The following is an 87,714-nucleotide window of genomic DNA, read 5'->3' on the forward strand; positions in this document are numbered from 1 at the left end:
GCCCGAGCGAGCAGATCGTGATGCCGAGTTGCGCCCCGGCGATCATCAGCGGGATCTGGTTCATCGCCGACAGCGCCATCCGGGCCCGCCGCGAGGTGCTGGCCATCGGCTCGATGGCGGTGCGGCGCGAGGCGATGAGCGCGAACTCGCTGCCCACGAAGAAGGCGTTGCCGAGGATCAGCCCGACCGTGATCAGCAGGTTAAGCATGGTCGGTCTCCGGCCTGACCACCCGCACCTGCTCGACGCGGTGCCGCTCGACCTCGACGACCGTGAACTCCCAGCCGGCCTCGACGATCGTCTCGCCGGCGACCGGGATGTGCCCGAGCCGGGCCATCACGAAGCCGGCCAGCGTCTCGTAGGGCCCTTCGGGGAGCCGGAACCCGGTCAGCTCGGCCAGCTCGTCCTCGCGCAGCACCCCGTCGACCAGGAACGTGGGGTCGCCGCCTGGCACGGTCAGCTCGACGGCACCGATCTCCTCCATCGCCTCCGGGTCGAACTCGTCGGCGATCTCCCCGACCAGCTCCTCGACGAGGTCTTCGATCGTCACAACGCCGTCGGTGCCCCCGTACTCGTCGACCACGATCGCGAGGTCGGCGTTCGCCGCGCGCAACGCGGCCAGCACGCTGTCGAGGTCGAGGCTCTCCGGCACGAACACCGGCTCGCGGGCCACCGCCGACACGGGGGTGGTCGTCCGGCGCGCGGGGGGTACGCCGAGCGCGTCGGCCACCGCCGCGACGCCGGTGACGAGGTCGAGGGTGTCCTCGTACACCGGGAATCGGGTCCTGCCGCTCTCCTGAGCGGCCTCGAGCAGTTCGGCCGCGCTCGCGGTGCCGCGCAGGGCGATCACGTCGACCCGCGGCGTCATCGCCTCGGCGGCCCGCTTGTCGGCGAACCGGATCGTCCGCTGCAGCAGCATCGCGGTGTCGCTAGGCAGCGCGCCGGCGCGGGCCGAGATCGCCGCCAGCAGCCCCAGCTCCTCCGGCGAGCGGGCGCTGGCCAGCTCCTCCTGCGGCTCGACGCCGAGCCGCCGGACCACCCAGTTGGCCGAGGTGTTGAGGGCCGCGATCAGCCATTTGAACATCGCCGAGAACACCCGCAGCGGGGTGACGGTGGCCAGCACCGCCGACATCGGGCGGGCCAGCGCGCCGTTCTTCGGCACCAACTCGCCGAACAGCATCGACAGCAGGGTGGCCAGGGCGAGCGCGAGGATCGTGCTCACCGTGTGGGTCGAGTCGTGTGCCAGCGGCTCGATCACCGGCCGGAACAGCTTGGCCAGCGCCGGCTCGGCGATGTAGCCGGTGAGCAGGGCCGCGATGGTGATGCCCAGTTGCGCGCCGGAGAGCTGGAAGGACAGCTCGTGCAGGGCCTTCTGCACCGTGCCGGCCCGCTTGTCGCCGCCCGCCGCGCGCCGGTCGATCTCGGCACGGTCGACCGTCACCAGGCCGAACTCCGCTGCCACGAAGAAGGCGTTGGCAGCGGTCAGGAGCACGAACCCGGCCAGCGGAAGGACGGTGGAGAGTAGGACGTCGTCGATGATCGGTTCACCTCGGCGGGATTGTTTCACGGGCGCCGGACTGTGGCTTTCCGCAGGCCATCCGGCGGTCGGCCGCATGGTGGGCGCCCGCCGCCGTCCATAGCGTCGTCCTCATGATCCTTACCAGCGAACCGCAGACCGCGGGCGGCGTCGCCGCCTGGGCCGTCGACCTGATGGACCGCCTCGGCGCGCCCGGCGCGGGCCTGGCCATCGCCCTGGAGAACCTGTTCCCACCGCTGCCGAGCGAGGTCATCCTGCCCCTGGCCGGCTTCACCGCCAGCCGCGGCGACCTGAGCCTGGCTGGGGCGCTGTTCTGGACCACGGCCGGCTCGGTCGTCGGCGCACTCGCGCTCTACCTGGTCGGCGCCCTGGTCGGCCGGCACCGGATCCGCGCCCTGGTCGCCCGGCTGCCACTGATCCGGCTGCACGACGTCGACCGCACCGAGGCCTGGTTCGCCCGGCACGGCACGAAGGCCGTCTTCCTCGGCCGGATGATCCCGATCTTCCGCAGCCTCATCTCGCTGCCGGCCGGCGTGGAGCGGATGCCCATCCCGACATTCCTGGCCCTGACCACAGCCGGCAGCCTGATCTGGAACACCATCTTCGTGCTGGCCGGCTACCAACTGGGCGAGTCCTGGTGGCGCGTCGAGGCGTACGCCGGGTTGCTCCAGAAGGTCGTCATCGTGGCCGTCGCCCTGCTGGTCGCCTGGTTCGTCGTCATCCGCATCCGCGGCCGGCGGCGTGGCGAACATCGAATGTCTTAACGGATATTGCAGGTTGCCAATATCGCATCAAAAGCGTGAGGGTCCGCCTTGGACCACCCCCGGTTCCGGATCAGGATCGTCGCGGCGATGTCAGGCGGCGACCATGGACGAACCTACGTGCGCCGGGCCACCGCTTCGGGCCGCCCGCCAAACAGTCACCTGGGCGCTGCTGTGCCTATTGGCGACCCTGGCCGTCGTGCTTGCCGGCCTCGGATTGGCAAACATGCTGGCCAACGTAGCTAACGAAGCGCGCTGGGGCGTGCTGGCCCAGGCAGGCGAGTCCTTCGGCGCGCAGTAGTCGTCACCTTCTGGCTGCAGTTCACGGAACTGAGGTCGCAACGGGTGAACTGGCTCTACAACGGGAGTCATTGATCAGAACGCACAACGAGCTTTACCGGGCGGCGGAGGCCAACCTCCGCCGCCTGCACGTCGATCTGATCAAAATGGCGACAAAAGAACCCCCTCTGGCCGCCGTCTCGCCGACCGGTCAAGCGGGGCTTTCCGAAGAGCGCGCCAAGCAACCTCTACGTCAACCTGATCCTGCAGAACCTTCGGCTTGGTACCGACGCGGAGCTCAGAAGCCAGGTGACGAATTCCTCTTCACCGAGGCGCCAACCGCGGGTTTACCCGGTTCCACTCCTACGAGCCGAGGTAGTGGAGGACCGCGAGGATGCGGCGGCTGTAGCCGGTCGTGTGGGAGAGGTCGAGCTTGTCGAAGATGGCGTTGACGTGCTTCTCGACCGCGCTCTGGGAGACGTGCAACCGCGCCGCGATGGTGGCGTTGGTGTGGCCCTGGGCCATCCGGTCCAGGACCTCGGCCTCCCGCGGGGTCAGACGGCGCAACGGGTCGGTGTGCGACGTGCGGGCCAGCAACTGCCGGACCACCTCGGGGTCGAACGCGGCGCGGCCGGCCGCCACCCGGTCGAGCGCCTCCAGGAACTCGCCGACCTCGGCCACTCTGTCCTTGAGCAGATAGCCGACGCCGTCGCTGCGGGTGGTCAGCAACTCGACCGCGTAGCGGCGCTCGACGTACTGCGACAGCACCAGCACGCCCACGGCCGGCCAGCGGGTGCGGATCTCGACCGCCGCCCGCAGGCCCTCGTCGCGGTGCGTGGGCGGCATGCGGACGTCGACGACGACCACGTCCGGCTGGTCGGCGGCCACCGCCCTCAGCAGTGCCGTGGCGTCGCCGACGTCGGCCACCACCTCGTGACCCTCGTCGGTGAGCAGCCGGGCCAGGCCGGCCCGGAGCAGCACCGAGTCTTCGGCCAGGATCACCCGCACGGCAGCACCGCCAGGATCGTCGTCGGGCCGCCGGGCGGGCTGTCGACCGTGAGGCGCCCGTCGAGGGCCGCCGCGCGGCGGGACAGGCCGGACAGGCCACCGCCGGCCGGATCGGCGCCGCCGGGGCCGTCGTCGGTCACGGTCACCCGTACCTCCTCGTCGGTGGCGTCGATCGCGACCGTGACGCGGCTGCCGGGTGCGTGCTTGACGGCGTTCGTCACCGCCTCGGAGACCACGAAGTACGCCGCGGTTTCCACCCCGGGCGGCAGCCGGTCGACCGCACACTTGAGCGAGACGCCGCTGCGCTCGGCCACCCGGGACAACGCCTCGGCCAGGCCGAGGCTGTCGAGGTCGGCCGGGTAGGCGCGCCAGGCCACGTCGCGCAGCGCAGCGAGGATCTCCCGGGCCTCGCCGTGCGCCTGGCGCACCAGGTCGTCGGAGCGATCCCGGTCGGAGCTGCGCCGGGCCTGGCCGAGCAGCAGGCCGAGCGCGACCAGCCGCTGTTGGACGCCGTCGTGCAGGTCGCGTTCGATCCGGCGGCGTTCCGCGTCGACCGCCGCCACGACGCCGGCCCGGCTGGCCGCGAGTTCGCTGATCCGCTGCTCGTAGCGGGCCCGGTCGCTCGGCACCAGCATCCGTTGCGCCAGCCGTCGGTCGAGCGCGGCGACGCCGAGGAAGCCCTGCCCGGCCAGGAACAGCAGCACCAGGCCGCCGACGAGCTGCGCGGTGACCAGCAGCACCGAGCTGCGACCGGCGAACAGGTCACGGGCCCAGATCGCGCCGGTGACCACCCCGTAGAGGAACAGTGCGACGACGAAACCGCCGAGCAGACCGACGAGCCAACGGACACCGAGGTACGCGACGGCGCGGCGCCCGGTGAAGTCGTCCGAGACCACGCAAGCGCCGGGCAGGAACGTCGCGATCCGCCGGCGCTCGATCTCGACCAGCCGGCGCGCCGGCGGCTCGATGCCCACCGGCCGGCGCCGGCGGGCCAGCTCGACGAGCGTGACGAGCGCCGCCCAGCACAGGAAGGCAATCTCGGCCACCGCGGTCGCGGCGCCGACGAACACCCCGACGAAGAGCCGACCGGCCGTGGCCATCACGCGCTGCACGCTACCGCTGCGGTTTTCCACACCCCGCGAGCGGGGGAATCACCCAGCGGCGGCGGCCTCCGGCTCGGTCGACGACGCCGGGCTCTCCGGCTTGACCGAACGGAGCAGCACGGTGGCGACGTCGACGACCTCGACGCCGTCCGTGGCGCCGGTGGCCTGCTTGGCAGTGACCCCGTCGCTGATCATGGTGAAGCAGAACGGGCAGCCGACGGCGATGGTGTGCGCGCCGGTGGAGATGGCTTCCTCGACCCGCTCGATGTTGATCCGCTTGCCGATCCGCTCTTCCATCCACATCCGGGCGCCGCCGGCGCCGCAGCAGAACGAGCGCTCGCTGTTGCGCGGCATCTCGGTCAGGTCGGCACCGCCGGCGCTGGCTTCGAGGACCTCGCGGGGCGGGGTGAAGACCCGGTTGTGCCGGCCCAGGTAGCACGGGTCGTGGTAGGTGACTCCGCCGTCGACGGGCTGCACCGGGGTCAGCTTCCCGGAGGAGACGAGGTCGGCGAGCAGTTGGGTGTGGTGGACCACCTCGAACGAGCCGCCGAGCGCGCCGTACTCGTTGCGCAGGGTGTTGAAGCAGTGCGGGCAGGACGCGACGATCTTCTTCACGCCGGCGTCGTTGAGCGTCTCGACGTTCTGCTGCGCGAGCATCTGGAACACGAACTCGTTGCCGATCCGGCGGGCCGGGTCACCCGTACACGTCTCGCCCTCACCCAGGATCGCGAAGTCGACGCCGGCCTCGTGCAGCAGCGTCGCGACCGCGCGGGTGGTCTTCTTCGCCCGGTCTTCGAACGCGCCCGCGCAGCCGACCCAGAACAGGTATTCGAAGTCGTCGCCGGCGCCGGCCCGCTTGACCTCGAAGTCCAGGCCCTTGGTCCAGTCTTCGCGGGTGTTCGGCGGGGCACCCCACGGGTTGCCCTTGTTCTCGAGGTTGCGCAGCATGACGCCGGCCTCGGACGGGAACGACGACTCGATCAACACCTGGTAGCGCCGCATGTCGACGATGTGGTCGACGTGCTCGATGTCGACCGGGCACTGCTCGACACACGCGCCGCAGGTGGTGCACGACCACAGCACGTCCGGGTCGATCACGCCCCCGTCGGAGGCGCTCCCGATCAACGGCCGGTCGGCCTCGGCCATCGCCAGGACATCGACCCCGACGAGCTGCTCCGCGGCGGCCTTCTCCTCGCCCGTCAGGTCCTTGCCACCGCCGGCCAACAGATAGGGCGCCTTGGCGTACGCGTGGTCACGCAGCGACAGGATCAGCAGCTTCGGCGAGAGCGGCTTACCGGTGTTCCACGCCGGGCACTGCGACTGGCAACGACCGCACTCCGTACACGTGGAGAAGTCCAACAGACCCTTCCAGGTGAACTGCTCGACCTGGGCGACGCCGAACTGGTCCTTCTCCGGGTCGGCCTCCTCGAAGTCGAGCGGCTTGCCACCCGACATCATCGGCCGCAACCCGCCCAGGCCCGAACCGGCCGCCGCCGCGGGGTCGCGCTTGAAGAAGATGTTGGGGAACGCCAGGAACCGGTGCCAGGCCACGCCCATCGTCACGTTCAACGAGATCACGATCAGCCAGGTCATCGAGATGACGATCTTGATGACGGCGACGATCGGTGCGCCCGCCTCCCAGGCCGGCAGGATCGAGCCCAACCCGTGCGACAACGGGACGGCCCAGGTCGGGAAATCCAGATGGTCATTCGCGGCCTTGAAGCCGCGGATCAGGAACCCGCAGATCAGCACGCCGACGATGACCCACTCGACGAAATAGCCCTGCCACATCGTCGAACCGGTGAACCGCGACAGGCCACGGACCCGGCCCGGCCGGCTGCGCAACCGCACCGAGATCAGATAAGCGATGCCCAGGATGCCCAGGATCCCGATGATCTCCGTCGCGAACCCGAAGACCACCCAGCCCGACAACCACGGAATCCCGCCGGACGGCGAGACGACCTCGAAGTAGGCCTCGAGGACGAGCAGCGACAGCACGATGAACGCGACCATCACGAACCAGTGCGCGGCGCCGACGGTCGACCACTTCAACATCCGGGTGTGGCCCGCGGTCTCCTTGAGCATGACCTTGGTGCGGGCACCCCAGGAACCCAACCGGGCGGGGTCAGGTTGACCCTGACGCACGACGCCCAGCATCCGCGTGACAGCGCGGACCGCGAGCGCCACGGCGACGAGCGTGATGAGACCCGCGATGGTCGTGCAGATGATCTCGACGACGCCCATGCGCGCAGCCTCCGTTGGCCCTAGGTGTGGCTGAGGACCAGGTTACGACACCTGTTACTCATCAGTAACGTGAGGTGTGCCGCACCTGGTCATCAGATCACCCCTGGTCTCAGGAAATATTAGCCAACTGTCAACGCCAGCGGCTGAACACCGCGAGCGAGGCGACCATCGCACCAAAGCCGATCGCCAGGTTCCAGTAGGTCCAGGACGCGACCGGGTAGTTGGTGTCGGACAGGTAGTAGACCACCAGCCAGGCGATGCCGAAAATGATCAGCGCGACACCGGTGATCGGCAGCCAGCTCGGGCTGGGCTTGCGGCTCGCTGCCGCCGCCGACGGGCGCACGTCGGTCGGGGGGGTGTAGACCTTCTTCTTGCGAACCTGCGACTTGGGCACGACGCTCTCTCCTGGTTGTGGTCCTCGCTCGGGCCTGTCAACCGGCGACGGTCCATGGCCAATAATGCTCGCCAGCTAGCGTAGTCAACGCGGCGCGTCGCGGCCATGGACGGGCGGCAACCGGTTATGGGGATAATCCGCACTGGATGACCGGAAGGCGCCGCGATGCGGCAGCATCGCGGCGGATGAGGACGCCACATCCGCAGTCGATCTGCGTGCACGGAGGAGGAGCCCGGTGCAGAACCCGCCGTCCGATTTGACCGTGTGGCGAAGCGCACTCCGGCGGGTGGCGCGCATCCGCAAGCCGCGTAGCGCCTGGTCAGCCTTCGTGCCGTTGATCGCGCTGGCCGCCGGCCTGCTCTTCACCACCTCCGCCAAGACCGCCGACGGCACGGCGTTGCGCGAAGACCGCCGGCCGAAGCTGGCCCAGGTGGTCAACGAGGAGCGCGACCGGGTCACCGCCAGCCAGCAGAAGGCCCGGGAGTTGGCCGCCGCCGTCAAGAGCCAGACCGACGCGCTGGCCCGCACCGACGGCCCGATCCGGGCCGAGAGCGAGCGGGCCGAGCAGATGGAGCCGGCCGCCGGGTTCACCGCGCTGCACGGGCCGGGGCTCACCGTGCGCCTCGACGACGCGCCGCAACGCAGCGGCGACCGACCCGACGGAGTGAGGCCCGACGACCTTGTCGTGCACCAGGGCGACGTGCAGGCCGTGGTCAACGCACTCTGGACCGGCGGCGCCGAAGCCATGTCAATCATGGGTGTGCGGGTGTTGTCAACCAGCGCGGTAAGGTGTGTCGGCAACACTCTCCTCCTGCACGGACGTGTCTACTCTCCACCGTTCGTCATCACCGCGATCGGTGATCCCACCGCGATGCAGCAGGCATTGGGGGCATCTGACGGCGTACGTCTCTTCAAAGACGCTGTCGAACACTTCCAGCTCGGATATCAAGAGACGGTGGAGAAGGACGTGACGATCCCCGCGTTCGAGGGGTCAAGTGCCCTCCGATCAGCGAAGGTGACTTCATGAGGCTTTCGGGGTCATGACGGGCAATCAGAACGGACGTCATCGGGCGTCCGACGCCGACGCGACCGCGGTCATCCCGCGCGTCATCGAGCCGACGCTGCAGACCGCCCCGGCGGCCGAGCCGGCGCCGTCGACTGGTCCGCTGGCCCGCCCGACCGAGTCGATCCCGCTGCCGAAGCGGGTCGGTGAGCAGTCGACGCCGCCCGCGCGGCCGCACCCGCGCCCGCTCGAGCACGCGCTGCGGGCCCCCGCGCCCGAGGCCGCCTCGGACAGCACGGCGGTCATTCCCAAAGTCGTCGACGCCACCGCCGTGATCCCCAAGGTGGTCGACGCCACCGCGGTGATCCCCAAGGTGCCGGGTCGCGAGCACCTCGCCACCCAGTCGCCCGACATGACCACCGTCATGGGCGCGGTGCCGCCGGCCCCCGACCAGCCTGACCCGGCCGACCTCCCGGCGCCGGTGCCGCCCCGGCGCGGCGAGCGGGTCGTGCGGTTGCGCGCCCAGAACGCCGGCGACGGCTACCGCAGCGTCTACTCCGAGCTCACGCGGCCGACGGTATGGTCGCGGATCCGCACCGGCATCCGGGTCAGCGGCGAACTGATGATCACGTTCGGCCTGGTCGTGCTGCTGTTCGCGGCCTACGAGGTCTGGGGTGTCGGCGTCATCCAGGGCGGCAAGCAGGATGCCCTGGCCGGTGCGCTCGAGCAGCAGTGGGCCCAGCCGCCGGCCGACAACCCGACTGTCGGCCCGACACCGGCCGCAGGCACCGGCGGCCTCGGCTCGAAGATCCACGGCATCGCCAAGCTCTACGTTCCGGCCCTCGGCCAGCAGTGGGTGGTGGTCGAGGGGGTGACCCAGGCCGACATCCGCTACGCGCCCGGCCACTACCCGGGCACCGCGATGCCGGGCGAGATCGGCAACTTCGCCGTCGCCGGCCACCGCAACCGGGCCACCTTCTGGCGGCTCGACGAGTTGCACAACGGCGATGCGATCGTGGTCGAGTCCAAGGACACCTGGTACGTCTACCACGTCGTGAAGACCCGCATCGTCGTGCCGACGCAGGTGGAGGTCGTCGCGCCGGTGCCGATGCTGCCCGGCTCCAAGCCGACCAAGGCGATGGTCACCCTGACCACCTGCAACCCGAAGTTCGACAACTATCAGCGCCTCATCGTCCACGGTGAACTGGTCCGCACCCAGCCCAAGTCGCAGGGCGACCCGGTCGAGCTGAAGGGCTGACGAATGTACGCGTGGATCTGGCGCAAGCTGCCGTTCGACGGCCTCGCGGGCAAGCTGGTGACCTCGATCGTGCTGGTCACCGGGATACTCGCGCTGTTCTGGTTCGTGGTGTTCCCGTGGGCCGAGCCGCTGCTGCCCTTCGACGACGTGCAGGTGACGCAGGAGGGCGGCGTGCCGGGCGCACCGGTCGACGGCAACCCGGGGCTCGACGACCCGGGCCTGTCCGGCCAGACGCCCGACCCGCGGGAGTCGAACCTCGACGACCATGACATCCCGTATTCGACCGCGACCGACAATCCGCTTCCGAGGTAACGCCATGCGCGTACTGGTGATCGACAACTACGACTCGTTCGTCTTCAACCTGGTGCAATATCTGGGCCAGTTGGGCGTCGAGTGCGACGTGCGGCGCAACGACGAGATCGAGGTGGCCGCTGTCGGCCGCTCCGGCGCCGCCGGCGTGCTGCTCTCCCCCGGCCCGGGTACGCCCGAACGGGCCGGCATCTGCATCGACGTCATCGAGCGATACGCTGGCGAGCTGCCCATCTTCGGTGTCTGCCTGGGCCACCAGGCCATCGGCGCGGCCTTCGGCGCCACCGTGACCCGCGCGCCCGAGTTGCTGCACGGCAAGACCTCACTGGTCCACCACCGCGGCGAAGGCGTGCTCGACGGGTTGCCGGACCCGTTCACCGCGACCCGCTATCACTCGCTGGCCGTGTTGCCGGAGACATTGCCCGACGAGATCGAAGTGACCGGCGCCACCGAGTCCGGCGTCGTGATGGCGATGCGCCACCGCACGCTGCCGATCGAGGGCGTGCAGTTCCACCCGGAGTCGGTGCTCACCGAGGGCGGCCACCTGATGCTGGCCAACTGGCTCGCCGCGTGCGGCTACCCCGACGCCCTGGAGCGCGCGCCGGAGCTGTCGGCCGAGGTCGACGCGCGCCGCCGGGCGGCGTTCGCCGCCGCCTGACGGCGGGCCCGCCCCGCGCTCAGTTCGAGCGGTGCTGCTTGTCGGACTGGCCGATGACCGGGTTGCCGCCGCCGATGCCCGGCAGGATGTCGCCGATGCCGCCGTTGTTGCCGGGCGGCGAGGTCGGCGTGCCGGTCGTGTCGTCGTCGGGCTCCTGCAGCACCGCGACCTCGATGGTCACCGTGGAGTTCTTCTTGGCCTCGTCTTTGGCGTTCGGGTCCTGGTCGGTGACCTGGCCGACCTGGCTGGGGTCCTGGACGAACGGGCCGTCGATGACCTTCACCTTGAAGCCGGCGTTGCGCAGCACCGCCTCGGCGGCATTCTGCTGGAGGCCCACGACCTGCGGGACGGCGGTGAGCTGGCCGTTGGACACCTGCACCTTGATCTTGGTGCCGGGCTTCACCGAGGTGTTGGCCTTGTCAACACTGAGCACCTGGCCCTTGGTCACCGAACTGTCGACATCGTCGAAGACGGGGACGAGCCCGATCTTCTCGAGCTGCTGCTCGGCCGCGTCGCGGGTCTGGCCCTTCAGGTCGGGCACCACCACCGTGCCCGGGCCGGCGCAGACGGTCAGCCGCACCGTGCTGTTCTTCTCCACCCGGGTGCCGGCCTGCGGATCCTGATTGGTGACCGTGTCCTTGTCGCAGTTGTCGGCGGTCTGCGAGACCGGCTCGACGACCAGGCCCTGCGCGTTCAGCGTGGCCTGCGCACTGGTCAGCGGCTGGCCGATCACCGAGGTCAGGTCGACCTTCTCGCCCCGGGCGTTCTGCACCAGCAGGCCGGCGACCAGGGCGATCACGGCCAGCACGCCGAGCACGCTCAGCACGGCCAGCACCCAGTTGGAGCGCTTGCGCCGCTGCGCGTCACCGACCCGGGCGGCCGGGATCGTGCGGGTCGGCGCACCCTGCGGCCGGCGGACCGTAGCGGTCGCCGCGTTGGCCGCGCCCATCGGCATGGTCTCCTGGTCGCGCATCACCGGCGTGGCCATGACCGGCCGGCCGGCGGCCGCGCGCAGCAGGTCGGCGCGCATCTCGCCGGCGCTCTGATAGCGGTTGAGCGGGTTCTTGGAGAGCGCCTTGAGCACGATCGCGTCGATCGGCGGCGTCACGTCGTGGTTGATCTCGCTGGGCGCCCGCGGGTCTTCCCGCACGTGCTGGTAGGCGACGCTGACCGGGCTGTCGCCGACGAACGGCGGGTGGCCGCAGAGCAGTTCGAAGAGCACGCAGCCGGCGGCGTAGACGTCGGACCGGGCGTCGACCGCCTCGCCCCGGGCCTGCTCCGGCGACAGGTATTGCGCCGTGCCGATCACCGCGCTGGTCTGCGTCATCGTGGTCGCGCCGCTGGCCAGGGCCCGGGCGATGCCGAAGTCCATGACCTTGACCTGGCCGTTTTGCGTCAGCATCACGTTGCCAGGCTTGATGTCGCGGTGGATGATGCCGTGCCGGTGGCTGAACTCGAGCGCGGCGCAGATGTCGGCGGTGATCTCCAGGGCCCGGCGCGGCATCAGCCGGCCCTCGGCCGCCAGCACCTCTTTGAGGGTGCGGCCGTTGACGAACTCCATGACGATGAACGGGAGGGTCTCGCCGGTGGGCGCGATCTCCTCGCCGGTGTCGTAGACGGCGACGATCGCGGGGTGGTTGAGCGAGGCGGCGTTCTGAGCCTCGCGCCGGAACCGCATCTGGAACGTCGCGTCGCGGGCGAGGTCGGTGCGGAGCATCTTGATCGCGACGTCCCGGCCGAGCCGGAGGTCGCGGCCGCGGTGCACCTCGGCCATGCCGCCGTATCCGAGCAGCTCGCCGACCTGATACCTGCCACCAAGCAGGCGGGCCTGCGTCATCTCGTCAACATTCCTTCGCTCGTCATCCCGATGTGGAGGATTCGCTCTCCAAGACGGTACGGGGCATTTGCCGCGTCGGTTCCACCGTCGAGCAGATGAGGCGCGGTCGTTACCTTCCCCAGGGGAGCCATTCCGCCGTTTTCCCGGCTGCTGAGCTGGTAGGAGATGACACCGGCGCAGACCAGCACTAGCACGCCGAGTACCACTGCCAACACAACCAGTAACCGCCGCCCACCGCTGCTCGGTTCGGCGGCGGAGGGCACTGACGCGTAACCGTATCCTGCGGGCGCTTGGGCCCGATTTGTAGGCACACTCGGGTAGCCCGCCCGGGCCGGCGGACCGCTCACCGTGGGTGGCGGAACCCGGTGCGGCGCCTTCGGATGGGGCGCAGCGGGCGCGGTGCCGCGCGGCGCGGCCGGGCCGGGCACGGTGGCCCGCCCGCTCTGCGCCAGCACGGGCGACGCCGGCGCGCCGGAGACCGGCCCGGCCTTGGGCTGCCCGGTCGGCGGCGACATCGGCCGGTGCGGCTGCTGATGTGCCGGTGCGGCCAGGGTGGCCGCCGCCTGCCGCGCGACGGCTGAGAAGGCCGCGGCCGTGGGCCAGCGGGCGGCCGGGTCCTTGGCCATCGCCCGCTCGACGATCGAGCGGATGGCCGGCGGGATATCGCCGGGCAGCGGTCGGGGGGTGTCCCGAACGTGTTTCATGGCGATCTCGAGCGGGTTGTCGCCCTCGAACGGCCGCCGCCCGGAGAGGCACTGGTAGGCCACCACGCCGAGGGCGTAGACGTCGGAGGAGGGCGTGGCGATCGCGCCGGCCGCCTGCTCCGGTGAGATGTAGGAGGCGGTGCCCAGCACCGAACCGGCCGCGGTGAGCTGCCCGACGATCGCCGAGCGGGCGATGCCGAAGTCCGTCAGCACGAGCGTGCCGTTGGGGCGTACGAGCAGGTTGCCCGGCTTGACGTCGCGGTGGACGATGCCCTTCTCGTGTGCCGCCTGCAGCGCGTCGGCGGCCTGGGCGACCAGCGCCATGGTGCGGGCCGGGGTGAGCCGGCCGACCCGGCCGAGGGTGCGCGACAGGGCGTCGCCCTCGACGTATTCCATCACCAGGAACGCGATCTGCTGGTCGCTGCCGTAGTCGTAGACGTCGACCACGCCCGGGTGGTTGATCGTGGCCATGGTCCGCGCCTCGCCCCGGAACCGCGCGGCGAAGCCGGGCTCCTCGAGCAGCGCGGGCAGCAGGATCTTCACCGCGACCGTGCGGCCGAGCACCTCGTCGGTTGCCCGCCAGACGTCGCCCATACCGCCGCCGGCGATGCGCTCGTCGAGCCGGTAGCGGCCGCCGAGCATGACCCCGGGACTGATCACCTCAGCTGCCCTCCGCGTCGGTGACCACCGCGCGCATGATCTGGCCGCCGATGCGGGCCGCCTCGGCGCTGCCGCCGCTGCCGGCCTCCTGGAGGAACACGGCGACCGCGCTGATCGGGGTGCCCTGCTTGTTGAGGGCGAACCCGATGAACCAGCCGTGGTCCTTGCGGTCGGGCGCGGACTGGGCGGTGCCGGTCTTGCCGCCGACGGTGAAGCCGCTGATCTGGGCGTTGCGGCCGGTGCCGCTCTCGACCACGTGCTCCATCATGTCGCGCAGGTCGCCGGCCACCTGCGGTGTGACGACCGAACCGTTGAGCTCCTTCGGCGTGACCGTGTAGTGCGACGTGGTGCGGTCGGGGCCGAGCAGCTTCTGCACCAGGTAGGGGCGCATCTGCTTGCCGTTGTTGGCGACCGCCGCGGCGATCAGCGCACCCTGCATCGGCGTCATGCGCACGTTGTTCTGCCCGATGCCGGACTGGGCCAGCGCGGCCGGGTCGTCGCCGCCGTCCGGGTTCTTGATGTCGCCGGTCTCGCTCGCGGCGACCGGCAGGCCCTCGGCGTTGAGCCGGCCGCAGGTCAGGTCGGTCTGCCCGAAGCCGAACTTCTGCGCCTCTTCTTTGATCTTGTCGGCGCCCAGCTTCACCGCGAGTTGCGCGAAACCGGTGTTGCACGACTCGGTGAGCGCCTCGTCGAGGGTGACCTCGGCGCCCGGACAGATCGAGGCGGCCGCGTTGCGGATGTCGGTGCCGGAGGTCGGCGCCCGGTAGACCGGGCCGGCCGGGATCTTCGTCTCCTTGGTGTAGCCGCTCTCCAGCGCCGCCGCCGCGTCGATCACCTTGAACGTCGAGCCGGGCGGGTAGGTCTCGCTCAGCGCCCGGTTGACCAGCGGTTTGTCGGGGTCGTTGTCGAGCTTGTCGTAGGCCTTCGCGGCCGCGTCGGTGTCGTGGCTGACCAGCGGGTTGGGGTCGAAGCTGGGCATCGAGACCAGAGCCTGCACGGCACCGGTACGCGGGTCGAGCGCGATCGCCGCGCCCTTCTCGACGCCGACCCGGTTGTTGGTCAGCTCCTTGAACGCCGTCTCCTGGGCGCGCTTCGAGAGGCTGAGCAGCACGCTGCCGCCGGGCGTCTTCTCGCCGGTCCACAGGTCGGAGATCCGGTCGGCGACCAGCGCGTCGGAGGTGCCGGCGAGGAACTCGTCCTCGGTGCGCTCGATCCCGGTCGCGGCCAGGTTGACCGGGTTGTAGCCGACCACGTGGGCGTAGGTCTCGTCGGCGGGGTACTGGCGGATGTATTTGAGCTCGCCGTCGGTGGGCTTGCTGGTCGCGAGCGCGGTGCGGCCGGCCTCGATGACCCCCCGCTCGCGCTCGTACTCGGCGACCTGGACCCGGCCGTTGTAGTCGCTGTTGCGGTATTCGTCGGCCTTGTAGGCCTGCACCCAGTTGAGGTTGGCGAAGAGCAGGGCGAACAGGACCAGGACGACGACGCCGACCCGGCGCAGTGGTGCGTTCACGGCTTGATCACCTCCGTGGGCGCCCCGTGCAGTTGCGCGGGGGCGCTCGCTGTCGCGCCGCTCGGCCGGGCCGAGACCGACCCGTCGACCGGGCGGCGCGCGGCGTCGGAGACCCGCAACAACACCGCTATGAGCATCCAGTTGGCCATCAGCGACGAGCCACCGGCGGACAGGAACGGCGTGGTCTGGCCGGTCAGCGGGATGAGCCGGCTGATGCCGCCCACGATCACGAAGACCTGGAGGGCCAGCGTGAAGGCCAGGCCGCCGGCCAGCAGCTTGCCGAACGAGTCGCGCACGGCGAGCCCGGCCCGTAGGCCGCGCTGCACGATCAACAGGTAAATGATCAGCAGTGCGGAGAGCCCGAACAGGCCGATCTCCTCGCCGAGGCCGGCGAAGATGAAGTCGTTGTGCACCTCGGGGATCTTGGTCGGCTGCCCACCGCCCGGCCCCGTACCGAAGAGCCCGCCGCTGCCCAGCCCGAGCAGCGACTGCACGAGTTGGTAACCCCGCTCGTAGGGGTCGGAGAACGGGTCGAGCCAGATCTGCGCGCGGTCGTAGAAGTTGGCGAACGGGCCGCCGACCGAGGCGCCGAGCAGATAGGCGCTGTACGCGCCGCCGAAGAACAGCAGCAGACCGATGATCAGCCAGCTCACCCGCTCGGTGGCGATGTAGAGCGTGACCACGAACATGCCGAAGTACAGCAGCGAGGTGCCGAGGTCTTTTTCGAAGATCAGGACCAGGAGGCTGACCGCCCAGACCGCGATGACCGGGCCGAGGTCGCGGCCGCGCGGGAAGTCGACGCCGAGCACCCGCCGGCTGGCCAGCGAGAGCACTTCGCGCTTGCGGACCAGGTAGTAGGCGAAGAAGGCGAGCAGGGCCAGCTTGGCGAACTCACCCGGCTGGATCTGGAAGCCGCCGACCCGGATCCACAGCTTGGCGCCGTTGATCTCGGAGAACCGGTTGGGCAGCAGGGCCGGGATCAAAACCAGGACAATACCGGCAAGACCCAGGGTGTACGCGTACCGCGAGATCGCGCGGTGGTCGCGCACCACCAGGAGCACGATCGCGGCACAGACGACCGCGATCAGGGTCCAGGCGAGCTGGCGGCCGCCCGTACCCGCGAAGATCGGGTAGTTGAGCCGCTCGGCGGCCGGGGCGTCGGCCAGATCGAGCCGGCGCAGGAAGGCAACGCCGATGCCGTTGAGCAGGGCGACGGCCGGGATCAGCGCCGGGTCGGCGTAGGGCGCCGTGTAGCGGACGACCAGGTGCAGGCCGAGGAAGAGCGCGCTGAGCACGGCCGCCGGCACCCAGAAGTTGCCGGTGATCGTGTCGAACATGGTGATCTGGATGGTCGCGCTGTAGGCGGCCACCAGCAGCATCGCGAAGCCCAGCAGCGCCAACTCGGCGTTGCGGCGGGTCTGCACGTCACGGACACGCGGAAGCTCACCCGTCGCTGCGGGTGTGTTAACCGGACCGGCCTGCGAACTCACGATGTCAGTCGGACGGCCGGCAGTCGGCCGGATCGATGACCGGCGGCACGGTGTCGGTTGGCGGCACCTCGGTGGCCGAGGAGGTCGGCGCGCCGATGCCGGCCGTGGGTGCGAGGCCCGTCGGGGTCGGGGTGCCGGTCGGGTTGGCCGGCGGCTGGGTCGGCGCGCCGGTCGGATCGGCGACCGCCCCCGGGCTCACCGGGCAGGCCGGCTTGAGGTTGGGGTTGGTCGGGTCGTCGGTCGTCAACTCGGCCAGCCGGCGCTGCGCGTCGGCCTCGCTGTCGGCCTGGATGCCCTGCTTGACCCGCTCCTGCGCGACCGCGGTGAGGTCGTCGATCTTGGTCGCGCTGGTGGACTGGACGCTCGACAGGTCGACACCGGCGATCTGGCCGGGCACGCCTCGGAACACCGCGAGCTGGCCCTCTTCGGTGGCGCCCACGTAGAACTGGTGCTGGGTGACCCGCCAGCCGGCCCAGAGGCCGCCGCCCAGGATGATCAGCAGCACGCCGAGCATGACCGCCGTGCGCAGCGGCCGCCGGCGGCGCCGGTCACCGTCGTCTTCGTGTGCGCCGCCCCGGCCGTTGGCCTCGGCGGGCAGGTTCTGGTCGGGCACCGGCGCCCGCGGCGCGGCGAGCGCCGCCGACGCGCGCGCGGCCGGTGTGTCGGACGCCGCGGTCGCGTTGCCGCGGTCGCGGGCCGCCGCACCGCCGACGATCGGCGCCGCCTCGACGATGTCCTGGTCGGTCGCGTCGGCGACGACCACGGTGATGTTGTCGGGGCCACCGCCGCGCAGGGCGAGCGCGACCAGCCGCTCGACGCACTGCTGCAGGTCGGTGTAGTCGCGCATCGTCTCGGCGATGGTCTCGGCGCTGACCACGCCGGAGAGGCCGTCGCTGCAGATCAGATAGCGGTCACCGGTGAGCACCTGGCGCACGGAGTATTCGGGGTCGATGTCGCGGCCGTCGAGCGCGCGGGTGAGCAGCGACCGTTGCGGGTGGCTGCTCGCCTCCTCGGCGCTGATCCGGCCCTCGTCGACCAGCATCTGCACGTAGGTGTCGTCTTTGGTGATCTGCGCGAACTCGCCGTCGCGCAGCATGTAGGCCCGCGAGTCGCCGATGTGCACCATGCCGATCTTGCTGCCCGAGAACAGGATGGCGGTGAGCGTGGTGCCCATGCCCTCGAGTTGCGGGTTGGCATCGACGGTGTCGCGGAGCTGTTGGTTGGCGGTATCGACGGCAGTGCGCAGCGCGTCGACGAGGGCGTCACCAGGGACGTCTTCGTCGAGCGGGGCCATGGCGCCGATGACGATATTGCTCGCGACGTCACCGGCGGCCATGCCGCCCATTCCGTCGGCTACGGCGAGCAGCCGCGGTCCGGCGTAGACGGAGTCTTGATTTCCGTCCCGGATCAGACCGCGGTCACTGCGGGCCGCGTAACGCAGTGTCAGTGTCATGGCCGTAACTCGAGTGAAGTGCGGCCGATGCGGATCGGCACGCCGAGGGGGACGGGGGTCGGTCCGGTGACCTTAGCGCGATCGAGATACGTCCCGTTCGTCGAGCCCAGGTCTTCTACGAACCACTGCCCTGACCTGGGAACAAGCCGGGCGTGACGTGCCGACGCGTAATCGTCGGTAATCACCAGTGTCGAGTCTTCGGCACGGCCGATCGTGATTTGACCGTCACCGAGCGTGATTCGCGTGCCGGCGAGCTGACCCGCGGTCACCACGAGCTGGTGAGCCGCGCGACCCCGCTTCACCTTCGCCGGGCGCGTATGACCGGACGACGCACCAACCCCCCGTGGTGCGGCGACCAACCGACTTGATCGGGCCCCGGCGAAGAGGTCACGCCGGATCACTCCCACCACCGTGAACACGAAGATCCACAGCAGAATGAGGAATCCGATCCGGGCGACCTCGACGACGAAATCTCCGGCCAACGGGCTAACCGTCCACGCGGAACGTCAGCGTCGTCGTGCCGAGCTGGATCATGTCGCCGGGGTTGAGGGCCACGGCCGAGACGCGCTGGCCGTTGACCATCGTGCCGTTGGTCGAACCGAGGTCGGTGAGCACGACCTGCGCACCGTCGAAGTCGAGTCGGGCGTGTCGCCGCGAGATGCCGACGTCGGGCAGGCGCAGGTTGGCCTGGTCGCCCCGGCCGATCACCGTCGAGCCCATCTGCAACGGGTAGGTGCGGCCGTCGCCGGAGACCAGGCGGATGTTGCGCCCACCGGCACCGCCACCACCACCGTGCATCGGCGGCTGGCCGTAGCCCTGGTCGTAGGGCTGCTGATAGCCCCCACCACCGCCGGGCGCGTCGTAGCCCTGCTGCACCGGCGCGACATCGCCGCCGGTGTAGACCTCAGCGGTGACCCGGAACATCCCGGTGTCCAGGCCGTCGCCCCGCTCGATCTCGACGATCACGTCGCCGTAGACCGTCCACGCCTGCTCGCCGATGAACTCGGCTTGCGACTGCGCGAGCTCCTGGGCGAGCGCGGCCGCGTAGGGCGCGAGCCGGCTGTGGTCGTAGGGAGATAGATCAATCACGTAGCGGTTGGGCACCAGAGTCCGCCCGCCGGCCAGGATAGCCTTGTGCGCCTCCGCCTCCCGCTGCATGGCGTTGAGGATCTCCACAGGGTGGACGACCCCCTTGAACACCTTGGCGAAGGCCCCTTCGACCAGGCCTTCCAAACGCTTCTCGAAGCGTTGCAGCACGCTCACCGGCTCCTCCTCGGGTTCCGAGGCCATGATGGTATCCGGCCGGAGCACATGCAGTCCGCATCGCAACCGGCCACGGTCATTTGCCGGTCTCCGTGGAACGCCGTGGGAGCGCTGCCGCGCGTGACGCCTGGGGGACCGAGCCCGCCACCGGAGTGACGGGCAACGCCGTGCTAATCTTCCCACGCGCCGCGAGCGGTAACCGCCCACGGCCACCGGCAGGGATAGCGTAATATGTCCCGGCAGCCGTTCCCGGGGAAGTGGCGGAATGGCAGACGCGCACGGTTCAGGTCCGTGTGCCCGAAAGGGCGTGGGGGTTCAACTCCCCCCTTCCCCACCAACGTTGGGCCCCGCGACTCGCGGGGCCCTTACGTTATGCTCCGGTGGCTTTTATCGCCGAGCAGCACCAGGAGTAGTTGCGTGTCCGTCGCGTTGGTGACCGGTTCCGGAGGCTTGATCGGCTCGGAGGCCACCCGGCACTTCGCCGGCCTCGGCCTCGACGTCGTGGGCATCGACAACGACATGCGCCGCTACTTCTACGGCGAAGACGGGTCGACCGCGTGGAGCGTCGAGCAGCTGGGCAACGACCTCGGCTCCGCTTACACGCACTACGAGACCGACATCCGCGACCGGGCCGGGCTCGAGCAGATCTTCAAGAAATACGGCTCCGACATCGCTGTGGTGATCCACACCGCCGGCCAGCCCTCGCACGACTGGGCCGCGAAGGAGCCGTTCACCGACTTCGACGTCAACGCCGTCGGCACCCTCAACGTGTTGGAGAACACCCGCCAGCACTCGATCGACGCGCCGTTCATCTTCTGCTCGACCAACAAGGTCTACGGCGACCGGCCCAACAGCCTGCCGTTGATCGAGCAGGAAACTCGTTATGAAATCGCGCCCGACCACCCCTACGCGGGCGGCGTGACGGAAGACATGTCGATCGACGACTCGATGCACTCGATCTTCGGCGTGAGCAAGGTCGCCGGCGACGTGATGGTCCAGGAATACGGCCGCTACTTCGGGATGAAGACGGCGGCGTTCCGCGGCGGCACGCTGACCGGCCCGGCGCACTCGGCGGCCGAGTTGCACGGCTTCCTCGGCTACGTGATGCGCTGCGTGATGGAGGGTCGCACCTACAACCTCTATGGCTACAAGGGCAAGATGGTCCGCGACGCGATCCACTCCCACGACGTGCTGACCGCGTTCGAGGCCTTCTTCCGGGCGCCCCGCTCCGGCCAGATCTACAACCTGGGCGGGGGCCGGCACTCCAACACCTCGCACATCGAGGCGTTCGCCCTGGCCCAGGAGATCTCCGGCCACGAGGCGAAGATCAACTATGTCGAGCAGGCCCGGATGGGCGACCACCAGTGGTGGATCAGCAGCATGGCGCGCTTCCAGGAGCACTACCCCGAGTGGCGGCAGACCTACGACGTGCCGATGATCCTGCGCGAGATCTACGACGCCAACGTCGACCGCTGGGTGCCGGGGTCGTGATCGACCGGGGCCGGCACAGCGTGCTGGGTGTGCTCGTCGACGCCGTCGACTACGAGACGGCGACCGCCCGGGTGATCCGGGCGGCACACGAGCGAACGCCGCTCGCGCTGACGGCGCTCGCCGTGCACGGCGTGATGACCGGCGTGCTCGACCCGGCACACAACGCCCGGCTCAATTCGTTCGACGTGGTCACGCCCGACGGGCAGCCGGTGCGCTGGGGCCTCAACCTGCTACACGGCGTGGGCCTGACCGAGCGCGTCTACGGGCCGACGCTGACGCTCGAGGTGCTGGCCCGGTGCGCCGCCGAAGGGCTTCCCGTCTACCTCTACGGCTCCACCGACGAGACCCTCGGCCGCCTGGTGCCGGCGCTGGAGAAGATGTTCCCGGCCCTCAAGCTGGCCGGCTACGAGCAGTCGAAGTTCCGCACCGCCCGGCCCGGCGAGGGCGTGGAGATCGCCGACCGGATCCGCAACTCCGGCGCCCGGGTGCTGCTGGTCGGGCTCGGCTGCCCACGGCAGGAGATCTTCGCGTACGCCATGCGCCCGTTGCTCGACATGCCGCAACTGGCCGTCGGCGCGGCGTTCGACTACCACGCCGGCCTGCTCCGCAAGCCGCCGCCGTGGATGCAGAAGCGCGGGCTGGAGTGGCTCTGGCGGCTCGGCCTCGAGCCGCGCCGGCTGTGGCGCCGCTACGTGATCCTCAACCCGGCCTACGCGGCCCGGCTGTTCGCGCAGAAGACCGGCCTGTGGAAAGCGACCCCGCCGCCACCGGCGACGGAGCCGCTCACCGAGTTCCCGGTCTGACCGTCAGAGCGTCAGGGTCCAGGTGTTGATGTAGCCGGTGTCGAGCCGGGCGACGTCTTGCACCCGCAGCGACCAGGTGCCGTTGGCCGCCTCGCTGCCCAGGTTGACCGTGTAGGTGGCGTTGACGTTGTCGGCGCTGTCGCTGCCACTGCTGTTCTTGAGCCGGTAGGCCGAGCCGTCCGGCGCCACCAGGTCGATGACCAGGTCACCGCGCCAGGTGTGGACGATGTTGACGGCCGCGGTCGAGGCCGTCGAGGCGTTGCGGTTGCAGCCCGAGATGCTGATCGTGCTGGCCACCGCCGCGCCCGCGTCCGGGATGTTCACGTCGGTGCCGTTGGTGCCGGAGCAACTGCCGCCGGTGCCGCCGGTCACGGTCAGCGTGTAGGTCGCCGAGCGCGTGCCCGACGCGCCCGTGCCGTTGACGCTCACCGTGTAGGTGCCCGGCGGTGTCGCGGCCGAGGTGGCGATCGTCAGCGTCGACGAACCGCCGGAGGTGACGCTCGCCGGGCTGAAGCTGGCCGTCGCACCGGACGGCAGCCCGCTGGCGGCCAGTGACACCGACTGGGCCGAGCCGGACGTGGTGCTGGTGGAGACCGTGGCGGTGGCCGAACCGCCCGGCGCGACCGAGCCCGCGGTCGGCGCGACCGAGACGCTGAAGTCGTTGGCCGGCGGTGTGCCGTCGTTGACCACGAAGAGCAGCCGGTTCGGGGTGCCGGTGCCCGGGTTGGTCACCACGTTGGGCGTCGCGTTGTTGACCAGGTAGTCACGTACCTGCTGGTTGGTCCAGGTCGGGTTGGCCGACAGCACCAGGGCGGCCGCCCCGGCGACGTGCGGCGTCGCCATCGACGTACCGCTGATGGTGTTGGTCGCGGTGTCGCTGGTCGACCAGGACGAGGTGATGTTGACACCCGGGGCCAGGATGTCGACGCAGGTGCCGTAGTTCGAGAACGAGGCCGCGGCGTCGTTGTTCTGGGTGGCCCCGACGGTGATCGCGTTGGGCACCCGGGCGGGCGAGTAGTTGCAGGCGTTCTGGCGTACGCCCAGGGTGTTGCCGTTGCCGGCGGCGATCGCGAACGTGACGCCCGAGTTGATCGCGCTGTTGACCGCGCTGTCGATCGCCGTGTTGGCGCCGCCGCCGAGGCTCATGTTGGCCACGGCCGGCTTGATCGCGTTGGCGGTGACCCAGTCGATGCCGCCGACCACCTGTGCGTTGGTGCCGCTGCCCTGACAGTTGAGCACCCGCACGGCGACCAACTGCACACCCTTGGCCACGCCGTACGCGGAGCCGCCAACCGTGCCGGACACGTGCGTGCCGTGCCCGTTGCAGTCGTCGGCCGTGCCGCCGTCGACCGCGTCGAAGCCGCTGACCGCCCGCCCGCCGAACTGCTGGTGGCTGGTCCGGATGCCGGTGTCGATGATGTACGCGTGCACGTTCGACGCCGTGTTCGGGTAGGTGTAGGACTGGTTGAGCGGCAGGTTGCGCTGGTCGATGCGGTCCAGCCCCCACGACGGCGGGTTGGTCTGGGTGCCGAACGCATGCACGGTGTGGTTCTGTTCCACGTAGGCCACGTTCGGGTTGGCCGCGACCCGCTTGGCCTGTGCTTCGGTGGCCCGCAGTTCGAAGCCGCGTAGCGCGCTGCGGTAGGTGCGGACCACCTTGCCGCCGTGCCGGCCGGCCAGGGCCGACGCGTTGCCGTCGACCGACGCCTTGGCCACCGCGGTGTTCTTGAAGACCACGATGTAGCTGTCGGCCACGGCGGTGTCGCCGCCGGCGCTGAGCACCGTGCCGCTCGGTTCGGCGGCCGCCGCCGGTGCGGCGAACGCGAACGCGGTCAGGGCACCGACCCCGACCAGGATGAATTTGCGCGGGAGTCTCATCTCCCTCCTCCCCTCCGATCGGCGGACCGCCCGCCCGCTCGTGGCGGGATATCGGCGCTCACCGATCGATGGTGAGGCTATGCGCAGAGGAGCGAACTAAACAGATGTCGAATTTTCTATATCACCGAGTGATGGCCCCTACGGGATGATTCTGCGGGTCGCACCGGGGGCCGGCCCGGATGTGTCCGCCGGCCGCTTCGGTGAGGATCGATGCATGGGGACCTCACTGGCACTGACCACCGCCATCGCCGCCGCCGCGCTCGCCGCGGCCGCGCTCGCCGACCTGCTGCCGCGCGCCACCACCGCGGCCGTGCTGCGGCGGCGCGCCGTACGCCTGCAACTGCTGGTGGGTGGGTTGCTCGCGGTGCTGGCCGCGATCGGTCTGGCCGGCGTCGCCGGTTATGACGACCTGGTGCCCGCGGTCGTGCCCTTGATCGTGCCGGCGCTCGCCGTCAGTTTCGTTTCGCTGCGCCGGATCGGCCGGGTGCGGCGCGGGGCCGCCGCGTTCGCGACGGCGCCGCACACTCCCGCGCCTCCGGGCCTGCGCGCCGCGGCCGCGCATCCCCTACTCGCCCTACCGATCCAGGTCACCGCGCTGGCGGGCGTCGCGGCCGTGCTGGCCGCCGCCGGCCTGGTCGCGCTGACCGTGCCCGCGGTGCTTGGTGTGGTGTTGACCGCCGCCGGGCTGGTGGTCACCGGCATCGGCGTGCGTGACGCGCTGCGCCACAGCCGGCTCGCCGAAAGTGCCGTCGCCCGGCCCGAGCGCCTAGCGCGGCCGGTTGGAGTCCTGCAGGTATAGCAGCTCCAGAATGGAGCGCGCCGCTTCGAACCAGCGGTCGAGCCAGCCCGCCGTGGGGATGCTGCCCTTCGGCGGGAGCTCCAGCAGCAGACCGCGCAGCAGCGGGTGGTCGGCGATCAGCGCGTCGGTCGGTAGATCGCCGCTGATCCACTGCGGCGCGGGATAGCCGGCCTCGATCGCCTGCAGTGCCGGCCGCTCGGGCGCCGGATTGTTGTTGAGGTCGGCCGGCATCCCCTGGCGGACAACCCGCTCGGGTTCGCGCTCCGTCGGCGCCTCGATGGTCAGAGACGCTTCGCGCCGGGTCTTGCGGTACGGCCCGGCGAAGCGCTCCTGCGTCGCCGAACCGTTTCCGAGATTGTCGGGCATGGTCATTCGTCTGTCGCCTGCCTGCTCGTTCGGACTAACCCGCTCGGCGGGTTGACCTGGCATTTGCCGTGTCGTCTGGTACAACGACCCGGCGCGGGGACAGTTCTGGCCCTACTCCCGGTCTGGTGCCGGTCGAGCCCCGACGCGAAACCAGGCGCCCTCCGGGGCTGGAGGACGCCTGGTGTGGGCCGGGTTCGCTACAGGTCGAACTCGCCGTCCTTGGCGCCGCCGACGAACGCGTCCCACTCGTCGATGGTGAACAGCAAGGCCGGTCCGGTGGGGTTCTTCGAGTCCCGCACCGCTACGGCACCGGGAACGAAGGCGACCTCGACGCAGTTGTCGCAGTTGGGCCCGCTGCGCGTGCTCTTCTGCCAGACCGCACCGGTCAGATCGACATGAAACCCCTTGGTCTCGCTTTCCACAGTGGCTCCTTAGCTAGCTTGGCAATGTAGGCCACCGACTCCTCGGGGCGGAGCGCGGCAGCACGGATGTGGTCGAAGATGAAGACGTACTTCCGCAACTCGTCGCTCTTCTCGATGAAGAGGCCCCCGGTGGCGTTTTCCGCGTAGACCACTTCGGGGTCACTCGGCTCGGGGAACTCCAGAATGGCGAAGGTGCCGTCCATGCCGGCGTGGGCGCCGGCCTCGAAGGGAAGTATCTGCAGAGTCACGTTGGGGAGATCCGCCGCTTTTACAAGCCTTTCGAGTTGGGCCCGCATGACGGCGTCACCGCCAACGGGCCGGCTCACCACTGCCTCATCCAGGACGAACCAGAGGTCGATCGGATCGTCCTCTTTTAATAACGACTGACGGGCTCGTCGGACACTCACCCGACGGTCTACATCTTCCGTGGTGAAGTCCGGGCGCGCAGCACGGATCATGGCTTTCGCATAGTCCTCCGTCTGGAGGAGACCCGGGACTGCCTGTTGCTCGTACGCCCGGATGGAATGCGCTGCCGCTTCCAGTCCTACATAGGCGCCGGCGAGCACCGCACCGTATGGATGCCACCAGCCTTTCTGGCGAGCCTCCCGGGCGATCTGGACGAGTTCCTCGCACTCCGGGCCGGTGATGCCATAGATGGCGAGCATGTCGCGCACGTCGCGCGGTGTGGCTGAGGTGTGGCCGGTTTCGATCCGCGAAATCTTCGACGCGGAGCATTCCAGCCGCTCAGCGACGCCGTCGATGGTGACGCCCGCACCTTCGCGACGGCGGCGCAACTCAGCGCCGAGTCGCCGGCGACGGATGGTCGGGCTCCGGCGTTCGGTCACCGGGTCACCTCCGGACAGGTGCGGAATGACGTCGTTAGCGTCCGCACCCGCCGCAGGACCAAATCGGACTAATGCGGCGAGCTTCGCGTATTGCTACGGTCGCTGGTTGATGCGGGTTCAGTCTGACGTCCTAATCGGCCGGACATCAAGGACCATAGCGGCCACAAGAGGCCACGAAAGCACTACCAAAGTGCAACTTGCATTGATCATGTTGTTGGTGCACTCTCTACGTATGCCACGGGTTACTCAGCGTTTCTGAAAGATCAGTTCTCCCCGACGGTTCTTTTCTGAGTTGTCCCGATCATTCGGCTTCGGAACAGGAGTAGATGTGCTTCCTCGCTCCGGTGACGTGCTGCACGTGACGCGCGCGGCGAGCGTCCAGTTCATCGACCCTCTTCTCTTCCGCGTAATCCGCGTTCACGACTGGCCCACCTACGACGGCTGGGTCTGGCTCGACGGATACGAGCTCAACGCGGCCGGCGACGCGGTGGAGCGGCGCTCGATCTTCGTACAGGTCAACGGCCTGAGGCAGCTGCGCTCGCCAAACGACCTAAGGGCCGCCCCCCGCCGCTTCGGCGGCGGCGTGCCGGCCGTGCCCGCCGTCGCGGCTCGCGCGGGCTGACCCTGCGCGTTCCCCGCATGCGGGGGCCCGCGCAGCCCTAGACTCGACATACCCACCGAAATGTTCCTCCACGGCGTGACCAGGACCCCTATTCCTGGGGGTCACCCATGGTCAAGCCACCGGCGCGACCGCTGATCCGCTGTGCTCCGTTGTGTCTCGCGGCCGCCGCGTTCGTTATCGGCGGCGTCGCCCTGCCCGGGGTCGCCCTGACCGTAAGCACCGCCCCGGCGGCGCTGCAGAACACGCCCGCACCGATCCACGGCGTGGCCGGAACTACTGCCACGCCGTGGGTCGCCCAAACGGCCGAACCGACCGATACGCCCGGCACCGCACGGGCCGCCACCATCACCGAGCCGCCCGCGACGACCCACGAGTCCGGCCGCGCCGGCGCAGCCAGCACCATCGTCGCGGCCGCGACCGCGCACGAACCTGGTCTCGCCCCCGCAGCCAGCACCATCGTCGCGGCCGCGACCGCGCACGAATTTGGCCTCGCCCCCGCAGCCAGCACCACCATCGCGGCCGCGACCGCCCGCATCCCCGGCGTCTCCGACAAGGCGAGCACGGCCGGGACGACCGGCGTCGCCACCGCAGCCGGCGCGTCGGCGACCGCTGACGTGGGTGGGGCATTCCATGTCAGCAAGCCCGGCGTGGAGAGCCTGTCGGGCAGTGGCAGCCTGGCGCCGCCACCCGTCATGGCGTTGCCGACGCCGCACTGGCAATACCTGCGACCGCTGCCACCTCAGGCCACGGCCGGCTTGGTCGGCGTTGTCCAGCCGGTCGCGGAACAGCCGTTCGACCCCGACGGGGACCGGCCCGACGACGACGATGGCGACCCGGTCCAGGACGCACCGGACGACCAGGAAGCGCCTGACGACGAGCAGGTGCCGGACAATGTCGTACCCAACGAGCCCGGGGTGCCGGTTCCGCCCGCGCGCCCGGCGCAGCCCACCGTGGCTCCCGCACCACCGCCACCGCCACCCACCGCCACCGGCGTGGCGCCGCGACCGGGTCCGGGCGACCGGACGCCGAACCGTCAGAACCGGCGCCGCACGGCAACACCGTCGCCGGCCGACACCCGGGGCCTCGACGAACTCTTCCCGGACCGGCCGTCGGCGAACCCGACACCCGGTGCCGGCGCGGCCGCCGGCGGTGCGGGCGGATCAGACCCGTCCGGCTACGGCAAACCGCTGATCTACTCCGGCATGGCCGGCATGGTCGCGTCCGCGGTCGGGATCGCGATCGTCTTGCGCCGCCGCCGCGGCTGGTAGAGCCCCCGCTACGGGCCGGGTGGGATGACCGGCGGCGTTGTCGGTGTCGCGGTCACCGCCGGGGTGGTCGGCGCCGTCGTCGGACCGAGCGAGACCTGGAGCGTGACCGTCGTGCCGGGCTTGACCTGGGCGCCGGCCGGCGGGTCGGAGCCGACCACGGTGCCGGCCGGCTCGTCGGACGCCACGTAGGTCAGGCGGGCCGGCAACCCCGCGTCGGACAGAACCTGTCCGGCTTCGAGGACGCTGCGGCCTTCCACCTCCGGGACCTCGATCGCCGCGGGCGTCGTCACCGTCGGTGAGGGCGAGCTTGTCGTCGGTGCCACCGTCGTCGGCGCGGCCGTGGTTGGTGCCGGGGCGGAGGTAGTCGGCGTCGGGGCCGGCGTGCTGCCGTCGCCGCGGAGGATCAGCCAGAGACCGAAGGCGAGGACGCCGAGCAGGATCAGCGCGATGATGCCGACCAGGATGGGCATCCACCAGCGCCGGCCGCCGCCGTCGCTGGGCTGCCAGCCGCCGCCCGAGGGCGGGCCGTCGTCGGGTGGGCCGCCCGGGCCGCCGGGCTCCGGGATGCCGGCGCGGCCGGCCCAGGCCCGATCGACCGGTGGCGTGGCGTTGCGCGGGCCCTGCTGCCGGATCGGGGTGGTCGGATCGTCCTGCGGCGAGCCGTTGTGGGGGCCCGAGCGGGGCAGGCGGGCGGTGCGGTCGGCCGCCGAGATCTGGGTGGTGCGGTCGTCGGCGACCGATTCGATACGCGCCGTGCGGTCGGGATCGTCCGGCAGCGGCTGGGTCTGCGCCGCCGCGTCGCCGCTGCCGGCCGGGTCGGACGGCACGGACCGCTCGTCGCCGACGCTGCCGGCCGGGTCGGATGGCACGGACCGCTCGTCGCCTTCGTCGCGGATCGGGTCCGACGGTGCCGGGCGCTCGTCGTCGCGGATCGGGTCGAACGGCGCGGTGTGGTCGAGCGACTCGTCCCGATTCACCGGCAACCGCTGCGTTTCAGCCGCCTCGTCTTCGTCGTCGTCGCGAATCGGGTCGAACGGCGTGTGGTCGAGCGGCTGGCCGTCTTCGTCCGAGCCGGCACCGCGCCGGGGGCGCGGGTCCTCGGGCTGGTCGGCCATCACGATCCCTTCGCCGCCGGGAAGATCCGGCACCGACCCTAGCCTGCCGGGCTGGAACCCGCTTCGCGCGTCCGCGACGGTTGTGCAGAGCAGGCTCGCCCGCGCTGCGGCCGGACGCTACGCTGCCCGGCATGGCCGTACGAGGCTGGGGAGGATCGATCGCCGCGGCGATCGGCATTGCCGCGTGCGCGGGTGCCGCGCAGCTCGGCCTCGGCTACGGCCTGGGCATCATCACCTGGTTGCCGGCGTCTGACCGGGTCGGCGAAGCGGCCTGGGCGGCGAGCCTGGCCTGGGCCGCCTGGATCGCCGCGACATCCACCGTCGCCGGTGCGATCGGCGCACAGCGCCTCACCGAATCGGCCGACGTCGACGGCGAGCCGCCGGCGGCCGCGCTGCTCGGTCGCGTCTCCCTGGTCATCGCCGCAGCGGTCGGCGCACTGGTCACGGTCGCGCTGGTGGCGGTCCCCGCGCGCGCCGCGGTCCGGGCCGACACCTTCTCACCGCAGACCATCGCCGCGGGCTACGCGGTGATCGGCGTCCTGCTCGGCATCGTGGTCGCGATCTGGGCGCTCTCCTCCCGCGCGGCGGCCGTCAACCTCATCGCCACGGTCGGTTGGCTCTGGGTGCTCTCGATCGTCTCGGTCAGCGAGGGCGTCCTCAACGGCGGCGACCAGGCCCCGGCCCAACTCGGCGTCTGGCAGATCACCAGCGGCGGCGAGGCCCTCTGGTTCCGCGACTACCTCTACTGGCCGGGCGCGGCCCTCTCGCTGGGCGCGGCCTTCGTCATCGGCGCTCTGGTCGCCCGCCGCCCGGCCCGCGACCCCCTGCACCGCGTGGGCGCAGCGGTCTCCGGTGTGACCGGCCCACTCGTGGTCGCCGCCGCCTACTTCCTCGCCGCGCCCCGGTTGTCGGGCATCCGCCCGGAGCAGGTCTCGGCGCACCTGCTGGCCCCCTACGCGGTCCTGGCCGGTCTGGCCGGCTCAGTGCTGGTCACCTCGCTGGCCCAGCGCGCCGACCGCCCCACCACACCGGTCACCCTCCCGACCCAACGCGGCGACGAACCCGACGACGACCCGTTCGGTGACAGCCCAACCCGCTACGCGACCGCCACCCGCACTTACGGCGACGCCGACGACCACGGCTACGGCACGTCCGACCACCCGAGCGACAGCACCGAACCGAGCACCGCCCGCACCTCGGTGGCAACGCCCCTGTGGCCCGAAGGCACCGCACCCGGCGATCCGACCACACCGCCGGAACCAGAACACAAACCTCGCCGCTTCGGCCGCCGCAGCAAATAGCGCCGGCCGCCCACGCGACCCGGGGGGACGATCGCGAACCATACGGCTGCCGGCAGCCAGCGCGGCGACCGACCGCTTCGGCAACCAGGTTCGTGCTTGACCCGCGCGTCGTCAGTCGATCGGCCAGGTGTGGACCGGGTCGTTGGTGCGTTGCAGTTCGCCATAGCGGGTCAGCATGTGGTGCAAGGCGGTCGTGCGGTCCATTCCCCGCTTGCGTTCGGCCACCCGCACCATCGACGTCTGCCACGCGGCACCGTTCTGCCCCGTGCGACACCGTTCCCCGATGATGGACAGCAACTGGTCGCGGAACCGTGGTGCCACACCGAAGCGGTCGAGGCCCGCGGCCGCCCGGGGCAGCAACACCTCCGGCACCAGGTCGGCGATTCGCACCTCGCCGTGGCGCGGCCAGTAAACGCGGGCATCGAGGCCCCGCCGGGCCGCCGCGTGGAAGTTCTCCTCCGCCTTCGTGAACGGCAGCTGACTCCAAATCGGACGGTCGGCCTCGGCCAGCTCGCGGACAAGTCCAAAGTAGAACGCCGCGTTCGCCAGCATGTCGACCACGGTCGGACCGGCCGGCAGCACGCGGTTTTCGACCCGCAGATGCGGGCGGCCGTTGGTGATGTCGTAGACCGGGCGGTTCCACCGGTAGATGGTGCCGTTGTGCAGCCGCAACTCGCCGAGACGCGGCACGCCGCCGTTGTGCAGGACCTCTACCGGGTCTTCGTCGTCGGTGATGGGCAGCAACGGCGGGAAATAGCGCACGTTCTCCTCGAACAGGTCGAAGATCGAGGTGATCCAGCGCTCGCCGAACCAGACCCGCGGGCGTACACCTTGGGATTTCAGCTCGTCGGGTCGCGTGTCGGTGGCCTGCTCGAACAGCGCGATCCGGGTCTCCGCCCAGAGCTGCTTCCCATACAGATAGGGCGAATTGGCGCCGATGCCGACCTGGATGCCGGCGATCGACTGCGCGGCGTTCCAGTAGTCGGCGAACGTGTCCGGTGAAACCTGCAGGTGGAACTGCACGCTGGTGCACGCCGACTCCGGCGCGATCGAGTCGGTGAAGGTCTGCAACCGTTCGACGCCACGGATGTCGAGCCCGATGTCTTCGCCGCGGGCGTTGACGATCTGCTCGTTGAGCGCCCAGTAGCGCTCGTTGCTGGAGAGGTTGCCGAGGACCAGATGGCGCGGGGTGAGCGTGGGGAGGATGCCGATCAGCACGATGGTCGCGTCGGCCTTGTTGGCGCGGTCTTCCGCGCGCCCGAGGCTGGCCTGGATGTCGTGCTGGTAGTCGGCGAAGCCGTCGCCCTCGATCATGCGAGGTCGGGCGTTGAGCTCAAGGTTGAACTGGCCCAACTCGGTCTGGAAGGTCGGATCAGCGAGGTTGGCGAGGATCTCCGCGTTGCGCATGGCGGGCTCGGCGTCTTTGTCGACCAGGTTGAGCTCGATCTCCAAACCGGTCGTCGGCCGCTCGGCGTCGAACTCGAAGTCGTCGAGCATCAGCGCGAAGACATCGAGACATCGCCGAACTTTCTGACGATAACGGACGCGATCCTCGCGGGAGAAACCAAGCGGCGACACATCCTTGCCCATGTGTGCCCTCCCCGGCGCACGGCCCCGTATGTGACTGGCGTGGACCCTTCACGGTAAGAGCGCGAGGGGCGCTCGGCCAGGGACAAACCAAATACTTATCACCCTTTGTAAGCGGATCAAAGCGTTCAGTCCACCATACGCCAGGGCCCCGGCAGCTGTGATCAGCTGCCGGGACCCTGGAAAAGGGGGTGTATCAGGCCTGGCGAACGGCCTCGCCCTCGATCTCGATGCGCACCTTCTTGCCCACCAGAACGCCACCGGTCTCCAGGTTGACGTTCCAGGTCAGGCCGAAGTCCTCACGGTCGATCTCGGTGTGCGCCGAGAAGCCGAAGATGTCCATGCCGTAAGGGTTGCGGCCGGCACCCTCGAACTCGACCTTCAGCTCGACCCTGCGGGTCACGCCGCGGATCGTCAGCTCACCGGGAAGCACGAACTCCGTGCCGTTGACCTCCTTGACGCCACCGATGCTCTGGAACTCGATGGTCGGAAACTCCTCGGTCTTGAGGAAGTCGGGGCTGCGGAGGTGGTTGTCGCGGTCCGCGACGCCCGTGGTGATGCTGGCGGTCTTGATCGTCGCGGTGACGGTGGACTCCAGCGGGTTCTCGCCGACGGTGATCGTGGCGGATGCCTCGTCGAAGTGACCGCGTACCTTGGCGACCATCATGTGGCGCGCGGTGAAGCCGACCAGCTTGTGCGCGGGGTCGAGGTCGTACGTGCCCGCGGTCGGAATGGTCACGCCGTTCCAGACGCGGGTGTTGTTGGTGACGGTGTCGCTCATCGGAGAAGAACCCTTCAGCGGTTGGTGGGACGAACTCAACGCTTGACTCAGCAACTATATCCCTCGCAATATTCCTCGTGTCAAGGACTGGTACACTTGTTCTCGTGGCTGAGCTGTTAGACGACCCCCGCATCACCGCGATCGGGCTGCTCTCCGAGACCTTCATCGGGCTCTCGGCGCGCTTCGCCGCGCAGTTCGCGGGGCACAAGCTGTCCCCCGTCGAGTTCGAGGTCCTGATGCGGCTGGCCCGCTCCCCAGGCCACGAACTACGCATGACCGACCTCGCCGCCCAAACCTCGCTCTCGACCAGCGGGGTCACCCGGGTCGTCGACCGGATGGAGCGCGACGGCCTGCTCCAACGCCGCGCCTGCCCGACCGACCGGCGCAGCTCCTACGCGGGCGTCACCAACGCCGGCATGACGAAGCTCGCCGACACCCTGCCGGGCCACCTGGAGCTGATCGACGAGTGGTTCACCGGCCAGCTCACCCCGGCCGAGCTCGACCAACTCCTCGGCCTGTTGCGCCGGGTCCGCGACGCGGTCAACCCCTGCGCCACCGCCGGCGTGCCCGAGCGGGGCGGAGCCTGCGATCCGGCAATCGACCCAGACCCGGACGCGTCGGAGACGCTCACCGCTCGATAGGCGTAATCGGTCACCGGCAGAAAGACCGGCAGAACCGATAGACCCCAATCGTCAAAAGCCGCATTTAGTACGGCGGGCGCGCGGCCACCGATACGGTACTCATCAGCAACACACGCAACGGGGACAAAGCGCAAGCGCCACGGGGGCGCGGCGCGGACGTTATGAAGGTCCGTCGGGGGGCGGCCCGGTCCGCGTCGAGCGGGGGTGGAAGGCAGCCGGTGCTGACTGAGTGGGAGGGCGGTCAGCGCCGGCTGTCTTGTCCTTCGGCCCGGCGACGTTCCGAGGCCAGCAGCGTGATGCCGCCTTCCTTGCAGACCGCGTCGAGCCGCTCGATCACCGCCGCGCGGGTCTCTTCCTCGTCGGTCACCGACGCCAGCCCGACCAGCGCCTCGGCCACATCGCGCAGGTCACGCCCGCCGGCGTAGGCACCGACCGCGACACCGAACCATTCCGCCGCGAGCACGCGGTCGCCGCGCTTGGCCGCCAGCGTCGCCTCGATCATCGCGCTCGGGCCCTGCACGTCGCTCGCCGGCGCCTCACCCGCATCCATGCCCGCCGCCGTCGACCGCAGTTGGGTCAACACCGCGAACGATTCGTCGAACCGGTCGGCCAGGGCCAGCGCGAGACCGATCGTGCCGAGCACCCGGGCGCGGTGTCCGGGGTCGCCGAGCCGCTCCAAGGCCGCGATCGCCCGCCGGCCCATCTTCACCGCGTCTTCGTAGCGCCCGTCGAGGCGGTTGACCTCGGCGACGTTGGCCAGTGCCAACGCACGCAACCGGTCTTCGCCGCACTGCGCGGCCAGTCGGTCGACGGCGGCCATCCGGCGCCGGGCGGCAGCCAGGTCACCGGCCCGGATCTCGTGCCAGGCCAGGTTGTTCTGCGCGACCGCCATGTCACGGGTGCGCCCGGTGCGGGTGGCCAGCGCCAGCGCCGCGGCACCGTGCCGGCGCGCCTCGTCGTAGCCGCCGGTCGACATCCACAGCCCCGACAGTTGGTTGCGCGCGGCCAACTCGCCGGACACGTCACCCTGCTCGCGGAACGTCGCCAGTGCCTGCTCGGCCGCCGGCAACTCGAGCGGGCCGGCGCTGTGCTCGGCGGCCAGTTGGGCCACGCCGAGCTGCGCCCAGGCCCGCAACACCGGATCGGCATCGGCGGTACGCGGGTCGTCGAGCAACCGGCGCAGCCACTGCCGCCCGGCGGCGTCCCGGCCGCGGAACCGCCACCAGCGCGGCAGGTTGGCGGCCAGCAGCAGCGCGGTGTGCGGGTCGTCGATCGCCGAGTGCGCCAGCGCCGCCCACAGGTCGCTGGTCACCTCGTCGAGCCGGGCCACCGCGCCGGCCAGCTTGCCGCCGGCCAGTTCCGGCGCCACTCGGGCGGCGAACCGGGCCATCACCAGCGCGTGCCGGCGCCGGATCGCGGTCAGCTCGCCCTCGGCCGCGGCCTGCTCCTCGGCGTAGTCGCGGACCACGTCGAGCAGCCGGAACCGCATCGAGCCGGCGCCTCGCATGCCCAGCAGGCCGAGCGCCACGAGCCGGTCGAGCAGCGGCACCGGGTCGCCGTCGAGGGCGGTGCCGGGCGCGGACGTGTCGGCCAGCATGGCCTCGCCGAGCTCGACCGACCAACGGTTGCGGAACGGCGACAGCCGCCGCACCGCGATCTGCTCCTCCGGCTCGAGCAACCGGTAGCTGGCCGCGACCGCGTCGCGCAGGCTGACCGCGATCGCCTGGTAGGCACTGCCAGGTGCGGTCTCCGGGCCGGCCAGGTCGAGCAGCCGGTGCCCGTAGCGGTCGAGGATCTGGTTCATGTCGAGCACCCGGCCGCGGGCCGCGGCGAGCTCGATGGCCAGCGGCAACCCGCCCAGCCGGCGGACCAGCCGGACCAGCGCGCCGACCTCGCCCGGCTCCAACGGGTCACGGCGGACCCGGCGCAGCCGGTCGAGGAACAGCGCGACGGCGGGGTATTTGGACACTGCGGACAGGTCGAGATCGTCGGTCGGCGGCACCTCGAGCGGCACGACCGGCCAGACGCGTTCGCCCGGCAGCCCGACGGGGTGCCGGCCGGTGGCCAGGATGCGCAGCGACGGGGCGACGGCGACCAGCCGGTGCAGCGCCTCGGCGACCGCGCCGGGGGCCCGCTCCACGGCGTCGACCAGCAGCAGGCTCGGCGCACCGGCGAGGCGGCCGGCCAGTTCGTCGGCCCGGGCAACGCCCAGCACGGTCGCGGCGGCGGTCAGCACGTCGCTCTCGGTCGACCCCTCGGTGATCAGGATGCCGGCGACGCCGCCCTGATGGCGTTCCTTGACCCGCTCGATGACCGACAGGGCCACGCTGGTCTTCCCGACGCCGGCCAGCCCGACCAGGGTGACCAGGCCGTCGCCGCGGAGCAGGGTCAGCGCGACCTCGGCGACGTCGAGGTCGCGGCCGACCAGCGGGCCGGGCGGCGGCAGGCCGCGCCCCCGGCTGGCCGCGGCCGACGCGAGCGGCGTCATGGCCGGCACCGCCGGGCGCTCATCGGGTGCGGCAGCCGCGGGCGTGCCGCGGGCGGCGGCCAGAAACTCGGCGCGCGCGGCGCCGCTCAGTCGCAGCGCGGTGGCCAACAGGTCGACGGTCGTCCGCTGTGGCCGCGACGCCCGACCGCGCTCGAGATCCCGAACGGTCCGGACTCCGATGCCGGCCCGATCGGCGAGCTCGTTCTGTGTCAATCCGGCGTCGCGGCGGCGCGCCTTGAGCAGGGCGTCGAATCCCTGGTCAGCAGCGTGATCCGCGGTCATGGGCAGGAAGGGTACGCAGGTCATGGCCGGTCCGGGAGCACAACGTCGCGTCACTGACCGGTGAACGCCCGATTCCCGACAGATGATAGGTAGTTGTCAGGTGGAAATCGTCTCCCGGGGTGGTGCAACGGTCGCGGTAGCCCGCACCGGCGCCCCGCTGGCGGTCTGGAACCAGCGCTGGTGCAGCCGGCGCAGCGGCGCGGGCGACCACCAGTTCCACTCGCCGAGCAGGCTCATCAGCGCCGGCAGCAGCAGGCCGCGGACCACGGTCACGTCGAGCACGACCGCGACCACCATGCCGAAGCCGATCTCCTTGACCGCGGTCAGCCCGCCGAGCAGGAAGCCGAGGAAGACCACCGAGATGGACAGCGCCGCGGTGGTGACCACCGGGCCGGTCTTGGTGATGCCGGCCAGCACGGCGCGGTCACTGGCGGCGGCGTCGGCACCGGCGCGCCGGCGGCGTACCCGCTGATCCCATTCCTCTTTGATCCGGGCCAGCAGGAAGACCTCGTAGTCCATCGACAGCCCGAAGATGAACACGAAGAGCAGCACCGGCGTCGTCACGTCGATCGCGCCCCACGAGTCGAAGCCGAGCAGCACGTCGCCGACGCCCCACTGGAACACCACGACCAGCACGCCGAGCGTGCCGAGCAGGGTGAGCGCGTTCATCAGCAGCGCCTTGAGCGGGATCACCAGCGAGCCGGTGAGCACGAAGAGCAGGACCACGGTGACCAGGAAGAGCACGAGCACGGCGATCGGCAACCGGCTCGCGACCGAGGCCTGGTAGTCGACGAGTTCGGCCGCGGGCCCGCCGACCAGCATCGGCACCGGGGTGTTCAGGGCACGGATCCGCCGCACCAGGTCGCGCGAGGTCTGGTCGGCGGTGACACCGGTCGGCGTGACGTCGATGATCGCAGCGGGCCCGGTGATGTCGGGCCGCGGTTGCATCAGCACCACCCCCGGCATGGTGTTGAGCTCGTTCATCAGGTCGCGGACGGCGGCGGTGGCCGGGTCGGTGTTGACCACCACGACGACCGGCTCGGCCCGGCCGACGTTGAAGTCGCGCTGCACGACCTCGTAGAGCTGGCGCGCCTCGCTGCCGGCCGGCAGCGCGCGGGCGTCGGAGTTGCCCAGGTTGGCACCGAGCACGAAGGGCAGCGACAGCGCGATCAGCCCGACCGAGACGGCCAGCGCGACCGGACCGGGCTTGCGTTGCGCGACCACCGCGAGCCGGGGCAGCAACGCCTGCTTAGGCCGGGGCAGCCGGTCGAGGAGCCGGTGCCGGGTGCCGGCTTCCGGGATTCGCCGGTGCCCGATCGCGACCAGCGCCGGCACGGCGGTCAGCCCGGCGAGGGTGGCGAGCACGACCACGACCGCCCCGCCGAGGGCCATGCTCGCGAGCAGCGGCTCGGCGAAGGCGAACAGCCCGAGCATCGCGGCGGCGACGGCCAGGCCGGAGATCACCACCGTGCGGCCGGCGGTCGCCGTGACCCGGGCGAGCAGTTCGTCGAGCGCCGCCCCCGGATCGGCCGCCCGCTCCTCCCGGAACCGCGCGATCATCAGCAGCGCGTAGTCGACCGCGAGGCCGATGCCCAGCAGCGTCACCACGTTGACGGTGAACTCGCCGACGTCGCCGAGCGCGGTCAACAGCAGCAACCCCAGCAGCGTCGCGGCGACCGAGGAGAAGGCGGCGGCCAGCGGGATCAGGCCGGCCACGAACCCACCGAGGATCAACACCAGCACGACCAGGAGTACGACCAGCGCGATGCTCTCACCGACCGCCGCGTCGCTGATCGCCTGCTCGGCGAACGCCCGCTCGGCCAGTTTCTCGCCACCGACCAGCACCTGCGGCGCGTCGATCCGGTGCAGAGCGGCCGCGACCAGGTCTTCGGCCTGCTCGCGCTGCCCGTCGGACAGGCCGGGCCGCAACTCGACCTCCACAAGGGAGCTTCGGTTGTCGGCGCCGATCCGGCCGCCGGGCGCGCTGTAGAGGTCGTCGACGGACGTGACGCCGTCGATGCCGCGGATCTCGGTGGCGATCTTCTGGACGTTCTCCACCAGCGGGGGGTCGTAGACGTCGCGATCCCGGATGACCGCGACGACCTTCTCACCCTCGGGCTTGAGTTGCTGGACCCGCTGATCGGCCCGTTGCGACTCGGCGTCGGGCCGCAGGTTGTCAGTGGTCGCCAACCGGTCGAACACCGTGCCGCCGAACGCCGCGCCGCCGATCACCAGCACCAGCCAGACCGCCAGCACGGGCCACCGCCAGCGGACCATCGCCCGACCGAGCGCACCGAACATGGTTGGACCTCCCCGGATGAGTACCGGGGAATGCAAGCACCTCGGATCGGCCCGCGTCACCAGGCATTCGGCCGGGGTTAGCGTCGGGTTTAAGCCACGATCCCCATGTCGCGCGCGATGACCAGGCGCTGGATCTCCGACGTACCCTCGCCGATCTCCAGGATCTTCGAGTCGCGCCAGAAGCGGGCGACCGGGAACTCGTTCATGAAGCCGTAGCCGCCGTGGATCTGGGTGGCGTCGCGGGCGTTGTCGACGGCGCTCTCGCTGGCGTAGAGCTTGGCGATCGCGGCCTGGCGCTTGAAGTCGCGGCCGGCGAGCATCGCGGCCGCTGCGTCGTGGTAGGCCAGGCGGCCCAGGTGGGCGCGCTTCTCCATGTCGGCGATCTTGAATTGGATGGCCTGGAAGCCGGCGATCGGCTGGCCGAACGCGTGGCGCTCCTTGGCGTAGCGCACCGACTCGTCGACGCAGCCCTGCGCGAGGCCGACCGCCAGCGCGGCGATCGCGATGCGCCCCTCGTCGAGGATCCGCAGGAACTGGGCGAAGCCGCGCCCGCGCTCACCGAGCAGGTTCTCCGCGGGTACGCGGACGTTGTCGAAGGTCAGCTCGTGGGTGTCGGACGCGCACCAGCCCACCTTGGAGTAGCCGGGCGCCACCGTGAAACCGGGCGTGCCGGAGGGCACGATGATGGTCGACAGTTCCTTGCCGCCGTCGGGGCGGACGCCGGTCACCGCGGTCACCGTGACGAACGAGGTGATGTCGGTGCCGGAGTTGGTGATGAATGCCTTTGCGCCGTTGATCACCCATTCGTCGCCGTCGAGCACGGCCCGGGTGGCGGTGCCGCCGGCGTCGCTGCCGAAGCCCGGCTCGGTCAGGCCGAAGCCGGCCAGCGCCTCGCCCCGCAGCAACGGCGGCAGCCAGCGGCGCTTCTGCTCCTCGGTGCCGAACCGGTAGACGGGCATGGCGCCCAGGGAGACCGCGGCCTCCAGGGTGATCGCCACGCTCGAGTCGACCCGGGCCAGCTCTTCGAGGGCGAGGCAGAGAGCGAAGTAGTCGCCGCCCATGCCGCCGTGCTCCTCGGCGAACGGCAGGCCGAACAGCCCCATCTTGCCCATCGCGGCGACGATGTCGTAGGGGAAGGTGTGGTTGTCGTAGTGCTTGGCGATGACGGGCGCGACCACGTCCTGTGCGAACTCGCGGACGCTTTCACGCAGCGCCTCGTGCTCCTCGTTGAGCATGGGGGCTCCTAGTTCTTTAGACGGGTGTCACGCCGTGGCGACGGCGGGAGAAATGGCGGTCTTTGCCGCGGGCGGCGGCGTAGCGGGCGACCAGTTCGGCGCGCAGCAGTTCGGGCGCGACGATCGCGTCGACCACCAGTTCGCTGGCGAGGTGCACGATGTCGATGTCGCGCTCGTAGGCCTCGCGGCGCTCCGTCACGAAGGCGGCCCGCTCCTCGGGGTCTTCGATCGCGGCGATCTTGTTGGCGTAGACGGCGTTGACCGCGGCCTCGGCGCCCATCACGGCGATCTTCGCGGTGGGCAGGGCGATCGTGGCGTCGGGCATGAAGCCGGGGCCGGCCATCGCGTAGAGGCCGGCGCCGTAGGCCTTGCGCACGACCACGCAGATCTTCGGCACGGTGGCCTCGCTGATCGCGGTGATCATCTTGGCGCCGTGCCGGATGATGCCTTCCTTCTCGACCGCGGTGCCGACCATGAAGCCGGGCACGTCGGAGAGGAAGAGCAGCGGCACGTTGAACGCGTCGCAGAGCTGGACGAACCGGGTGGCCTTGTCGGCCGAGTCGACGAACAGCACGCCGCCCTTGAACATCGAGTTGTTGGCGACCACGCCGACCACCTGGCCGTCGAGGCGGCCGAAACCGATGGTCAGCTCCTTGGCCCAGAGCGCCTGGATCTCGAAGAACGACCCCTCGTCGAGCAGGCCCTTGGCGAACCGGCGCATATCGAACGCCTGCCGCTCGCTGGCCGGCACCAGCGCGGCCAGGTCGATCTCGGGCGCGCCGACGGCCGCGGCGGCCGGCGGCTGCTCGGTGTGGTTGGCCGGCAGGTAGGACAGATAACGGCGGACCGTGTCGAGCGCGTCGTCCTCGGTCTTGCAGAGGAAATGGCCGACGCCGGACTCGCGGGTGTGCACCGCCGCGCCGCCCATCGCCTCGAGCGTGGTCTTCTCGCCGGTCACCATCTCGACCATGCGGTCGGAGCCCAGATACATGCTCGCGTTGCCGTCGACCATCGCGACCACGTCGCAGAACGCCGGGATGTAGGCGCCGCCGGCCGCCGACGGCCCGAACAGCGCGCAGACCTGCGGGATCGAGCCGGAGGCCCGGACCTGGTTCCAGAAGATGTGCCCGGCGCCGCGCCGGCCCGGGAACAGGTCGACCTGGTCGGTGATCCGGGCGCCGGCCGAGTCGACCAGGTAGACCATCGGCAGGCCGGACTGGTAGGCCCGCTCGATGATCCGGATGATCTTCTCCACCGTGCGGGCGCCCCAGGAGCCGGCCTTGACCGTCGAGTCGTTGGCCATCAGGCAGACCCGGCGGCCGTCGATCATCGCCTGGCCGGTGATCACGCCGTCGGCCGGCAGCCCCTCGGCCAGCGCGTTGGCATAGAGCCCGTCTTCGACGAAGGAACCCTCGTCGACCAGGCGGGCGACCCGCTCGCGGGCGAACAACTTGCCCTTGGCGGCGTTGGCCGCGTGGTAACGCTCCGCGCCACCGGCCCGGACCCGCTTGCCGAGCTGCTCGAGCTCTTCGTCGTCGAGTGCCACACCGACCCCTTCGCCCACGCTGCTGAACGATCGTTAGGTTACTACACCCGGACATGCGAAGGGGCCCCCGCAGGTTGCGGGGGCCCCGATGGTGCTGCGTGCGGGTGGATCAGTTGGAGATGGCGGCTGCCCCGCCGGTGCTGTGCGCGAAGGCGCCGGCGCCCAGCGCGGCGATCCCGTTGCCGCTGATGTCCAGGGGAAGCTGGAGCCCGGACAGGACCTGGTTGCCATTCAGGAGACCGTAGTTGCCGGCGCTGATGAGGGTCTTGCCACCGTTGTGCGCGCCCCGGTGGTCGTCGCCGTGCTTGCCACGGTTGTGGTCCTTGCCGTGACGGCCAGCGTCGTCGTAGTCGTCGCCCTCGGTGGCACCGGTGGTCGAGCGGGCGCCCGGGGCAGTGTCCGCCTTGGGCGCGGCCGGAGCCGCGCCCTGGCCCAACTGCCCGACGAGCGGCAGGCCGGCCACGACGGGAAGCTGGCCCAGCACCGGCAGCGCCTCGTCGCGCGCTCCTTCGGCACGAGCGCTCTCGTGGATCGCGACCGAACCGCCGTCGCAAGACGCGGACGCCCCGGCCAGGCCGGCAGCGATGGCGTTGCCGCAGATGTCGATCGGCGCCTGGATCGGCAGGTAGACCTGGTTGCCGTTGAGGGCGCCGTAGTTGCCGTAGGAGATCATCGTGACGTCATTGTCGTCCCAACCGTTGCTGCGCGCGCTCTCCTGGACCGCGACCGACCCACCGTCGCAGTGCGCGGACGCCCCGGCGAGGAGAATCGCGATGGCGTTGCCGCAGATGTCGATCGGCGCCTGGATCGGCGCGTACACCTGGTTGCCGTTGGCGAGACCGTAGTTGTTAGCGCTGTAGAAGAGCGTGCCGCCGTTGCCGTCGTGATCGCGGCCCTTGCCATCGTGATCGCGACCGTCGTGGTCGTAGCCGTCGGCCCGAGCGCTTTCCTTGACGGCCACCGCGCCGCCATCGCACGATGCAGCGGCGCCCGCCCCGAGAATCGCGATGGCGTTGCCACAGATGTTGATGGGCACCTGGATCGGCGCGTAGACCTGGTTGCCGTTCAGCAACCCGTAGTTGCCCGACGTGATCCAGGTGTAACCCGCGTCGTCCCAGTCACGCTTGTGCCGGTCCTTGTCCTTGCCCTTGCCCTTGCCCTCGGCCATGGCGGCGAACTCGTCGCCGCCGTGGTGCTTCTGGTAGCCCTTGTCGTCGTCGCTGTGACGGCGGTCTTCTCCATCGCCGTGCACCGCGACCGACCCGCCATCGCACGTTGCGAACGCTCCGGCGGCGACAGCCGCGATGGCGTTGCCGCAGACGTCGATCGGTGCCTGGATCGGCAGGTAGACCTGGTTGCCGCTGGCGGCGCCGAAGTTGCCGGCGCTGACGAAGTCGCTCTCAGTGCCGCCGTTGATCGCGGCCGAGCCACCGTCACACGCCGAATACGCCCCAGCGAGGCCGGCGGCGATGCTGTTGCCGCAGACGTCGATCGGTGCCTGGATCGGCAGGTAGATCTGGTTTCCGTTGACTGCGCCGAAGTTGCCGGTGCTGACGAAGTCGGCGTGCGCCGCCGCCTGCGTAGCAAGGAGACCACCCGCGGCCATGACGCCAACGCTGATGGACTTACGAACCCAAGTCTTCATTGGGTGAAGTGACCTTTCGAGAAATGTCAGATAAGAGGGTGTTGCGGTGTCGCCTTGTCCGGGCGCGACGGTGCCGTGATGGGTCCTGACTCCGCCTGTCGACGTGCGCCCAGGTGTCGTTCGTGATGTCCGGCCAGGAACTCGCCGCTAGTCAGAGCGGTTATCGGGATTTCCTGGTCTGCCGCGCTACCGCGGACCGTGTGGCCCGGGTGGGGCTGTGGCTCCTGCCCGTCCTCGACGGTGCAGGTCCTGCATCACTAGTCAGGTGAGACGGTCGGTGCCTCGGCGTCATGCCGGGGAACCGCACTGTCGGCCGGCTTCGGCAGCAGTTGGAAGGCCACCATGCTGCCCACAACCGACGAGGGAACGGTGGCGAACGCACCACCTCCCGCCGGCGACCCCGACGCGCTGGCCGGGGTGCCCGACGCGCTGCCCTCGCCCCGAATAGGACCGGGATAGGGCTCGCGGGGCGTATCGCCGTTCCCGCGGTTCGACGCGGCCGAGGCCACGCGCTCCGACAGACCGACGTATTGCCGGATGGTGCTTGTCCCGGTGTGAGTGGCCCGAGGTTCGGCGACGCTGGCCGAACCGGGAGCGGTCGTGCCGGGCGTGCGGGATGACACGCGTCCGTGCACGCCGACGAAGCCGACGGGCGTGACAGCCGGGGTTGGCCGGCCGCGAGGGCCGGACAGGGTGCCGGTCACCGTCCGGGTTACCGCGCCCGCCGTCCTGAACAGCGGTGCCGCGAAGAGTCGCAGCATCGAGGTCATCGGGCGGAGAAACGCGGTCACCGGCGCGAGGACCGGCAGGGCGACCTGAGCCACGGGGGTAAGCAGGGCGCCCGGGACGGCCAGCGCACGGGTTACCCCGAGCGGAGCGACCGGTCCAGGTGTGCCGGCCGGCCCGCTGGTGTGCGGTCCGGACCGGTCCGCCGAGCGGCTCGGCGTCCCGTCGGGGATGCTGAGTCGGACGGCCGTACGGGCGGCGGCGGGTTCCGGCTTCGCTGCCGGTGCCGCGCCCGCGATGACGATGGAGCCTTGTGCCGTCGTGCTGGGCGCGACGACGGCCGCGGCGGGATCCGAGATGACCCGCTGCGCGGTGGTCCGGCCGGTCGACACCGGTCGCTCGACGGTCGGCTCTGCCGTCACCGGCAGCGCTCCGTCGAGCAGGCCGGTCGCCGTGCTCAACACCGGCTTCGCGGTCTCCAGTACCCCGGTCAGTGGCGCGAGGACGGACCTCGCACCCTGATCGGCGACCGGTTCCGCACCGGCGGCCTGCGCCGCCGACGCGGACAGCAGCCAAGCCGCCCCCGCGAGACCACCGACGACGAGCGTCCGGACCAGGACCCGCCGCGGCGCCGTGCGCTGCTTGCGCTCGACCCCCGACCGAATCATGGTTGGCCTTCCGCTCGCCGGTTCGTTAGGAGTGGCGGTCCGGCCTGATTTGACCGGTTATGACCGCCACTGCTCTAGGTAACGAACTGGCCTGGAGCGGGTCACGCAGGTGAATGGGAAAAATTGGTCATCCCGTGACTTATCGCATGCGGCCAACGATGCCCGTGTCGTAGTCACCGGAAACGAACTCCGCCTGCTCGAGCAGCTCGGCGAAGAATGGCAGGTTCTGTTTCGGACCCACGATCTCGAAGCCGGCGACGGCGGCCCGGGCCCGGTCGAGCGCCTGCGCACGGTCGTCGCCATAGACAACGAGCTTGGCCATCAACGAGTCGTAGAACGGCGTGACTGTCGTCCCTGCGGTGTACCCCGAGTCGACCCGGACGCCCTCGCCGGTCGGCTCGACCCAGGTGCTGATCGCGCCCGGGCCGGGCAGGAAACGCTTCGGGTCTTCGGCGTTGACTCGCAGCTCGATGGCGTGCCCGCGGGGCGCCAGGGCGGCCGGGTCGAACAGCGGCGGCAGGCCGGCGGCCACCCGCAACTGCTCCTCGACCAGGTCGACGCCGTAAACCAATTCGGTCACCGGGTGCTCCACCTGGAGCCGGGTGTTCATCTCCAGGAAGAAGAACTCGCCGGTGGCCGGCTCCAGCAGGCACTCGACGGTGCCCGCGTTGCGGTAGCCGACCGCCTCGCCGGCCCGGACGGCCGCGGCCAGCAGCCGGGCCCGCAACTCGGGCGTGACCGCCGGTGACGGCGACTCCTCGGCCAGCTTCTGGTTGCGCCGCTGCACCGAGCACTCGCGCTCGCCGAGCGCCACCACGGTGCCGTCGGCCAGGCCCAGGATCTGCACCTCGACGTGGCGTACCCGGGCGAAATAGCGCTCGATCAGCACCGCGCCGTCGCCGAACATCCGCTCGGCGAAGGTTTGCACCTTCGCGTACTCGGTGCGCAGCGCGGCCTCGTCGGCGGCGACGCCCATGCCCATGCCGCCACCGCCGGCGGCGGCCTTGACCATCACCGGGTAGCCGATGCCGGCGGCCGCCTCGACCGCCGCGTCCACCGACGCCGCCGGGTCGGTGGTGCCGGGTGCGACCGGCACGCCGGCGGCGGCCATCAGGTTGCGCGCGTTGATCTTGTCGCCCATCGCGCTGATCGCGGCGGGTCCGGGGCCGACCCAGATCAGGCCCGCGGCCTCGACCGCGCGGGCGAACTCGGCGTTCTCCGACAGGAACCCATAGCCAGGGTGTACGGCCTGCGCGCCGGTGGTCTTGGCCGCCTGCAGGATCGCCTCGACGTTGCGGTAACTCTGCGCGACGTTGGCCGGGCCGATCAGCACCGCCTCGTCGGCCTCGGCCACGAAGGGCAGGTCGGCGTCGGCCTCGGAGTAGACGGCGATCGTGCGTACGCCGAGCCGGTTGGCCGTGCGGAGCACCCGGCGCGCGATCTCGCCGCGGTTGGCGACCAGCAAAGACTCGATCATCAGGACTCCCCTTTCGGCGGGCGGCACTGCCCGGCTGGAGGATAAATGGTCCTGCTGCCGCTCCTGCTCAGGCGGTGTCGCGCAACGCCGCCATGGTGGCGACCCGGAGCAGGTCGGCCAGCCGCTCGCGGTTGACCTCGCCGCCGAGGAACGGGGTGGAGTTCATCAGGCCGAACGCGGCGTGTGCGAGCACCCGGGCCTCGGGCGCGGTGAGTTCCGGACGGATCCGGGTGAGGACCTTGACCCACTCTTCGACGTAGAGCCGCTGCAGACGGCGGATCTGCCGGCGCGGGTCGTCGGGCAGCCGGTCGAGTTCGTGCAGGTGCAGGGCGATCACCGCGGGGTTGGCCAGCGCGAAGTCGACGTGGAACTCGACCAGCGACGCCAGTGCGGCCTCGCCGGGATGCCGGGCGACCCGCTCGCGGCCACCGGCCAGCAGACCCTCGCTGACCGGGATGAGGGCGGCCACGAGCATCGCCTCTTTGCCGGCGAAATGGTGGTAGAGCGCCGGCCCGGTGACCCCGGCGGCGGAGCCGATGTCGTCCATCGAGACGCCGTGATAGCCCCGGGCGGCGAACAGCCCGACCGCGATCTCGAGGATCTCGTCGCGCCGGGATCGGCGCTTCGGCGGGGTGGACGCGGCGCTCGGGATGGCGGGGTCCGCTTGTTGTTCCAGCGTCACGTGGCCAGCCTAGCCAGCTGTCAAGACCAACAAGGTGTCGCGATCTTGAATTCGGCCCCGGATTTCGGGGGTTTCTGTGGTGATTTGTCCGATGGTTTCGCGTGCCGCACGTCACGTTCCCCGCTTCAGCGAGCCGGGCTCTTCGCCACGCGCGATCGGTGAGCGCACCAGGTTGCCCCACTCGGTCCACGAGCCGTCGTAGTTACGCACGTGCGAATAACCCAGCAGGTGCCGCAGCACGAACCAGGTGTGGCTGGAGCGCTCCCCGATCCGGCAGTAGGCGATGATGTCGTCCCCTTCGGACAGTCCCAGCTGGTCGGCGTAGATCGCGCGCAGTTCGTCGGCCGACTTGAAGGTGCCGTCGTCGTTGGCCGCCGCCTTCCAGGGTTTGCTGACCGCGCCCGGAATGTGGCCGCCGCGCAGCGCGCCCTCCTGCGGGTAGGCCTCCATGGCCAGGAGCTTGCCGGTGTATTCGTCGAGCGAACGCACGTCGACCAGCGGCCGACCGGCCTGGATGTGGGCCAGCACCTGCTCGCGGAACGCCCGGATGCGGGCGTCGTCGCGGCGCGGCACCGGGTAGGGCGTGGGCGGGCGCTGGGTGCGGTCGCGGGTCAGTTCGCGCCCTTCGGCGGCCCATTTCTGCCGGCCGCCATCGAGCAGGCGCACGTCGGGGTGGCCGAAAAGAGAGAACACCCAGAGGGCGTACGCCGCCCACCAGTTGAAATTGTCACCGTAGAAGACGACCGTGTCGTCGCGGCTGATGCCCTTCCCCGAGCAGAGGGCGGCGAAGCCCTCCGGGTCGACATAGTCGCGGGTCACCTCGTCATTGAGCTCGGTGTGCCAGTCGACCTTGATCGCGCCCGGGATGTGCCCGGACTCGTAGAGCAGCACGTCTTCGTCGGACTCGACGACCACCAGGCCGTCGCGCCCCAGATTTTCCGCCAGCCACTCGGTGGTGACCAGCGAGTGCGGGTCGGCGTAGGTCTGCAGCCGGGGGTCCGGGTCGTTGGAAACGGACATAAGCGCAACGCTATACCCGCCACGGTCACCCGAGGTCACGAACCGCACGCACCGCGGCGTCGACGTGCTCCTCGCTGTTGGCGATGGTCGGGCCGAGCCGCACGTAGGAGGTGCGGTAGGGGGTGACGCTGGCGACCACCTTGGCCGCGGCGAGCCGGCCGACCGCCTCCTCGGCGGTCACCTGGCCGACGGTGAAACAGACCACCCCGGCGGAGAGTTCCGGGTCCCGCGGCGTCATCAGGGTGACCCCGGCGATGCCGGCCAGGCCGGCCTTGAGCCGGGTGGCCAGGTCACGGACCCGCCCGGCGACCCGGTCGCGGCCGATGCTGTCGTGCAGGTCGAAGGCCTCGGCGAGGGCCCAGCGGTGCTCGAAGCTGTGATAGCCGCCGGGCGTCGCCGCGGCACCGGGCGGCGTCGCCGCCCGACCCCCGGTCATCCAGCCGACCAGGCTGCGCCCGTCGAACGACGGCACGCTCGGGGTGAACCGGGCCCAACCCCGTTCGGAGCCCCAGACCAGCCCGGTGCCGCGCGGGCCGTGCAGCCACTTGTGCCCACCCGAGACCAGGAAGTCGCAGCCCAGGCTCTCGGGCGCGGCGTCGAGGGCGCCGAAGCCGTGCACTCCGTCGACGCAGAGGAGCAGGTCGCGGCCGGCGAGGGCGTCGGCGATCGCCCGGATCGGCAGCCGGACGCCGGTGCTCGAGTGCACCCAGGTCAGGGCGACCACCTTGGTGCGCGGCCCGACCGCCGCCACCAGCTTGCCGACGATCTCGTCGGTGCTCGCCCTGGCCGGCTCGGCGTAGAGCGCGACCTGGCGGACGGTGACGCCGTCGCGCTCGGCCCGCAGCCGCAGCGCCTCGTGGGTGGCGTAGAAGTCGTGCGTGCTGGTCAGCACCTCGTCGCCGGCGGCCAGCCGCAAGCCGCCGTAGAGCAACCCCAGGCCGAGCGTGGTCGAGTCGGTGAACGCCACCCGGTCGACCCCGGTGCCGAGGTATTTCATCGCCGCCCCGGCCACCCGGCTCTCAGCCGCCGCCTCGTTGGCATGCAGATAGCCGATCGGGTCGCGGTCGAGCCCGGCCCGGTGCTGCTCGATCGCGGCCCGGACGCCGGCCGGGTGCGGCGCGAAGACGAAGGTCGACAGGTGTGCGACCTCGGGCGCCAGGTCGAACTGGGCCCGCACACTGGCCCAGTCGCCCGGATCGAAGGGTCGCGGCGCGGCGGTCTGCGCACCGTCGCAGGCCGCGACACCAAGGAGGCCGACGGCGGCGGTCGCACCCAGCAGACCCCGGCGGCTGAGCTGTGCCATAGAGCACAGTGAACACCGCCAACGTCACACCCGGGTCACTCGGCGTTGCTCAGGCCGAACGGGGTCAGGTCGGGCCGCTTCGCGGTGATCAGATCACCGGAGGAGCGGCCGGTGATCCGGCGCTTGACCCAGGGCGCCAGGTGCCGGCCGGCCCAGGCGGCGTCGGCGGCCCGGGCCGCGAGCCAGCGGGCCGACGGCAGTCGCTCCGGCGGCACCATCCATTCCGGATCGGACTGCACGCCCAGCGCGGCGAGCACATGCCCGGCGACCCGGCGGTGCCCGAGGGCCGACAGGTGCAGCCGGTCCGGGCCCCACATCACCGGGTTGTGGAACTCGTGGTCGACGAAGAGGTCGACGAGGCGGGCGCCGTGCCGCTCAGCGGTCTCGCCGACCGCGCGGTTGAGCAGCGCCGTACGCGGGCCGATGATCTTCTGCCCGGGCAACCGGGCGGTCACGTCGGCGAACCGGAACACCACGACGTCGGCGCCGGTCGACCGCAGTTCGCCGATCACCGCGTCGAAGCGAGCGACCAGCACGTCGGGGTCGAACGAACGGCGCAGGACGTCGTTGCCGCCCGCCGCGAAGCTGATCAGGTCGGGCTTCATCGCGAGGGCGGCCGGCACCTGCTCGGCGACCACGTTGGGAAACAGCCGGCCGCGGATCGCCAGGTTGGCGTAGCGGAACTCGGGGGCGTCGACGGCCAGCCGCGACGCGACCAGATCGGCCCAGCCGCGGTAGGTGCCGTCGGGATAGGGATCGTCCATTCCCTCGGTGAAGCTGTCTCCGACCGCCACGAAACTGCGCCATTGCACGACCGCATTTTGGCACCGTGCCCACCGGGACGCACCAATCCTTGTCGGCAACGTCACTCGACGGGATCCACGCCGAAGGCGGCGCTGTTGTTGGCCGGGGACTTGTCGCCGACCGCGCCGATCCGGACCGTGCCGCCACCCGGTGCCGCGTCACCCGGGTAGACCAGGCGCATCGTCACGGTCACGGACTTGCCGGCGGCCAGCGGTTTGAGGGCCGCCGTCAGGATCCGCGGCGGACCCTGGGACGCGACGGTCGGCAGTTTCCCGGCCGCTCCGGTCATCGACTGCACCACCGCGGGCACCGGCAGCTCGAGCGTCACCGTCGCGTCGGTGGCCGTCCGGTTGCCGGCGTTGGTCACCGTGATCACCAGGTCACCGGTCCAGGCGTCGGAGGGGTCGCGGGTCAGCTTGACGGTCTTCGTCGCCGAGATCTTCAGGTCGACCGTGATCTTCGGGAACGACGCCGGCCCACCGGTCTGGGCGAAACCGCTGCCGTTCCACCCGTACACCCGCCATTGGAAGCCGTTGTCCGGGTGTCCGGGCTGGCTGTCGAACCAGAGGACGCGGATGCCCCCGCCGGCCACCGCCTGGACCTCGCCGAGCACGCCACCGCCGGGCTCCGGCCGGTTCGCGACGACCCGGCCGAGCGTCGCGACCGAGCCGTCGGCGGCCCGGTGGAGCGCGAGCACCTGATCCTCGATCACCTCGTCGGCGCCGGGGCGCGGGTAGGCCCGGCAGCGCAGCAGGATCAGCGCGTCGCCGGCGCCATCGCGGTCGACATCGGCCAGGACCACGTCGCCGGTGACCGTCAGGTTCCGGTCGTCGGTGTTCGTGTTGGGCACCGGCTGGCGGCCGTCCGGGCAGGCGTCGGTTCGCCACGCCGGCACGTCGATCGTCGCCTGCCGGACCTCGGCCGTCGTCAGGGCCTTGAGCGGCGCGGCCGGTGGCGTGGTGGTCGCGGTCACCGTCGGGCCCGGGGTGATGGTCGGCGGTGCCGTCGCCGACGGCGTGTTCGCCGGGCCGACCGGCGGACGGTCGCCGCCGAGCAGGCCGCTGAGCGCGATCCCGCCGGCGGCGACCACCACCACCGCGGCGGCCGCCCCCGTTGCCATCGCGCGCCGCCGCGCGAGCCTGCGTGACGTCGCCAGGGCCCGCTCGTGCAGGTCGACCGACTGCACCTCGTCGGCCAGGTCGCCCAGGTCCGCGCGCAACTGGTCGAAGTTCATCGGGCACTTCCTTCCGGGACGTACAGGTCGGCCAGCTCCGGCGCCACGGCACGCATCCGGGCCAGGGCTTTGGCCGTCTGGCTCTTGACCGTGCCGATCGTGACGCCGAGCAGGTCGGCGGCCTCGGCCTCGGTGCGGTCCTCGAAGAACCGCAGGACAAGCACCGCCCGCTGGCGGTTGGTCAGCTTGAGCAGCGCGTTCCGCAGGGTGATCCGGAGTGTGGTGTGCGCCGCGTGGTCCGGCCCGGCATCGCGGGCGCGCGGCTCGGGCATCTGGTCGGTGAGCGACTCGGCCACCCGGCCCCGGCGCCACCAGGAGACCTGGAGGTGGTACATCGTCCGGCGGGTGTAGGCCTCGGCGTTCTCGACGGCGTTCAACCGCTTCCAGGAACGGTGGGTACGCGCGAGCGCGGACTGGACGAGATCCTCCGCCAGGTGCTGGTCGCCGGTCAGCAGATAGGCCGACCGCAACAGGGCCGGCGTTCGGGCCCTGACGAAGGAGTCGAACTCGTCCACTCTGGATCCTCCGTTGGCTGGTTTTGGCCGGAACCTTCCGGCGCCACCCGAGACGAGTAAACGGCCGTGAATGGTTGCCGCCTCGCCGAAAACGGTTCGCCAGTTTTTTGGCACCCGGCCTAAGCTGCGCAAATGTTGCTCCGCATGTCGACGCTGTTCCTCCGCACGCTGCGCGAGGATCCGGCCGACGCCGAGGTCGCCAGTCACCGCCTGCTGCTGCGGGCCGGCTACATCCGGCGGGCCGCGCCGGGTGGGTTCACCTGGCTGCCGCTCGGCAAGCTGGTGCTCGACCGGGTCACCGAGGTGGTCCGCGCGGAGATGGCCGCGGTGGGCGGCCAGGAGGTGCTGTTCCCGGCGTTGCTCCCGCGCGAGCCCTACGAGACGAGCGGGCGATGGACCGAATACGGCGACGACATCTTCACGCTGACCGACCGGCGCGGCGCCGAACTGCTGCTGGCGCCCACCCACGAGGAGATGTTCGCGCTGCTGGTGCGCGACCTGTTCAGCTCCTACCGCGACTATCCGGTGCTGCTCTATCAGGTGCAGACCAAGTTCCGTGACGAAACGCGGCCGCGCGCCGGGTTGATCCGCGGGCGCGAGTTCCTGATGAAAGACGCCTATTCGTTCGACCTTTCCGACGACGGGCTGCGTGCGGCCTATGCGGCGCTGCGCGAGGCGTACCAGCGGATCTTTGATCGGTTGGGGTTGACCTATGCCATCGTCTCGGCCGTTTCCGGGCTGATGGGTGGGTCGGCGTCCGAGGAGTTCCTGGCCACCACGCCGATCGGTGAAGACACCTACGTCGGCTGTGCCGCCTGTTCCTATGCGGCCAACACCGAGGCCGTGGTCACGGCGCCGGCGGTCTCCGGGGATCCGCTCGCGCAGCCCGCGGCAACCAGCCATGACACGCCGGACACGCCGACCATCGAGTCGCTGGTCGCGCTGGCCAACGCGGGTCGGCTCGGCGATCGGGCCGACTGGACGGCCGCCGACACGCTGAAGAACGTGGTGGTGGCGGTGACGCCGCCCGGTGGCAAGCCCGCCCCACTGGTGATCGGGGTGCCCGGTGACCGCGAGGTCGACATGAAGCGGCTGGCCGCGGCGGTCGCCCCCGCGACCGTCGAGATGTTCGACGACTGGGCCGCGGTGCCGTCGCTGGTGCGCGGCTACATCGGGCCGCAGGTGCTCGCCGGGCTCGGCATCCGCTATCTGGTCGACCCGCGGGTCGCGGTCGGCACGGCCTGGCTGACCGGGGCGAATGAGGTCGGCCGGCATGCCGTGCACGTCACGCACGGGCGCGATTTCGTGGCCGACGGCACGATCGAGGCCGCGGAGGTGCGGGATGGCGACCCCTGCCCGGCGTGCGGCGACGGCGTGCTGACGATGCGGCGCGGCGTCGAGATCGGCCACATCTTCCAGCTGGGCCGGCGGTTCACCGACGCCTTCTCGATCGACGCGCTCGGTGCCGACGGCAAGCCGGTGCGGCCGACCATGGGCTGCTACGGGATCGGCATCTCGCGTGCCGTCGCGGCGGTCGCCGAGCAGCACCACGACGAGCGCGGGCTGCTCTGGCCGGCGGCGATCGCCCCGGTCGACGTGCACCTCATCGCGGCCGGCAAGGGCGACCAGGTGGCCGGCGCGCTCGCGCTCGGTGCACGGCTGTCGGGCCTCGGTCTGCGGGTGCTGGTCGACGACCGCCCGCAGGTCTCGCCGGGGGTCAAGTTCACCGACGCCGAGCTGATCGGCATCCCGCTGGCCGTCGTGGTCGGCCGCCGTTTCGGCGAGGGGTTCGTGGAAGTGCGTGATCGGGCAACCGGCGAGCGAGAGGACATTCCCGTCGAGACGCTTGCTGAGGCGATTGCGGCGCGCGCCGGCATTTCCGGCGTACCGTCGGCTTAGCGCAGCGGCGGCCGGTCTACCGCCGCTACACGAGGGGGACCGGGAGGGGCCGTGGCGACAATGCGTGTCTCGGACGTGATGACCAAGCGGATCGTCTACCTACCGTCGCAGACACCTCTCGACGAGGCCGCGCGGGCGATGGCCGAAGCAGACATCGGTGACGTCGTGGTGACCGAGGGCGCCAACCTGGCGGGCATGGCCACCGACCGCGACATCGTCGTGCGGGCCGTGGCCACCAACAAGAAGCCGTCCGCGGTGACGCTCGGCGAGGTCGCGGTGCGCGAGATCGTGATCATCGAGCAGTCGGCGACCCTCAAGGAGGCGGCCGACCTGATGCGCCAGCGTGCCGTGCGGCGCGTCCTGGTCGCCGACGCCGACCGCCAGTTGGTCGGCATCATCGCGATGGGCGACCTTGCGTTGATCCACGAAACGGCAGTCTCCGGCCAACGCAACTAGTCTTGCCTGCATGCCACCGAAGCTGGCCGAGATCGTCGAAGAGTTCCGCACCGCGCCGCGCGATGTCGTGCTCGAGATGCTGCTCGAATACTCCGACGCGGTGCCGGCGTTGCCGGCCTCGCTGGCCGGCCATGCCGGCATGGAACCCGTGCCCGAATGCCAGACACCGTTCTTCCTCAAGGTCGAGGTGGCCGACGACAAGACGGTGACCGCGTGGTTCGACTGCCCGCCGGAGGCCCCGACGACCAGGGCCTTCGCCGGCATCCTGTCCGAGGGCCTGGCCGGCGCGACGGCCGACGAGGTGCTCTCCGTGCCCGACGACCTCTACCAGCAGATGGGCCTGGCGCAGGCGATCAGCCCGCTGCGGGTACGCGGGGGCGGCGCGATCCTGGCTCGGCTCAAGCGTCAGGTGCGGGAACAGATCGCCTGAGCCGCGGGTTCCCCCTGCCGTGGAGATCGAAATCTACGGCGACGTCGTCTGCCCCTGGTGCTTCATCGGCAAGCGCCGGCTGGAGAAGGCCCTCGAGTCCTACCCCGGCGACGTGACGGTGCGCTACCGCCCGTTCCAGCTCGACCCGTCCCCGGTGCCGCGGCCCGAGCCGACCATCGAGGCGCTGGCGCGCAAGTTCGGCGGCCCGGAGCGGGCCCGCCAGATCACCGAGCAGACCGCCCAGACCGCGGCCCGCGACGGCCTGGAGATCAACTTCGCCAAGTCGCTGACGGCCAACACGTTCGACGCGCACCGCCTGGTCCGCCTGGCCGACCAGGTCGGCAAGTCCGCCGAACTGGTCGAGGCGCTCTACCAGGCGCACTTCGTCGACGGCGTCGACGTGGGTTCGCACGCCGAGTTGGCGCGGCTGGCCGGCACGGTCGGGCTGGATCCGGCCGAGGCGCTGGCCTACCTCTCGTCCGGCGAAGGCACCGACGAGCTGCGCGCCGAGCTGGCTGAGGCGCGCGACCTGGGGATCACCGCGGTGCCGATGTTCGTCTTCGCCGGCAAGTACGGCGTGAGCGGCGCCCAGGAGCCCGCGACCCTGCTGCAGGTGCTGGCCGAGGTCGAGCAGCGCGAGGCCGCCTCAGCCAGTTGATCTTCATGTTCCACGTGGAACATGGGCCGTCAGCGGGCCAGGTCGTCGACCACCTGGGCGTTGGGCAGTAAACCGAGTGCCGATCCCGGCAGCTCGATCTTGCTGTGCCGCACCCCGGACCCGATGATCACCCGCGGCGTCGCGGCGACCCGGGCGTCGACCAGGATCGGCCAGTCGGCCGGCAACCCGATCGGCGTGATGCCGCCGTACTCCATGCCGGTCATCTCCACCGCTTCGTCCATCGGCGCGAAGCTGGCCTTACGCACGTCGAGCATCTTCCGCACGACGCCGTTGACATCGGCCCGGGTGGTGGCGAGCACCAGGCAGGCGGCGTAACGCACGTCGCCGCCCCGCTTGCCGGCCACGATCACACAGTTGGCCGACACATCGAGCCCGACCTCGTAGGCGTCACAGAAGGCGGCAGTGTCCGCAAGGTCAGGATCGATCGGCGCGACGAGGATGTGGTCAACCGGCACCGAGGCGCCCGCGGGCCAGTTCTCCAGGGCATCCACAACCGGCTTCGCCAACAGGTCCACCCGGGCCAGAGCGGCTTCGGTTTTCAGCGTTCCCATCACAGCGCCGATCCTGCCACGTCACCACGGAGCCGTACGGCCCGCTCATTCACGCCGCGCGCCCGCGAGATCCCCCTGGGCGGCGGCTCCTGCCCTCAGCCTGGCGGTGCGACTTCGCGCTAGGTGATCGCCTCGCTCCGGCCGACGGGGTGCCGACGCAGCCCTTACCAGGGGGCGGCCGAGTTCGGCTGGGTCTGGCGGAGCTGCGAAACGTAGCTGGGGCCGCTTTGAGTCGGGTCGCGTCGAGAACCGCTCGTCACCCGTCTTGCCGGTGGGGCATGGAGTCGTATCGGTCCGTTGCCGCACCCCAGGTCGCGAAGGTGCCGTCCTTGGCCTGGTGCGTCCCACAACCGGCAGACCTCGACCGTCTCAACCGGCGAACCTGGATCGGCTGGTCGGCGTGTCGACGGTGGCAGCACGCCTACTGGCACGTGGCCGACACCGAGGCGAAGATCGCCGAGGTCGTCCGCCCCCCTTTGAGGCCTCGCTCTTCCTGTTACCGCATCCCGTAACTCGGCCGCGTCGCCGACGCGAGCGCTCAGTCGACCGATTGCAGCGCGATCGGGCGGATCGAGCAGCCTCTGCTGCTGCACCCGTTGCGGTGGCAGGACCCCCCACCGGCGCCCGCAGGCCGCGAGCGGAGCGCCGCGATGCCACCGCTGGGCAGGCGCAGGTCGCGGCCGGGGTCCCCTACCGTTAGCCCGCGCGTTCGGCCGCAGCAGCAGCTGCTGGCCGGCGACCGCAGCGCGTTTGCCGCACCGACCGCGGGCGCGCGGGCCGGCGCGACAGCTCGGCGAGCCGCAGGCGCCGCCCGCAAGGCTCGATCTGGCGCTCGCCGCCGGCCCGCGCTGGCCGCCGCGTGCCGGGCCCTGGCCACGTAGGCGCCAAGCCACCGCTCGACCGGGACGAACAGAGCGCCGCTCGCGAACGCCAGGCCGCGGCCGGGGCGCGGCCGGCTGGCCCATCAGGCACCCACGTGGGGGCCAGCGCCACCTACGGCCCGGACCCACGACGCCGACGCGCCGCCAGCTAGCCCATCAGGCACCCATGTCAAGGCCCGCCGCCACCTACAGCCCAGACCCACGACCCCAGCACACCGCCAGCCAGCCCATCACGCACCCACGTCAAGGCCCGCCGCCACCTACGGCCCGGACGCGCGGCACCGCTACGGCGTGGTGATGTTCCAGCGCTTTTCGAGCTGCCGGCGGCCCTCGTCGGTGATGCGCAGGGCGCGGTGCCCCGGGGCCCGGCGGACGAACCACCCCTCCCCCAACGCGTGTTCACACACCGCCGCCCCCAGCGCCCCCGCGAGATGTGGCCGGCGCTCGGTGAAGTCGAGGCATGAGCGGGCGAACGCCCGCCGGCTCGCCTGCGGGCCCGCGACGTCCACCCCGGCGTCGGCCAGCGCGGACGCCCCGTCCGCGGTCAGGGTGAAGCCGTCGCCACCCGCGGTCAGCAGCGACTGCGACACGAACGCGTCCACCAGGGCGACCGCCACGACGCCGGCCAGGTGGTCGTAGCAGGTTCGGGCGAAGGTCATCGCCTCGTCGGTGCGGGCCTGGCGTAGCGAGCGGATCGGCCGTGGCGGGCTGATCGCGCCCAGCGCCTCCAGCGCGTGGGCGACATCCGAGGACGCCAGGCGGAAGTAGCGGTGGCGGCCGCTGTGTGTGACCGAGATCAGGCCGCCGTCGAGGAGTTGGCTCAGGTGGCCGCTCGCCGTCGAGGCCTGTACGCCGCCGGCGCGGGCCAGTTCGCCCGCGGCCAGTGACTGGCCGGAGAGCAGGGCGTCGAGCATCGCCGCCCGGGCCGGTTCGGCGATCAACCGGGCGACCGCCGTCAGGTCGACATCGGTGGTCATCGGCCAACAGTAGGCCCGGGACAGTTCGGGCCCGGCCGAAGCGTTCCGAGCCTACGGTCGCTCCATGATCACGGAGTTGATTCCGCAGGCGGTCGACGAGGTGCTGGCCCGGGCCACCGGCTGGCTCGGCTGGGATGGGCGGCCGGTCTATCGCGACGGCAACGCGTGGACGCCGCACAAGGCGATCCGCCGGGTCGCCGATCATCTGGTCGACCACCTCGCCGAGATCGACTGCCGGCTCGCCGGGCTGCCGACCGTTGCCGACGAGTGGCACGGACGGACGGTCACCACGCACGCCGACTTCGCGCATTTCACCGAGGTGGACCTCGACGAGGCCCGGAGCCGGCTGACCCGGTTGGCCGCCTGCTACCGCGCGCGGCTGGTGGCGCTCGAACCGGAGACGCTCGACCACAAGCCTGACGACGCCTGGAGCCTGCGCCAGGTGGTCGAGCACGTCGCCAACATCACCTACTACGCACGCATGGTCGACGGGACCGACTAACCCGACCCGCGTCAGTCGCTCGGCGCCTCCGATGGCGCCGGCGCCGTGGGGGATGGCGGTGTCGTCGGGGCGGCGGGCGACTCCGGCGGCTCCGTCGGGCGGGTCGTCGGCCGCTGGCTCGGCGACGGTGGCCGGGACGGCGTCTCCGTCGGCCGCGGTGTCGCCGTCGGAGAGGGCTGCCGCGCGGTCGGCCGCGGCGTCGTCGGCCGCGGCGAAGGAACGTCGTCGCGCTGGTCGACCACCGGGCGCCGGGGTGGGGCCTGGCCGCCCGCGGCCTCGGGATCGGGCCGCACGAACAGGTACGCGACGAAGGCCACCACGAACACCACGGCCAGGATGATCGTGGACAGGCGGACCCTGCCCAACCGGCGTAGCGGGCTCATGAGGCGGCCATCGGCTCGGCCGTGTCGACCTGGGCGGCGACCAGGATGCCCTCGTGCTGGAAGGCGATCGCCACCCGCGAGCGCAGTTCGCGCCCGACGTCGAACTGCTTGCCGGGCAGCGTGCGGGCGACGACCCGCAGGTGCACGGAGTCGACCTCCATGCTCTGCACGCCGAGGACCGTGGGCGCGTCGAGCAGCAACTGGCCGAGGGCCGGGTCTTCGACGGACGCGGTGGTGACCTCCTGCAGGATCTCGCGGGCCCGGGTCAGGTCGACGCTGATCGGCACCGGCACGTCGACCACGGCCCGGGCCCAGTCGCGGGACATGTTGATGACCTGGGCGATCTGCCCGTTGGGCACGATCACGACCTCGCCCTGCAGGGTGCGCAGGCGGGTGATCCGCAGCGTGACCTCTTCGACGGTGCCGGTCACCCCGCCCTCGGAGCCGAGCGCGGCGAAGCGGATCACGTCACCGAAGCCGTACTGCCGCTCGAAGATGATGAACGTGCCGGCCAGGATGTCTTGCACGATGCGCTGGGCGCCGAAGCCCAGTGCGACACCGAGCACCGCCGCCGGGGCGACCAGGCCGGTCACCGGGACGCCGAGCCTCGCCACGATGAGGACGGCCGCGATCGAGTAGATCGTCACGATCACGACCCAGGTCAGGCCCTGGGTCACGACGTGGCGGTGTTTGGCGCCCTCGTCGGCGATCTGTTCGGCGCCCGCCGGCCGGGCGTCGATGCGCCGGTAGATGCGGCCACTTATCCAGTGGGTGAGACGGGCCAGCAGGATCGCGCCGGTGACGAAAAGCACGATCTCCAGACCGTCGCCGCGTAGCCAGTCGGTCAGATCGTTGATTGGAGCCATCGCCACCGCCATGGCAACCCATCCTGACACGACCGGTCGGTGGCCGCACCAGCCGAGCAGCTCGTCAGGCCGGTTGAACAGCCCGCACGATCGCCTCGCCGAGCTGCACCGGGCGGGTGAGCTGCGGCCAGTGCGAGGTGGGCAAGTCGATGTAACTGACGTCACGAACCCGTGCCAACTCCGCCGTGTAGGCATGGCCTTCGTCGATGAAATGGCGCAGCATGCCGCTCGGCATCTCGCACGCGATCACCATCGCCGGCACCTCGTAACGCCGCGGGTCGGAAAGGGTGAACTTGTCGGACGTCACACGCGCCGGCGTCGGGATCGCCCGGGCCCGGAAGGCGGCGCGCAACGAGTCGTCGAGGTCGACCAGGCTTTCGTCGTCGAACTCGGACCAGTCGGGCAGCGGCACTTCGCCGTCGACCGCCGCCAGGTTGGGGTTGATGTTGTCGCCGTCGGCGATCGGCACCGAGTCGACGTAGACCACGCGGGCGATCCGGTCGGGTCGCGCGTCGACCACGGCGTGCGCGATCGCGCCGCCGCCGGAGTGCCCGACCAGGACGACGCCCGGCTCGAGCGCGTCGACCACCGCCACCACCGCGTCGACCTGGTCGCGGGCGGTGATCGCGGATCGGTCGGCGGCGCCACGATCCATGCCGGGCAGGGTCAGCGGATGACTGCGGTGCCCGGCTGCGGCGAGCACCGGAACAACGTCGTCCCACGACGACGCGTCGAGCCAGAAACCGGGAATCAGCACGATGTCCATGCCGGGCAGGCTAGGCCCACCCACCGACGAAATCACACCTCGACGAACCGCACATGCGGCCGCCGGCGCAGCCGGATCCCGAACGCCACCGCGACCACCAGCAGCAACAACCCCGCCGTGAGCACACCGTGCAGCACCCCGCGATCGAGATATCCGACCGACGTGTGGTCGATCGCGTAGGTCCCGATCTCCCGGCTGAACCAGAACGGCAATACCCGCGCCGCGTTGCCCGCCGGGTCGAGGATCATCTGCAGCCCGACCACGGTGAGCAGCACCAGCATGCCTTCCAGATCGCGCGGCAGCAGCGCGCTGACCGCGAGTCCGAACAGCGGCGCCACGAGCGCGCCGAGCAGCATGATCACCGCGATCGCGCCGTACCGCACATCGTGTTGGTCGAATCGGATCAAGGCGAAGTACGGCAGCGACAGCGCGACACCGAGCGTCCACAACGCGACCAGCCGCCCGAGGAAAAGCTGGTGCGTGCGATAGCCCGACAGCCGCAGCCGCGGTTCGAGCGACCGCGCCGCCGAGCCCACGAACAGCGCCGCCGTGCTCAGCGCCCAGCTCAACCCCAGGCACACGAACCTGATCGACTGGCCCAGGTGGTCGCCCCGCCGAGCCAGGTAAAAGGCCAACGGCAACAGCAGAAGCAGCACGAGTACGCCGCGCCGCCGCCCCGTCTCACGCAGTGTCATCTCGGCGATCGTCAGCGTCCGGTTCACGCCGCCACCCCCGAGAGGTCGAGCACCACGTCGACCCGGTCGAGCTGGTTGAGCAGGTGGGTGACCACCACGACGGCCCGCCCGGCATCGCGCCAGCGCCACACCTCGTGCCAGAAGTCGAGATAGGTGCCCCGGTCGAAGCCCTGGTAGGGCTCGTCGAGCAGCAACACGTCAGGGTCGCCGAGCCCGGCCAGCACGAGGTTGAGCTTCTGCCGCGTGCCACCGGACAGGTGCCGGGCCTGGGCGTCGCCGGGCGCCCAGTCGAGCGCCGCCGCCTGCCGCGCGCCGGCTCGCGCGGCCGCCGGCCGCGACACGCCCCGACCGGCCCCGATCAGCGTGAAGTGCTCGTCGGCGCGCAGGAAGTCGGCGGTCCCGCCGGCCTGCGGGCAGTAGCCGAGCGTGCCGTGCACCTCGACCTGGCCGCCGTCGGCACCGTCCAGCCCCGCGCAGATCCGCAGAAACGTGGACTTGCCCGACCCGTTGGCGCCGACGACGGCCGCGACCTGCCCGGCCCGCACGGTCAACGAGACACCGGAGAGCACCGTGCGCTTCCCGTACCTCTTGACGATGTCGACCGCCCGCAGCCGCACGGGACCCGCGGACCGCGAGACGAACGCCGGGCCACCGACGCTGTCGGCGACCGCCGCCGCATAGGCGTCCGGCGGCCCGAACGCGCGCAACGGTGGCTCGCCGCTGTCGCGCAGGTGCCCGGCGGCCTCGGCCACGACGTGACCCGCCAGGTCGGGCCCGACACCGTGCCGCCGGAGTTCGTCGCTGAGTGCGGCCAGCCAGATCTCGTGTCTCACCGCGCCGTCCTTTCCTGGAGTATCGCGCCCACTCCGCCGGCGAACGCCGCCCATTGCCCGGCGGCGTCGGCGACGACCGCGAGGCCCGCGGCGCTGATCGTGTAGTACTTGCGGGCCGGACCCCCGCCACCCTCGCGCCAGTAGACGGTCACCAGGCCGGAGCGCTGCAACCGCAGCAGCACCGGATAGAGCGTGCCGCCCTGGATCGCACCGAGCCCGGCCGTCTGCAACGACTGGGCCAGCTCGTAGCCGTAGGAGTCGCCGCGCGCGAGCAGCCCGAGGACGCACAGGTCGAGCACGCCTCTCAACCACTGCGCACGGCGATCTTGATCCACGGTCAAGCACGCTAGCACGGCCATCTAGATAGCGGAACCATCTAGTGCGCGAGTGCCGCCGTCGGTGCCAACCGCGCCGCCCGGACGGCCGGATAGAGCCCGGCCACGGCGCCGATCAGCAGCGTCGCGCCGGCCGCACCGAGCGACGCCCACGCCGGCACGACCACGGGCCAACCCTGTGTCATCGCGTACGCCGTGGTCACCCCGATGCCGAGCAGCACGCCACCGAGCCCGCCCAGCGCGCACAGCAACAGCGACTCGGCCAGGAACTGCGCCCGGATCTGGCCGCGGGTCGCGCCCAGCGACCGGCGCAGCCCGATCTCGCCCCGCCGTTCGAGCACCGAGATCACCATCGTGTTGGCGACACCGACGCCGCCGACCAGCAGCGCCACCGCGCCGAGCCCGAGCAGCAGCCCGGTGAACGCGTCGTCGGCCGCCCGGCCGGCCGCGAGCGCGTCGGACGGCCGCGACACCTGCACCTCCGACGGCGACTCGGGGTTGGCGGTGTTGGCCAGCACCGCGGCCACCGCCTCGACCGACGGCTCGGCCGCCCGGGTGTAGATGGTCGTCGGGTGCCCGTCGAAGCCGAGATAGCCGGTCGCCGCTTCCCAGCCGACGAGTGCCGACGAGTCGAGTTCCGGCGCCAGCGGCACCGGCGCGAGCACGCCGACCACGGTGAACCAGGCGTCACCCAGCCAGACCGGCTGCCCGGCGACCGCGCCCAGCCGAGCCGCCGCGGCCGCGCCGAGCACGACGGCCGGATACCGCGCGGTGGCCGTGTTGAGCCAGGCCCCGTCGGCGACCGTGGCGCCCACGGTGGCCGGCAGGTCGAGATAGCTGGCCACCACCGCGATGCTGCCGTTGCGCTCGGCCGGTATCCGGTCGGTGCGGTAGACGCGGGCGTCCACGCGGCCGGTCGCGCTGACCGAGGTGACCGGGCCGATCCGGCCGACCATCGCGGGCGCCTCGACCGGCAACTCGGCCGGCTCGTCGGCGAACAGCTTGGTACCCGGCCCTACGGTGAGCAGGTTCGTGCCCAGCCGATCGAGCGTGCGGTGCAACTCGGCCCGGCTCGACGCGGAAACCCCGACGACCGCGGTCATCGCGGCGATGCCGATCGCGATGCCGAGCGCGGCGAGCACCGCCCGCAGCGGGCGGGAGCGCAACCCGGCGACGGCGAGCCGGGCCAGGTCGGCCGGGCCGAGGCGGGCCGCGGTCAGGAGTCGCATGTGACACCCCCGTCGCGGATCTCGACCCGCCGCGGCAACTGGGCCGCGATCTCGCGATCGTGGGTGATCACGATGACCGTGGTGCCCGCGGCGTGCAGGCCGCGCAGCAACTCCAGCACGGCGGCGCCCGACGCCGAGTCGAGGTTGCCGGTGGGTTCGTCGGCCAGCAGCAGCGACGGGCCGCCGACCACGGCCCGGGCGATCGCGACCCGCTGCCGTTCGCCGCCGGAGAGTTCGTGCGGCCGGTGTCCCAACCGGTGCCCGAGCCCGACGGTGGTCAGCGCCTCGCGGGCGCGGGAGAGCCGCGCCGACCGGCGGACGCCGGCATAGAGCAGGCCGTCGGCGACCGCCTCCAGCGCCGGCACCCCCGGTGCCAGGTGGAACTGCTGGAAGACGAAGCCGATCAGGGTGGCCCGCAGGGCGGAGAGCCGGCGGTCGGAGAGAGTGGCGACGTCGTACCCGGCGATCTCGACCTGTCCCGAGGTCGGCCGGTCGAGGGTGCCCACCAGGTGCAGCACGGTCGACTTGCCGGAGCCGGACGGTCCGACGATGGCGACCAGTTCGCCCTCGTCGACGGTCAGCGAGATGCCGTCGACGGCGACCACCCCGCCCGGATACTCCTTGCGCACGTCGCGCAGCGCGACCAGCGTCATGACGGCACCCCCACGGTCATCCCCGCGTCCAGCCCGGCGCCGGTGACCTCGACCCGGCCGCCGGCGAACAGCCCGGTCTCGACCGCGAGGTAACGGCCGTCGGCCAACTGCACGCCGTAGCCGCCCTCGGCCAGCGCGACCAGCGCCTCGACCGGCACGGTCAACACGTCGTCCCGCCGCGACGCGGTCAGCGACACGTCGACCGGTCCCTCCTGGAGATCGCCGAGCAGCTTCTGGTCGGCGACCGTCACCGTCACCTCGACGGTGGGGTCGCCCTGGGCCGGGGCCGTGGCGACCGCGCCGACGGTCGCCACCGTGCCCGGTGCGGTCCGGCCGTCCGGCAACTCGATCGTGGCGGCCGCGCCGGCCACCGCGAGGCGCCGGTCCGCGACCGGCAGGTCGACGGTGACCAGTCGGGCCGTGCCGGTGTAGCTGACCACCTGGCCGGCCGCCGGCGCACCGACCGGTGCGGTGTGCCCGGCGATCCGGATCGGGCCCGGCGCGTAGGCGACCAGCCCTGCGGTGACCGTGCCGGTCTCGTCGACGCCCAGGTCGCCTTGCCAGTCCCGCACCGCGTCGGCGGTCGCGCCGGTGTAGTCGTCGTCGACGGTGAAGCCGGTGTAGCCCAGCGCCGCGAGGTTGCGCTCGAACTGGGCCACGTCGGGACCCTCGACGCCCCGCGACAGCGGCCGGTAGACCGGCAGCGGGCCGTAGAGCAGCACGACCGGCGCACCGTCGACCCGGAACACCGGCTTGCCGCGGGTCACGGTCGCGCCGTCCGGCGCCAGCCAGGTGACCATGCCGCCGCTACCGCGCACCGCGACCGGGTCGCCGTAGCCCAGCGAGCCGTCGACCTCCTCGCTGTCGACCAGCGTCTGCCGGGTCACCACGGCGGTCCGCGACGGCAGCTCGCCGGCGTGCGCCGTACCCCCGTCGCCGCCGCCGAAACCGACCGCGGCCGTGGCCGCGGCACCGGCCGCGACCACCGCGATGCCGGTCGCCAGGACCACACGCCGGTTCACTTGCCGGCCCCCGCGCTGCCGCTGGGCGCGGGCACGATGTCGCGGCACTGGTCCAGCGCGGCCAGCACGTCGTCGTCGTGCTTGTCGAGGATGTACTCGCGGATGGCGCCGCCCTCGGGATCCGGGTCGGGGAAGTCGGGCACGCCGTTGGCCCGCATGCACTCCGCGAACGCCCGCTGCCGGTCGAGTTGTCCGGGGTCGAGTTTGGCGTCGGCGCCACCGTTCGGCATGAACTCGCGGCACGCGTCGACGGCGGCGAACACCTTGTCCTTGTCGACACCGTCCAGGCTGGCGCCGAGCTTGCCGCCGGGCTGGGGGTCCGGCAGGTCGACGCCGTGCTCCCGCATGCACTCGGTGAACCGGCGGCCACGCTCCTCGTCGGACACCGCGCTCGGCGACGGGCCGGCCGTCGCCGCGCCACCACCGGCCGTCGCCACCGCGGGCTTCGCCGCACCCGAACAGGCGGTCAGACCAAGACCGAGAGCCAGCAGGGGTACGGCCAGCCATCGTTTGACGGTCATCGGTTTCTCCTTTCCGTAATACGTCGCTGTGCAGTGCACGCGGTCGCGGATAAGGCCGGCATCAAGCCGGCGCGATCGCTTATGGCGGCCTTATCCGCCGGTGGGCGACCATGGCGGCATGCGGGTGCTGGTGGTGGAAGACGAGCGGTTGCTGGCCGACGCGGTCGGCGAAGGGCTGCGGCGCGAGGCCCTCGCGGTCGACGTCGTCTACGACGGCGATGCGGCGCTGGAACGGCTCGGCGTCAACGACTACGACGTGCTGGTGCTCGACCGCGACCTGCCGATCGTGCACGGCGACGACGTGTGCCGGGCGGTGGTCGCCTCCGGCGCCGACACCAGGGTGCTGATGCTGACCGCCGCCGTCGACGTCGCCGACCGGGTGGCCGGCCTCGGGCTGGGCGCCGACGACTACCTGCCGAAGCCGTTCGCGTTCGTGGAACTGGTGGCCCGGGTGCGCGCGCTGGGCCGGCGGGCCCGGCCGGCCGCGCCGCCACTGCTCTGCCGGGCCGGCCTGGCCCTGGATCCGGGCCGGCGCGCGGTCACCCGCGACGGCCGGCCGCTGGCGCTGTCCCGCAAGGAGTTCGCGGTGCTCGAGGAACTGCTCCGGGCCGACGGCGCGGTGGTCAGCGCCGAGCAACTGCTGGAGCGGGCCTGGGACGAGCACATCGACCCGTTCACCAACGTGCTGCGGGTGACGGTCATGACGCTGCGCCGCAAGCTCGGTGAGCCGCAAGTGGTGCACACCGTGCCGGGAGTGGGGTATCAGATCCGATGAAGCGATGGACGGTGCGGGCCCGGCTGACCGCGACCTACGGCCTGGTGTTCCTGGTGAGCGGCATCGCCCTGCTCGCCGTCACCTATGTGCTGATGGACGCCACGCTCGACCACCAGAAGATCAGCGCCTCGGTAATCTTCGACGCGAAGAAGGGCCAGGTTCTGCCGGCCGGCGCGAAGGAGTTCCTGGCCGGGTTGGCGGTCGACAAAGACATGATCAGCAAGGCACTGCAGGCCCGGCCGATGACCGACGAGGAGCGCGAACAGATCAAGCAGAGCGTGGAGCTGGCACAGCGGCTCCAGGACGACATCAACCAGCGCACGCTCAACTCGCTGCTGACCCGGGGCGGCGCCGCCGTCGGCATCGTGACGGTGGTCGGCCTGTGGCTGGGCTGGCTGATGGCGGGCCGCACGCTGCGCCCGCTCACGCAGATCACCGCGACCGCCCGCCGGGTCGCCGACCGCAACCTGCACGAGCGGATCGGCCTTTCCGGGCCCCGCGACGAGCTACGCGAACTGGCGGACACGTTCGACGACATGCTGGCCCGGCTGGACGCGGCCTTCGACGGCCAGCGGCGGTTCGTCGCCAATGCCTCACACGAATTGCGTACGCCGTTGGCGGTGAACCGCACGCTCCTCGAGGTGGCGATGGGCCGGCCCGGCGCGCCGCGGGAACTGGTCGAGATCGGCGGGACCCTGCTGGAGGTCAACGCCCGGCACGAGCGGCTGATCGACGGCCTGCTCACGCTGGCCCGCTCCGAGCAGGTGGTAACCGATCCGGTGCCGGTCGACCTGGCCGAGGTCGCGACCCGGGTGCATGAGCAGTTCGCCGGCGAGGCCCGCGATGCCGCGCTCTCGTTCGAGCGCGGCGGCGCCCGGGCGCCCACGGCCGGCGACCCGGTGCTGCTCGAACGGCTCGCGCAGAACCTCGTGGAGAACGCGATCCGGCACAACGTGGCGGCCGGCTGGGTCACGGTGACCACGCGCTCGTCCGCCGACCACGCGGTGCTCACGGTGGCCAACACCGGCCCGGTGGTGCCGGCGGTCGAGGTGTCCCGGCTGTTCGAGCCGTTCCGCCGGCTGACCGACCGGGTCGGCTCCGCGCGCGGCACCGGGCTGGGGCTCTCGATCGTGCGCTCGGTGGCCCGCGCGCACGGCGGCGAGGTCGCCGCGCACCCGCGCGACGGCGGCGGCCTCGTCGTCGACGTGACCCTGCCGCTGGCTAGGTGAGCGTGCGCAGCAGTTGGGCGACCGTCTCGAAGGAGGCGGTGCCGAACTCGAGGTTGGTGGCGGCTTCGGCCAGCGGCCGGTCGGCCTGGGGGTCATAGCCTTCGAGGCCGGTCTCCTCCTCGACGATCCGGCCCAGCAGATACATCGCCTGGAGGATCGCAGTGGCCCGGTCGCCGGTGTCGCCATAGGGGACGTGCATCGCGGCCGAGTCGGCGAACAGATCGAGCTGGATGCTGGTCGGCTCGTGGTTGATCTCGCCGCAGTCGTCGGTCACGAAGAGCGAGACCTCGCCGAGCAGCGCCCGCGCCCGGTCGACCACCCGCTGCCACACGTCGGGTGCGGGGCCGGCGCCGAACTCGTCGTCGCCCTCGGCCGCTTCGAGGGCCTCCTCCCAGCCCTGGCCCGGCTGGCGGCGGACGAACATGAGGTCGTAGCTCACCGGCGCAGGGTACAAGGGCCGCGCACGCCCGTTACTCGCTCAGGATCCGCGCGACCGACTCGAACGACGCGGCGCCGAGGTCGAGATTCGCGGCGGCTTCGCGGATCGGCTTGGCCTGCCGCGGGTCGAAGCCCTCGAGGCCGGTCTCCTCCTCGACGACCTGGCCGAGCAGGAACATCGTGCGCAGCAGGGCGGTGTCGTCGTCCGGAACGGTGAGCTCGGCCGAGTCGGCGAAGAGCAGCAGCCGCAATCCGGTGCGCTCGTGGTGGAGCGTGCCGCAGTCGTCGGTCATCCGCAGCGCGACCTCGCCGAGCAGAAACCGGGCGCGCCCGACCACCCGCTGCCAGACCGCGGCATCCGGGCCGGCGCCGAAATCGTGGTAGTCGTCGGCCGCTTCGAGGGCCTCGTCCCAGGTCTGACCCGGCTGCCTACGCATGAACATGAGTGCATAGCTCACCGGCGCAGCCTACCGAGGGCAAATGCGCCATTCGGTTACCGAAAGGAGCGCACCGCTGACCTGGCGGCCATATTTAAATCGCCGAATAGAGCAGGCTGTGCTGGTGGAGCCGAGGGGACTTGAACCCCTAACCCCTGCCTTGCAAAGGCAGTGCTCTGCCAGTTGAGCTACGGCCCCGACGGCGGGTGGAGCCGCCAGTCGGAAAACTATCGGAGGTCGGGAGCGGTGGTCGCCTCGTGCCACAGAGCCCGCTCGTCGCTGGACTCCTTGACCTTCTTGACCACCAGGGCGGCAACACCCACGACACCGACGATGATCAGGAGCTTCTTCAGCATTTGGTTGCCCCTCACACGTTCGACCGTTTGCCAGACCGTCTGAAGTGGGGCTAGCTGGAATCGAACCAGCGACCTCAGAGTTATCAGCTCTGCGCTCTAACCGACTGAGCTATAGCCCCGTGCGACCGGGCAAGGTTACCGTACCGCTTCCGCTTCCCCCAACTTGGATACCCGGTGCGGCGTCGTGCACCGCACCGGGTATCGACCGTCTGGGTGTCAGTCGCGCTCGGCGAGGGTCAGCTCGACGCCGCCGACCAGGTCGGCGCAGACGTTGTAGATGAACGCGCCGAGCGTGGCGAGCGCGGTGAAGAGCACCACGTTGACCACACCGATCAGCGCCGACGTGCCGATCACGCCCTTGGCGGTGATCTTGAAGGTGCTGCCCTCGCTGCCTCCGCTGGCGCTGATCAGGTCACCCAGGCTTGTGTTGACCTTCTCGAAGACGCCCATCGCGTCGAGCGCGAGGTAGAGCACCGAGGTCGCGACGATGACGACGATGAACAGGACCAGCGACACGGCGAACGAGAACTTGAACACCGACCACGGGTCGATCCGCTTGACGTTGAGGCGGGCCCGGCGCGGGCCGCGGGAGGCGCCGCCGGCCACCGTCGAACGTGCCGTGCGGACGGCCTCGGTCACCCGCGCCGCGCCAACGGCGGACGCGGAACCGGCGGCCGCGTTGCCCGCCACGCCGGGTCGGGTCGCGGTCGCGCCGGCGTCGCCGGGTCGACCGGAACCGTCACCAGGGCGGGAAGCACCGGGTCGCGTGATCGTCGGCGGCGTGCCGGCCGAGGCCGACCCACCGGCCGACGACACGCCGGACACGCCCGAGGACCCCACACCCGAGGACCCCGCACTCGAAGACGCCGCACCCGAAGACGCTGCGCCGACGGCCGCGCCGACCGGGACCGAAGACTGCCCGCCGCCCGAGTCGGAGCCCTCGTCGGGGCTGCTCCCGTTGTCGCCGTCGCCCGGCTTGTCGGGAGGCGGGGCCATGCCCGGTGCCCGGGTGAACTTGGGCTGCGGCGCGTCGGCGGGGACTGCCGCCCGGCCTACTGCCGCGCGGCCGGTCGCAGAGGCGCCGCCCGCGGCGTCGCCTTCGACCGGGTTCGTCGAGGCCCCCGCAGTCCCCGACTTCGCCTGAGTCTCCGTCATCACCTAGTCCTGTTCGTCGGGCTCGTCGGCATTGCGAGCGATGGCCACGATGGTTACGCCGTCCGGAAGGTCCATGAGCTTGACCCCCATTGTGTTCCGATCGCGCGTTCGGCGTACAGGCTTCACCGGAGTCCGGATAACACCACCATTGCTCGTTATAGCAAACAGCTCATCGTCCGGGCTGATCACCACCGCCCCTACGAGACCGCCGCGACGCTCGGTGAGCTTGGCCGTGAGCACGCCCTTACCGCCGCGACCCTGCACCGGGTATTCGGAGATCGGGGTGCGCTTGGCGTAGCCGCCGTTGGTCGCGACCAGCACGTCGAGGTGGTCCATGCCCTCGCGGACGACCTCCATCGCCAGCAGTTCGTCGTCGCCGGTGAACCGCATGCCGATGACGCCCGACGTGGCCCGGCCCATCGGCCGCAGCGCGTCGTCGGTCGCGTTGAACCTGATCGCCTGTGCCATCTTCGAGACCAGCAGCAGGTCGTCTTCGGTGCCGGCGAGCGCGGCGCCGACCAACTCGTCTTCGTCGCGCAGGTTGATCGCGATGATGCCGCCCGACCGGTTGGAGTCGAACTCCTCCAGCTTGGTCTTCTTGACCAGGCCGTTGCGGGTGGCCAGCACGAGGTAGGGCGCCACACCGTAGTTGGCGATCTCGATCACCTGTGCGATGTGCTCGTCGGGCTGGAACGCCAGCAGGTTGGCCACGTGCTGGCCGCGGGCCGTGCGGCTGGCCTCCGGCAACTCGTAGGCCTTCGCCCGGTAGACCCGGCCCTTGTTCGTGAAGAACAGGATCCAGTCGTGTGTGGAGCAGACGAAGAAGTGGCTGACGATGTCGTCCTGCCGCAGCCCGGCTCCGCTGACGCCCTTGCCGCCCCGCCGCTGTGAGCGGTAGAGGTCGACCTTGGTGCGCTTGGCGTAGCCGGTGCGGGTGATCGTGACCACCACGTCTTCGCGGGCGATGAGGTCTTCCATCGAGACCTCGCCGTCGAACGGCACGATCTTGGTGCGGCGGTCGTCGCCCCACTTGGCCACGATCTCGCTGAGCTCGTCGGCGATGATCTTCCGCTGGCGCTCCGGCTTGGCCAGGATGTCGCGCAGGTCGGCGATGTCGATCTCGATCTTCGCCAACTCGTCGATGATCTTCTGCCGCTCCAGGGCCGCCAGGCGGCGCAGCTGCATGTCGAGGATCGCGGTCGCCTGGATGTCGTCGATGTCCAGGAGGGTCCGCAGCCCGCCGCGGGCGTCTTCGACGGTGGGCGAGCGCCGGATCAGGGCGATCACCTCGTCGAGGGCGTCGAGCGCCTTGACCAGGCCGCGCAGGATGTGTGCCCGCTCCTCGGCCTTGCGCAGCCGGTAGGCCGTGCGCCGCTGGATGACGTCGATCTGGTGCTCGACGTAGTAGCGGATGAACTGCGCCAGGTTGAGCGTGCGCGGCACACCGTCGACCAGCGCCAGCATGTTGGCGCCGAACGTCTCCTGCAACTGGGTGTGCTTGTAGAGGTTGTTCAGCACGACCTTGGCGACCGCGTCGCGGCGCAGCACGATCACGATCCGCATGCCGGTGCGGCCGGACGACTCGTCGCGGATGTCGGCGATGCCGGCGATCTTGCCCTCGCGGATCAGCTCGGCGATCCGCTCGGCCAGGTTGTCGGGGTTGACCTGGTAGGGCAGCTCGCTGACGACGAGGCAGGCGCGGCCCTTCTTGTCTTCCTCGACCTCGACCACCGCGCGCATCCGGATGGAGCCGCGGCCGGTGCGGTAGGCGTCCTGGATCGCCTGGGTGCCGACGATCAGGCCGTAGGTCGGGAAGTCGGGGCCCTTGACGATGCCCAGCAGCGCCTCGAGCGTGGTGGGCTCGTCGGCCTCCGGGTTGTCGAGGCACCACTTGACCGCCTCGGCGATCTCCCGCAGGTTGTGCGGCGGGATCTTGGTGGCCATGCCGACCGCGATGCCCTCGGCGCCGTTGACCAGCAGGTTGGGGATCCGCGACGGCAGGATCACCGGCTCCTTGGCCCGGCCGTCGTAGTTGTCCTGGAAATCGACGGTGTCCTCGTCGATGTCGCGGAGCATCTCCATCGCCAGCGGGTCGAGCTTGCACTCGGTGTATCGCATGGCGGCGGCCGGGTCGTTACCCGGCGAACCGAAGTTGCCGTTGCCGTCGACCAGCGGGTAACGCAGCGACCAGGTCTGCGCCATGCGGACCAGCGCGTCGTAGATCGCCGAGTCGCCGTGCGGGTGGAACTGACCCATCACGTCGCCTACGACCCGGGAACACTTCACGTAGCCGCGGTCGGGCCGGTAGCCCGAGTCGTACATCGCGTAAAGGATCTTGCGGTGAACCGGCTTGAGGCCGTCGCGGACGTCCGGCAGCGCGCGCCCGACGATGACGCTCATCGCGTAGTCGAGGTAGGAGCGCTGCATCTCGACCTCGAGCCCGACCGGCTCGACCCGGTCGCGGCTGGAGACCGCGGCGACCGCGGCCTCGAGATCCGGCTCGCCCTCGTAGGCCTCGGGGTTATCCGTCACAATTAATCCTTTTTCGCCTTAAATGCCGTTTTCATCCTGTGGATAACGGCTGTGGAAACCGACCTGTCTGTGGATAACTTCCGCCCTCCGTCAACGACCGACCGGAGGTAGACGCCGGCCGGCCGTGATCGGTTGCGTCAGATATCCAGGAACCGCACGTCCTTCGCGTTGCGTTGGATGAACGAGCGCCGGGCCTCGACGTCTTCGCCCATCAACACGCTGAACAACTCGTCGGCGGTCGCGGCGTCGTCGAGTGTCACCTGGCGCAGCGTGCGGGTTCCCGGGTTCATCGTGGTCTCCCACAGCTCCGGGTAGTTCATCTCGCCCAGGCCCTTGAACCGCTGGATGTCGTCGGGCTTGGCGTTGGGCTTGGACTCCTGGCGGAGCCGGATCAGCCCGTCGCGCTCCCGATCCGAGTACGCGTACTGGGCGTCGTCGCCCTTCTTGTTCCACTTGATCTTGTAGAGCGGCGGCGATGCCAGGTAGACGTGGCCGAGCTCGACCAGCGGCCGCATGAAGCGGAACAGCAGGGTGAGCAGCAGGGTCTGGATGTGCTGGCCGTCGACGTCGGCGTCGGCCATCAGCACGATCTTGTGGTAGCGCAGCTTCTCGATGTCGAAGTCGTCGTGGATGCCGGTGCCCAGCGCCGTGATCAGCGCCTGGACCTCGTTGTTCTTCAGCACCCGGTCGATCCGGGCCTTCTCCACGTTGAGGATCTTGCCGCGGATCGGCAGGATCGCCTGCACCCGCGGGTCACGACCCTGCTTGGCCGAGCCACCGGCCGAGTCACCCTCGACGATGAACACCTCGGACTCGCGCGGGTCGGTCGACTGGCAGTCGGCCAGCTTGCCCGGCATCGAACCGGACTCCAGCAGCGACTTGCGGCGGGCCAGCTTGCGGGCCTGCTGCGCGGCGATCCGGGCCCGGGAGGCCTGGGTCGCCTTGGTGATGATGGTCTTGGCCTCGCTGGGGTTGCGCTCCAGCCAGTCGTTGAGCCACTCGTTGCAGACGCGCTGCACGAAGCTCTTGACCGGGGTGTTGCCCAGCTTGGTCTTGGTCTGGCCCTCGAACTGGGGCTCGGCCAGCTTGACCGAGACGATCGCCGCGAGGCCCTCCCGGATGTCTTCACCGGTGAGCTTCTCGTCGCCCTTGAGGATCTTCTTCTCGGCGCCGTACTTGTTGACCACACCGGTCAACGCCGCGCGGAAGCCCTCTTCGTGGGTGCCGCCCTCGTGCGTGTTGATCGTGTTGGCGAACGTGTAGACCGACTCGCCGTAGGACTCGTTCCACTGCATGGCGATCTCGACCGCCATGCCCTGCTCCTCGCCACCGAACTCGATCACCGACTTGTGGATCGGCGACTTGGTGTTGTTGAGGTGCCGGACGAAGTCGGCGATGCCGCCCTTGTAGAGGAAGGTGACCTCGCGCGCCTTGCCGTCTTCCTCGCTGCTCGGGCGCTCGTCGCGGAAGTGGATGGTCAGGCCGCGGTTGAGGAACGCGTACTCCTGGAGGCGCCGGTAGATCGTCTCGAAGGCGTACTCGGTGGTCTCGAAGACTTTCGGGTCGGGCCAGAACGACACGGACGAACCGGTCGTGTTGGTGGTCTCGCCCTTCTCCAGCGGCGACGGCTTGGAGTTGGTGTAGGACTGCCGCCACACGTTCCCGGACTTGTGGATGACCACCTCCATCCGCGTCGACAGGGCGTTGACCACGGAGACGCCGACGCCGTGCAGGCCGCCGGAGACGGCGTACGCCTTGCCGTCGAATTTGCCGCCGGCGTGCAGAACGGTCAGCGCGACCTCGACACCCGGCTTCTTGAGCTTGGGGTGGAGGTCGACCGGGAAGCCACGGCCGTTGTCGACGACGCGCACGCCGCCGTCGGCCAGCAGCACGACGTCGATCGTGTCGCAGTAGCCGGCCAGGGCCTCGTCGACCGCGTTGTCGACGACCTCCCAGACCAGGTGATGCAGGCCACGCTCTCCGGTCGACCCGATGTACATGCCGGGGCGCTTGCGGACCGCTTCGAGGCCCTCGAGCACCTGGATCGATTCGGCGCCGTACTCCTGCTTTTTCTGCGTTGCCACTCTGGCCACTTTCTCGCGCCGCCCCAGCGTCGTCGACCGACGCTGGTGCGCGGGTATGGCGGGATGGCCACCAGCGACCGGCGCGACCGGGGGTGGGCGCACCGCTCGCCGCGCCTTCCCGCGGTCACGATCGGTTGGACGCGGCACGCGGGCGGCCTCGGGCCGGGGAGGACCCGATACGGTCGTACGCGCGTCGTCCTTCGTCTCTGCAATCTTACCGGGCCGGAGGGCCGAACACCCATCCGGCGCACGCCGGAAACCGCGCTAGAAGCGCCACAGCGGCCCGAACCTCGGTATCCGCGACTCCCCCCACACGAACGGCCCTTCGGCGCGAGCCAGCCGCGCGCCGGCGCCTTTTGTCTGCCGATCATGAAGTCGCCTCGGTGACCGCTGTGGCCATCGGGAGCGGAGTTCCCGGCATTACGGACATCCGGGCCATGATCCCCACCCCAAAGGTGACCGGTCGGGGGTCGCGCGAACCACCTACGGTGCCGTAGTTTCTGCGGCGCGATCCGATCGGGGCCAGCACCCCGACGTGTCATACGCTCGCGACCCCACCTCTTTCGGTGTCGGGATGCTGCTCAGCGGAGAAGGGTGGCCCGATGGGGCTGGACAACGTCGCCGTCCAGTGGCCGCGCACCGGCCGTTTCTACGACCCGGTCGCCCCGGCCGCGTTCGTCGACTTCGCCGACCTGGCGGACGCGCCCGACGTCTCCGCGCCCACGGCGGCCCTCGCCGGACATATCGCCAAGACCGGCACAGTCCGGGCGACGGCCTACACCGAGCTCGTCGATCTCCTCCTCGGTCTCGACGGTGTGCTTTACGCCACAGAGGCCGCGGCGGAAGACGAGGACCCGGTGATCGACCCCGACGGCTGCGCCTGGATCGCCGGCGGGCTGGAGCGCTTCGTCGAGGGTCACCGGCCACACGGCGAGTCGGTCACCTTCGAGACGGTCGGCGCCGTGTTGCGCACCGCCCTGTCCGGCGGCCGGCTGCCCGAGCAGCAGCTGCGCTGGCTCGACGGGCGACTCGACGCGCTGCGCGACGAGTCGGGCGACGCGCCGCAGTGGAGCTTCGCCCGCAGCGAGCTGGGTGTGCTGGCCCAGTTCTACCGGCGCTGCGCCGACCGTGGCTTCGCCGTCTACGCCGACTACTGAGGTGCTCCGCACCCCGGTGGGAAGCACCGACCGGCCGGCCCGCCGGGTCCGCGAAATTCAGCCGTACGTGTCTCGGGGGCCGCGCCCTTGGACCCGGCGCGGGCCTTTGGACCACGACGGCGCGGCCGGGCCGTGGATGTGCAGCTTCTTGACCACGTTGTGGCCCACCTCACCGGCGATCCGTTTGAGCAGCGACGCGGCCAGCAGGCGCAGCTGGGTGGCCCAGGCCGTTGACTCGGCCTCCACGGTCAGCTCACCGTCGGCGAGCTTGATCGGGCGGCAGTGCGACGCGATGTCGGGGCCGACGACCTTCTCCCAGGCGCCGAAGACGGTCGCCTCGGCGGCCGGCTTCTGCCAGCCGCGGGCCTTGACCAGCCGCTCCAGCACGGCGCCGAACAGTTGCGGGTCGCGTGGGTCGGGGCCCGGCCCGGAATAGCCACGCAACCGGCGGCCGCTGCCCCCGGTCGAGCTTCCGGTCGGGCGGCGTCGCTGTGCGGCCGCGCCGCGCTTGGCCAGCGCGGCGTCGAGTGTCGCCCGCGCCAATTGCGGTCCGGCCAGCCCTTCGGTCGCCGGCGCCGACCCGCCTGCGTCGGCGGCGCCCTGGGTCGGCGTCGCGCCGGGCTCGGCGTTTCCGCCGGGAGGCGCTGTGGCGTCGCCGGGCCCGGACGCGGTTCGGCGGCGTGGTTTCGGCGAGCGGTCCTCGCGGCCGTCGATCGGTTCAGTAGGCACGGCGGACCGTCCCCTCAGAAGCCTCGGAGCGCGCGTCGCCGTGACCGGGCGCTGGGCGCGCGCCGCGGGTGTCACCGTGGCCGGGCACCGGGCCCGGGCCCGATCCGGCAGAGCCGGCCTGCTGGACTTCGGTGGGTTCAGTCGGCACGGCGGACCGTCCCTTCGGAGACGTCGAAGCGGGCGCCGCGCAGGGCCGCCGGCACGTCGTCGGGGACCGCGCAGGTAACCAGGAGTTGGCTGGCGCCGCCGACCAGCTCGGCCAGGCGTTCCCGGCGGCCCGTGTCGAGTTCGGCGAAAACGTCGTCGAGGGCCAGGACCGGCTCGATGCCGTCGGCCCTCAGCAGGTCGTAGGCGGCCAGCCGCAGCGCCAGGGCGTAGGACCAGGACTCGCCGTGGCTGGCGTAGCCCTTGGCCGGCAGCTCGCCCAGCGTCAGGGTCAGGTCGTCGCGGTGCGGGCCGGTCAGCGTCACGCCGCGTTCCACTTCGGACTGTCGGCCGGCGGCGAGCGCGGTCAGCAGCAACTGCTCGAGCTCGGCCCGATCGGCGCCGGCCGGCGGGATCTCGAGGCCCGACCGGTAGGCGATGCCCGCGGCGCCGCGGCCGGCGGCGACCGCGTCGTAAGCCTTGGCGACGAACGGGCCGAGCGCTGTCACCAGCTCCAGCCGGCCCGCCAGCAACTCGGCGCCGTGCCGGGCCAGGTGGGTGTCCCAGACATCCAGTGTGGACAGATCGCCGCCGCGGGTGCCGCCGGTCTTGCGGGCCAGGTAGGACGTGCGCAGCAACGCGTTGCGCTGCTTGACCACCCGGTCGTAGTCGGACCGCACGCCGGCGTAGCGCGGCTGGCGCGCGACCAGCAGGTCGTCGAGATAGCGGCGCCGCTCGGCCGGGTCGCCGCGGACCAGTTCGAGGTCTTCCGGTGCGAACAGCACCATCCGCAGCGCGCCGAGCACGTCGCGGGCCCGGCGTGCCGGCGAGCGGCCGAGCCGGGCCCGGTTGGCCTTGCCGGGCACGATCTCCAGCTCGACCTGCAGCTCGCGTCCATCGTGGACGACCAGGCAACGGATGACCGCCGACTGCGCGCCGGCCCGAACCAGTGGCGCGTCGGTGGCGACCCGGTGACTGTCGAGGGTCGCCACGTAGCCGAGCGCCTCCAGCAGGTTGGTCTTGCCGACACCGTTGGGGCCGACCAGCACGCTCGCCCCGGCGGGCAGGTCGACCGCCACCCGCTCGTACGAGCGGAAGTCGACCAGCTCCAGCCGCTGGACGTGCATCTGACCGCGTCAGCTCTTGCGAACGGGGTGCCCACCGAACTGGTTGCGCAGCGCGGCCACCGCCTTCATCGCCGGTGAGTCGTCTTCGCGCGACTCGAAGCGCGCGAACAGCGAGGCCGCGATGACGTGCATCGGCACCGCGAGCCGGATCGCCTCTTCGACCGTCCAGCGGCCCTCACCGGTGTCGTCGGCGTAGCCCTTGATGGCTTCCAGCGCGGGGTCTTCGTCGAGCGCCCGGTCGAGCAGGTCGAGCAGCCACGACTTGATGACCGTGCCCTCGCGCCACGACTTGACCACGCCGGGCACGTTGGTCACCAGCTCCGAGGCGCCCAGCAGCTCGTAGCCTTCGGCGTAGGCGTGCATCAGGCCGTATTCGATGCCATTGTGGACCATCTTGGCGTAGTGGCCGGCACCGACCGGGCCGGCGTGCACGAAGCCGAACTCGCCGGCGGGCTTGAGCGCCTCGAAGATCGGCATGAGCCGGGCGATGTGCTCGTCGGAGCCGCCGGCCATCAGCGCGTAGCCGAGCTGGACGCCCCAGATGCCACCGGAGACGCCGACGTCGACGTAGCCGATGCCCTTCGCGTCGAGCCGCTCGGCGCGCGGCTTGTCGCTGCTGAACCGCGAGTTGCCGCCGTCGATGATGAGGTCGCCCGGGCTGAGCTCGGCGGCCACGTCGTCGATGGTGCTGTCGGTGACCTCGGCCGGAACCATCACCCAGACCGCGCGCGGCGCCTCGAGCTTCGACGCCAGCTCCGCCAACGTCTTCGCGTCGGAGATCTCTGGCTTGTGGTCAAATCCGACGATCTCGTGGCCGGCGGCGCGCAGGCGTTCGCGCATGTTGCCACCCATCCGGCCCAGGCCGATGAGCCCCAGCTGCATAGCGGGTTCCCCTCCCGTTGACGTGCCCTTGCTCTGCCCTACCCGCGGATCAGCGGGTTACCCGGATCGGCATGATCAGATACCGGTATCCGGGGACGATCTCGCCGTCGTCGCCGGCGGGCGAAATCACGGCGGGTTTGAAGGCGTCGACGAAGGAGAGCACGGCCGTCGAGGCGAGCAGGTTCTGCAGCCCGTCGATCAGGTATTGCGGGTTGAAGCCGATGGTCAGCGGCTCGCCGCTGAAGGTGGCGTCCATGGCCTCGCTGGCCCGCGCCTCCTCGCTGCCGCCGGCCTCGACGACCAGGCCGTCGGGGCCGAAGCTGAGCAGCACCGGCGTGGTGCGCTCGGCGACCAGCGCGACCCGGCGCACGACCTCGACCAGCGCCGGCACGGAGACCCGGGCCTCGGCGTTGTGGCTGGCCGGGAACAGCGAGCGCACCGGCGGGTAGTTGGCGCCGTCGAGCAGCCGGCTGGTGGTGCGTCGGGTGCCGGCCGAGAAGCCGATCATGCCCTCGCCGGCGCCGCCGTGCGCCAGGGCCATGGTGACGTCGCCGCCGAGCGGGCCGAGCGTCTTGGCGGTGTCGTTGAGCGTGCGGGCCGGCACCAGCGCGTTGATGCTGATCTCCGGGTCTTCCGGCCGCCACTCCAACTCGCGCATGGCAAGCCGGTAGCGGTCGGTGGCGAGCAGGGCGATGTTGCTGCCGCTGAGCTCCACCCGTACGCCGGTCATCATCGGCAGCGTCTCGTCACGGCCCGCGGCGATGGCGACCTGGGCGACCGCGCTGGCGAACGTCGCGGCGTCGATCGTGCCGGCGCTGGCCGGCATCGCGGGCAGGCTCGGGTAGTCCTCCACCGGCATGGTCGGGAGGGTGAAGCGGGCACTGCCGCAGACGAGTTCGAGATGGGCACCGACGGCGGCGATGTCGACCGGCTTGCCGGGCAGCGCCTTGGTGATCTCGGCGAGCAGCCGGCCGGAGACCAGTGCGGCGCCGTCGGCGTCACCCTGGATGTCGACGGTCACCTGACTGGAGACCTCGTAGTCGAAGCCGGAGACCTCGAGCCTGCCGTCGGACACCCGCAGCATCACACCGGCGAGCACCGGGACGGACGGGCGACTCGGCAAGCTCTTCGCCGTCCACGCAACGGCGTCGGCGAGCGCGTCGCGCTCCACGCGGAACTTCATGCGTTGCCTCCGGGTCGGCTCGGACGGGGCTGGGTCGGATGCGAGTTGCCCCACCGCACCTTAAGGCGAGGGAGGCGATGACGTGCGCCCGGCCCCGGTGTTTCTGGCGAGGTTACGCGGGAGTGCACAAATCCCCAGACGTGATGATTGGTTTTCTTCTCTCTAAAGAGATATCTAGTCGTCTTCATAGGCCCTGTGCGAACTGTGGAGAACCGGCGTTTCCGCTGCTCAGGCATGTTATCCACCGGTGTCGAACGTGTGGAGAACGCTGCGTGTAACTCGGCCGCTCATCCACAGCCGATCGGCCGCACACAGCGACGCCGAGTTGTCCACCGGTTGTCCACGGGGTTTCCCCAGGGTTTCTCCCCAGGCGTTAGAGATCATCTTCGGCCTTTCCCCAGAACCTTCAACACCCTCCGCACATGTGCGTCGCCGCTGTGGACGCGACGGCCGGCGTCCACAGCGCTGTCCCCAGCCTTCGTCCACAGCCTGTGTGGACATCGACGGACACGACGACCGCGCCATCCACGACGGTGGACAGCGCTTGTGGATTAGCTGTGGGAACTGTGGATGAACGCGAGTCACCTGTGTGTTCGGGGGATAACCGCTCCTTACCTGGGGAGAAACCTGGGGACGCAGACTGATCCAGACCAATCATAGTAAACAACCTAATCCGGACAATACTGGAAACGCGGGCTGCAACGGCTTTTCCCAGTGTGGATATGGCTGGGGGTAGACGTGTGGAAAACACGGTCGGTGTGTGGATCGACGACGACCTGTGGATAACCGCTACGGGTTGTGCGCACCCGGGTACGGTCAGCCGACCCCTGACGCCGGGGTCGGCCGTACACCCAATGGGGTCAGGAGTTCTGCTTGATCCGGTTCGTCAGCTCGGCGATCTGGTTGTAGAGCGAGCGACGCTCCGCCATCTGCTGGCGGATCTTCCGGTCTGCGTGCATCACCGTGGTGTGGTCGCGGCCGCCGAACGCCTGCCCGATCCGGGGCAGCGACAGGTCGGTCAGCTCACGGCAGAGATACATCGCCACCTGGCGGGCGTTGACCAGCACCCGCGAGCGGGAGTGGCCGCGGAGGTCTTCGAGCGAGACGCCGAAGTAGTCGGCCGTCGAGACCATGATCTGGTCGGCCGTGATCTCCGGGCCCGAGCCGTCGGGGATGAAGTCGCGCAGCACTTCTTCGGCGATCGCGAGTTCGACCGGCGAACGGGTCAGCGACGCGAACGCGGTCACCCGGATCAGCGCACCCTCGAGCTCGCGGATCGAGTTGGCGATCCGCGACGCGATGAACTCGAGCACGTCCGGCGGCGCGTAGAGCCGTTCCTGCGCCGCCTTCTTCTGCAGGATCGCGATCCGCGTCTCGAGGTCGGGCGGCTGGATGTCGGCGAGCAGGCCCCACTCGAACCGGGTGCGCAGCCGATCCTCCAATGTGGCCAGCTGCTTCGGCGAACGGTCGGACGTGATGACGATCTGCTTGTTGGCGTTGTGCAGCGTATTGAAGGTGTGGAAGAACTCCTCCTGGGTCCGCTCGCGGTTCTCCAGGAACTGGATGTCGTCGATCAGCAGGATGTCGACGTCGCGGTAGCGGCGCTGGAACGCACTGGTCTTGTCGTCGCGCAGCGAGTTGATGAAGTCGTTGGTGAACTCTTCGGTCGAGACGTAGCGCACCGACCGCGCGTTGCCCAGCGTCGTGGCGTAGTGGCCGATCGCGTGCAACAGGTGCGTCTTGCCCAACCCGGAACTGCCGTAGATGAACAGCGGGTTGTAGGCCTTCGCCGGCGACTCGGCGACCGCGACCGACGCCGCGTGCGCGAACCGGTTGGACGAGCCGATGACGAACGTCTCGAACATGTATTTCGGGTTGAGCCGGTTGCCGCCGCCGTCGGCGCTGGCGCGGCGGTCGTCGCGGCGGCCGGGCCCGCTGTCGGAGCCGCTGTCGCGGCGCATCGGCTGGGTCGGCGGTTCGTCGAACTGACCGCCGCCCCGGTTGTCGCCGCCCCGGCCGTCGCGGGTGTCCCGGTCCCCGGCGCCCGCGCGGAACGTGGGTGGCGGTTCAGAGCGCTGCTGGTACGCCGCCGGCGTGCCGTAGGTCGTGCCGGCCGCGGTGTAGGTCGGTGGCGGCGCGGGCGGGTAGGGCGTCGCGAACAGCGCGTCCTGGCGGTCGTGGTCGCGGTCGACGTCACGGGGCTGGGGGTTGGCCGCGGGCGACGGCGGGCGGGCCTTGCCGACCGCACCGGTGCGCGCCGGTGCGGCGGGGCTGGTCGGCGCGGCCGCAGGTGGCGGGTCGAGCGGCGGGTTGGGTTTGGGCTGGATGATGCTGTGCAGGGCGGTCGGCGCGTTCAGTGCGCTGATCGGCGCGGGCGCGGGGGTGCCGCTGGCCGGTGCGGGGTTGCCGGTGGGCGCGGGACTGCCGGCCGGCGGTGGCGGGGTGGCCTGCCGGGGCGCCTGAGCCGGGCTCGGCCGCGGCTGCTCGACCGGCGCCGCCTCGACCTGCTGCTCGGTGTCGGACGCGGTGCTGCGCTGGTGTGGCGGGAAGGCGGTGGCGGCGTAGCTCTCCGGCGCGCCGGTGTAGACGGTGCCGCCCGGGCGGCTCTGGCCGTCTTCCGGCGGGCGGACGGTGACCGCGACCTGGATCGCGCGCCCCATCCGGCGGGAGAGCGCCTCGGTGATCGCCGGTCGCAGCCGGGACTCGATGACGTCGCGGGTGAACGCGTCGGGCACGGAGAGCAGCGCGGTGTCTTCGACGATCGCGCGGAGCCGGGTCAGCCGGAGGTAGGCGCGTTGCTGGGCGGAGACGATCTCGTCCGCGAGTTCATCTGTCGCCGCCATCCAGACGCCGGCGAGATCGATCGTCTCGGACACCCCGTTGCCACCCCCCTCGCTTCATGTGCTCGGTCGAGACGGGCCAGCCCACCCGCCGTGACCTGGCACAACCCCCGCGTACGGGTGGCCGGCCCGATCGCTGTCCACAAGTTGTCCACAGCCTGTGTGCTGGCCGATCGTGGCGCCATACCTATACGAACTGACGACCCCGGGCTCAGCCGATCCGGCATCGGTGTGACTACACCGTGCCGAACGATTGACTACCTCGCCCGGTTTTGCCCCATATGGCAGCCGTGAGCCCCCCAGATCGCCGACCAGCAACCCGGCACGCTAACAGCGTTGTCCACACCCCTACAACCGTTGTCCACAGAACTGCCTTCTCGGGATACGCGAAAGGGGGCAGCGACGGCTGCGTCGAAGCGCTCGCTGCCTGCGTGGACGCGCCCTCTGCCGGTGTTTGACGGTCGTTGCGTGCGTGCGTAGGCTTGAGCGGCCGCTCCGTCGCCCTCTGGTAGGGTGGCGGGTGTTTGCTGCGCGGGTCGACGTTGACCGTCAAACACCCGTCGTCCACGCCCGCTCACGCGGAGCGCGCCGTGCACAGACCACCACACGACCGGCCCGACCCTGGGGCCGCCCGACGACGGAGAGCCTGACGTGAGCAAGCGCACCTTCCAGCCGAACAACCGCCGGCGTGCCAAGACCCACGGCTTCCGGCTGCGCATGCGCACCCGCGCCGGCCGCGCGATCCTCTCCGCCCGTCGGGCCAAGGGTCGCAAGGAGCTGTCGGCCTGAGTCCGGCACCAGGATGGAAGTAGGGCTGCGATGCTGCCCGCCGCGCAGCGCCTCCGGCGCCGCGACGAGTTCACCACCGCCGTTCGCGGCGGCCGCCGAGCCGGCCGCGGCGCTGTGGTCGTCCACCTGACCCTTCCGTCCTCGCACCCGCACGACCCCGACCAGCCGGCGTCCGCCGCAGCACCACAACCGGCGCGCGCCGGCTTCGTCGTGTCCAAGGCCGTCGGCGGTGCCGTGGTCCGCAACCAGGTCAAGCGCCGGCTGCGGCACCTGTCCCGGGAGCGGCTGGCCACGTTGCCCGCCGGCTCGACGCTGGTGGTGCGGGCGCTGCCCCAGGCCGCCGACCGTTCCTACCAGCGGCTCGGTGTCGATCTCGACAAGGCGATCGCCGCCGCACGGGGGGTGTGATGTGGTGAGTTCACAGGAAACCATCAGCAACACGACACCCAAGAACATCAGCATCCCCGCCCGCGTACTGGCTTTTTGCATCATCGCGTACCGTCGTTGGATAAGCCCGGCACTGCCGGCTCGCTGTCGGTTCTATCCGTCATGTAGCGCTTACGGCCTCGAGGCTGTGTCGCGGCACGGCGCGATTCGCGGAACCGGTCTGACGATCTGGCGGCTGCTGCGCTGCCACCCCTTCCACCCCGGTGGCTACGACCCGGTGCCGGAACCGCGTCGTCGTCGCCCCGCCAACACGGCGGAACCCCTGGCCGAGTGACAGGAGCCCTTGGTGCACATCAGTCTTGACTGGATCTACTGGGCGATCTCGTGGATCCTGCTGCGCTGGCACGGGGTGTGGGATGCCATCGGTGTGCCGGATCACGCGGTGCTCGGCACCACCTGGTCCTGGATCCTGGCGATCTTCTTCCTGGTCGTCACGGTCCGCGTGATCCTCTTCCCGATCTTCGTCAAACAGATCAAGTCGCAACGCGCGATGCAGGCCCTGCAGCCGAAGGTCAAAGAACTGCAGGAGAAGCACAAGGGCGACCGGGAAACGCTCCAAAAAGAGATCATGGAGCTCTACCGGACCGAGAAGGCCAACCCGCTCATGGGCTGCCTTCCGATGTTCCTGCAGATTCCGGTCTTCCTCGGCCTCTTCCACGTGCTGAAACGCGTCAACCCGAACAACCAGCTCAAGGAGCTGTACGGGTGGACCGCGCAACAGTTCGACAGCGCCTCGCACGCGACGCTGTTCACCGCACCCATCTCCGGTCGGTTCGGCTCGAGCGCTTCGGAGCTCGCCGTCCTCGACTCGAGCGTCACCACGGTCAAGATCATCGCGGCCATCCTGGTCGCCATCATGATCACGACGACCTACCTGACCAGCCGCCAGATGATCCTCAAGACCGGCTGGGCCGAAGACCCGCAGCAGCGGATGCTGCAGCGGATCATGCTCTACGGCATCCCGGCGTCGCTGCTGATCTCCGGTGCGATCTTCCCGATCGGCGTGATCATCTACTGGGTCACCAACAACCTGTTCACCCTGGCCCAGCAGCAGTGGGTGTTGCGCAAGTTCCCGCCACCGGCGGTCAGCAAGGCCAACCTGCCCAGCCGCTACTCCGAGGCGGGCGAGAAGGCCCGGGCCGCCGCGGCCGCCCGCGAGGCCCAGCCGAAGTCCGGTGGCCTGCTCAGCCGGCTCACCGACGCCGCCAAGTCGGCTGCCGTGCCGCAGCCGGGCGCGACCGCCAAGCCGGTCGGCAAGAGCGCTACCAACGGCAAGCCCGCCCGCCAGGGCTCGAAGCCCAACGGCAAGCAGCCGGAGGCCAAGCCCGCGGTCGATGGCAAGGCGCTCGCACCCAAGCCCGGTGCCAAACCGGTCAATCCGAAAAAGGGCGGCCCCCGCCCCGCCAAACGTCGATAAGCGCGGCGGCCGGCGACTCCTCCGCCGGCCGCGCCTGGCGACACCCATACGTGCCCGGCCCGGTGACCTCGCTCACCGGCCCGGGCTGACCAGCGGACCCAGTGGTCCGGCGAGAGACATACGGAGATGACACCGTGACCGACACCAGCATCCCCCGCACCGACAAGCCCTTCGACGAGGAGAACGACGAGGCTGCCGCGCGTGTGGACGAGGCCGAGCCGGCCGAGGACGACGAAGCGGTCGACGACGAGGGCGAAGAGGACGAGGACGCGTCGGACTCCGCGGTCGCGGAGACCAAGGAGACCAGCGACAACGACCTGTTCCGGCAGAGCGAGATCGCCGCGGACTACGTCGAGGGCCTGCTCGACATCCTCGACTACGACGGCGACATCGACGAACTGGTGTCCGCCGGCCGCCCGGTCGTCGAGGTGGTCGGCGGTCGGCTCCAGCCGCTGGTCGGCCAGCGCGGCGCCACGCTGGAGGCGCTCCAGGAACTGACCCGACTGGCGGTCTTCCGCGAGACGGGCTCGCCGAGCCGGCTGTTGCTCGACGTGGGCGGTTACCGCGCCAACCGGCGCAAGGAACTGGCGGCCGTGGCCAAGAACGCGGTCGAGAAGGTCAAGGAATACGGCGAGGCCGTACGCCTGGAGCCGATGTCGGCGTTCGAGCGCAAGTGCGTACACGATGTGGTCAACGCTCTCGCCGGTGTCGAAAGTGAGTCCGAGGGCGTCGAGCCGCACCGTCGCATCATCGTGCGGCCGGTTTCGTGACGCGGGCCGCGCGCGGCGCGGCGGCTTCGGCCCGGGCGGATGACCGCCCGGGCCGTTCCATGCCGGGGGTCTGTCGATGAGTTCTGCTGTTCCCCCCGCCGCTTCCGTGCTCTTCGGCGAGCGGCTGCCGCTGGCGTCGCGCTACGCCGAACTGCTCGTCACCGACGGCGTGGTGCGCGGCCTGATCGGCCCGCGCGAGGCACCGCGGATCTGGGACCGCCACCTGCTCAACTGCGCGACAATGTCCGAATTGATCCCGTCCGGCGCTTCGGTGGTTGACGTGGGGTCTGGGGCGGGTTTGCCCGGTATCGTGCTTGCGGTGGCGCGACCGGACCTGTCCATGGTCCTGGTCGAGCCACTGGCACGACGGACCGCCTTCCTGGCGGAAGTGGTGGCTTCGCTCGGCCTGGACGACACCGTGACGGTCGTCCGCGGCCGAGCCGAGGAGGTACGGGACGCCCTCGTCCCGGCCGACGTGGTCACCGCTCGGGCGGTCGCGCCGCTCGACCGGCTCGCCGGCTGGTGTCTCCCCCTCACCGCACCCGGCGGACGGCTGCTCGCCCTCAAGGGCGCGTCGGCCTCCGACGAGGTCGCGGAACACCAGACCGCGATCGGTCGACTGGGCGGAGCCACGCCGGTCGTACGGCATTGCGGGGTCGGCCTGGTCGACCCGCCGACGACCGTCGTGGAAATCGTCCGCGAGCGCGTCGTCGCGCCGGCAAATCCTCGGCCGGCAGGCCGAGGCGGTCGCCGTCCGACCTCGGACGGTGGCGGAGGTCGCGGGAGATCGCGGAGGGGATAGATGGGCCGGCGGGGAGCTGCACCAGATTTCGGATCTTCTTCCCCGCCGTTGCCGGTGGACCCGGTGCCGGATGGTTCGGGGGGCGCGTCCGCCGGGCCTCCGCGTGGTGGGTCGCGGTCTGTCGCAGGATTGGTGTCGCCGGGCACTGACGAGGTCGGGGTTTCTGCTCGGAAGCGTTCTGCTCAGGGACGTTCCAAGGCTGAAGCTGGCGGGTCAGGTCGATCTCGCTCCCGGGGGTCCGCGTCCGTGGAGGAGTCGGTTGCCGCTGGCGACGGAGCCGCGGCTGCTTCGCGTCGGTCTTCTTCGCGTCCCCGGGCGGCCGGTGGGGCGGGTGCTGCCGTGTCAGGTCGCCCGACGTCCGCTCTCGACGACGTGGCGGCCGGTCGCGGTTCGGGCCGGCCTGTCGCTCGCTCCAAGGCACCGGCTGCGGATGGTGCCGAAGCACGGCGGTCTTCGTCGCGGGCAGGGGCGGAGCCGTCCACGGGTGCCGGGGCGCGACGGACCTCTGCCCGCGTGGACGCGGAGCCGTTGTTCGACGCTGCCGAGATCTCATCTCCCGCGGGCCGTGGTTCGAAGTCGGGCTCGAGCGGAATTACCTCCGCCGCTTCGCGCTCCACGAAGGCGGCTGCTGGCCCGCGGGGGCCCGAGGAAGCGCTCGAGGCTCCGGCGCGCAGCCGCACCGGCCGGGCGAAGGTGGGACACGATGCATCTGACTTCGTGCCGGATGGATCTGAGCGTCCCGGGACCGCCTCCCCTCGGCGCGTCGCCCCGGTCAGTCGCGCCGAACCGGCGGGAGGGTCGAGTGGATCCGGAGCGACGGTGCCGACTTCTCGCCGGCGGCCGTCCCGGCCCGTTGAGCAAGGTTCCGACGTTGCCGGAGGGGTAGCCGCGTCCCGCCGACGGATCGCACGGTCCGCGGGACAGGATGTCGAGCCCGCGGGTGTCGCCAGGGCAGCGGCTCCACAGCGGCGCCCGGCCAAGTCCGCGCGAACGGGGGAGGTTGGTGAGGCGGCCCCTACTTCGCGGCGGCGGGGGGCCGAGTCCGCACGCCCGGATGCGGAGGTTGGTGCCGCGGACGCGGCCCATGCTTCGCAGCAACGCCTGGTCGGGCCTGGGCGAGCGGGTGCGGAGGTTGGTGCCGCCGACGCGGCCCCTTCTTCGCGGCGGCGTGTGGCCAGGTCTGCGGGATCGGGTGCGGAGGTTGTGGGCAAGGACGCGGTCCCTAGTTCGCGGCGGGTAGTCGGGTCTGTGCGATCGAACGGGGAGGTTGGTGGCGAGGGCGGGGCCCCCGTTTCGCAGCGGGGTCTGGTCGGGTCTGGGCGACTGGGTGTGGAGTCTGGCGTCGCCGAGCCCGCCCCCGTTGCGCGGCGGCGCGTGGCCAAGTCCGCGGGATCAGGTGCGAAGGTTGGTGGCGCGGAGATGGCCCCTG

General features: G+C 70.8%; 82 protein-coding genes, 3 tRNA genes and 1 pseudogene. 28 read left to right on the forward strand and 58 right to left on the reverse strand.

From position 1 onward, the window contains the following. Together AB0J74_RS23365 and AB0J74_RS23370 are read right to left on the reverse strand one after the other, a co-directional pair. Positions 1 to 208: CNNM domain-containing protein (locus AB0J74_RS23365; RefSeq protein ID WP_363451261.1), on the reverse strand; the 208-nt coding region annotated here is incomplete at its 3' end. Further along, positions 201 to 1,535 carry a hemolysin family protein gene (locus AB0J74_RS23370; RefSeq protein ID WP_363451716.1) on the reverse strand — a complete coding sequence of 445 codons (1,335 nt, stop codon included), beginning with the start codon at positions 1,533 to 1,535 and terminating at the stop codon, positions 201 to 203. The genes AB0J74_RS23365 and AB0J74_RS23370, both read right to left, overlap by 8 nt. Before the next feature lie 113 nt (positions 1,536 to 1,648). Here AB0J74_RS23370 and AB0J74_RS23375 point away from each other — a divergent pair. Both AB0J74_RS23375 and AB0J74_RS23380 read left to right on the forward strand, forming a co-directional pair. Beyond that, positions 1,649 to 2,266 (forward strand): annotated as a pseudogene (locus AB0J74_RS23375) (DedA family protein); the annotation flags it as partial. Positions 2,267 to 2,607: 341 nt separating this feature from the next. Beyond that, on the forward strand, positions 2,608 to 3,027 hold the full coding sequence (locus AB0J74_RS23380) for a DUF6082 family protein (protein ID WP_363451718.1): 420 nt from the start codon (positions 2,608 to 2,610) through the stop codon (positions 3,025 to 3,027). Here AB0J74_RS23380 and AB0J74_RS23385 read toward each other — a convergent pair. The 4 genes from AB0J74_RS23385 to AB0J74_RS23400 all read right to left on the reverse strand — a co-directional run bounded on the left by AB0J74_RS23385 (position 2,939) and on the right by AB0J74_RS23400 (position 7,324). Next, positions 2,939 to 3,583 carry a response regulator transcription factor gene (locus AB0J74_RS23385; protein WP_363451263.1) on the reverse strand — a complete coding sequence of 215 codons (645 nt, stop codon included), beginning with the start codon at positions 3,581 to 3,583 and terminating at the stop codon, positions 2,939 to 2,941. The two genes, AB0J74_RS23380 and AB0J74_RS23385, sit on opposite strands and share 89 nt — an antisense overlap. Next, complete coding sequence (locus tag AB0J74_RS23390) at positions 3,574 to 4,683, reverse strand: ATP-binding protein (RefSeq protein WP_363451720.1); 1,110 nt, start codon at positions 4,681 to 4,683, stop codon at positions 3,574 to 3,576. The genes AB0J74_RS23385 and AB0J74_RS23390 overlap by 10 nt, the downstream gene beginning before the upstream one ends. 51 nt (positions 4,684 to 4,734) lie before the next feature. Then, positions 4,735 to 6,930, reverse strand: a complete 2,196-nt coding sequence (locus AB0J74_RS23395; RefSeq protein WP_363451265.1) for a (Fe-S)-binding protein — start codon at positions 6,928 to 6,930, stop codon at positions 4,735 to 4,737. A 130-nt stretch (positions 6,931 to 7,060) separates the two neighbouring features. After that, a complete protein-coding gene (locus tag AB0J74_RS23400) occupies positions 7,061 to 7,324 on the reverse strand; it encodes a cell division protein CrgA (RefSeq protein WP_363451267.1) in 264 nt (87 codons plus the stop codon). Positions 7,325 to 7,610: 286 nt separating this feature from the next. On the opposite strand from AB0J74_RS23400, the gene AB0J74_RS23405 reads away from it, so the two are divergent. From AB0J74_RS23405 to AB0J74_RS23420, 4 genes are read left to right on the forward strand one after another with little or no spacing between them, the layout of a single operon-like run. Then, positions 7,611 to 8,351 carry a DUF881 domain-containing protein gene (locus AB0J74_RS23405; protein WP_363451269.1) on the forward strand — a complete coding sequence of 247 codons (741 nt, stop codon included), beginning with the start codon at positions 7,611 to 7,613 and terminating at the stop codon, positions 8,349 to 8,351. A 13-nt stretch (positions 8,352 to 8,364) separates the two neighbouring features. Next, positions 8,365 to 9,585 carry a class E sortase gene (locus AB0J74_RS23410; protein WP_363451271.1) on the forward strand — a complete coding sequence of 407 codons (1,221 nt, stop codon included), beginning with the start codon at positions 8,365 to 8,367 and terminating at the stop codon, positions 9,583 to 9,585. A gap of 3 nt (positions 9,586 to 9,588) precedes the next feature. After that, entirely contained in the window at positions 9,589 to 9,897 is a 309-nt protein-coding gene (locus AB0J74_RS23415; protein WP_363451273.1) for a hypothetical protein, read from the forward strand. A 4-nt stretch (positions 9,898 to 9,901) separates the two neighbouring features. Continuing rightward, entirely contained in the window at positions 9,902 to 10,552 is a 651-nt protein-coding gene (locus AB0J74_RS23420) for an aminodeoxychorismate/anthranilate synthase component II (RefSeq protein WP_363451276.1), read from the forward strand. A gap of 19 nt (positions 10,553 to 10,571) precedes the next feature. Here the strand turns inward: AB0J74_RS23420 and pknB are convergent, their stop codons facing one another. The 7 genes from pknB to AB0J74_RS23455 form a co-directional block, all read right to left on the reverse strand. Next, complete coding sequence (gene pknB, locus AB0J74_RS23425) at positions 10,572 to 12,389, reverse strand: Stk1 family PASTA domain-containing Ser/Thr kinase (RefSeq protein ID WP_363451278.1); 1,818 nt, start codon at positions 12,387 to 12,389, stop codon at positions 10,572 to 10,574. Then, the gene (locus AB0J74_RS23430) at positions 12,386 to 13,753 is read right to left on the reverse strand and encodes a protein kinase (RefSeq protein ID WP_363451280.1); all 1,368 of its coding nucleotides are present in this window, start codon (positions 13,751 to 13,753) and stop codon (positions 12,386 to 12,388) included. Before AB0J74_RS23430 ends, pknB begins: the two co-directional genes overlap by 4 nt. Before the next feature lies 1 nt (position 13,754). After that, on the reverse strand, positions 13,755 to 15,263 hold the full coding sequence (locus tag AB0J74_RS23435) for a penicillin-binding protein 2 (protein ID WP_363451282.1): 1,509 nt from the start codon (positions 15,261 to 15,263) through the stop codon (positions 13,755 to 13,757). Continuing rightward, positions 15,260 to 16,642 (reverse strand): FtsW/RodA/SpoVE family cell cycle protein, encoded by a 1,383-nt coding sequence (locus AB0J74_RS23440; protein ID WP_363451722.1) that lies wholly within the window; start codon positions 16,640 to 16,642, stop codon positions 15,260 to 15,262. The genes AB0J74_RS23435 and AB0J74_RS23440 overlap by 4 nt, the downstream gene beginning before the upstream one ends. Positions 16,643 to 16,757: 115 nt before the next feature. Beyond that, complete coding sequence (locus AB0J74_RS23445) at positions 16,758 to 18,206, reverse strand: protein phosphatase 2C domain-containing protein (protein WP_363451284.1); 1,449 nt, start codon at positions 18,204 to 18,206, stop codon at positions 16,758 to 16,760. Further along, complete coding sequence (locus AB0J74_RS23450) at positions 18,203 to 18,688, reverse strand: FHA domain-containing protein (protein WP_363451286.1); 486 nt, start codon at positions 18,686 to 18,688, stop codon at positions 18,203 to 18,205. Before AB0J74_RS23450 ends, AB0J74_RS23445 begins: the two co-directional genes overlap by 4 nt. Before the next feature lie 4 nt (positions 18,689 to 18,692). Further along, the gene (locus AB0J74_RS23455) at positions 18,693 to 19,496 is read right to left on the reverse strand and encodes a DUF3662 and FHA domain-containing protein (protein WP_363451288.1); all 804 of its coding nucleotides are present in this window, start codon (positions 19,494 to 19,496) and stop codon (positions 18,693 to 18,695) included. Between the two features lie 224 nt (positions 19,497 to 19,720). Between AB0J74_RS23455 and AB0J74_RS23460 the strand changes: the two genes are divergently transcribed. From AB0J74_RS23460 to AB0J74_RS23470, 3 genes are all read left to right on the forward strand, one after another. Continuing rightward, positions 19,721 to 19,806 (forward strand) — tRNA-Leu (locus AB0J74_RS23460). 80 nt (positions 19,807 to 19,886) lie between these two features. Then, positions 19,887 to 20,960 (forward strand): NAD-dependent epimerase/dehydratase family protein, encoded by a 1,074-nt coding sequence (locus AB0J74_RS23465; protein ID WP_363451290.1) that lies wholly within the window; start codon positions 19,887 to 19,889, stop codon positions 20,958 to 20,960. Next, positions 20,942 to 21,763: a WecB/TagA/CpsF family glycosyltransferase gene (locus tag AB0J74_RS23470; protein ID WP_363451724.1), complete on the forward strand. Its 822-nt coding sequence runs from the start codon at positions 20,942 to 20,944 to the stop codon at positions 21,761 to 21,763. The genes AB0J74_RS23465 and AB0J74_RS23470 overlap by 19 nt, the downstream gene beginning before the upstream one ends. Before the next feature lie 3 nt (positions 21,764 to 21,766). Here AB0J74_RS23470 and AB0J74_RS23475 read toward each other — a convergent pair whose 3' ends face one another. Further along, positions 21,767 to 23,641, reverse strand: coding sequence for a S8 family peptidase (locus tag AB0J74_RS23475; RefSeq protein WP_363451292.1), 1,875 nt, complete (start codon positions 23,639 to 23,641; stop codon positions 21,767 to 21,769). A gap of 214 nt (positions 23,642 to 23,855) precedes the next feature. On the opposite strand from AB0J74_RS23475, the gene AB0J74_RS23480 reads away from it, so the two are divergent. Beyond that, a complete protein-coding gene (locus AB0J74_RS23480; RefSeq protein ID WP_363451294.1) occupies positions 23,856 to 24,440 on the forward strand; it encodes a hypothetical protein in 585 nt (194 codons plus the stop codon). Here AB0J74_RS23480 and AB0J74_RS23485 read toward each other — a convergent pair. From AB0J74_RS23485 to AB0J74_RS23495, 3 genes are all read right to left on the reverse strand, one after another. Beyond that, entirely contained in the window at positions 24,408 to 24,812 is a 405-nt protein-coding gene (locus AB0J74_RS23485; protein WP_363451296.1) for a hypothetical protein, read from the reverse strand. The two genes, AB0J74_RS23480 and AB0J74_RS23485, sit on opposite strands and share 33 nt — an antisense overlap. A gap of 191 nt (positions 24,813 to 25,003) precedes the next feature. Next, positions 25,004 to 25,228, reverse strand: a complete 225-nt coding sequence (locus AB0J74_RS23490; protein WP_363451298.1) for a DUF397 domain-containing protein — start codon at positions 25,226 to 25,228, stop codon at positions 25,004 to 25,006. Next, the gene (locus AB0J74_RS23495) at positions 25,192 to 26,073 is read right to left on the reverse strand and encodes a helix-turn-helix transcriptional regulator (protein ID WP_363451300.1); all 882 of its coding nucleotides are present in this window, start codon (positions 26,071 to 26,073) and stop codon (positions 25,192 to 25,194) included. The genes AB0J74_RS23490 and AB0J74_RS23495 overlap by 37 nt, the downstream gene beginning before the upstream one ends. A gap of 328 nt (positions 26,074 to 26,401) precedes the next feature. Here AB0J74_RS23495 and AB0J74_RS23500 point away from each other — a divergent pair, with 328 nt between their 5' ends. Next, entirely contained in the window at positions 26,402 to 26,695 is a 294-nt protein-coding gene (locus tag AB0J74_RS23500) for a hypothetical protein (protein ID WP_363451302.1), read from the forward strand. Positions 26,696 to 26,802: 107 nt separating this feature from the next. Continuing rightward, positions 26,803 to 27,963: a hypothetical protein gene (locus tag AB0J74_RS23505; protein WP_363451304.1), complete on the forward strand. Its 1,161-nt coding sequence runs from the start codon at positions 26,803 to 26,805 to the stop codon at positions 27,961 to 27,963. An 8-nt stretch (positions 27,964 to 27,971) separates the two neighbouring features. Here the strand turns inward: AB0J74_RS23505 and AB0J74_RS23510 are convergent, their stop codons facing one another. After that, a complete protein-coding gene (locus tag AB0J74_RS23510; RefSeq protein WP_363451306.1) occupies positions 27,972 to 29,111 on the reverse strand; it encodes a PASTA domain-containing protein in 1,140 nt (379 codons plus the stop codon). Positions 29,112 to 29,209: 98 nt separating this feature from the next. Here AB0J74_RS23510 and AB0J74_RS23515 point away from each other — a divergent pair, with 98 nt between their 5' ends. After that, a complete protein-coding gene (locus AB0J74_RS23515; RefSeq protein WP_363451308.1) occupies positions 29,210 to 30,379 on the forward strand; it encodes a hypothetical protein in 1,170 nt (389 codons plus the stop codon). A gap of 111 nt (positions 30,380 to 30,490) precedes the next feature. Here AB0J74_RS23515 and AB0J74_RS23520 read toward each other — a convergent pair whose 3' ends face one another. Continuing rightward, complete coding sequence (locus tag AB0J74_RS23520) at positions 30,491 to 31,969, reverse strand: glutamate--cysteine ligase (protein WP_363451310.1); 1,479 nt, start codon at positions 31,967 to 31,969, stop codon at positions 30,491 to 30,493. 193 nt (positions 31,970 to 32,162) lie between these two features. Beyond that, on the reverse strand, positions 32,163 to 32,747 hold the full coding sequence (locus AB0J74_RS23525; protein ID WP_363451312.1) for a YceI family protein: 585 nt from the start codon (positions 32,745 to 32,747) through the stop codon (positions 32,163 to 32,165). Positions 32,748 to 32,851: 104 nt separating this feature from the next. On the opposite strand from AB0J74_RS23525, the gene AB0J74_RS23530 reads away from it, so the two are divergent. Further along, positions 32,852 to 33,388 carry a MarR family transcriptional regulator gene (locus tag AB0J74_RS23530; protein ID WP_363451314.1) on the forward strand — a complete coding sequence of 179 codons (537 nt, stop codon included), beginning with the start codon at positions 32,852 to 32,854 and terminating at the stop codon, positions 33,386 to 33,388. Positions 33,389 to 33,629: 241 nt separating this feature from the next. Here AB0J74_RS23530 and AB0J74_RS23535 read toward each other — a convergent pair whose 3' ends face one another. The 13 genes from AB0J74_RS23535 to AB0J74_RS23595 form a co-directional block, all read right to left on the reverse strand. Next, positions 33,630 to 36,158 carry a tetratricopeptide repeat protein gene (locus tag AB0J74_RS23535; RefSeq protein ID WP_363451316.1) on the reverse strand — a complete coding sequence of 843 codons (2,529 nt, stop codon included), beginning with the start codon at positions 36,156 to 36,158 and terminating at the stop codon, positions 33,630 to 33,632. A 96-nt stretch (positions 36,159 to 36,254) separates the two neighbouring features. Next, complete coding sequence (locus AB0J74_RS23540; RefSeq protein WP_363451318.1) at positions 36,255 to 38,459, reverse strand: MMPL family transporter; 2,205 nt, start codon at positions 38,457 to 38,459, stop codon at positions 36,255 to 36,257. Between the two features lie 89 nt (positions 38,460 to 38,548). Then, a complete protein-coding gene (locus AB0J74_RS23545; protein WP_363451320.1) occupies positions 38,549 to 39,694 on the reverse strand; it encodes an acyl-CoA dehydrogenase family protein in 1,146 nt (381 codons plus the stop codon). A gap of 16 nt (positions 39,695 to 39,710) precedes the next feature. Then, the gene (locus AB0J74_RS23550) at positions 39,711 to 41,240 is read right to left on the reverse strand and encodes an acyl-CoA carboxylase subunit beta (RefSeq protein WP_363451322.1); all 1,530 of its coding nucleotides are present in this window, start codon (positions 41,238 to 41,240) and stop codon (positions 39,711 to 39,713) included. A gap of 109 nt (positions 41,241 to 41,349) precedes the next feature. Continuing rightward, complete coding sequence (locus AB0J74_RS23555; protein ID WP_363451324.1) at positions 41,350 to 42,846, reverse strand: chaplin family protein; 1,497 nt, start codon at positions 42,844 to 42,846, stop codon at positions 41,350 to 41,352. Positions 42,847 to 43,142: 296 nt separating this feature from the next. Further along, complete coding sequence (locus AB0J74_RS23560; protein ID WP_363451326.1) at positions 43,143 to 44,279, reverse strand: hypothetical protein; 1,137 nt, start codon at positions 44,277 to 44,279, stop codon at positions 43,143 to 43,145. 139 nt (positions 44,280 to 44,418) lie between these two features. After that, the gene (locus tag AB0J74_RS23565) at positions 44,419 to 45,756 is read right to left on the reverse strand and encodes a biotin carboxylase N-terminal domain-containing protein (protein WP_363451328.1); all 1,338 of its coding nucleotides are present in this window, start codon (positions 45,754 to 45,756) and stop codon (positions 44,419 to 44,421) included. 67 nt (positions 45,757 to 45,823) lie between these two features. Further along, positions 45,824 to 46,438, reverse strand: coding sequence for a helix-turn-helix domain-containing protein (locus AB0J74_RS23570; protein ID WP_363451330.1), 615 nt, complete (start codon positions 46,436 to 46,438; stop codon positions 45,824 to 45,826). Positions 46,439 to 46,549: 111 nt separating this feature from the next. Further along, positions 46,550 to 47,458 carry a sulfurtransferase gene (locus AB0J74_RS23575; protein ID WP_363451332.1) on the reverse strand — a complete coding sequence of 303 codons (909 nt, stop codon included), beginning with the start codon at positions 47,456 to 47,458 and terminating at the stop codon, positions 46,550 to 46,552. Positions 47,459 to 47,483: 25 nt separating this feature from the next. Then, positions 47,484 to 48,761, reverse strand: a complete 1,278-nt coding sequence (locus AB0J74_RS23580; protein WP_363451334.1) for an aminotransferase class V-fold PLP-dependent enzyme — start codon at positions 48,759 to 48,761, stop codon at positions 47,484 to 47,486. 35 nt (positions 48,762 to 48,796) lie between these two features. Further along, positions 48,797 to 49,573: an SGNH/GDSL hydrolase family protein gene (locus tag AB0J74_RS23585; protein WP_363451337.1), complete on the reverse strand. Its 777-nt coding sequence runs from the start codon at positions 49,571 to 49,573 to the stop codon at positions 48,797 to 48,799. 53 nt (positions 49,574 to 49,626) lie between these two features. Continuing rightward, the gene (locus AB0J74_RS23590; RefSeq protein WP_363451339.1) at positions 49,627 to 50,799 is read right to left on the reverse strand and encodes a hypothetical protein; all 1,173 of its coding nucleotides are present in this window, start codon (positions 50,797 to 50,799) and stop codon (positions 49,627 to 49,629) included. Then, entirely contained in the window at positions 50,796 to 51,314 is a 519-nt protein-coding gene (locus AB0J74_RS23595) for a SigE family RNA polymerase sigma factor (RefSeq protein WP_363451341.1), read from the reverse strand. The genes AB0J74_RS23590 and AB0J74_RS23595 overlap by 4 nt, the downstream gene beginning before the upstream one ends. Positions 51,315 to 51,446: 132 nt before the next feature. On the opposite strand from AB0J74_RS23595, the gene AB0J74_RS23600 reads away from it, so the two are divergent. From AB0J74_RS23600 to AB0J74_RS23615, 4 genes are read left to right on the forward strand one after another with little or no spacing between them, the layout of a single operon-like run. Then, entirely contained in the window at positions 51,447 to 53,213 is a 1,767-nt protein-coding gene (locus AB0J74_RS23600) for a proline--tRNA ligase (RefSeq protein WP_363451343.1), read from the forward strand. 51 nt (positions 53,214 to 53,264) lie between these two features. Then, entirely contained in the window at positions 53,265 to 53,669 is a 405-nt protein-coding gene (locus tag AB0J74_RS23605; protein WP_363451345.1) for a CBS domain-containing protein, read from the forward strand. Positions 53,670 to 53,679: 10 nt separating this feature from the next. Further along, a complete protein-coding gene (locus AB0J74_RS23610) occupies positions 53,680 to 54,099 on the forward strand; it encodes a SufE family protein (RefSeq protein ID WP_363451347.1) in 420 nt (139 codons plus the stop codon). A gap of 19 nt (positions 54,100 to 54,118) precedes the next feature. Further along, positions 54,119 to 54,757, forward strand: coding sequence for a DsbA family oxidoreductase (locus AB0J74_RS23615; RefSeq protein WP_363451349.1), 639 nt, complete (start codon positions 54,119 to 54,121; stop codon positions 54,755 to 54,757). Positions 54,758 to 54,786: 29 nt separating this feature from the next. Here the strand turns inward: AB0J74_RS23615 and AB0J74_RS23620 are convergent, their stop codons facing one another. Both AB0J74_RS23620 and AB0J74_RS23625 read right to left on the reverse strand, forming a co-directional pair. Next, complete coding sequence (locus AB0J74_RS23620; RefSeq protein WP_363451351.1) at positions 54,787 to 55,329, reverse strand: YbaK/EbsC family protein; 543 nt, start codon at positions 55,327 to 55,329, stop codon at positions 54,787 to 54,789. Between the two features lie 1,165 nt (positions 55,330 to 56,494). Then, on the reverse strand, positions 56,495 to 57,187 hold the full coding sequence (locus AB0J74_RS23625; protein ID WP_363451354.1) for a helix-turn-helix transcriptional regulator: 693 nt from the start codon (positions 57,185 to 57,187) through the stop codon (positions 56,495 to 56,497). Between the two features lie 64 nt (positions 57,188 to 57,251). Here AB0J74_RS23625 and AB0J74_RS23630 point away from each other — a divergent pair, with 64 nt between their 5' ends. Beyond that, positions 57,252 to 57,689: a hypothetical protein gene (locus AB0J74_RS23630; protein WP_363451357.1), complete on the forward strand. Its 438-nt coding sequence runs from the start codon at positions 57,252 to 57,254 to the stop codon at positions 57,687 to 57,689. Between the two features lie 11 nt (positions 57,690 to 57,700). On the opposite strand, the gene AB0J74_RS23635 is transcribed toward AB0J74_RS23630, so the two are convergent. The 10 genes from AB0J74_RS23635 to AB0J74_RS23680 all read right to left on the reverse strand — a co-directional run bounded on the left by AB0J74_RS23635 (position 57,701) and on the right by AB0J74_RS23680 (position 64,992). After that, entirely contained in the window at positions 57,701 to 58,072 is a 372-nt protein-coding gene (locus AB0J74_RS23635; protein WP_363451359.1) for a hypothetical protein, read from the reverse strand. Next, positions 58,069 to 58,938: a mechanosensitive ion channel family protein gene (locus AB0J74_RS23640; protein WP_363451361.1), complete on the reverse strand. Its 870-nt coding sequence runs from the start codon at positions 58,936 to 58,938 to the stop codon at positions 58,069 to 58,071. Before AB0J74_RS23640 ends, AB0J74_RS23635 begins: the two co-directional genes overlap by 4 nt. A gap of 64 nt (positions 58,939 to 59,002) precedes the next feature. Further along, positions 59,003 to 59,704 (reverse strand): alpha/beta hydrolase, encoded by a 702-nt coding sequence (locus AB0J74_RS23645; protein WP_363451363.1) that lies wholly within the window; start codon positions 59,702 to 59,704, stop codon positions 59,003 to 59,005. A 32-nt stretch (positions 59,705 to 59,736) separates the two neighbouring features. Continuing rightward, on the reverse strand, positions 59,737 to 60,426 hold the full coding sequence (locus tag AB0J74_RS23650) for a hypothetical protein (RefSeq protein WP_363451365.1): 690 nt from the start codon (positions 60,424 to 60,426) through the stop codon (positions 59,737 to 59,739). Next, positions 60,423 to 61,232, reverse strand: coding sequence for an ATP-binding cassette domain-containing protein (locus AB0J74_RS23655; protein ID WP_363451367.1), 810 nt, complete (start codon positions 61,230 to 61,232; stop codon positions 60,423 to 60,425). Before AB0J74_RS23655 ends, AB0J74_RS23650 begins: the two co-directional genes overlap by 4 nt. After that, positions 61,229 to 61,567 carry a PadR family transcriptional regulator gene (locus AB0J74_RS23660; protein WP_363451369.1) on the reverse strand — a complete coding sequence of 113 codons (339 nt, stop codon included), beginning with the start codon at positions 61,565 to 61,567 and terminating at the stop codon, positions 61,229 to 61,231. The genes AB0J74_RS23655 and AB0J74_RS23660 overlap by 4 nt, the downstream gene beginning before the upstream one ends. A gap of 41 nt (positions 61,568 to 61,608) precedes the next feature. Continuing rightward, entirely contained in the window at positions 61,609 to 62,787 is a 1,179-nt protein-coding gene (locus tag AB0J74_RS23665; RefSeq protein WP_363451726.1) for an ABC transporter permease, read from the reverse strand. Further along, the gene (locus tag AB0J74_RS23670) at positions 62,784 to 63,449 is read right to left on the reverse strand and encodes an ABC transporter ATP-binding protein (RefSeq protein ID WP_363451371.1); all 666 of its coding nucleotides are present in this window, start codon (positions 63,447 to 63,449) and stop codon (positions 62,784 to 62,786) included. Before AB0J74_RS23670 ends, AB0J74_RS23665 begins: the two co-directional genes overlap by 4 nt. Continuing rightward, positions 63,446 to 64,471 (reverse strand): peptidoglycan-binding protein, encoded by a 1,026-nt coding sequence (locus AB0J74_RS23675; RefSeq protein ID WP_363451373.1) that lies wholly within the window; start codon positions 64,469 to 64,471, stop codon positions 63,446 to 63,448. The genes AB0J74_RS23670 and AB0J74_RS23675 overlap by 4 nt, the downstream gene beginning before the upstream one ends. Continuing rightward, positions 64,468 to 64,992 (reverse strand): hypothetical protein, encoded by a 525-nt coding sequence (locus AB0J74_RS23680; protein ID WP_363451375.1) that lies wholly within the window; start codon positions 64,990 to 64,992, stop codon positions 64,468 to 64,470. Before AB0J74_RS23680 ends, AB0J74_RS23675 begins: the two co-directional genes overlap by 4 nt. 118 nt (positions 64,993 to 65,110) lie before the next feature. Here AB0J74_RS23680 and AB0J74_RS23685 point away from each other — a divergent pair, with 118 nt between their 5' ends. Continuing rightward, on the forward strand, positions 65,111 to 65,767 hold the full coding sequence (locus tag AB0J74_RS23685; RefSeq protein WP_363451377.1) for a response regulator transcription factor: 657 nt from the start codon (positions 65,111 to 65,113) through the stop codon (positions 65,765 to 65,767). Further along, positions 65,764 to 66,996 carry a HAMP domain-containing sensor histidine kinase gene (locus tag AB0J74_RS23690; protein WP_363451379.1) on the forward strand — a complete coding sequence of 411 codons (1,233 nt, stop codon included), beginning with the start codon at positions 65,764 to 65,766 and terminating at the stop codon, positions 66,994 to 66,996. Before AB0J74_RS23685 ends, AB0J74_RS23690 begins: the two co-directional genes overlap by 4 nt. Here the strand turns inward: AB0J74_RS23690 and AB0J74_RS23695 are convergent. The 8 genes from AB0J74_RS23695 to gyrB form a co-directional block, all read right to left on the reverse strand. Further along, on the reverse strand, positions 66,989 to 67,435 hold the full coding sequence (locus AB0J74_RS23695; protein WP_363451381.1) for a hypothetical protein: 447 nt from the start codon (positions 67,433 to 67,435) through the stop codon (positions 66,989 to 66,991). The genes AB0J74_RS23690 and AB0J74_RS23695 overlap by 8 nt on opposite strands. 31 nt (positions 67,436 to 67,466) lie before the next feature. Beyond that, positions 67,467 to 67,892 carry a hypothetical protein gene (locus AB0J74_RS23700; RefSeq protein ID WP_363451383.1) on the reverse strand — a complete coding sequence of 142 codons (426 nt, stop codon included), beginning with the start codon at positions 67,890 to 67,892 and terminating at the stop codon, positions 67,467 to 67,469. A gap of 101 nt (positions 67,893 to 67,993) precedes the next feature. Then, positions 67,994 to 68,069 (reverse strand) — tRNA-Ala (locus AB0J74_RS23705). Positions 68,070 to 68,098: 29 nt separating this feature from the next. Then, positions 68,099 to 68,227: a DLW-39 family protein gene (locus AB0J74_RS23710; protein ID WP_211333954.1), complete on the reverse strand. Its 129-nt coding sequence runs from the start codon at positions 68,225 to 68,227 to the stop codon at positions 68,099 to 68,101. 45 nt (positions 68,228 to 68,272) lie between these two features. Continuing rightward, positions 68,273 to 68,346: transfer RNA gene (locus AB0J74_RS23715), tRNA-Ile, on the reverse strand. A gap of 97 nt (positions 68,347 to 68,443) precedes the next feature. Further along, on the reverse strand, positions 68,444 to 69,382 hold the full coding sequence (locus AB0J74_RS23720) for a DUF3566 domain-containing protein (protein WP_363451386.1): 939 nt from the start codon (positions 69,380 to 69,382) through the stop codon (positions 68,444 to 68,446). Between the two features lie 3 nt (positions 69,383 to 69,385). Continuing rightward, the gene (gyrA, locus tag AB0J74_RS23725) at positions 69,386 to 71,914 is read right to left on the reverse strand and encodes a DNA gyrase subunit A (RefSeq protein ID WP_363451388.1); all 2,529 of its coding nucleotides are present in this window, start codon (positions 71,912 to 71,914) and stop codon (positions 69,386 to 69,388) included. 137 nt (positions 71,915 to 72,051) lie between these two features. Beyond that, the gene (gene gyrB / locus AB0J74_RS23730) at positions 72,052 to 73,998 is read right to left on the reverse strand and encodes a DNA topoisomerase (ATP-hydrolyzing) subunit B (RefSeq protein ID WP_363451390.1); all 1,947 of its coding nucleotides are present in this window, start codon (positions 73,996 to 73,998) and stop codon (positions 72,052 to 72,054) included. A gap of 602 nt (positions 73,999 to 74,600) precedes the next feature. Between gyrB and AB0J74_RS23735 the strand changes: the two genes are divergently transcribed. Continuing rightward, complete coding sequence (locus tag AB0J74_RS23735; RefSeq protein WP_363451392.1) at positions 74,601 to 75,155, forward strand: hypothetical protein; 555 nt, start codon at positions 74,601 to 74,603, stop codon at positions 75,153 to 75,155. A 57-nt stretch (positions 75,156 to 75,212) separates the two neighbouring features. Here the strand turns inward: AB0J74_RS23735 and AB0J74_RS23740 are convergent, their stop codons facing one another. From AB0J74_RS23740 to dnaA, 5 genes are all read right to left on the reverse strand, one after another. Beyond that, on the reverse strand, positions 75,213 to 75,884 hold the full coding sequence (locus AB0J74_RS23740; RefSeq protein WP_363451394.1) for a DciA family protein: 672 nt from the start codon (positions 75,882 to 75,884) through the stop codon (positions 75,213 to 75,215). A 137-nt stretch (positions 75,885 to 76,021) separates the two neighbouring features. After that, entirely contained in the window at positions 76,022 to 77,155 is a 1,134-nt protein-coding gene (gene recF / locus AB0J74_RS23745) for a DNA replication/repair protein RecF (protein ID WP_363451396.1), read from the reverse strand. Positions 77,156 to 77,164: 9 nt separating this feature from the next. After that, a complete protein-coding gene (gene gnd / locus AB0J74_RS23750; protein ID WP_363451398.1) occupies positions 77,165 to 78,037 on the reverse strand; it encodes a phosphogluconate dehydrogenase (NAD(+)-dependent, decarboxylating) in 873 nt (290 codons plus the stop codon). A gap of 49 nt (positions 78,038 to 78,086) precedes the next feature. Beyond that, the gene (dnaN, locus tag AB0J74_RS23755) at positions 78,087 to 79,220 is read right to left on the reverse strand and encodes a DNA polymerase III subunit beta (protein ID WP_363451400.1); all 1,134 of its coding nucleotides are present in this window, start codon (positions 79,218 to 79,220) and stop codon (positions 78,087 to 78,089) included. A gap of 860 nt (positions 79,221 to 80,080) precedes the next feature. Beyond that, a complete protein-coding gene (gene dnaA, locus AB0J74_RS23760) occupies positions 80,081 to 82,096 on the reverse strand; it encodes a chromosomal replication initiator protein DnaA (protein ID WP_363451402.1) in 2,016 nt (671 codons plus the stop codon). A gap of 615 nt (positions 82,097 to 82,711) precedes the next feature. On the opposite strand from dnaA, the gene rpmH reads away from it, so the two are divergent. From rpmH to rsmG, 6 genes are all read left to right on the forward strand, one after another. Then, complete coding sequence (rpmH, locus tag AB0J74_RS23765) at positions 82,712 to 82,849, forward strand: 50S ribosomal protein L34 (protein WP_203702036.1); 138 nt, start codon at positions 82,712 to 82,714, stop codon at positions 82,847 to 82,849. Positions 82,850 to 82,879: 30 nt separating this feature from the next. Next, complete coding sequence (gene rnpA, locus AB0J74_RS23770) at positions 82,880 to 83,257, forward strand: ribonuclease P protein component (protein ID WP_363451405.1); 378 nt, start codon at positions 82,880 to 82,882, stop codon at positions 83,255 to 83,257. 46 nt (positions 83,258 to 83,303) lie between these two features. Next, on the forward strand, positions 83,304 to 83,570 hold the full coding sequence (gene yidD / locus AB0J74_RS23775) for a membrane protein insertion efficiency factor YidD (RefSeq protein WP_363451728.1): 267 nt from the start codon (positions 83,304 to 83,306) through the stop codon (positions 83,568 to 83,570). Positions 83,571 to 83,588: 18 nt separating this feature from the next. Continuing rightward, the gene (gene yidC, locus AB0J74_RS23780) at positions 83,589 to 84,713 is read left to right on the forward strand and encodes a membrane protein insertase YidC (protein ID WP_363451730.1); all 1,125 of its coding nucleotides are present in this window, start codon (positions 83,589 to 83,591) and stop codon (positions 84,711 to 84,713) included. Positions 84,714 to 84,847: 134 nt separating this feature from the next. Next, the gene (locus tag AB0J74_RS23785) at positions 84,848 to 85,483 is read left to right on the forward strand and encodes a R3H domain-containing nucleic acid-binding protein (protein WP_363451407.1); all 636 of its coding nucleotides are present in this window, start codon (positions 84,848 to 84,850) and stop codon (positions 85,481 to 85,483) included. 76 nt (positions 85,484 to 85,559) lie between these two features. Continuing rightward, positions 85,560 to 86,285 (forward strand): 16S rRNA (guanine(527)-N(7))-methyltransferase RsmG, encoded by a 726-nt coding sequence (gene rsmG / locus AB0J74_RS23790; protein ID WP_363451409.1) that lies wholly within the window; start codon positions 85,560 to 85,562, stop codon positions 86,283 to 86,285. Positions 86,286 to 87,714: the final 1,429 nt, after the last annotated feature.

It is taken from the genome of Asanoa sp. NPDC049573 (genome assembly GCF_040676615.1).
In the GTDB taxonomy this organism is placed as follows: Bacteria; Actinomycetota; Actinomycetes; order Mycobacteriales; family Micromonosporaceae; genus Asanoa.

Coding starts and splice junctions, on each gene's coding strand:
- AB0J74_RS23390 (WP_363451720.1), bottom strand. CDS start 4,683: ATGGCCACGGCCGGTCGGCTCTTCGTCGGGGTGTTCGTCGGCGCCGCG.
- AB0J74_RS23395 (WP_363451265.1), bottom strand. CDS start 6,930: ATGGGCGTCGTCGAGATCATCTGCACGACCATCGCGGGTCTCATCACG.
- AB0J74_RS23410 (WP_363451271.1), top strand. CDS start 8,365: ATGACGGGCAATCAGAACGGACGTCATCGGGCGTCCGACGCCGACGCG.
- AB0J74_RS23415 (WP_363451273.1), top strand. CDS start 9,589: ATGTACGCGTGGATCTGGCGCAAGCTGCCGTTCGACGGCCTCGCGGGC.
- AB0J74_RS23420 (WP_363451276.1), top strand. CDS start 9,902: ATGCGCGTACTGGTGATCGACAACTACGACTCGTTCGTCTTCAACCTG.
- pknB (WP_363451278.1), bottom strand. CDS start 12,389: ATGACGCAGGCCCGCCTGCTTGGTGGCAGGTATCAGGTCGGCGAGCTG.
- AB0J74_RS23440 (WP_363451722.1), bottom strand. CDS start 16,642: ATGCTGCTGGTGGCCGCCTACAGCGCGACCATCCAGATCACCATGTTC.
- AB0J74_RS23445 (WP_363451284.1), bottom strand. CDS start 18,206: ATGACACTGACACTGCGTTACGCGGCCCGCAGTGACCGCGGTCTGATC.
- AB0J74_RS23455 (WP_363451288.1), bottom strand. CDS start 19,496: ATGGCCTCGGAACCCGAGGAGGAGCCGGTGAGCGTGCTGCAACGCTTC.
- AB0J74_RS23475 (WP_363451292.1), bottom strand. CDS start 23,641: ATGAGACTCCCGCGCAAATTCATCCTGGTCGGGGTCGGTGCCCTGACC.
- AB0J74_RS23480 (WP_363451294.1), top strand. CDS start 23,856: ATGGGGACCTCACTGGCACTGACCACCGCCATCGCCGCCGCCGCGCTC.
- AB0J74_RS23485 (WP_363451296.1), bottom strand. CDS start 24,812: ATGACCATGCCCGACAATCTCGGAAACGGTTCGGCGACGCAGGAGCGC.
- AB0J74_RS23505 (WP_363451304.1), top strand. CDS start 26,803: ATGGTCAAGCCACCGGCGCGACCGCTGATCCGCTGTGCTCCGTTGTGT.
- AB0J74_RS23515 (WP_363451308.1), top strand. CDS start 29,210: ATGGCCGTACGAGGCTGGGGAGGATCGATCGCCGCGGCGATCGGCATT.
- AB0J74_RS23520 (WP_363451310.1), bottom strand. CDS start 31,969: ATGGGCAAGGATGTGTCGCCGCTTGGTTTCTCCCGCGAGGATCGCGTC.
- AB0J74_RS23525 (WP_363451312.1), bottom strand. CDS start 32,747: ATGAGCGACACCGTCACCAACAACACCCGCGTCTGGAACGGCGTGACC.
- AB0J74_RS23535 (WP_363451316.1), bottom strand. CDS start 36,158: ATGACCGCGGATCACGCTGCTGACCAGGGATTCGACGCCCTGCTCAAG.
- AB0J74_RS23540 (WP_363451318.1), bottom strand. CDS start 38,459: ATGTTCGGTGCGCTCGGTCGGGCGATGGTCCGCTGGCGGTGGCCCGTG.
- AB0J74_RS23545 (WP_363451320.1), bottom strand. CDS start 39,694: ATGCTCAACGAGGAGCACGAGGCGCTGCGTGAAAGCGTCCGCGAGTTC.
- AB0J74_RS23555 (WP_363451324.1), bottom strand. CDS start 42,846: ATGGCCGCGGGTGGTCTCCTTGCTACGCAGGCGGCGGCGCACGCCGAC.
- AB0J74_RS23560 (WP_363451326.1), bottom strand. CDS start 44,279: ATGATTCGGTCGGGGGTCGAGCGCAAGCAGCGCACGGCGCCGCGGCGG.
- AB0J74_RS23565 (WP_363451328.1), bottom strand. CDS start 45,756: ATGATCGAGTCTTTGCTGGTCGCCAACCGCGGCGAGATCGCGCGCCGG.
- AB0J74_RS23575 (WP_363451332.1), bottom strand. CDS start 47,458: ATGTCCGTTTCCAACGACCCGGACCCCCGGCTGCAGACCTACGCCGAC.
- AB0J74_RS23580 (WP_363451334.1), bottom strand. CDS start 48,761: ATGGCACAGCTCAGCCGCCGGGGTCTGCTGGGTGCGACCGCCGCCGTC.
- AB0J74_RS23590 (WP_363451339.1), bottom strand. CDS start 50,799: ATGAACTTCGACCAGTTGCGCGCGGACCTGGGCGACCTGGCCGACGAG.
- AB0J74_RS23600 (WP_363451343.1), top strand. CDS start 51,447: ATGTTGCTCCGCATGTCGACGCTGTTCCTCCGCACGCTGCGCGAGGAT.
- AB0J74_RS23610 (WP_363451347.1), top strand. CDS start 53,680: ATGCCACCGAAGCTGGCCGAGATCGTCGAAGAGTTCCGCACCGCGCCG.
- AB0J74_RS23620 (WP_363451351.1), bottom strand. CDS start 55,329: ATGGGAACGCTGAAAACCGAAGCCGCTCTGGCCCGGGTGGACCTGTTG.
- AB0J74_RS23625 (WP_363451354.1), bottom strand. CDS start 57,187: ATGACCACCGATGTCGACCTGACGGCGGTCGCCCGGTTGATCGCCGAA.
- AB0J74_RS23630 (WP_363451357.1), top strand. CDS start 57,252: ATGATCACGGAGTTGATTCCGCAGGCGGTCGACGAGGTGCTGGCCCGG.
- AB0J74_RS23635 (WP_363451359.1), bottom strand. CDS start 58,072: ATGAGCCCGCTACGCCGGTTGGGCAGGGTCCGCCTGTCCACGATCATC.
- AB0J74_RS23640 (WP_363451361.1), bottom strand. CDS start 58,938: ATGGCTCCAATCAACGATCTGACCGACTGGCTACGCGGCGACGGTCTG.
- AB0J74_RS23645 (WP_363451363.1), bottom strand. CDS start 59,704: ATGGACATCGTGCTGATTCCCGGTTTCTGGCTCGACGCGTCGTCGTGG.
- AB0J74_RS23670 (WP_363451371.1), bottom strand. CDS start 63,449: ATGACGCTGGTCGCGCTGCGCGACGTGCGCAAGGAGTATCCGGGCGGG.
- AB0J74_RS23680 (WP_363451375.1), bottom strand. CDS start 64,992: ATGACCGTCAAACGATGGCTGGCCGTACCCCTGCTGGCTCTCGGTCTT.
- AB0J74_RS23685 (WP_363451377.1), top strand. CDS start 65,111: ATGCGGGTGCTGGTGGTGGAAGACGAGCGGTTGCTGGCCGACGCGGTC.
- AB0J74_RS23690 (WP_363451379.1), top strand. CDS start 65,764: ATGAAGCGATGGACGGTGCGGGCCCGGCTGACCGCGACCTACGGCCTG.
- AB0J74_RS23710 (WP_211333954.1), bottom strand. CDS start 68,227: ATGCTGAAGAAGCTCCTGATCATCGTCGGTGTCGTGGGTGTTGCCGCC.
- AB0J74_RS23720 (WP_363451386.1), bottom strand. CDS start 69,382: ATGACGGAGACTCAGGCGAAGTCGGGGACTGCGGGGGCCTCGACGAAC.
- AB0J74_RS23735 (WP_363451392.1), top strand. CDS start 74,601: ATGGGGCTGGACAACGTCGCCGTCCAGTGGCCGCGCACCGGCCGTTTC.
- recF (WP_363451396.1), bottom strand. CDS start 77,155: ATGCACGTCCAGCGGCTGGAGCTGGTCGACTTCCGCTCGTACGAGCGG.
- gnd (WP_363451398.1), bottom strand. CDS start 78,037: ATGCAGCTGGGGCTCATCGGCCTGGGCCGGATGGGTGGCAACATGCGC.
- dnaN (WP_363451400.1), bottom strand. CDS start 79,220: ATGAAGTTCCGCGTGGAGCGCGACGCGCTCGCCGACGCCGTTGCGTGG.
- rnpA (WP_363451405.1), top strand. CDS start 82,880: ATGCTGCCCGCCGCGCAGCGCCTCCGGCGCCGCGACGAGTTCACCACC.
- rsmG (WP_363451409.1), top strand. CDS start 85,560: ATGAGTTCTGCTGTTCCCCCCGCCGCTTCCGTGCTCTTCGGCGAGCGG.